General features: G+C 72.3%; 100 protein-coding genes (2 of these 100 cut by a window edge). 29 read left to right on the forward strand and 71 right to left on the reverse strand.

What is annotated here, in order from left to right; genetic code table 11:
- Both K318_RS24905 and K318_RS0100380 read left to right on the forward strand, forming a co-directional pair.
- A protein-coding gene (locus K318_RS24905; RefSeq protein WP_281170668.1) for a pilus assembly protein TadG-related protein crosses the window boundary here: on the forward strand, positions 1 to 235 show its 3' end. 275 nt of this gene lie to the left of the window's left edge; only the last 235 of its 510 coding nucleotides appear in the window; its start codon lies beyond the left edge, outside the window; it ends in the stop codon at positions 233 to 235.
- A 260-nt stretch (positions 236 to 495) separates the two neighbouring features.
- The gene (locus K318_RS0100380) at positions 496 to 4743 is read left to right on the forward strand and encodes an FtsK/SpoIIIE domain-containing protein (protein ID WP_156913725.1); all 4248 of its coding nucleotides are present in this window, start codon (positions 496 to 498) and stop codon (positions 4741 to 4743) included.
- Between the two features lie 25 nt (positions 4744 to 4768).
- Here the strand turns inward: K318_RS0100380 and K318_RS0100385 are convergent, their stop codons facing one another.
- On the reverse strand, positions 4769 to 5959 hold the full coding sequence (locus K318_RS0100385) for a GNAT family N-acetyltransferase (RefSeq protein ID WP_245579718.1): 1191 nt from the start codon (positions 5957 to 5959) through the stop codon (positions 4769 to 4771).
- Between the two features lie 20 nt (positions 5960 to 5979).
- Here K318_RS0100385 and K318_RS18285 point away from each other — a divergent pair, with 20 nt between their 5' ends.
- Both K318_RS18285 and K318_RS0100400 read left to right on the forward strand, forming a co-directional pair.
- Positions 5980 to 6870, forward strand: a complete 891-nt coding sequence (locus K318_RS18285; RefSeq protein WP_084499437.1) for a purine-nucleoside phosphorylase — start codon at positions 5980 to 5982, stop codon at positions 6868 to 6870.
- 1 nt (position 6871) lies between these two features.
- On the forward strand, positions 6872 to 9010 hold the full coding sequence (locus K318_RS0100400) for a phospho-sugar mutase (protein WP_084499438.1): 2139 nt from the start codon (positions 6872 to 6874) through the stop codon (positions 9008 to 9010).
- A 108-nt stretch (positions 9011 to 9118) separates the two neighbouring features.
- Here K318_RS0100400 and K318_RS0100405 read toward each other — a convergent pair whose 3' ends face one another.
- Complete coding sequence (locus K318_RS0100405) at positions 9119 to 9577, reverse strand: hypothetical protein (protein ID WP_029088002.1); 459 nt, start codon at positions 9575 to 9577, stop codon at positions 9119 to 9121.
- Positions 9564 to 9758, reverse strand: a complete 195-nt coding sequence (locus tag K318_RS0100410; RefSeq protein ID WP_029088003.1) for a helix-turn-helix transcriptional regulator — start codon at positions 9756 to 9758, stop codon at positions 9564 to 9566. The genes K318_RS0100405 and K318_RS0100410 overlap by 14 nt, the downstream gene beginning before the upstream one ends.
- Before the next feature lie 84 nt (positions 9759 to 9842).
- Here K318_RS0100410 and K318_RS0100415 point away from each other — a divergent pair, with 84 nt between their 5' ends.
- Positions 9843 to 10469: a hypothetical protein gene (locus K318_RS0100415; RefSeq protein WP_029088004.1), complete on the forward strand. Its 627-nt coding sequence runs from the start codon at positions 9843 to 9845 to the stop codon at positions 10467 to 10469.
- A gap of 69 nt (positions 10470 to 10538) precedes the next feature.
- On the opposite strand, the gene deoC is transcribed toward K318_RS0100415, so the two are convergent.
- From deoC to K318_RS0100450, 7 genes are all read right to left on the reverse strand, one after another.
- Entirely contained in the window at positions 10539 to 11258 is a 720-nt protein-coding gene (gene deoC, locus K318_RS0100420) for a 2-deoxyribose-5-phosphate aldolase (protein ID WP_029088005.1), read from the reverse strand.
- A 37-nt stretch (positions 11259 to 11295) separates the two neighbouring features.
- Entirely contained in the window at positions 11296 to 12582 is a 1287-nt protein-coding gene (locus K318_RS0100425) for a thymidine phosphorylase (RefSeq protein WP_029088006.1), read from the reverse strand.
- Between the two features lie 165 nt (positions 12583 to 12747).
- Positions 12748 to 13170: a cytidine deaminase gene (locus K318_RS0100430; RefSeq protein WP_051297283.1), complete on the reverse strand. Its 423-nt coding sequence runs from the start codon at positions 13168 to 13170 to the stop codon at positions 12748 to 12750.
- The gene (locus K318_RS0100435) at positions 13157 to 14440 is read right to left on the reverse strand and encodes an ABC transporter permease (protein ID WP_029088008.1); all 1284 of its coding nucleotides are present in this window, start codon (positions 14438 to 14440) and stop codon (positions 13157 to 13159) included. The genes K318_RS0100430 and K318_RS0100435 overlap by 14 nt, the downstream gene beginning before the upstream one ends.
- Entirely contained in the window at positions 14437 to 15717 is a 1281-nt protein-coding gene (locus K318_RS0100440) for an ABC transporter permease (RefSeq protein ID WP_029088009.1), read from the reverse strand. The genes K318_RS0100435 and K318_RS0100440 overlap by 4 nt, the downstream gene beginning before the upstream one ends.
- Positions 15718 to 15719: 2 nt before the next feature.
- The gene (locus K318_RS0100445; protein WP_029088010.1) at positions 15720 to 17285 is read right to left on the reverse strand and encodes an ABC transporter ATP-binding protein; all 1566 of its coding nucleotides are present in this window, start codon (positions 17283 to 17285) and stop codon (positions 15720 to 15722) included.
- Between the two features lie 131 nt (positions 17286 to 17416).
- On the reverse strand, positions 17417 to 18511 hold the full coding sequence (locus K318_RS0100450) for a BMP family lipoprotein (RefSeq protein WP_029088011.1): 1095 nt from the start codon (positions 18509 to 18511) through the stop codon (positions 17417 to 17419).
- A 290-nt stretch (positions 18512 to 18801) separates the two neighbouring features.
- Here K318_RS0100450 and K318_RS0100455 point away from each other — a divergent pair, with 290 nt between their 5' ends.
- The 3 genes from K318_RS0100455 (at position 18802) to K318_RS0100465 (ending at position 21176) form a co-directional block, all read left to right on the forward strand.
- The gene (locus K318_RS0100455) at positions 18802 to 19410 is read left to right on the forward strand and encodes a MarR family winged helix-turn-helix transcriptional regulator (protein ID WP_084499440.1); all 609 of its coding nucleotides are present in this window, start codon (positions 18802 to 18804) and stop codon (positions 19408 to 19410) included.
- Between the two features lie 210 nt (positions 19411 to 19620).
- Positions 19621 to 20682, forward strand: coding sequence for an MsnO8 family LLM class oxidoreductase (locus K318_RS18290; RefSeq protein ID WP_035280127.1), 1062 nt, complete (start codon positions 19621 to 19623; stop codon positions 20680 to 20682).
- 71 nt (positions 20683 to 20753) lie between these two features.
- Positions 20754 to 21176, forward strand: a complete 423-nt coding sequence (locus K318_RS0100465) for an MmcQ/YjbR family DNA-binding protein (RefSeq protein ID WP_029088013.1) — start codon at positions 20754 to 20756, stop codon at positions 21174 to 21176.
- Positions 21177 to 21206: 30 nt separating this feature from the next.
- On the opposite strand, the gene K318_RS0100470 is transcribed toward K318_RS0100465, so the two are convergent.
- Positions 21207 to 23063 (reverse strand): ABC-F family ATP-binding cassette domain-containing protein, encoded by a 1857-nt coding sequence (locus K318_RS0100470; RefSeq protein WP_029088014.1) that lies wholly within the window; start codon positions 23061 to 23063, stop codon positions 21207 to 21209.
- A 175-nt stretch (positions 23064 to 23238) separates the two neighbouring features.
- Here K318_RS0100470 and K318_RS18295 point away from each other — a divergent pair, with 175 nt between their 5' ends.
- Genes K318_RS18295 through K318_RS0100485 form a run of 3 tightly spaced genes read left to right on the forward strand, consistent with a single transcriptional unit; the run spans position 23239 to position 24597 of the window.
- Positions 23239 to 23523, forward strand: coding sequence for a type II toxin-antitoxin system Phd/YefM family antitoxin (locus tag K318_RS18295; RefSeq protein ID WP_035280128.1), 285 nt, complete (start codon positions 23239 to 23241; stop codon positions 23521 to 23523).
- Positions 23516 to 23935, forward strand: coding sequence for a type II toxin-antitoxin system VapC family toxin (locus tag K318_RS0100480; protein WP_029088015.1), 420 nt, complete (start codon positions 23516 to 23518; stop codon positions 23933 to 23935). Before K318_RS18295 ends, K318_RS0100480 begins: the two co-directional genes overlap by 8 nt.
- Before the next feature lie 26 nt (positions 23936 to 23961).
- Positions 23962 to 24597 carry a histidine phosphatase family protein gene (locus K318_RS0100485; RefSeq protein WP_029088016.1) on the forward strand — a complete coding sequence of 212 codons (636 nt, stop codon included), beginning with the start codon at positions 23962 to 23964 and terminating at the stop codon, positions 24595 to 24597.
- A 68-nt stretch (positions 24598 to 24665) separates the two neighbouring features.
- On the opposite strand, the gene K318_RS0100490 is transcribed toward K318_RS0100485, so the two are convergent.
- Positions 24666 to 25703, reverse strand: coding sequence for a 4-(cytidine 5'-diphospho)-2-C-methyl-D-erythritol kinase (locus K318_RS0100490; protein WP_245579719.1), 1038 nt, complete (start codon positions 25701 to 25703; stop codon positions 24666 to 24668).
- Entirely contained in the window at positions 25700 to 26677 is a 978-nt protein-coding gene (rsmA, locus tag K318_RS18300) for a 16S rRNA (adenine(1518)-N(6)/adenine(1519)-N(6))-dimethyltransferase RsmA (RefSeq protein ID WP_051297284.1), read from the reverse strand. Before rsmA ends, K318_RS0100490 begins: the two co-directional genes overlap by 4 nt.
- A 66-nt stretch (positions 26678 to 26743) precedes the next feature.
- Here rsmA and K318_RS0100500 point away from each other — a divergent pair, with 66 nt between their 5' ends.
- The gene (locus K318_RS0100500; RefSeq protein WP_035280129.1) at positions 26744 to 27955 is read left to right on the forward strand and encodes a THUMP-like domain-containing protein; all 1212 of its coding nucleotides are present in this window, start codon (positions 26744 to 26746) and stop codon (positions 27953 to 27955) included.
- Between the two features lie 141 nt (positions 27956 to 28096).
- Positions 28097 to 29131: a sulfurtransferase gene (locus K318_RS18305; RefSeq protein ID WP_084499441.1), complete on the forward strand. Its 1035-nt coding sequence runs from the start codon at positions 28097 to 28099 to the stop codon at positions 29129 to 29131.
- Positions 29132 to 29222: 91 nt separating this feature from the next.
- On the opposite strand, the gene K318_RS0100510 is transcribed toward K318_RS18305, so the two are convergent.
- The 3 genes from K318_RS0100510 to K318_RS18310 all read right to left on the reverse strand — a co-directional run bounded on the left by K318_RS0100510 (position 29223) and on the right by K318_RS18310 (position 33852).
- A complete protein-coding gene (locus K318_RS0100510; RefSeq protein WP_084499442.1) occupies positions 29223 to 30569 on the reverse strand; it encodes an MFS transporter in 1347 nt (448 codons plus the stop codon).
- A 270-nt stretch (positions 30570 to 30839) separates the two neighbouring features.
- Positions 30840 to 32471, reverse strand: a complete 1632-nt coding sequence (locus tag K318_RS0100515; RefSeq protein WP_029088020.1) for a glycoside hydrolase family 3 N-terminal domain-containing protein — start codon at positions 32469 to 32471, stop codon at positions 30840 to 30842.
- 151 nt (positions 32472 to 32622) lie between these two features.
- Positions 32623 to 33852: an MFS transporter gene (locus tag K318_RS18310; protein ID WP_051297285.1), complete on the reverse strand. Its 1230-nt coding sequence runs from the start codon at positions 33850 to 33852 to the stop codon at positions 32623 to 32625.
- Between the two features lie 254 nt (positions 33853 to 34106).
- On the opposite strand from K318_RS18310, the gene K318_RS0100525 reads away from it, so the two are divergent.
- From K318_RS0100525 to K318_RS0100535, 3 genes are all read left to right on the forward strand, one after another.
- Positions 34107 to 35309 (forward strand): peroxidase-related enzyme, encoded by a 1203-nt coding sequence (locus tag K318_RS0100525; RefSeq protein ID WP_156913726.1) that lies wholly within the window; start codon positions 34107 to 34109, stop codon positions 35307 to 35309.
- Complete coding sequence (locus K318_RS18315; RefSeq protein WP_084499443.1) at positions 35306 to 37606, forward strand: FAD/NAD(P)-binding protein; 2301 nt, start codon at positions 35306 to 35308, stop codon at positions 37604 to 37606. The genes K318_RS0100525 and K318_RS18315 overlap by 4 nt, the downstream gene beginning before the upstream one ends.
- A 67-nt stretch (positions 37607 to 37673) precedes the next feature.
- Positions 37674 to 38795 (forward strand): glutamate--cysteine ligase, encoded by a 1122-nt coding sequence (locus K318_RS0100535; protein ID WP_029088022.1) that lies wholly within the window; start codon positions 37674 to 37676, stop codon positions 38793 to 38795.
- A 242-nt stretch (positions 38796 to 39037) separates the two neighbouring features.
- Here the strand turns inward: K318_RS0100535 and K318_RS18320 are convergent, their stop codons facing one another.
- Genes K318_RS18320 through K318_RS18330 form a run of 6 tightly spaced genes read right to left on the reverse strand, consistent with a single transcriptional unit; the run spans position 39038 to position 45254 of the window.
- Positions 39038 to 39514, reverse strand: a complete 477-nt coding sequence (locus K318_RS18320; protein ID WP_051297286.1) for a Rid family hydrolase — start codon at positions 39512 to 39514, stop codon at positions 39038 to 39040.
- Entirely contained in the window at positions 39511 to 39936 is a 426-nt protein-coding gene (locus K318_RS0100545) for a RidA family protein (protein WP_084499444.1), read from the reverse strand. Before K318_RS0100545 ends, K318_RS18320 begins: the two co-directional genes overlap by 4 nt.
- Before the next feature lie 19 nt (positions 39937 to 39955).
- Complete coding sequence (locus K318_RS0100550; RefSeq protein ID WP_051297288.1) at positions 39956 to 41572, reverse strand: dipeptide ABC transporter ATP-binding protein; 1617 nt, start codon at positions 41570 to 41572, stop codon at positions 39956 to 39958.
- 31 nt (positions 41573 to 41603) lie between these two features.
- Positions 41604 to 42584 carry an ABC transporter permease gene (locus tag K318_RS18325; RefSeq protein ID WP_084499446.1) on the reverse strand — a complete coding sequence of 327 codons (981 nt, stop codon included), beginning with the start codon at positions 42582 to 42584 and terminating at the stop codon, positions 41604 to 41606.
- A gap of 14 nt (positions 42585 to 42598) precedes the next feature.
- Positions 42599 to 43567, reverse strand: coding sequence for an ABC transporter permease (locus K318_RS0100560; protein ID WP_029088025.1), 969 nt, complete (start codon positions 43565 to 43567; stop codon positions 42599 to 42601).
- A 7-nt stretch (positions 43568 to 43574) separates the two neighbouring features.
- The gene (locus tag K318_RS18330; RefSeq protein WP_084499447.1) at positions 43575 to 45254 is read right to left on the reverse strand and encodes an ABC transporter substrate-binding protein; all 1680 of its coding nucleotides are present in this window, start codon (positions 45252 to 45254) and stop codon (positions 43575 to 43577) included.
- Positions 45255 to 45541: 287 nt separating this feature from the next.
- Between K318_RS18330 and K318_RS18335 the strand changes: the two genes are divergently transcribed.
- Complete coding sequence (locus K318_RS18335) at positions 45542 to 45904, forward strand: helix-turn-helix domain-containing protein (protein ID WP_245579720.1); 363 nt, start codon at positions 45542 to 45544, stop codon at positions 45902 to 45904.
- Between the two features lie 34 nt (positions 45905 to 45938).
- Here K318_RS18335 and K318_RS25680 read toward each other — a convergent pair whose 3' ends face one another.
- Positions 45939 to 46073, reverse strand: coding sequence for a hypothetical protein (locus K318_RS25680; protein ID WP_281170669.1), 135 nt, complete (start codon positions 46071 to 46073; stop codon positions 45939 to 45941).
- A gap of 86 nt (positions 46074 to 46159) precedes the next feature.
- Here K318_RS25680 and K318_RS0100580 point away from each other — a divergent pair, with 86 nt between their 5' ends.
- Positions 46160 to 47146 carry a DNA topoisomerase IB gene (locus K318_RS0100580; RefSeq protein ID WP_029088026.1) on the forward strand — a complete coding sequence of 329 codons (987 nt, stop codon included), beginning with the start codon at positions 46160 to 46162 and terminating at the stop codon, positions 47144 to 47146.
- A gap of 127 nt (positions 47147 to 47273) precedes the next feature.
- Here K318_RS0100580 and K318_RS0100585 read toward each other — a convergent pair whose 3' ends face one another.
- From K318_RS0100585 to K318_RS0100645, 13 genes are all read right to left on the reverse strand, one after another.
- Positions 47274 to 48014, reverse strand: a complete 741-nt coding sequence (locus tag K318_RS0100585; protein ID WP_029088027.1) for a PIG-L deacetylase family protein — start codon at positions 48012 to 48014, stop codon at positions 47274 to 47276.
- Positions 48015 to 48108: 94 nt separating this feature from the next.
- Entirely contained in the window at positions 48109 to 48693 is a 585-nt protein-coding gene (locus K318_RS0100590) for an NUDIX domain-containing protein (protein WP_084499449.1), read from the reverse strand.
- Positions 48680 to 49798: a tRNA (adenosine(37)-N6)-threonylcarbamoyltransferase complex transferase subunit TsaD gene (gene tsaD / locus K318_RS0100595; protein ID WP_029088029.1), complete on the reverse strand. Its 1119-nt coding sequence runs from the start codon at positions 49796 to 49798 to the stop codon at positions 48680 to 48682. The genes K318_RS0100590 and tsaD overlap by 14 nt, the downstream gene beginning before the upstream one ends.
- Positions 49795 to 50457 (reverse strand): hypothetical protein, encoded by a 663-nt coding sequence (locus tag K318_RS0100600; RefSeq protein ID WP_029088030.1) that lies wholly within the window; start codon positions 50455 to 50457, stop codon positions 49795 to 49797. The genes tsaD and K318_RS0100600 overlap by 4 nt, the downstream gene beginning before the upstream one ends.
- A gap of 112 nt (positions 50458 to 50569) precedes the next feature.
- Complete coding sequence (locus K318_RS0100605; protein ID WP_035280130.1) at positions 50570 to 51844, reverse strand: NAD(P)/FAD-dependent oxidoreductase; 1275 nt, start codon at positions 51842 to 51844, stop codon at positions 50570 to 50572.
- Positions 51844 to 52050 carry a helix-turn-helix domain-containing protein gene (locus tag K318_RS0100610; RefSeq protein ID WP_029088032.1) on the reverse strand — a complete coding sequence of 69 codons (207 nt, stop codon included), beginning with the start codon at positions 52048 to 52050 and terminating at the stop codon, positions 51844 to 51846. The genes K318_RS0100605 and K318_RS0100610 overlap by 1 nt, the downstream gene beginning before the upstream one ends.
- Positions 52050 to 52529, reverse strand: a complete 480-nt coding sequence (locus K318_RS0100615; protein WP_029088033.1) for a DUF2975 domain-containing protein — start codon at positions 52527 to 52529, stop codon at positions 52050 to 52052. Before K318_RS0100615 ends, K318_RS0100610 begins: the two co-directional genes overlap by 1 nt.
- Positions 52530 to 52740: 211 nt before the next feature.
- Positions 52741 to 53343, reverse strand: coding sequence for a GNAT family N-acetyltransferase (locus K318_RS0100620; protein ID WP_084499450.1), 603 nt, complete (start codon positions 53341 to 53343; stop codon positions 52741 to 52743).
- Positions 53340 to 54041, reverse strand: coding sequence for a tRNA (adenosine(37)-N6)-threonylcarbamoyltransferase complex dimerization subunit type 1 TsaB (gene tsaB, locus K318_RS0100625; RefSeq protein ID WP_029088035.1), 702 nt, complete (start codon positions 54039 to 54041; stop codon positions 53340 to 53342). Before tsaB ends, K318_RS0100620 begins: the two co-directional genes overlap by 4 nt.
- Positions 54038 to 54850, reverse strand: a complete 813-nt coding sequence (tsaE, locus tag K318_RS25850; RefSeq protein ID WP_084499451.1) for a tRNA (adenosine(37)-N6)-threonylcarbamoyltransferase complex ATPase subunit type 1 TsaE — start codon at positions 54848 to 54850, stop codon at positions 54038 to 54040. Before tsaE ends, tsaB begins: the two co-directional genes overlap by 4 nt.
- Entirely contained in the window at positions 54840 to 56189 is a 1350-nt protein-coding gene (alr, locus tag K318_RS0100635; protein ID WP_035280131.1) for an alanine racemase, read from the reverse strand. The genes tsaE and alr overlap by 11 nt, the downstream gene beginning before the upstream one ends.
- Before the next feature lie 228 nt (positions 56190 to 56417).
- On the reverse strand, positions 56418 to 58274 hold the full coding sequence (locus K318_RS18345) for a bifunctional ADP-dependent NAD(P)H-hydrate dehydratase/NAD(P)H-hydrate epimerase (protein WP_051297290.1): 1857 nt from the start codon (positions 58272 to 58274) through the stop codon (positions 56418 to 56420).
- A gap of 127 nt (positions 58275 to 58401) precedes the next feature.
- Positions 58402 to 59727 carry a M20 metallopeptidase family protein gene (locus K318_RS0100645; RefSeq protein WP_084499452.1) on the reverse strand — a complete coding sequence of 442 codons (1326 nt, stop codon included), beginning with the start codon at positions 59725 to 59727 and terminating at the stop codon, positions 58402 to 58404.
- Positions 59728 to 59840: 113 nt separating this feature from the next.
- Here K318_RS0100645 and K318_RS0100650 point away from each other — a divergent pair, with 113 nt between their 5' ends.
- Positions 59841 to 60332 (forward strand): MarR family winged helix-turn-helix transcriptional regulator, encoded by a 492-nt coding sequence (locus K318_RS0100650; protein WP_169721425.1) that lies wholly within the window; start codon positions 59841 to 59843, stop codon positions 60330 to 60332.
- A 151-nt stretch (positions 60333 to 60483) separates the two neighbouring features.
- Positions 60484 to 61800 carry an MFS transporter gene (locus K318_RS18350; protein WP_084499454.1) on the forward strand — a complete coding sequence of 439 codons (1317 nt, stop codon included), beginning with the start codon at positions 60484 to 60486 and terminating at the stop codon, positions 61798 to 61800.
- On the opposite strand, the gene K318_RS23255 is transcribed toward K318_RS18350, so the two are convergent.
- The gene (locus tag K318_RS23255; RefSeq protein ID WP_051297291.1) at positions 61778 to 62815 is read right to left on the reverse strand and encodes a LysR family transcriptional regulator; all 1038 of its coding nucleotides are present in this window, start codon (positions 62813 to 62815) and stop codon (positions 61778 to 61780) included. The genes K318_RS18350 and K318_RS23255 overlap by 23 nt on opposite strands.
- A 258-nt stretch (positions 62816 to 63073) precedes the next feature.
- Between K318_RS23255 and K318_RS0100665 the strand changes: the two genes are divergently transcribed.
- The gene (locus tag K318_RS0100665) at positions 63074 to 64600 is read left to right on the forward strand and encodes an AbgT family transporter (protein ID WP_084499456.1); all 1527 of its coding nucleotides are present in this window, start codon (positions 63074 to 63076) and stop codon (positions 64598 to 64600) included.
- A 108-nt stretch (positions 64601 to 64708) separates the two neighbouring features.
- Positions 64709 to 66196, forward strand: coding sequence for a M20 family metallopeptidase (locus K318_RS18360; RefSeq protein ID WP_084499457.1), 1488 nt, complete (start codon positions 64709 to 64711; stop codon positions 66194 to 66196).
- A gap of 273 nt (positions 66197 to 66469) precedes the next feature.
- On the opposite strand, the gene K318_RS0100675 is transcribed toward K318_RS18360, so the two are convergent.
- From K318_RS0100675 to K318_RS18380, 6 genes are all read right to left on the reverse strand, one after another.
- Complete coding sequence (locus tag K318_RS0100675; protein ID WP_084499458.1) at positions 66470 to 68539, reverse strand: TRAP transporter permease; 2070 nt, start codon at positions 68537 to 68539, stop codon at positions 66470 to 66472.
- The gene (locus K318_RS18365) at positions 68536 to 69087 is read right to left on the reverse strand and encodes a DUF1850 domain-containing protein (protein ID WP_035280132.1); all 552 of its coding nucleotides are present in this window, start codon (positions 69085 to 69087) and stop codon (positions 68536 to 68538) included. Before K318_RS18365 ends, K318_RS0100675 begins: the two co-directional genes overlap by 4 nt.
- Complete coding sequence (locus tag K318_RS18370; protein WP_084499460.1) at positions 69047 to 70114, reverse strand: TAXI family TRAP transporter solute-binding subunit; 1068 nt, start codon at positions 70112 to 70114, stop codon at positions 69047 to 69049. Before K318_RS18370 ends, K318_RS18365 begins: the two co-directional genes overlap by 41 nt.
- A gap of 89 nt (positions 70115 to 70203) precedes the next feature.
- Complete coding sequence (locus K318_RS23260) at positions 70204 to 70731, reverse strand: aconitase X swivel domain-containing protein (RefSeq protein WP_169721426.1); 528 nt, start codon at positions 70729 to 70731, stop codon at positions 70204 to 70206.
- A gap of 116 nt (positions 70732 to 70847) precedes the next feature.
- The gene (locus K318_RS0100695; RefSeq protein ID WP_035280133.1) at positions 70848 to 72209 is read right to left on the reverse strand and encodes an aconitase X catalytic domain-containing protein; all 1362 of its coding nucleotides are present in this window, start codon (positions 72207 to 72209) and stop codon (positions 70848 to 70850) included.
- An 11-nt stretch (positions 72210 to 72220) separates the two neighbouring features.
- Positions 72221 to 72919, reverse strand: coding sequence for a GntR family transcriptional regulator (locus tag K318_RS18380; protein WP_084499615.1), 699 nt, complete (start codon positions 72917 to 72919; stop codon positions 72221 to 72223).
- Positions 72920 to 73200: 281 nt separating this feature from the next.
- Between K318_RS18380 and K318_RS0100705 the strand changes: the two genes are divergently transcribed.
- Positions 73201 to 75303: an oxidoreductase gene (locus K318_RS0100705; protein ID WP_029088042.1), complete on the forward strand. Its 2103-nt coding sequence runs from the start codon at positions 73201 to 73203 to the stop codon at positions 75301 to 75303.
- Positions 75304 to 75310: 7 nt separating this feature from the next.
- On the opposite strand, the gene K318_RS25685 is transcribed toward K318_RS0100705, so the two are convergent.
- The 5 genes from K318_RS25685 to glmS all read right to left on the reverse strand — a co-directional run bounded on the left by K318_RS25685 (position 75311) and on the right by glmS (position 80373).
- A complete protein-coding gene (locus tag K318_RS25685; protein WP_084499461.1) occupies positions 75311 to 75691 on the reverse strand; it encodes an ATP-binding cassette domain-containing protein in 381 nt (126 codons plus the stop codon).
- A gap of 9 nt (positions 75692 to 75700) precedes the next feature.
- Positions 75701 to 76687: a nucleoside hydrolase gene (locus tag K318_RS0100710; protein ID WP_029088043.1), complete on the reverse strand. Its 987-nt coding sequence runs from the start codon at positions 76685 to 76687 to the stop codon at positions 75701 to 75703.
- A 33-nt stretch (positions 76688 to 76720) separates the two neighbouring features.
- A complete protein-coding gene (locus K318_RS0100715; protein WP_029088044.1) occupies positions 76721 to 77623 on the reverse strand; it encodes an NADP-dependent oxidoreductase in 903 nt (300 codons plus the stop codon).
- A 204-nt stretch (positions 77624 to 77827) separates the two neighbouring features.
- Entirely contained in the window at positions 77828 to 78361 is a 534-nt protein-coding gene (locus K318_RS0100720) for a holo-ACP synthase (RefSeq protein WP_029088045.1), read from the reverse strand.
- 137 nt (positions 78362 to 78498) lie between these two features.
- A complete protein-coding gene (glmS, locus tag K318_RS0100725) occupies positions 78499 to 80373 on the reverse strand; it encodes a glutamine--fructose-6-phosphate transaminase (isomerizing) (RefSeq protein WP_029088046.1) in 1875 nt (624 codons plus the stop codon).
- A 148-nt stretch (positions 80374 to 80521) separates the two neighbouring features.
- Between glmS and K318_RS18385 the strand changes: the two genes are divergently transcribed.
- Entirely contained in the window at positions 80522 to 80803 is a 282-nt protein-coding gene (locus tag K318_RS18385; protein ID WP_035280135.1) for an acylphosphatase, read from the forward strand.
- Positions 80804 to 80895: 92 nt separating this feature from the next.
- On the opposite strand, the gene K318_RS0100735 is transcribed toward K318_RS18385, so the two are convergent.
- The 12 genes from K318_RS0100735 to K318_RS23270 all read right to left on the reverse strand — a co-directional run bounded on the left by K318_RS0100735 (position 80896) and on the right by K318_RS23270 (position 94702).
- A complete protein-coding gene (locus K318_RS0100735) occupies positions 80896 to 82299 on the reverse strand; it encodes an MFS transporter (protein WP_029088047.1) in 1404 nt (467 codons plus the stop codon).
- Positions 82300 to 82548: 249 nt separating this feature from the next.
- On the reverse strand, positions 82549 to 83406 hold the full coding sequence (locus tag K318_RS0100740; RefSeq protein WP_029088048.1) for an inositol monophosphatase family protein: 858 nt from the start codon (positions 83404 to 83406) through the stop codon (positions 82549 to 82551).
- Positions 83403 to 84806, reverse strand: a complete 1404-nt coding sequence (locus K318_RS18390) for an alpha-D-ribose 1-methylphosphonate 5-triphosphate diphosphatase (RefSeq protein ID WP_084499462.1) — start codon at positions 84804 to 84806, stop codon at positions 83403 to 83405. The genes K318_RS0100740 and K318_RS18390 overlap by 4 nt, the downstream gene beginning before the upstream one ends.
- On the reverse strand, positions 84803 to 85585 hold the full coding sequence (locus K318_RS0100750; protein ID WP_029088049.1) for an ATP-binding cassette domain-containing protein: 783 nt from the start codon (positions 85583 to 85585) through the stop codon (positions 84803 to 84805). Before K318_RS0100750 ends, K318_RS18390 begins: the two co-directional genes overlap by 4 nt.
- Positions 85586 to 85587: 2 nt before the next feature.
- A complete protein-coding gene (locus tag K318_RS23265) occupies positions 85588 to 87390 on the reverse strand; it encodes an alpha-D-ribose 1-methylphosphonate 5-phosphate C-P-lyase PhnJ (protein WP_029088050.1) in 1803 nt (600 codons plus the stop codon).
- The gene (locus tag K318_RS18400) at positions 87387 to 88586 is read right to left on the reverse strand and encodes a carbon-phosphorus lyase complex subunit PhnI (RefSeq protein ID WP_084499464.1); all 1200 of its coding nucleotides are present in this window, start codon (positions 88584 to 88586) and stop codon (positions 87387 to 87389) included. The genes K318_RS23265 and K318_RS18400 overlap by 4 nt, the downstream gene beginning before the upstream one ends.
- Positions 88568 to 89437: a phosphonate C-P lyase system protein PhnH gene (locus tag K318_RS0100765; RefSeq protein WP_029088051.1), complete on the reverse strand. Its 870-nt coding sequence runs from the start codon at positions 89435 to 89437 to the stop codon at positions 88568 to 88570. Before K318_RS0100765 ends, K318_RS18400 begins: the two co-directional genes overlap by 19 nt.
- Positions 89434 to 89871 carry a phosphonate C-P lyase system protein PhnG gene (locus K318_RS0100770; protein WP_029088052.1) on the reverse strand — a complete coding sequence of 146 codons (438 nt, stop codon included), beginning with the start codon at positions 89869 to 89871 and terminating at the stop codon, positions 89434 to 89436. The genes K318_RS0100765 and K318_RS0100770 overlap by 4 nt, the downstream gene beginning before the upstream one ends.
- A 202-nt stretch (positions 89872 to 90073) precedes the next feature.
- Positions 90074 to 91834: a phosphonate ABC transporter, permease protein PhnE gene (phnE, locus tag K318_RS0100775; RefSeq protein WP_084499465.1), complete on the reverse strand. Its 1761-nt coding sequence runs from the start codon at positions 91832 to 91834 to the stop codon at positions 90074 to 90076.
- A 1-nt stretch (position 91835) separates the two neighbouring features.
- Positions 91836 to 92708 carry a phosphonate ABC transporter ATP-binding protein gene (gene phnC, locus K318_RS18405; protein ID WP_084499466.1) on the reverse strand — a complete coding sequence of 291 codons (873 nt, stop codon included), beginning with the start codon at positions 92706 to 92708 and terminating at the stop codon, positions 91836 to 91838.
- 78 nt (positions 92709 to 92786) lie between these two features.
- Entirely contained in the window at positions 92787 to 93737 is a 951-nt protein-coding gene (locus K318_RS0100785; RefSeq protein WP_029088054.1) for a phosphate/phosphite/phosphonate ABC transporter substrate-binding protein, read from the reverse strand.
- A gap of 248 nt (positions 93738 to 93985) precedes the next feature.
- Positions 93986 to 94702 carry a GntR family transcriptional regulator gene (locus tag K318_RS23270; RefSeq protein ID WP_029088055.1) on the reverse strand — a complete coding sequence of 239 codons (717 nt, stop codon included), beginning with the start codon at positions 94700 to 94702 and terminating at the stop codon, positions 93986 to 93988.
- 273 nt (positions 94703 to 94975) lie between these two features.
- On the opposite strand from K318_RS23270, the gene coaA reads away from it, so the two are divergent.
- On the forward strand, positions 94976 to 96022 hold the full coding sequence (coaA, locus tag K318_RS0100795) for a type I pantothenate kinase (protein WP_029088056.1): 1047 nt from the start codon (positions 94976 to 94978) through the stop codon (positions 96020 to 96022).
- 176 nt (positions 96023 to 96198) lie between these two features.
- Complete coding sequence (locus tag K318_RS0100800; RefSeq protein ID WP_029088057.1) at positions 96199 to 98124, forward strand: ABC transporter ATP-binding protein; 1926 nt, start codon at positions 96199 to 96201, stop codon at positions 98122 to 98124.
- 9 nt (positions 98125 to 98133) lie between these two features.
- Here the strand turns inward: K318_RS0100800 and K318_RS24100 are convergent, their stop codons facing one another.
- From K318_RS24100 to rplM, 5 genes are all read right to left on the reverse strand, one after another.
- Positions 98134 to 98799, reverse strand: coding sequence for an RES family NAD+ phosphorylase (locus K318_RS24100; RefSeq protein ID WP_245579750.1), 666 nt, complete (start codon positions 98797 to 98799; stop codon positions 98134 to 98136).
- Positions 98800 to 98801: 2 nt separating this feature from the next.
- Positions 98802 to 99320, reverse strand: a complete 519-nt coding sequence (locus K318_RS24910) for a hypothetical protein (protein WP_051297294.1) — start codon at positions 99318 to 99320, stop codon at positions 98802 to 98804.
- Positions 99321 to 99407: 87 nt separating this feature from the next.
- Entirely contained in the window at positions 99408 to 100772 is a 1365-nt protein-coding gene (glmM, locus tag K318_RS0100815; protein ID WP_029088059.1) for a phosphoglucosamine mutase, read from the reverse strand.
- Positions 100773 to 100977: 205 nt separating this feature from the next.
- Positions 100978 to 101484, reverse strand: a complete 507-nt coding sequence (gene rpsI / locus K318_RS0100820) for a 30S ribosomal protein S9 (protein ID WP_029088060.1) — start codon at positions 101482 to 101484, stop codon at positions 100978 to 100980.
- 39 nt (positions 101485 to 101523) lie between these two features.
- Positions 101524 to 101967 (reverse strand): 50S ribosomal protein L13, encoded by a 444-nt coding sequence (gene rplM / locus K318_RS0100825; RefSeq protein WP_029088061.1) that lies wholly within the window; start codon positions 101965 to 101967, stop codon positions 101524 to 101526.
- A gap of 262 nt (positions 101968 to 102229) precedes the next feature.
- Between rplM and K318_RS0100830 the strand changes: the two genes are divergently transcribed.
- Positions 102230 to 105154, forward strand: a complete 2925-nt coding sequence (locus K318_RS0100830) for a hypothetical protein (protein ID WP_029088062.1) — start codon at positions 102230 to 102232, stop codon at positions 105152 to 105154.
- Positions 105151 to 107433, forward strand: coding sequence for a hypothetical protein (locus tag K318_RS18420; protein WP_035280136.1), 2283 nt, complete (start codon positions 105151 to 105153; stop codon positions 107431 to 107433). Before K318_RS0100830 ends, K318_RS18420 begins: the two co-directional genes overlap by 4 nt.
- 191 nt (positions 107434 to 107624) lie before the next feature.
- On the opposite strand, the gene K318_RS0100840 is transcribed toward K318_RS18420, so the two are convergent.
- From K318_RS0100840 to K318_RS0100855, 4 genes are all read right to left on the reverse strand, one after another.
- Complete coding sequence (locus K318_RS0100840; RefSeq protein ID WP_029088063.1) at positions 107625 to 107810, reverse strand: hypothetical protein; 186 nt, start codon at positions 107808 to 107810, stop codon at positions 107625 to 107627.
- Positions 107811 to 108010: 200 nt separating this feature from the next.
- On the reverse strand, positions 108011 to 110125 hold the full coding sequence (locus K318_RS0100845; protein ID WP_029088064.1) for a bifunctional metallophosphatase/5'-nucleotidase: 2115 nt from the start codon (positions 110123 to 110125) through the stop codon (positions 108011 to 108013).
- Positions 110126 to 110257: 132 nt separating this feature from the next.
- Complete coding sequence (locus K318_RS0100850; protein WP_084499468.1) at positions 110258 to 111382, reverse strand: tRNA pseudouridine synthase A; 1125 nt, start codon at positions 111380 to 111382, stop codon at positions 110258 to 110260.
- A gap of 47 nt (positions 111383 to 111429) precedes the next feature.
- Entirely contained in the window at positions 111430 to 112059 is a 630-nt protein-coding gene (locus K318_RS0100855; protein ID WP_029088066.1) for a hypothetical protein, read from the reverse strand.
- A gap of 192 nt (positions 112060 to 112251) precedes the next feature.
- On the opposite strand from K318_RS0100855, the gene K318_RS0100860 reads away from it, so the two are divergent.
- Positions 112252 to 113430, forward strand: coding sequence for a glycosyltransferase family 4 protein (locus K318_RS0100860; protein ID WP_029088067.1), 1179 nt, complete (start codon positions 112252 to 112254; stop codon positions 113428 to 113430).
- Between the two features lie 153 nt (positions 113431 to 113583).
- On the opposite strand, the gene K318_RS0100865 is transcribed toward K318_RS0100860, so the two are convergent.
- Together K318_RS0100865 and K318_RS0100870 are read right to left on the reverse strand one after the other, a co-directional pair.
- Positions 113584 to 114195, reverse strand: coding sequence for an energy-coupling factor transporter transmembrane component T family protein (locus K318_RS0100865; protein ID WP_029088068.1), 612 nt, complete (start codon positions 114193 to 114195; stop codon positions 113584 to 113586).
- Positions 114192 to 114310: the final stretch of an energy-coupling factor ABC transporter ATP-binding protein gene (locus tag K318_RS0100870; RefSeq protein WP_029088069.1), read on the reverse strand. Its footprint extends 691 nt past the window's final position; 119 of the gene's 810 nt are visible here — the last part of the coding sequence; its start codon lies beyond the right edge, outside the window; its stop codon occupies positions 114192 to 114194. Before K318_RS0100870 ends, K318_RS0100865 begins: the two co-directional genes overlap by 4 nt.

Raw genomic sequence — 114310 nt, forward strand, 5'->3', positions numbered from 1 at the left:
GCCCGGAATCGTGCTCACCGACGAGGGCGTCACAGCCGCCGCCCGTGCGTACATCGAGGCTGTGGAGGGATCTTCACGGCTCCGGCCCATCCGCGTCACCGGCGCGAGCCCGGACGGGCTCAGCGCCGAGGTGACCCTCACCGCCGACTACTCCCCCGCCCTGCTCTCCCCGTTCGCGGAGTCCGTGACCACCCTCGAGGCGAGCGCTCTGGTCCGCGGAGCGCTGCGTCTCTGAGTCACACGGACCCGCAGGCCAGTGACGGTGATGTCACTCGAGCGGGTGGGATCGCAGCTCGGGCGGGCTGCGGTGGCGACTGTGCGTCACACACACCGCTGACGAGCGCCCGTCCGTGCGCACACTGCGCTGTGGACGGGCGCGGCTCCGTCCACAGTCCCACGCTCCCTCTTGCTTCGATGCTCTGCCGTGCACACGGTGGGGGCGTGTTCACCTCGCATCTGCACGTGGCTCAGGGCCAGCACGCACACAGTCTGGAAGTGTCCGCTCCCGGCTGGCTTCCCACCGGGTACGTGCTCGCGACCGCGCTCGCCCGGACGCAGGACGGGACGACGCACTCGGACGGGGCGGCATCGGCGGAGGCGAGGGCGCATCCGAATGCCACGGCACCACCGGGTGCGGCGGCACCGCAGGACGAGCTCTGGGCACATCACTGCACGCACCGTCCCGTACACGCCGTCGCGACGGGCCTGCGCCTCCTCCCCCGCTCGGGTGCGCCTGCGGCGGGGAGGGCCGCGCTGGAGGCGGCCTCGGGCCCGGAGTCCGGGTTCTGCATCGAGGTGCCGCCGGGTGAGTGGACCGTGGGCAGGGGCGAGGGGCACGATGTCTGCCTCGCCGATCCCTACCTGTCCCGCGCCGGAGTCCCCCTGGTCAACAGTCCGCGCGGCATCGAGATCGGACCCGGTTCCGGAGACCGCCCGCAGACGGGGAGCGCGCTCCTCGGCGCGACCCTGCTGTGCAGCCGCGGCACGTCTGCGGCGGTGCCTGACGGTGCGGAGCAGGGCACTGAGGAGAGGGCCGACCCGAAGGCCCATCCGGCGGTGTCCCCGCATGCCGAGGATCATGTCTTCGACTGGCCGCTCCCGGCTGCGGTGACGCCCGCCCGGCCTCCTTCGTGGGTGCTGTTCGCGGTGCCCCTCCTCATCGGCCTCGTGCTCGTGCTGGTCACCCGCATGTGGTGGTTCCTGCTCTTCAGCCTCGCGGGTCCGCTCACCGCACTCATCAGCGCCCGTCTCGAACGCAGACGGGTGGCCGCCGAGACCGCCGCAGAGGACGCACGAGTGCAGGCGGAGGCCGTGCGCACGGCAGAGGCGCTCGCGGCGGCCCTGCTCGCCTTCCGCCGCCGGTTGCTCGGGGATGCGCCGCCGCCGGGGACGATCGTCCTGGGCTACGGCCGCTGTGTGGCCCCGGTCGGAGTGCGGCTGCCCCCGGATTCTGCGGACGCCTCCGCGGTGCGGACGCAGCTCCCTCCTCATGTGCGCATGGGCGCTGTCGCCCATCTTCTCTGCGAGGACGTCCCCCTCCTCGTGCCGGTGCGCACCCGTGTGGAGGTCGGCGGTGAGACGCGCTCGGTGGAGGCGGTGGTCCGCGCACTGCTCGGCGGGCTCGCCGATGCGGGAATCGGCTGCCCGCCCCTCCCCGGCATGCCGGAGGTCGCCTGGACGTGCGGGGCCGCTGGCCTGGACGACGACAGCAGTGCGGCGCGAGGGGAAGCACAGCCGCTGAGAGCCGTCGTGGAGCTCGCACCCGATGCGGCCGAGGGATCGCTCCGGGCACGGGTGGGGGTCGTGGACGGTGCCCGGAGCACTGCGGAGACCGGGTTCGCTCCCTCACCCGAGGACGCACGCGGGGAGCTCCGCGTCATCCTCCGTCTCCGCGGGGGCGCGGGCCTCGCCGAGGCGCGCTTCCCCGCACCGGGTCTCCTCCGCAGAACACTGGAATCCTCCCGGAATGCGGGGACCCGCGAACTGTGGACCACGTGCGGTCTGCCGCTGAGCGGGACCCTCGCGGTGCACTCGCACACCGCCGCCTCGCACGTGCGCCTCCTGCGCACTCGTCTTCTGAGCGCGGGGGAACGGCCGCGGCCGGAGATCGCCCGCCTCCCGCCGGAGAGCAGCACCACGACCGAACTGCTGGCCCTCGAGGAGGCGCGTGCCCGGCAGACGGGAGGGACACCTCAGGCCGCCTCGCGCCTGTCCGCCGTGCCCCTGGGCACCGCCTGTCCACGGCCTCTCCCTCCCCGCAGGGCCGGCGGCACACCCGGGAGACCCGCGCGTCCCGATTCCGAGACGGAAGAGGCGCCCGGCGGCGAGGGAGCGGGTCTGGGCCTCGTCCGCGCGGACCTCCTCCGGCACGGACCCCACGCACTCGTCGCCGGCACCACGGGAAGCGGGAAGTCCGTCCTGCTGGAGGCCTGGCTCGAGCTCCTCTGCCGGATGCACACACCGCAGGAGCTCAGCCTCGTGCTGCTGGACTTCAAGGGAGGGGCCGGGCTCGGCCGCTTCGCCTCCGCCCCGCACACCGATGCGCTCGTGACGGATCTCGACGAGGCCGCAGCCCTCCGGGCCGTCCGCAGCATCGGCGCAGAGGTGAAGCGGAGGGAGGAGCTGCTGGCCTCGGCAGGGGCCCAGGACATCGAGGAGTACGCCTCGTGCCGCGGCGCGGTCCCGGAGGCGACCCGTCCGCGCCCCGCCCCCTCCGCTGGCCGCCCGAGTTCGGGTGCGGGTGCCGAGGCGAACATCGCGCTGCCGCCGATGCCGCGTCTCCTCGTGGTCATCGACGAGTTCCACGTGCTCGCAGGTCTGAGCGCGAAGGCCCTCGCCCAGGTGGAGCGCCTCACTGCGCTCGGCCGCTCGCTCGGGATCCATCTGGTGCTCGCGACGCAGCGGCCGGCCGGTGTCGTGACGGCACAGATGCGGGCGAACATCGCACTGCGCATCTGCCTGCGGGTCAGGGACGAGGGGGACTCGCAGGAGGTGCTTGGGGTGCCCGACGCGGCCTGGCTCAGTCCGGCTCTGCCGGGCACCGCTCTGCTCTCCGACGGACTCGGACTGCGGGCGCTCCGCAGCGGTCTGCCCGAGCGCACAGCGGGAGCCTCTCCCCACATCCGCATCCGGGATCTCATGAGCGGCGAGACCGCCGAGGTGCCGGTCGCTTCCGAGACTGTCACGGCATCCGGGACTGTCACGGCCTCCGGGACTGCCACGGCCTCCGGGACTGTCACGGCATCCGCACCACCGGGGCCGTGCCACAGGATCATCGCACCGCCGCTGCCTGTGGTCTTCCGACCGGAAGCGGCGCGGACGACATCTGCCTCCGCCGCCCTGCCGACGGCCCCCGCTGCGGCGCCGGTCGCCCTGCTCGATCTGCCCGATTCCAACCGGCAGGAGGTCTGGAGCGTCAGCGGAAGTTCGGGGACGATCCTCATCTCCGGTGCGCGAGGTCAGGGGTGGAGCACTGCTGCGGAAACACTCGCACTGGCGTTCCGCAGCATCGGAGAGTGCGTGGTGCACATCGCCGCAGCGCGGAACCGACAGCCGCCTCCTGCCGCTCCGGACACCGCAGGCATACCCGCCTCCGGCCCGTGCGTGGACCCGGCGGGCATTCTCCGGCTGACGACAGATGCGGCCTGGGCCCTCGATTTCCTCCTGCGAGAGCTGGAGCGCACACCGCGGCCCTGCCGCATCGTCGTCGACGACTGGGACGAACTGCAGCGCGCCCACGAGGGCACGGGCAGGGCGGAGCGGTTCGAACGCCTCCTGTCCGGAGGGTTCGGCGTGCGCGCCGTGGTGACCGGCACGCGACGGCTCCTCACGCACAGAATCGGGCAGGACGCCGCAACCCGGATCATATTCCCGCCGCACGGCGATCAGGACGCCGTCTACTACGGCCTCGGCGTCGACAGGTTCGCCGGCACCTGGCCGCCCGGCCGCGCCGTCGTCTTGGGAGAGGCCGCCGCGGAGGCCGCGCGTCAGGGAGCGGACGCCCAGCTCGCCCTGTGCGCTCCGTCCTCGCCCGGGAGCACTGCCTGCAGTTCGCGCGGGGCCGCGAGCCACCCTGCTGGGCACCACCCGCTGTGGTCCGCCTTCGCCCCATCCACCGCGCCCTCCACGGCGGAGCCCGCACGAGACCTGGCAGCGCCGGCACAGTCCGCAGCTGAGCCCGCACAGGCATCCGTCCCGGTTCCGGCGCACCCTCCATCCCACGCGCCCGTCCCGATGCCGCGCCCGGTTCCGGCGCGCTCCGCGGTTCCCCACTCCTCAGAGGGCGAGGAGAACCGGCCCGGAGCGAACCAGCCCGGCGAGGTGCGCCTCGGACTCGATCCCTGCGGCCGTCCCGTGCTCTGGCGCCCGCACACGCAGGGGCGGATCCTCGCGGTGCGACTCGCACCGGGCGAGGGCAGGAGCTCCTCTCAGCTCCGCACGCTCATGGAACCGCAAGGGGTCTCCGTGCTCACGGATCTGGACGATCCGGGTCAGCGCAGGCGAATCGATGCCGCTGCCGCAGGAGGAGACTCGGTCTGCCTGGTCCTGGGTCCGACCCGCGGCGCCCGCCCCACACCGTTCGACCGCGGCAACGACCACGGACCCAGCCTGCTGCTCGGCACATGGCGCGAGTCAGGACTGCGCGCGCTGGGGCTGCGCGACCTTCCGCCCATCCCCGCGGAGGCGCATGCGCACTGGTGGCTCACAGATGACGGAGCCCTCCCTGTGAGGCTCGGCCCATGAAGCCGTTGAGACCCGGCCGCGCCGCTCAAGCGTCCTGCGAATCGCGCACCAGGGTCGTGTACTCGGCGAGGACCGCGGCGGATCCGGCATCCAGCAGTGAGTCCACCACCGCGCTCTCGGTCTCCATCTGGCTCGTCACCTCGAGCACCACGGACGTCTCGACCGAGAGCCTGGCCAGCAGTGCGCGCAGATCCTGCGGATCCCCGTTGACGCTGCCGGCGGTGAGCTCCGTCGCGCCCTCTCCCCCCGCCGCGCTCAGCGCGGGCGTGGTCCAGTCCTCCGCGCTGAGGTCCGCGAAGGTCCCAGCGACACCGGCCGCCGCGTGCGCGCCCCCGCGGGCGCTCCCGCCGACCGACTCAGGGTCCCCGCCCTCGCCCGCGGAGTCCCCCTCCTGCGCGAAGGACACGGCGAAGGCGGTGACGGGGCGCCGGTTGATGTCCGTGTCCCGCATCGGGTCATCGGCCTCGGCGGGACGCCACAGGGCGGCACCGCGAGCACCGGCGGCCTCGGACAGGAAGCGCATGTTCACCTGGCCGAGCGTCATCTCTGCGGCAGGATCGGCCGCATTGACCCGCTCGTACCATTCGGCGAAGGCCCGCGTGAGCGCGACGGAGCCGGTGTCGATCACCTGCAGGTCTTCGAGCGCATCGGCACCCGCCTGGCCCAGTGCGCCGGCATCGATCCGCACGATCCGCGTGCCGTACAGCTCCGCGAACCCCAGCGCGCGTGCGAACGACTCGCCCACACCCTCACCGGCAGGCACCCGGGCACGGAGGCCGAGTTCGCTCAGCTCCGTGTCCTGCGCCTGTGCGAGCACCGCATGCAGGAGCGCCCGGCCGAGCCCGCGCCCGCGCTCCTCCGGTGCCACCTCGACATGGACCCAGGCGCGCTGCGGATGCGCCGGCGACTCCGCGATCGCGGCAGCACCGACCACCACGGCCGGGCCGGCTCCGGCGGGGCTCTCGCCCTCGGAGCCCGGACCGGATGCGCTGCCGGGACGCACCTCGGCGACGACGGTCCGGACCAGCGGGGAGTCGCCGGGTTCGCGCAGCAGCGCACGGGCGGCCAGCTGCGCCGGTGAGGCGGCATCGGGGAGGATCTCGGCCAGAGCGCGATCGTCACCGGAGCGCCATTCGCGGAGGACCACGCCGGCGGGCAGAGCCGGTTCTCCGGGGACGGGCGGCGTGGGAGGAGTCGTGGAGGTCATGGGCGTCATCTCCGGTACTGTCTGGGACTATGAGCGCAAGCGAACTCGTCGATCCTATCGCCGCGGCCGCCGAGGCCGCAGACATCATCAATTCCCGCGCGGGCATCGCCCGGCACGACATCGCCCTCGTCCTCGGCTCCGGCTGGGGAGGAGCGGCCGATCTCCTGGGCGAGACCGTCTCGGAGATCCCCGCCGAGGAGGTCCCCGACTTCCATGCGCCCTCCGTCCCCGGCCACGGCGGCACGCTGCGCACCATCCGCCTGGAGAACGGCGCCCATGTGCTCGTCCTCGGCGCCCGCCGTCACTTCTACGAGGGCAGGGATGCAGTCGCGACCGCCCACGGCGTCCGGACCGCCGCCGCGGCGGGCTGCTCCACGCTCGTGCTCACCAACGGGTGCGGCGGCCTGCGCACCGAGCACGGCCCCGGCTCCGTGGTGCTCCTGAGCGATCACATCAATCTCACGGGAGCCACGCCCCTGCAGGGCGCCACCTTCGTGGACCTCACCGACCTCTACTCGTCCCGTCTGCGCGCGCTCGCCCGCGAGATCGACCCCGAGCTGCCCGAGGGCGTGTACGCCCAGTTCACGGGCCCGCAGTACGAGACTCCGGCCGAGGTGCGCATGGCCAAGGTCCTCGGGGCCGACCTCGTGGGCATGTCCACCGCGCTCGAGGCGATCGCGGCTCGCCATGCGGGCATGGAGATCATGGGCATGTCGCTCGTGACCAACCTCGCCGCGGGCATCCAGGAGACGCCGCTGAGCCATGCCGAGGTCATCGAGGCCGGGCAGGCCGCGGCGCCCCGCATCGCGAAGCTGCTGGCCGATGTCACCCGGAGGATCGCCCGGGAGCTCGAGCCCGCGGCCGGGAACGCTCCGGTGGAACAGTCCTCCGCCACAGCGGCGAGCACGACGGAGGCCTGAGATGGCGGCGGAGTCCGGACGGAGCGCGGAGCAGGCGGGCACAGGCGGGGGCGCCCGCCCGGACGGTGAGCGCGCGGAGGTGGAGCACCCGGACGAGAGCACCGACCCGGAGGCAGCGCATCCGACCAGCGAGTTCCCGAACACAGCGCAGCCGAACAGCGCGCACCCCGGAGCACATTCGGGCGGCACCGCGGTCGGGAGCCCGGGCACCGCGCCTCGCGTGCACGCGGGCTTCACCTCCGGGTTCGACCCCGAGGTGGTCCGCGCCTGGATCGCCGACGATCCGGACCCCGCCGCCCGCACCGAACTCGGCGATCTGCTCCGGACGGCGCTCGAGGAGCCCGGCGAGGCCTCCGCCGCCGCGCTCTCCGAGCTGAGCGACCGGTTCTCCGGTCCCCTCGAGTTCGGCACCGCCGGACTGCGCGGAGAGGTCGCGGCCGGCCCGCACCGGATGAATCGGGCCGTGGTCATCCGCGCCGCCGCCGGGCTCTCCGCCTTCCTGCAGGAGCACACGCAGGACGGCTCCGCTGCTCCGTTCTCCGTCGTGATCGGCTGCGATGCGCGCCGCGGCTCCGCGGACTTCGCCCATGACACCGCCGCCGTCGTCACCGCCGCCGGCGGGCGCGCACTCCTGCTGCCCCCGCAGCTGCCCACTCCGCTCACCGCCTTCGCCGTCCAGCACCTCTCCGCGGACGCCGGCGTCATGGTGACCGCGAGCCACAATCCTCCGCGGGACAACGGCTACAAGGTCTACCTGGGCGCACGCCCGCTCCGGGCCCTGGGCGGGGACGCCGAGGCCGCCGCGGGAGCCGGCGCGCAGATCGTCCCGCCCGCCGATGCCCTCATCGCGGCACGGATCGCCGCCGTGCCCTCGGTGGGGCAGACTCCGCGGACGGACCCTGCATCGGCCGATCCCGCGGTCCTGGAGCGCTGGGTCCAGCTGGACGAGACGATCGTCGAGTCGTACCTCGAATCGGTGGCCGGCCTCGGCGTCCGGGCGCATCCCTCCGGTCCGCTGCGCATCGTCACGACCGCCCTGCACGGCGTGGGGGCCTCGACCCTCGCCCGCGCGCTCGACCGTGCAGGCTTCTCCGATGTCCATCCCACGCTCTCGCAGGCCGAGCCTGACCCCGACTTCCCCACGGTCGCCTTCCCCAACCCGGAGGAGGACGGGGCGCTGGATGAGGTCGTCGCCGTGGCGGAGAGGGTCGGGGCCGATCTCATCATCGCCAACGACCCGGATGCCGACCGGTTCTCCGCCGCGATCCCCTCTCCCGACGGCTCCGGCTGGTACCAGCTCTCCGGCGACGAGGTCGGCCTCCTCCTCGGGGAGGCGGCGGCCCTCCGTCTCAGCCGCGGCCCGGACCCGAGCCGGGAACCCGGCACAGGTGCGAGCGCGAGCACGGGGTCCGAGGCGGGAGTGCGCGCGCGTCAGACCGCGAACGCGGAGCAGACCGCAGGCACTGGACAGAACACCGGGCAGGAGACGGCAGCCGGCCCTGTCATCGCGAACTCGATCGTGTCCTCGCGCGGGCTGGCCGCGGTCGCGGCCCATCACGGGCTGACTCACCGGAACTCGCTCACGGGCTTCAAGTGGATCTCACGGGTGCCGGGTCTGGCCTACGGCTACGAGGAAGCCCTCGGCTACTGCGTGGACCCGGCCCATGTCCGCGACAAGGACGGCATCAGCGCGGCCCTGCTCTTCGCCGCCCGCGCCTCCCAGCTGCGGGCCGGGGGATCCTCGATCGCCGCCGAGCTGCGCCGCATCCGCGCCCGCGACGGCGTCTTCCGCACCCGCCCCCTCACCTTCCGGCTCGAGGACACCTCCCTCATCGCAGCCGGCATGACCGCCCTGCGCGCCGCGCCGCCCGCCGAGCTGGGCGGCTCCCCCGTCGTCACGGTCGCCGACCTCGTCCACGGCTGGGAGGACCTCGCCCCCACCGACGGCATGCTGCTCCTCTCCGCCGCCGGCGACCGGGTGATCGTGCGCCCCTCGGGCACCGAGCCCAAGCTCAAGTGCTACCTCGAGGCCGTCGAGCCGGTGACCGGAGGCACCTCGGGAGTGGACGCCGCGTGGGAGTCCGCAGGGCACCGGCTCACCGGCATCACCGGGGAGCTGCGGGCCTTCTTCCGGCTGTGAGCGGTGCCTGCTCCCGCCGACGGCAGGAGAGCGCGGGGACGACGGGAAGGCAGCGCCGAGAGCAGCACGCCCCCGATCACGAGGGCGCCGCCCCCGGCCGCCCCACTCTCAGTGCCGGCGGGCGATGATCCAGGTGAGCACGATCCAGGTGACGGACAGGGCGAAGGTCTGCCAGGCCAGGTAGATGCTCAGCGCCGACTGCTGCTCGCTCACGATCAGGACGACGAGAAGCGCGATGAGGCTGCCGATGACCGCGATGTCTCCCACCAGCGCGGTGGCACGCCTGCGGATGTCCCGGTCCCGCTCGTCCGTGGGTTCGAAGAACGCGATGCGCAGGACGTCGCCGCTGCCGCTCGCCCGGATGACGACCGCCGCCGCGTACTGCAGCGCGCCGATCACGATGAGCAGGATGCTCAGATGCCAGCCGGTGGTCACCTGGAGGACGATTCCCGCCCCGATGAAGAGCGCAGCCGTGAAGGCGTTGTAGCCGGAGACCCGGAGCGCACTGAGCACCCGCCGGCCTCGGCCCGTGCCGCTCTCGTTCGCCCGGCCCTCATCCATCGACATCGAAGACCTCCTCCACTGTGCTTCCGAAGAAGCGGGCGAGATGCACAGCCAGCTTCAGGGAGGGATCATACCGGCCCTTCTCCAGGGAGTTGATCGTCTGCCGCGACACTCCCACGCTCTCGGCGAGGCCCTGCTGGGACAGACCCATCTCCGTCCTCAGCTCGCGAATTCTGCTGTCCACATGGAAAGTGTATTTGACAAGCACCGGCACAGTAAAGCACGCTTGACATGTCAAACACGCTTTCCACCCTCACAGGAGGCAGCCATGGAGAATCTCCTCGGCTTCGCAGAGTCCTTCCCGCCGGCGCTCCAGTGGCTGGCCGTCATGCTCGTGAGCGCGATCCCGTTCGTCGAGTCCTATTTCGGGACGTTCCTCGGCATCCTCACCGGCGTGCCGGTGCCCGTGGCGATGCTCGCGGCGATCATCGGCAACGGCGCCTGCATGCTCGTCCTGGTGCTCCTCGCCGATGCGGGCCGGAAGAAGGCGGTGAGCGCCTACCGCGCCCGGAAGCAGGCGGGTGCGCAGATGCAGGCGGGCGCCGAGCAGCCCGGCACGCCGTATGCGGGCGCTGACATGCAGGCCCCCGGTGCGTCCGGCGTCGCGTCCGCTCCCGGAGCTGCCGCAACGGGCGTCGCAACGGTGCCGGGGAGCGAGGAGCCGGAGCTCTCCCCGCGTCGCCAGAAGCTCAAGCGGGCGTTCGACCGCTACGGCGTCGCGGGTGTGAGCATCTTCGGCCAGGCGATCCTGCCCAGCCAGATCACCTCGGCGATGATGGTGGGCTTCGGCGCCAGCCGCAACGCCGTCATCGTCTGGCAGATCGTGGGCATCACCCTATGGTCGGGGCTGTTCGCGCTGCTTGCCCTCGGCGGAGTGAACATGCTGGCCCGCTGAAGCCCGTCCTCCATCCCGCCGAGTGAGCGGTTGCTGTCGGTTTCAGCGTCGCAGACCGACAGCAACCGCTCACTCGGCGATTTCGGCGAGGATCGCGGCAGTGCCGGAGAGGCCCAGCCGGGAGGCGCCGGCATCCAGCATCTCCTGTGCCGCGGCGAGCGTGCGGATGCCCCCGGAGGCCTTCACCCCCAGGCGGTCGCCCACCGTCTCCCGCATGAGCCGCACCGCGTGGGCACTCGCCCCACCCGAGGGATGGAACCCCGTGGAGGTCTTCACGTAGTGGGCGCCCGCGGCCTCAGCCCGGCGGCAGGCCTCGACGATCTCCTCGTCCGTGAGCGCGGCCGACTCGATGATGACCTTGACGACAGCCGCACCCCTGGCAGCGGCCTCGGGGTCGCCCGCAGCCGCCGGCAGGCCCGCATCCTCAGCCGCGGCGGCGACGGCATCGACGACGCCCCGGACATCGGCCTCCACCGCGTCCCAGTCCCCGTCCTTGACGAGGCCCACATTCACGACCATGTCGACTTCGCGTGCGCCGTCGCCGACGGCGCGCGCCGCCTCGGCGGCCTTGACCTCCCCCTTCACCGCCCCGGAGGGGAACCCGCACACCGTCGCCACGATGAGCTCACCGGCGTCCGCAACGGGCAGCGCCGAGGGCGAGACGCAGATCGCGAGCACCCCCAGCTCTCGGGCCGAGGCGATGTGCGCGGCGAAGTCCCGTGAGGACGACTCCGGCTTGAGCAGCGTGTGGTCGACGCGGGCGGCCAGCTGTGCGGCGGTCAGGGTCATGGGGTCTCCTGTCATGAGAGGTGGGAGGGGAAGGCGCTCAGCCCACGCGGCCGAGGAGAACGGAGCCGCGGCCCGGCGAGCCCCAGCCGTCATAGGTGACAGCGCCGCGAAGCACCTCCAGCGCGCGGTCGAAGCGCTCGGGCTCGTCGGTGTAGAGGGAGAGCAGCGGCTCGCCGGCCTCGACGGCCTCGCCCACAGTCTTGTGGATGACGATGCCTGCGCCCGCCTGCACCGGATCCTCCTTCCGGGAGCGGCCCGCGCCCAGCCGCCACGAGGCGATCCCGAGGCACAGCGCGTCCATCTCGCGGACCACGCCCGAGCGCTCGGCCCGGACCACGTGCCGTTCCCGCGCGACGGGCAGTTTGGCGTCCGGGTCCCCTCCCTGGGCGGTGATCATCCGCCGCCAGGCGTCCATCGCGCGCCCGTCCTTGAGCGCGGCGGCGACGTCGTGACCGCCCTGGCCTGCGGCCTCCAGCATCTCCTGGGCCAGGGCCACCGTCAGCTCGACGACATCCGCCGGGCCGCCGCCCTCCAGGACCTCGACGGCCTCCGCCACCTCGAGTGCATTGCCCACGGTCCGGCCCAGCGGCGCGGACATGTCGGTCAGCAGCGCGCTGGTGCGCACACCGGCGGAGGTGCCGAGATCGACCATGATCTCCGCGAGCTTCCGGGCGTCCTCGCTGCGCTTCATGAACGCCCCGGCGCCCACCTTGACGTCGAGCACGAGCGCCGAGGTGCCCTCCGCGATCTTCTTCGACATGATCGAGGAGGCGATGAGCGGGATGCAGTCGACGGTGCCGGTGATGTCGCGCAGGGCGTAGAGCTTCTTGTCCGCAGGCGCCAGGCCGGGCCCGGCCGCGCAGATCACGGCGCCGGGATCCTCGAGCCGTGCCATGAGCTCCTCCCGGCTGAGCTTCGCGCTCCAGCCCGGGATGGTCTCGAGCTTGTCCAGCGTGCCGCCCGTGTGGCCGAGGCCCCTGCCGGACAGCTGCGGCACGGCCGCGCCGAACACGGAGACGAGCGGCGCCAGCGGCAGCGTGATCTTGTCCCCCACACCGCCCGTGGAGTGCTTGTCCACCGTGGGCCGGCTCAGCCCGGAGAAGTCGAGGCGGTCACCGGAGGCCACCATCGCCCGCGTCCAGTGCCGGATCTCGTCCATGCCCATGCCGCGCAGGTACACGGCCATCGCGAGCGCCGACATCTGCTCATCGGCGACCTCCCCGCGCGTGTAGGCGTCGATCACCCAGCTGATCTGCTGACGGCTCAGCTCACCGCCGTCGCGCTTGGTCCTGATCACGTCCACTGCGTCGAATCGTTCCACCATCGTGACCTCCTCGGGTCGGTCGTGCCGCGATGGGTCCGATCGTACTGCCCACAGGGCCGTCCCACACCCTTCGGCCGCACACGGATGCATTCCTGTGACCCCACGGCGGTTCGCAGGTACCCGCAGGTCAGCCGCCCTGAGGGGCCAAACGGGCAGTCCGGGGCCTCAGCTCAGGTGAGCCGGCCCGAACGCCTCCGGCAGCACCTCGGACAGCGGCCGGATGCCCGAGGGCATGTCCAGCAGCAGCTCCGGTCCGCCGAACTCGAAGAGCAGCTGACGGCACCGCCCGCACGGCACGAGCGCGGCACCGGCCCCGTCCACGCAGGCGAAGCCCACGAGCCTGCCCCCGCCGGTGCGAGCGAGCTCGGAGACCAGCCCGCACTCGGCGCACAGCCCCAGGCCGTACGAGGCGTTCTCCACATTGCAGCCGGTGACGATCCGCCCGTCGTCCACGACGGCCGCCGCGCCCACCGGATACTCCGAATAGGGGACGTAGGCCTGTGCCATCGCCTCCCGGGCGCGCACGCGCAGCTCCTCCCACGTCACCGCGGTGCCGGGCACGGCAGCGGTCGCGTCACTGCGCGCCATAGGGCTTCCCCGCAGCTGCCGGAGGCCGGACCCGGCCGACGAAGCCGGCGACGGCGAAGATCGTGACGATGTAGGGGAGCATGAGCAGCAGATCGCTGGGGACCGGCGTCCCCATGGTGGAGAGGGTGTTGCCGAGGTTCCGCGCGAAGCCGAACAGCAGGGCCGCGGCGACCGCGCCCATGGGGCTCCACTTGCCGAGGATCATGGCGGCCAGGGCGATGTAGCCCTGTCCCGCGGACATCTCCTTGCCGAAGGCCAGGCCGGAGCCGATCGTGAAGAACGCCCCGCCGAGCCCCGCGATGCCGCCGGCGATGAGCGTGTTGACCACGCGCGAGCGGTTGACCCGGATGCCCACGGTGTCCGCAGCCTTGGGATGCTCGCCGATGGCGCGCGTGCGCAGGCCCCAGCGCGAGTGGAAGAGCAGCACGTGGATGACCGCGACGGCGGCGTACATGAGGTAGACGAGGATCGTCTGGTTGAAGAACACCGGACCGATCACGGGGATGTCCGCGAGCAGCGGGATCGGCACCGTCGGCAGGGACTGGCGCGCGTTCCAGGTCTCCGGGTTGGCGGTGAGGACCGTCGAGAACAGGAAGTTCGTGAGCCCCACGACGAGGACGTTGAGGACCACGCCGATGATGATCTGGTCCACCCAGTAGCGGATGGCGAAGAAGGTCAGCAGCACCGCGACGAGCGCGCCGGCGATGGGCGCAGCCACGAGGCCCGCATAGGGATTGCGCAGCGCCGAGGCCACGACCGCGGCGAGGAAGGCGCCGGCGAGCAGCTGGCCCTCGATCGCGATGTTGATGATGCCCGAACGCTCTCCCACCAGGCCGCACATCGCGCCGAAGATCAGCGGTACGGACAGCGCCAGAGCACCCGCGAGCAGGGGCGTGACGGGGATCCTGCCGGTGTCCGCACCTGCCCAGGTGAGGAAGGCGAAGAGGAACAGCAGGCCGTAGACGACAGGGAACCAGACGCCGGGCTTCTCCCGCCGGGTCGCGAGCCACGCCGCCGCGGCGGCCATCATGACGAGGACGATGCCCGCACCCACGGCGGTGGGCCAGGAGGAGACCGTGAGGTCCGGGACGGAGAAGAAGTCCCGGCCGGTGGAGAACGAGAAGACCGTGTGCCTGCCCGCGGCTCCCCCGAACAGCCCGAAGCCGAACAGGGTGAGCACGCCGAGCACGGCGTACACGACGGGGAGCTTCCAGTCGATGGGGGCGCGGAGGTCGGCGGTGAGCTGAGGAGTGGCGGCTGCGGTGGTCATCGCGCCTCCTTTCCGGCCGGGGCGGGAAGTCTGAACAGGCCGCGGACGAGCGGCGGCGCGGCGATGAGCAGGACGATGACGGACTGCACGACCAGGATGATGTCGATGGGCGTGCCCGTCTGGGCCTGCATGGTGTACCCGCCGGCCTTGAACGCACCGAACAGGAGGCCTGCGAGGAACGTGCCGAGCGGCCGCGAGCGCCCCAGCAGGGCGACGGTGATCGCGTCGAAGCCCAGGGAGCCTGCGATGCCGATGGTGAGCTTGTCCTCCGTGCCCAGCACCTGCGAGGCGCCTGCGAGGCCGGCCAGTGCGCCGGCCAGCGCCATGACGAGGAAGGTCACCCGTCCCACGGAGATGCCCGCGGTGCGCGCGGCGTGCGGGTTCTCCCCCACGGCGCGGAACTCGAAGCCCAGGGTGGAGCGCTCGAGCAGCCACCACACGAGCACCGTCGCCGCCACCGCGATGAGGAAGCCCGCGTTGAGGCGGAAGGGATCCGGCAGCAGCGGGAACAGCGAGGCGGTCGCGTCCACATCGCGCGACTGCGGATTGGCGCTGCCGGACTGCGTGAACCACTGCTGTTTGAGCAGATAGGCGATGAGATAGCCCGCGATGGAGTTGAGCATGATCGTCACGATCACCTCATTGGCACCGGTCCGGGCCTTGAGGGCACCGGCGATCCCACCCCAGAGCGCGCCGCCGGCGATCCCGCCGAGCACTGCGACGACGAGGTGGAGGCCCGCGGGCAGGGTGAGCCAGTAGCCGAGGAAGCCCGCGAGGATCGCGCCGAGGATGACCTGGCCCTGCCCGCCGATGTTGAACAGGCCGGAGCGGAAACCGAGTGCGATGCCGAGGCCGGCGAGGATGAGGGGCGTGGCCGCCACGAGCGATTCGGTGAACGGCCGGACCGCACGGACGAAGGAGGTCGCCTGCCAGTCGAAGATCGCACCGCGGAACAGCGCGATATAGGCCTCCGTGACGACGTGCCAGGCGGTGACGAAGAAATCGGCGGGGCGGGCGAAGAAGTAGCCCAGGGTCTCCTGCACGCTCTCGTTCGAGGCGGCGATGAGGACCGCCCCGGCGAGCAGACCCACCGCGATGGACAGGAGGGAGACGAGCCAGGAGCCGGAGAGGATGTCCCGGAGGACGCCCGGTCGGGCCTCGTGCCGGCGCGCCGGCTGCCGTCCCCCCGTGCTCGGGTCTCCTGTGCCGGAGGTCTCCCCCGCGCCGATGACCTCGGCGGAGGCACCGGAGCCCGGTGCCGCGCTGCTCTCACTCATGCTCAGGCCTCCTCAGCCGCGGAGATCTCGGTCGCGTCCTCGCCGCTCTCCACGCGGGCGAGCGCTTCGTCCTCGGGCACCCCGGCCATCATGAGGCCGAGCACGTCCCGGGGAGTGTCCGGCGGGACGATGCCCACCAGCCGGCCCTTGTACATGACTGCGATGCGGTCGGCCAGGTTGTAGACCTCGTCGAGCTCCGTCGAGACGATGACGCAGGGGGTGCCTGCATCGCGTTCGGCGATGATCCGCCGGTGGACGAACTCGATGGAGCCCACGTCCACGCCGCGGGTGGGCTGGCTCGCGACCAGCAGGCGCAGCGGGCGGCCCAGCTCGCGGGCGAGCACCACCTTCTGCTGATTGCCGCCGGAGAGCGTGGAGATGGGATGGTCGATGGAGCTGAGGCGGATGTCGAACTCCTCGACCTTCTTCTCGCCCTCCGTGCGGACCACGGCCGGCCGCATCGAGAGCCCCTTGGCGTACGGCTCGGCGTCGTAGAGGTCGAGGATCATGTTCTCGCGGATCGCGAACCCGGCGATGACGCCGTCGGTGGAACGGTCCTCGGGGACGAAGCCGATGCCCGCGCGCAGGCGCTCCTTGACGCTGCGCTCGCCCAGGTCCCGGCCGTCGAGGACGATGCGCCCCGTGCGGGGGGCGACCAGGCCGAGGATCGCCTCGGCGAGCTCGGACTGGCCGTTGCCGTCGACGCCGGCGATCGCGAGGACCTCTCCGCGCCTGACGGAGAAGCTCACATCGTCGAGCAGCACGGACTCCCCGCCGCCCACGACCGTGAGGTTCTCCACCGAGAAGGTGGCATCCCCCGGCTCAGGGGCCTCCTTGTCCGTCGTGAGGTGGACCTCCCGGCCCACCATGAGGCCGGCGAGCTCGGACTCGGTGGACTCCGGCGCGGCCTGGCCCACGACCCTGCCCCGGCGGATGACGGTGATCTCGTCCGCGATCGCCTTGACCTCGCGCAGCTTGTGGGTGATGAAGACGATCGAGGTGCCGCGCTCCTTGAGCTGGCGCATGATCCCGATGAGCTCGTCCGTCTCCTGCGGCGTGAGCACTGCGGTGGGCTCGTCGAGGATGAGGACCTCGGCATCGCGGGAGAGCGCCTTGATGATCTCGACCCGCTGCTGTGCGCCGACGGGCAGGTCCTCGATGACCGCATCGGGGTCGATGCTGAAGCCGAAGCGGGCCGAGATCTCCTCCACCTTCCTGCGGGCCTCGGCCAGATCCATCATGCCTGCACCGCGGGTGGGCTCGTAGCCCAGCGCCACCGATTCCGCGACGGTGAAGACCGGCACGAGCATGAAGTGCTGGTGGACCATGCCGATCCCGGCGGCGACCGCATCGCCGGGACCCGAGAAGCGCACGGCCCTGCCGTCGATGAGGATCTCCCCCTCCTCCGGCGCGTAGAGGCCGTAGAGGACGTTCATGAGGGTGGACTTGCCCGCGCCGTTCTCACCCAGGAGCGCATGGATCTCCCCGGGCGTGACGACGAGGTCGATCGAGTCGTTGGCGGTGAACGAACCGAAGCGCTTGGTGATGCCGCTGAGTTCGAGTTTCACAGGCGGGTGCTCCTGTACGGGTGAGGGCGGGGGGGGGGGGGATGCGCGCAGGTCCCGGCGACCGGCGACTTCCGGGCGAAAGCCTAACGGAAGGGGCGGCCGCGGCGGGACCTGCGGCGGTGGGGGGGCGATCAGGGGGTCGAGGGGCTCTCCACGACGATGTCGCCTGAGATGATCTGCTCCTTGAGCTCCTGGACCTTCGCGTCGAGCTCCTCGGGCACCTCGTCCTCGAAGTCGTGGTAGGGGGCGAGGTCCACGCCGCCGTTCTCGAGCGTGCCCACATAGGGCTCGCTGGAGAAGTTCCCCTCCACGTCCTGGGCGATGGTGTCCTTGACCGCGGTCGCGATCTCCTTCTGCACCGTGGTGAGGATGATGTCGCCGTACTCGGTGGACTCGTAGCCGTCCTGGTCGACCCAGACGATGGAGGTGTCGCCGTCCGCGCTGGCAGCCGAGGCCGCGCCCAGGCCCACCGGACCGGCGACGGGCATGATGATGTCCGCGTCCTGGGAGATGAACTGCTCGGTGAGCGCCTGGCCCTGGCTCTGGTTCTCGAAGTCGCCGGAGAAGGAGCCGGACTGCGCCTCCTTGTCCCAGCCGAGCACCTTGACCTCTTCGTCCCCGTTGTCCTCGTTGTACTTGGCCACGCCGTCGACGAAACCGTCCATGAAGATCGTGACCGAGGGGATCTGGATGCCGCCGAAGGTGGCGACGGTGCCGGACTCGCTCATGCCTGCGGCGAGGTAGCCGGCGAGGTAGGCGGCCTCGGCGGTGTTGAAGATGATCGGCTTGCCGTTGTCCAGCTCCACGGTGTTGGAGTCGTCGTCCGTGAACGTCGCGTCGACGAGTCCGAAGTGGAGGTCCGTGTTCGCCTCGGCCGCATCGTGGATCGCGCCCTCGAGGAGGAAGCCCACGCCGAGCGTGATGTTGCACCCCTGGGACACCATGTTGTCCACATTGGGTCCGAAGTCCGCGTCCGCGCTCGACTCCGCGGTGGCGTGGTCGATGCCGAGCTCCTCCACCGCCATGTCGAGGCCCGCCTTGGCGGATTCGTTGAAGGACTTGTCGTCCCATCCGCCCTGGTCGGAGACGATGCAGGCCTTGTAGTCCGAGTTGTCGCCGCCGCCGTCGCCGGCTGCGCTGTCCTCCGGCGCCTCGCCGCAGGCGCTGAGCACGAGGGCGCCCGTCGCCAGGATCGCTGCCGCCGGTGCAAGATGCTTACGCTTCACTGCCTCACTCTTTCTCTCCACGTTCACGAATGCCTGCTCCGGACCGTGCGGGCCCGCACCCGCCGTGCGGACCACGGGGGGAGGGTCGGGACGATGCCGGGAACGGAGGGGCCGCTGATGCCGGTCCGCAGGGGAATGGGCCGACGCTCGCACGCATCCAGACTGGGAGCGTCCTGTGAATTCCCCTTCGAGCCGATGCACCATTTTCCACCTGCACTGGTCGAACCCTCAGCCAACTGCCACTTTTTCAACCAATCGAAACCCAATCGTTGTGAACTACACTGGCTCCCATGCTTCCTGAACCATTGAAGGACCTGCTCCCGCAGGCGTCCACCGATTCCAGCCAGCCCGACAGCCACAGGGCGCAGGTGTACGACCTCCTCCACTCGAACCTCACCCAGGCCATGGGCGCGCGCACCTTCACCGCGCAGTTCGCCCACACCCACGGGCTCAACCTCATCGACTTCCACGTCCTCCAGGTCGTGGTCTTCGTCGATGAGGAGGAGGGCACCGCGACTCCCGGCTACATCGCCCGTCAGCTGTCGCTGTCCGCCTCGACGCTGACCTCCATCCTGGAGCGCCTGGTGCGCAGCGACTACCTGCTCCGCGAGCGGGACTCGGCCGACCGGCGCCGCATCTCGATCTACGCGACCGACAAGACGATGGAGCTCATCGCCTCGTTCTACGCGAACATCGCCGATGAGTACGAGGCCATGTTCCCCGCACAGGACGAGGAGCAGCTGGGCCGGTACACGGAGCTCCTGGGCGATCTCGCACAGGCGAACGAGGGCGTGACCCGGGCGTTCGAGCGCAGCGGTGAGAACCTGCGCAGCGCCACGCAGGGCCGGGCTCTGCACGCGAACGAGACCGCAGGGGACGCTGCCGACGTCGCCAGCTGATCTCCGGCAGCGGCCACCGGGCATGAGGCACGGGCTGCATCCCGGACCAGCGGACCATGCAGACGGAGGGCCGGCGCACTCGCAGGAGTGCGCCGGCCCTCCGTCTGCGCTCGCGGTATCAGCGCCCCCGGATGGCACGGGCACGGCGCTGAACTCGGCAGTGTCACGCGCCCGCGGAATAGCCGCGGCCCCGCACCGCGTTGAGGCGGTATGCGCTTCTCCCTGCTCGACCGCTCGCGCACCCGCACCGGAGAGCCCGAGGCCGAGGCGCTCCACGACACCCTCGACCGGGCGCAGCGGGCCGAGGCGCTGGGCTTCCACCGGTTCTGGACGGCGGAGCACCATGCGGTTCCGGGGATCGCCTCGGGCGCGCCCGCGCTCCTCCTGGCCGCGGCGGGGCAGAGGACCGAGCGGATCCGGCTGGGCTCCGGGGGCGTGATGCTGCCGCAGCACACGCCACTGCTCGTGGCCGAGCAGTTCCGGATGCTCGAGGCACTGCACCCCGGTCGCATCGACCTGGGAGCGGGCCGCTCGCTCGGGTTCACGGCGCCGGTCCGCAGAGCGCTGCGGCGGGAGGCGGCCTCACCCGAGGAGTTCGCGGCGGACCTCGGCGAACTGCTCTCCTATCTCGACGGTTCCGCTCCGGTCACGGCGCGGCCGGTGACGGGACCGGTGCCCGTGCATGTGCTCGCGACCCGATCGGGGCTGGAGATCGCCGCACGGCTGGGACTGCCCGTGGTGGTGGGCGGGCCGCTGGTGCTCAGCCCCGAGCTGCCCGAGGCGCTGGCGGAGTACCGGCGCGCGTTCCGTGCCGAAGGCGCCGGTGTCAGCGGGAGCGAGCACTGCGGAGGCCGGCAACGCGGAGCCTGGCAAGGGCGAGGCGAACGCGACGTAGGCGGCCAGGACGGGGACAGGCCTCATGTGATCCTCTCGCTGGACGTCTTCGCCGCGGACACCGTCGAACGCGCCGAGGAGCTCGCCCTGCCGGAAGCCTGGGCGATGGCGCAGTCGCGGGAGATCGGCGCGTTCCCGCCCCTGGAATCGCCCGCGGCGATCCGCGAGCAGGCATGGCCCGCCCGTGTGCGCCGCCGGATGGAGGAGCACAGGGCGCAGACCGTGATCGGGACGCACGCTCAGGCGGCTCGGCGACTGGAACGGCTCGTGAGTGCCGCGGGCGCCGATGAGCTCATGACGACGGCGTCCACCTTTGACACCGCTGCGCAGGCGGAGCTGGACGCGACGTTCGCGGAGCTCGCGGCAGGCCTGGGCTGAGCTGAGTGCGCGGTCGGCTGATGCCGCAGCCGAGCCTGTCGACGCGCGGGCCCGGCCGGTAGGGTGCCCGTATGGCGACGCTCAACGATGTGCGCATGATCGCAGAGGAGCTGCCGGGGGCCTTCGAGAAGATCGAGGGGCACGGCGGCGGTGCCAGCTGGCGGACGAGGCGCGGCATGTTCGCCTGGGAGCGCGGCCCGAGCGGGCGGGACCTCGAACAGCTCGCCGAACTCGGCCGCGCATGGCCGGAGGGTGTGGTGCTCGGCGTGCGCACCGCGGGACTCGAGGCCAGGGACGAGCTGCTCGCGGCGTTCCCGGATCTGTTCTTCACGATCCCCCATTTCGACGGCTACCCCGCCGTCCTCCTCCGCCTCGACGTCATCGAGCCGGAGCAGCTGCGCGAGGTCCTCATCGAGGCGTGGCTGGAGCGCGTCAGCCGCACCACCGCCGCGGAATGGCTGCGCGAGCACGGGCTGAGGGCGCGGGGAGAGTGAGACCGGTGGGGGCTGCCGTCGGCATCGGGCTCACTCCACCGCTTCGGACAGCTCCAGCCAGCGCTCCTCCAGCTCCGCGAGCTCGTCCCGGTAGCCGTTCTGCTCCCGCGTGAGAGCGGCCAGACCCTCGAAGTCCGACTGATCGTGCTCGGCCATCCTCGCCTGCACCTTCGCCACGCTGTCCTCGAGCTTGGACATCTTCCGTTCGACGGCGCTGAGCTCCTTCTGCGCCGCGCGCAGCTCGGCACCGGCGAGCGGAACGCCCGCACCACCGGAATCTTGCCCTGCCCCGGAAGCGCCACTCTTCCCGGCAGCACCCGAACCACCCGCGGCCGCCGCACCCGCAGCAGGGCCCGAGGCCGCCTCGGCGTCCGCGGCACTCAGCCGCAGGTACTCGTCGATGCCGCCGGGCAGGTGACGCATCGAACGCGCCCGGACCGCGTACTGGTCGTCCGTGACCCGCTCCATGAAATAGCGGTCGTGGGAGATGACCAGGAGCGTGCCCGGCCACGTGTCGAGCAGGTCCTCCATCGCCGCGAGCATGTCCGTGTCCATGTCGTTGGTCGGCTCGTCGAGGACGAGGACGTTCGGCTCGTCCAGGAGCGTGAGCAGGAACTGCAGCCGCCTGCGCTGGCCTCCGGAGAGGTCCATGACCCTGTTCGCGAGCACATCGCCGAGGCCCAGCTTCTCCGCGAGCTGCCCGGGTGTGAGCTCGCCCGCCGCCGTCTGGTAGGCGGCCTTCTTCTGTCCCAGCAGCGTACGCACGAACTCGTCCATGACCGGCTCCAGATCGCGCAGCTGCTGGTCCAGCACCGCGATCTTCACCGTCTTGCCGCGCTTGACCCGCCCGGCCGTGGCCTCCACCGTGCCCGTGAGCAGACCCGCCAGCGTGGACTTGCCCGCGCCGTTGCGGCCCAGAATGCCCACCCGGTCGCCGGGCCCCAGGATCCAGGTGAGGTCCTCGAGCACCGGGGTTCCGGCCTCGGCGTCCCCGCGCGCGGGATAGGTGACGCCGACGCCCTCGAGCTCGAACACGTCCTTGCCCAGGCGCGCCGTCGCCATGCCCACGAGCTCGGTCGTGTTGCGCACCGGAGGCACGTCCGCGATGAGCGCATTGGCCGCCTCGATGCGGAACTTGGGCTTCGAGGTCCGCGCCGGAGCGCCCCGGCGCAGCCAGGCGAGCTCCTTGCGCATGAGATTCTGGCGCTTGGCCTCGGCCTGATCGGCCTGCCTGCGGCGCTCGACCCGCTGCAGCACATACGCCGCATACCCGCCCTCGTACTGCTCCACCGTGCCGTCGTGGACCTCCCAGGTCTGCGTGGTGACCTCGTCCAGGAACCAGCGGTCGTGGGTGACGACGAGCAGGGCGCCCTGACCCGCCGGCCAGCGCCGCTGGAGATGACGGGCCAGCCAGGCGATGCCCTCGACGTCGAGGTGGTTGGTGGGCTCGTCGAGGAAGAGGACATCGTGCTCGCCGGCCAGCAGCGCGGCCAGCGCGACCCGGCGCCGCTGCCCGCCCGAGAGCGAGGCGACCGGGGTCTCCAGGGCCAGATCGCCCAGCAGCCCGGACATGACATCGCGGATCGTGGGGTCGGCGGCCCACTCGTAGTCGGCGGCATCGCCCACGACGGCCTCGCGGATCGTGGCACCTGGCGCGAAGTCGTCCACCTGCTCCAGATAGCCCGTCCGCACGTCCCCGCGCCGCGTCACCCTGCCCGAATCCGGCTGCAGGAGGCCCGCGAGGATCTTCACGAGGGTGGACTTGCCGTCGCCGTTGCGGCCCACGATGCCGATCCGGTCACCGGCCTCCACACCCAGCGTGACGCTCTCGAGCAGGGGGCGGTTGGGATAGGCGAGGCTGATCTCCTGGGCGCCGAGCAGGTGCACATGACTCCTTGGGGGTTCCGGTGTGGGGTGTTCCGGTGTGGCCGCAGGCGCGGCTCCGCGCTCCGCTGCCGCGGTTGCTTGCCGCGGCCTGGAATGCTGCGGGGACAAGCCTAGCGTTCCGGGACCGCGGGGGCGCGCACTGTCAGAACTAGCACCTAGGCACTAGAATTGGATCATGAAGACCATCACCATGACCGAGTTCAACCAGCGGGTCTCCGCGGTGGTCAGCGAGGCCATCGCCCGCGGTGAGACCGTGCAGGTCACGAAACACGGGCGCGCCGTGCTCCGCCTCGTGCCGGAGACGCCTGCCGGCGAGGATCCCGTCCAGTCCCTCATCGACTCCGGCCTCGCCTCCGCCCCGCGCAGAGCGCACTCCCCGATCGGAGCGCGTCCACCCGTGCCGCTGACGCACGACCTCGATGACCTGATCGCAGCCGTCAACGCGGATGCCGATGTCTGAGCGCGGGCCGCGAGCGGCCTGGTACATCGATTCCTCGATCGCGCTGCGCATCCTGCTGGGACACAGCCGAACCGCAGTCGAATGGTTCGATGCGCAGGCGGAGGCAGGCAGCGCTCTGATCTCCTCCCGCCTGCTGGAGCTCGAGATGACGCGCGTGCTCCGCCGCGAAGGGCTCGGTGTCACCGCGGCAGAGGCATTCACCGCAGAGCTCACCCTCCTCCGCGTGGACGACGCGCTCCTGAGGGAGGCCGCGGCGATCCGGCCCCATGTGAAGTCCCTCGACGCCCTCCACCTCGCTTCCGCTCAGCGCATCGGCCCCGGACACGTCACGGTGGTGACGCACGATGCCGCCATGGCCCGCGTCGCAGACACACTGGGCTTCGACGTGTTCGACCCCGCCGCCGAGCACTGATCCCGCCGATGGGATTTCATGTGTCCATGCGCACCCTGTACATCGTGACCCATCCGGAGGCCTCGCACCACGTCGAGGGCCTCGTGGGCGGCTGGTACGACTCGCCCCTCACCGACCGCGGCCTCGCCCACGCACGGGCCGTCGCCAGCGCACTCCGCGCGCGGATTCCGGACGACGCCGAGGCCGAACTCCTCTCCTCCGACCTCCTCCGCACACGGCAGACTGCCGAGGCGATCGCAGACCTGCTCGCCGTCCCCGTCCGCTGCGATCCGCGTCTGCGCGAGAAGTCGTACGGCGAGGCCGAGGGCAGGCCGCAGTCCTGGCTCGACGCCCGCTTCCTTCCGCCCCCGACCTGTGGCGGGCGCCTCCACCACGACGAGGGGATCAGCGGTGCCGAGACCCTGGCGGAGCTGGGCACCCGTGTGGGCGCGGCGGTAGACGACCTCGTCGCCCGGGAGGCCGAGCACCAGATCGTCGTCACCCACGGAGGCGCGCTCACCTTCGCAGCCGCCGCGTTCCTCCGCCTGCCGCTGGACTCCCTCGAACACATGCGGCTGCACGGGACACCGGGAGGGATCACGGTCCTGACCGAGGACGACTTCTTCCGCAACCGCTCACTCATCGAGCTGAACGCGACGGAGCATCTGCACACCGGCGGTTGACGGAGGCCTCCGCCGTTCGCCGCTCCGGAGGACGTGACAGACGGGAACACCCGAAGCCCTTCCCTCCCTCACTCCACGAGGTGCGCTCCGCGCGCGGGGCCGGTGGTGCGGACCACCTCGCGCACGCCGCGGGAGGCCTCCAGCAGCACCGCGAGTTCGAGTGCATGCGTGGCGTTCTGGGCGAGGAACCCCACCGTGGGGCCGGAGCCGGAGAGCAGCACCGCGAGCGCACCGGCCCGCTCGCCCTGCTCCATCACATGCGCCACGTCCGGAAGCAGGGTCACCGCGGCCTGGGTCATGTCGTTGTGCACCGCGGCGGCGAGGTCCTCGACGCTGCCCGAGGCGAGCGCGGCGAGCACGGCGGTGGGCTCGGCCAGGCGCAGCTGCCGGAAGCCATCCGTGCCCGAGGCGCCCGCACCGGCAGCCGCACCACCCTCGCCGGCGGCCCTGCCGCCCGCAGCCGTCCCCCGCTCCGCCCGCAGCTCATCGAGCCTGCGGTAGACGAGGGGCGTGGAAAGCGCGCCGGTCGAGGTCGCGAGCACCCAGTGCTGCGTGCCCTGCGCGAGCACCGGCGTGAGCTGGTCGCCCCGCCCCCGCCCCAGGGCCACTCCCCCGCGCAGGGCGAAGGGCACGTCCGCGCCCAGCGTCGCGGCGATCTCGTGCAGCGCGCCCCTGTCATCGAAGCCGGCCAGCGCGGCCGCCGCACGCAGCGCCGCCGCCGCATCCGCCGAGCCCCCGCCCATCCCTCCGGCCACGGGCACCTGCTTGTCGATCGTGAGGGCCACCCGCGCATCCCAACCGGTCCGCTCCCGGAACGCCTGCACCGCGGCGAGCGCGAGGTTGCTGCCGTCGAGGGGAACCTCGGCGTGCGCGTACCGGCCGGTGAGGGCGACGCTGTCCTCGGCGGCCTCCGTGAGCGTGACGGTCTCCGCGCAGCCCAGCGCGGCGAAGACGGTCACGAGCTGGTGGTAGCCGTCCGCGCCCGCGTCCCCCACCCCCAGGTGGAGGTTGATCTTGCCGTGAGCGCGTGCGGTCGCCGACCGCGCTCCCCCGTGTGCCGTGCGCCCGGTGCGGTCAGCGCCCGGCCTGATCGCGGAGACCGTCACTGCGAATCGGCCTCCGTCGTGTTCGCGACCGCACCCGGGGAGTTCTCACCGGAACGGCGCCTGCCGGCAGCGCCGCCTTCAGCCTCACCCTCCGCATCAAGCTCCGCACGTGCCTCGGCGATGCGCGCGAACTCCTCCACGCCCAGCACCTCGCCGCGCGCCCGCGGGTCGATGCCCGCACGGCTGAGCACCGCCTCGGCGGCCGCCCCGGAGCCGGCCCAGCCGGTCAGCGCCGCGCGCAGGGTCTTGCGGCGCTGGGCGAAGGCCGCGTCGACCACCGCGAACACGGCCGCGCGGTCGCCCTCCCGCGGAGTCTCCCGCCGGGTGATCCGCACGAGGCCGGAATCGATGTTGGGCGCCGGCCAGAACACGTTCTTCCCGATGTCCCCGGCCCTCTCCACCGTCCCATACCACTGCGCCTTCACACTGGGCACTCCGTAGGTGCGGGAGCCGGGGCCGGCAGCCAGTCTGTCCGCGACCTCGGCCTGGACCATCACCAGCACCTGCGTGATCTGCGGGAACGTCGCGAGGAAGTGGAGGAGGACAGGAACGGCAACGTTGTACGGGAGGTTCGCCACGAGAGCGGTGGGCACGCCGAGCTCCTGCGGCAGCTCTCCGACCCTGAGCGCGTCCTCGTGGACGAGGGCGAAGGGCACGGGCGCGCCTGCCTCCGCTGCGGCGGCGAACCTGTCGGCTGCGAACTGCTCCACCGTCGCCGGGAGGCGAGAGGCCAGCAGGCCGTCGATCTCGACCGCCACGACCCGGTGCCCGGCATCGAGGAGCCCGAGCGTGAGCGAGCCCAGCCCCGGGCCGATCTCCACGACGGTGCTCGCCGGCGGCAGGTGCGCCGCATCCACGATCATGCGGACGGTGTTGGGGTCGATGACGAAGTTCTGTCCGCGCTGCTTGGTGGGACGGAGGTCCAGGGCATCGGCGAGGACGCGGACGTCGCGCGCGGTGAGCAGAGTCGTCATGGCACTCACACTAGTGGACGGGCGGACGTGCCCGAGGAGACCCGACGCGCCGCTAGGCTGGCCCGCATGGATGAGGCCACACTCGCGCAGCTGCTCGACCCGGACGCCCTGACGCTGCTCGACGGCATCGAGTACAGCCCGGCTGCGGAGCTCGCACTGGCCGGACGCCTGCGCCGGGACGGGGTGAGCCCCGAGCTCGCGCGCGAACTCCTCGCGCAGGCGCAGCTGAGGCAGGAGGCCGAGGCGAAGTTCGGCCCTTTCGCAGACCGGATGCTCTTCACCCGCGACGGGCTGGCGCAGGCCACGCGGCTCTCCGTCGCCGCGCACCATGCCCGCAGGCTGCTGGCCGCCGAGCCCGCACTCATCGGCGATCTGGGCTGCGGCCTCGGCGGGGACACGATGGCTCTCGGCGGCCTGGGCGGCACGGTCCTCGCCGTCGACGCGGACCCCGTCACGGCGGCACTGGCCGCCTACAACCTCCGTTCCCTCGACACTGTGACGGTCGAACAGGGCACCGCCGAGGCCCAGGACCTCTCCCGCTTCGACGTGCTCTGGCTCGATCCCGCCCGCCGGACCGGTGACGGGCGTACGAGCGCTGCCCGCCGCCTCACGGACCCCGAGTCCTTCTCTCCCTCGCTCACCTGGGCCTTCTCCACGGCCGAGGCGGTCGACGGGGTGGGGGTGAAGCTCGGACCCGCGCTCGACCACGAGCTCGTCCCGGCCGGCTGGGAGGCGCAGTGGGTGTCCGAGTCCGGAGACGTCGTCGAGGTCGCGCTGTTCCACGGCAGCGTGCGCCGGCGGCCCGGCCGGAACGCCCTCGTGCTGGGCCGGGGCTCCGCACTCGAGGTCCACGAATCGCAGGTGCCCGCGGACGACGAGGACGGCATCGGCGAACTGGGCGACTACCTCTTCGAGCCCGACGGCGCGATCGTGCGCGCGGGGCTCGTGACCGCGCTCTGCGAACCCCTCGGCATGCGCCGCGTGAGCGAGCGGATCGCCTACCTCACCGGCGATGCGCTGCCGACGGGCACCGCGGCGAACGCCGTGCGCGCCTACGAGATCGTCGACGTCCTGCCGGCCGGGATCAAGCAGCTGCGCCGGGCGCTCGTGCAGCGCGGGATCGGGAAGGTCGTCATCAAGAAGCGCGGAGCGGACATCGTGCCCGATCAGGTCCGGCGCCAGCTCAAGCTCCCCGGCGGCGAGAGCGCCACCCTCGTCTTCACCCGGCTGGGCGAGGACCACGTGGTGCTCCTGACCCAGCCCGTGTCGCTGGAGTGAGCGCTGTTGAGTGCCACCCCTCGTGCCGCTGGACGCCCAGGTATGACTGGGCGTCCAGCGGCACAAGGGGTGGGTGAGTGCACGCGCGGCCGAGGGAGATCCGCGATACTCATCAGGCAGCCGCATCGTAAGGAGACACCCATGACACAGGCGTCCTCGTCCCAGTCCCCCAACACCGACCCTGCGCACGGCACCGGCCCTGCGCACGGCACCTCACCGCCGGCCGGCCGGGAGCCCGCCCGCGAGGACTCCGCGCGCGAGGCGGTGCTCATCACCGTCGAGGAGCTCACCCGCCTGCTCGCCGCCGCAGAGGCCGGCACACAGGAGCCCCCGGTGCTCCTCGACGTCCGCTGGACGCTCATGCACCCGGACGGACGGGAGGACTTCGCGGCCGGCCATCTCCCCGGCGCCCGCTATGTGCCGCTCGACGAGGAGCTGTCCGACCATTCCTCCTCCGATCCCGCGCGCGGCAGGCACCCGCTGCCTTCCGCCGAGGCGTTCGAGGCGACGGCGAACAGGTGGGGTGTGCGCTCGGGCAGTGCCGCCGATCCCGGCACACCCGTCATCGTGTACGACGACGCCTCCGGTCAGGCCGCCGCGCGCGCCTGGTGGCTGCTGCGCTGGGCGGGCCATGAGAACGTCCGGGTGCTCGACGGCGGCTGGCCCGCCTGGCGGGACGCCGGCCTGCCGATGGAGACAGGAGCAGGCGCGGACGGTCCAGACACTCTCGCGAACGCCGATGCGGCCGCCGCACACGCCGGCTTCACCATCCGGCCGGGCTCCATGCCGGTCCTCTCCGCGGACGAGGCCGCCGCCCTCGCACAGGCGCCCTCCGGACTGCTGCTCGACGCCCGCGCGCCCGAGCGCTATCAGGGCCTCACCGAGCCCCTCGACCCCGTCGCCGGTCACATCCCGGGGGCGCACAATGCGCCCGCAGGACAGAACTCCGCGGACGGACGGCTGCGCAGCACCGGCGACCTCCGCGCGCACTACCGCGCACTCGGCGCCCTGGACGACGGCACCTCGGTGGGCGCGTACTGCGGCTCCGGCGTCTCCGCCTCCCACACCGTCCTCGCACTCGCGAGCCTGGGCGTGGAGGCCGCGCTCTTCCCCGGCAGCTGGTCCGCGTGGTCGAACGATCCCGCCCGTCCCGTCGCCACGGGTGAGGAAGGCTGAGACGACCTCCAGCTCCATCCACCGGGTGAGCGGTCGCTGTCGGTTCGAGCGCCGTAAACCGACAGGAACCGCCCACCCGGAAGGGTGGGGCTCAGCTGTGCTCCCCGGCGGTGCGCGACCTCCTCAGCTCGATCCGCGGTGCCTCGATCCCCGGAGCGCGGAGGAGGAAGGTCAGGAACAGACCCACGAGATAGATCGCGGCCAGCACCCACACGACCGGGGCCACACCCAGCAGGGGCACGAGGGCCGCGATCGCCGGTCCGATGAAATTCGACAGACCCGCGCCCAGGTTCAGCACCGCCACCGCTGCCGCCTTGTTGTGCGGCGCCAGCAGGGGCACCACTGCCGAGAGCGGCACGTACATGCCGAGGGCGAGCCCGTACACGATGCCCAGGACGAGCACGACGGGATAGTTCGCGCCGAGCCCCTGGGGCACGTAGTAGAAGCCGAGGACGGTGAGCGCGGTCGCGAGGCCGCCGCCCCAGGCGATGACATTGAGCCGACCGAAGCGATCGGAAGCGTACCCGGAGACGAGATTGGCCAGCACGTTCGCGAACAGCATGGTGCCCCAGATGGAGGACCACTGCGCCTGGGAGAAGCCGATGGTGCCGACCATGTAGACGTTGAGGAACACCGCGAAGGAGTAGTACGACATCGTGTTGATCATGCGCAGAGCTCCGCCGAGGGCGACCTTGGGCTTCTGCACCATGATCGTCACGCTCGTGACCAGCCCCCGCACGGTCTGCTCGCGGGTCATCCGGTATGCGCCCGGACGTGCGCGGATCAGCACCGCGACCATGAGCGTGGCGAGGACCACGAACACCAGCGAGGACCACAGGGTGCCGAGCGCACCCCACGGCTCGACCACGAGCGCCACGAAGTATCCGCTGATGACCCCGAGTCCCATGGCGTTGAAGAACCAGTACCAGCCCACCGCCTTGCCCATCACCCGGGCAGGTGTCTCCATCGTCACCCAGACGAGGAAGCCGTAGGCGAAGAACGGATAGCCGATGGCCCTGACGGAGTAGGCCGTGAGCATGACGGCATAGTCCTCCCGCATGACGCCCCACAGCAGGAAGACCACCTGGAAGACGACCCAGATGATCCCGCCCGTGAGCATGACGCGCCGCGGACCCCAGGACTCCGCGAGCGCACCGGCCAGCCACGCCGACACCGCGACCACGATGCCGTAGGCGGTGAAGATCAGAGCCACCCGGCCCCCGCCGAATCCCATGTCGGTGAGGTGATTCGACAGGAAGCTCAGCTCGATGCCGTCGCCCACCATGAACAGCATGAGCGCGAGGAACCCCCAGGCCAGGGTACGGGAGATGCCTTGGCTGTCCAGGATGCGGCCGAGTGTGCGGCCTCGCGGACGGGCGGGCGGTGCGGGGACGACAGGGTCTGTCGGCGTCGCGCACGCAGCAGGGTCTGCGGACATGGGCTCCTCCTCGGGCTGCGCGGGCATCGGGGCCGCACAGCGGAATGCGGGAATGTGCGCGTCCCCGGAAGGGCGCCCGCCCATCGTGCGCGGAGGATGCCCTGCGCTCCCGGCCCGTCGTCACACGGCGCTGTCCACCGTCACACGGCGCCGCCCAGTGTCACACAGCGCCGCTTGCCGCCATCCGCCATCCACCGGGTGAGCGGTTCCTGTCGGTCTGCGGCGCTCGAACCGACAGGAACCGCTCACTCGGCGGAACGGGAGGAAACCTCAGCCGCAGGAGGGCGCGTCCTCGAACCCTCCGACGGGCACCGTGCCCCGCGCCGTGAGCTCGCCCGCGAGGTACTTCGCGGCGGCCGCGAGGGCGTGCGGATTGTCGTCGTAGACAGCGAGCACGGTCTCGGCGTCCGCCCCGCTCAGCTGCCACGGGCCTCCCGTGCCGATCACCGCATCGGCGGGGGTGCCGGCATCGAGGCTCACCGTCGTCCCGCCCGTTGACTCCCCCGAGGCGACCTCGAGCTCCGCCTTCTCCGCGGCCTCGGCGAATGCCTCCCGCTGCGCCTCCTCGCCGCCCACCAGGCGGATCGACCCGACCGGCTCCGGGATCTCGCACTCACCGGCCAGCACCGTGAGCGAGGCGTCCGCGAGCGCCGTGAACGCCTCGTCCGCGGCGGCCTCGTCCGGCGCCGAGACCTGTGCCGCCTCCGCCGCCCGGTGCTGCCACAGCTGCATCGCGACGACGCGCTCGGAGGCCTCGGTCAGGCGCTCACGCTCGAGCTCCCCGGACTCCAGTGCGGCCGAGAGCGCGGCCACGGCCTCGCCGGAGTCCTCCGGCATGAGCGCGAGATCGGCTCCGGCCCGGATCGCCTTGACCGTCTCCTGTCCCGGCGCCTCGCTGACCGCTCCCATGTTGAGCGCGTCCGTGACGGCCACACCGTCATATCCCACGTCCTCGCGCAGGGACTCGTAGACGTCCGGGTTGAGCGTCGCGGGCAGCTCCTCGGCACCGGGCAGGCCGATGTGGCCGACGAGCATCATGGGCACATTCGCCTCGGCGGCGGCGCGGAAGGGCGCGTAGCTGCTCTCCGCGAGCTCCTCGAGGCTCTCCTCCGAGACCGGCAGCGATTCGTGGGAGTCCACCGTGAGCGCCCCGTGCCCGGGGAAGTGCTTCGCCGAGGAGGCCACGCCCGCCGCGGTGTAGCCCTCGATCGCCGCCGTCGCGACGGAGGACACGAGCTCCTGCTCGGAGCCCGGCGAGCGGACGTTGATGGTGGGGTCCGCGCTGCCCACCGTGACATCGGCGACAGGGGCGAAGTCGATGGTGAAGCCCAGATTCCGCACATCCGTGCCCTGCGCGGTGACGGCGTCTGCGGTGATCCGCTCGTCGTCCGCGGCGCCCGCGGCCATGAGCGGCGGGAACTCGACGGCGGCGTCGTTGAGCCGGGCGACGGGACCGCCCTCCTGATCCACGCCGATCGCCACGGGCCAGCCGCGCTCGCCGATCGCCCCGGCCAGGGTGTCCGTGATGCCGGAGACCTCCTCCGGTCCCGCGCCCTCGGGCAGGTTGTAGCCCATGACGATGGCGCCGGCGAGGTGCCTCTCGCGGATCGCGTCCGCCGCGGCCTGAACGTCCGTACCGCGGTAGGTCATCATGACGACGCTGCCCACGAGCTCCTCGTCGCTCATGCCCGCGACGATCTCCGCGGCCGCCTCCCTGTCCTCCTCGGACACCCCCTCGGCGGGGTCCGGCGCGCCCTCGACGGAGGCCGGGGGCGAGGCCGGTGCCACAGACTCGGAAGCGACCTCGGTGCCTGCTCCCCCGACCTCCTCGTCCGCGGAGCCGGAGCACCCTGCGAGCACGAGACCGGCGGACAGGACGAGGGCACTCAGGCGTCTGCGCATGCCGTCCATGCTAACTGCGCAGACGCCGCCCCAGACCACGATGCGCCGCAACGAGGCCGCAGCACCACGCGCTGCAGTGTCCCCGCACGGGCGATGCGCGCCCCGGGTGGCGGACGACGACACGAGACGGTGCCATGACCCGTCCCCCGCATCACATTCTGGCCCGCACCAGGAGCCTGGGGGCGAGCGCGAGCGCCACGACGAGGCACACGACGGCGGTGATCCCGAGCCCCACCGTGAAGCTCGTGCCCGCAGCGATGAAGCCCACGAGGAGCGCGCCGAGGCCGGTGCCGCAGTCGAAGCCGATGTTCCACACCATGCTCGCAGCATCCCGGTGACGGGGTCCTGCCACCGCGAATGCCTCGACGAGCGTGACGTTCTGCAGGCTGCCGTAGGCGACTCCGGTGAGCGCCATGCCGCCGATGAGCCCCGCCCCGCTCTCCGCGGACACCGCCCAGGCGCACAGCGCCAGCCCCAGCGCGCCGATGAGCGACAGCGGCGCGGGGAACACCCGGTGGCCGAACCGGTCCGCGAGGCCGCCCACGAGCCAGCGGGTCGCCGCCGCCGTGAGCGTGAAGAGGAACAGGCCCGCCACGGAGGCCTGGGCCAGGCCGGGGAACTGCGGGGCGAATGTGAGCAGGGCGCCGCCCGGCGTCGTGATCGAGAGCAGCACGAGCGAGGGAACCACGAGGCCGGCCCAGGGGCGCGCCGAGGCGAGAGCGGCCTCGGTGCCCGTCTGCGCCTCGGGAGCCTCCCCGGCCTCGACCCGATCGATGCGCGTCCCCAGCAGCAGCCCGGGCACCGCGGCGGCGATCGGGGCCGCGCCCAGGACGAACACGGTGAGGAAGCCGAGGTGTTCGGCGATCCACACCGAACTGGGAACCAGGATGAGCTGCGGCAGCGCGATGGAGAGCCCGTACAGGCCGATGGCCTTGCCGCGGCGGGCCGGTTCCACGAGGAAGGCCGTGGCCGAGGAGCCGCACACCGTGAGCACCGCGAAGCCGGCACCGCGGACGGCGGAGAGGACGAGGATCCACAGCAGGTCGTCGGTGAGGAGGAGGAAGAGGGAGGGCGCGCCCAGGAGCACCGTGCCGATCACGAGGGTGGTGCGCCAGCCCAGGCGGGCGAGCGCCCAGGGCACGGCGGTCTGGAACGCCACGGTCGCGGCCATCATGACGGCGTTGACCATGCCGGCGCCCGCCTCGTCGGCACCGCCGCGCACCGCCCACAGCGGTGCGGTCGAGAGCATCGCGCTGTAGCCTGCGAAGCCCAGCATGGACAGGGCCATGAGCGCGCGGATGCCGGGAATGCGGATGACCCGCCGCTCGGGCTCGTCGTGCCGGCGCCCATGCTCCTCGTGCGGCCGCTCCTCGTGCGTCATGTGCGGTGTGCCTCCCGGATCGTGCGCTGTCCTGCGTCGCTGCATCGCTGCATTCCTGCGTCGCTGCAACGCTGCCCACAGCGAACCTTCGCACATCCGGCGGCCGCATGCCCGGCAGGGTCCGTCCCCGCGCCGCCCTCCTCGCGCCACAGCCTCCGCACCGCCCTCCTCACACCGCGCCACCGTGACGCCCTCCCATGACGGCGGACACACCGCGTGGACGGGCGGGGAGACCCCGTGCCAGAGTTCTGTCCATGAGCGATCCCATCGGCGCCCTGCTGGGCGACTCCCCTCTCCTGCCCGTCCTCACCGAGGCCAAGCCCGAGGTCCTCGACCAGACCAGGCTCGCCTATGCGGCTCTGTACGCCGAGGCTCATCCGCTTCCCGCCTCGGCCCTCCACGCGCTCGCGGCGGTCGTGGCCGCACAGCAGGGCTCCGCGGCCCTGTACACGCACCATCTGGACGCGGGTGCCGATGCGGAGCTCGTCCGCTCCGCACTCGCCGGTGAGGCGCCGGCCGATCCCCTCCTCGCCGCCGTCCTCCGGCACGCGGACATCGTCTCCGTCTCCCCTGCCCTCGCCGAGCCCGAGGACCAGGACGCCCTCGCCGCGGCCGGCGTCGACGAGGACCTCGCCGTCCTCGTGAGCCAGCTCGTGGCCTTCGAGTCCTATCTCATCCGCATCGTCGCCGGCGCGCAGGCCCTCACGGCCGCAGGGGCCGGGCCCGAGGCCGCCGAGGCGCCCGCAGCCGGCGCCTCGGCGGGAGAGCTCCCCGCCCCCGCGCGCATCCCGGCCAGCCGCGGGCGGGACGGGCAGCGCAGCGACCGCACGCGCACCGGCCGCCTGCGGCCCACCGCCTTCACACAGCGGATGCTCGACTGGGAGCCGTGGATCGCGACTCCCTCCGCCGACGAGCTCACGCCCGAGCAGATCGAGTCCTTCGCCGCGAAGTCCGGCACGGGCAACGTCTACTTCCGCCTCATCAGCCGCACGCCCGGTGTGACGAAGGCGCGTTCGGCGCTGGACAACGAGGTGTTCCTCTCCAGGGCCGGCCTGCCCAAGGGCGAGCGCGAGCTCGCCGCCGCCGTCTCCAGCAAGGTCAACGACTGCGTCTACTGCGCCTCCGTCCACGCCCGCAAGGCGACGCAGCGCACCAAGCGGGAGGCCGATGTCGACCGCGTGCTCGCGGTCACGCTGCCCCGCGACCACGACTGGATCCCCACCGAGGTCACCCCGCTGGCCGAGGGCCAGGACGAGCGGTGGACGGTGCTCGTGGAGACCTCCGCACGCCTGGCTGCCCTCGTGCCGGAGTTCTCCGCCGAGGACGTGGCCCGTCTGCGCGCGTTGGGCCTGAGCGATCTCGAGATCGCCGACCTCATCGCCTCGACCGCCTTCTTCGGCTGGGCCAACCGTCTCATGCTCACCCTGGGCGAGCCCTACTGGCCGGAGGGCGAGTGAGCGGGAGGGCACAGACGGCTCCCCCGGCTGGAACAGCGGCTCCCGAGGCCGATGCCTGCCCGGCTGCGGCCTCCGCGCACGAAGCCGCCGGAGCCGGGGAGCCGCAGCGCTTCGATGCGGTGATCGTCGGCGGCGGCCCGCGCGGCGTCGCGACCGTCATCCGCACGGTCGCACGCCTGGAGGCCGAGAGCGGAGAGGGAACCGCCGGGAGCACCACGCCAGGTGCCGCCGGGAGAGTCGCAGCGGGAACCGGACCGCTGCGCATCGCGATGGTCGATGCATGCGAGGTGGGGCCGGGCGCCACCTGGCTCACGACCCAGCCGGCGCAGTACCTCAACAACACGACCGCCTCGGCGACGACGATCCACCCGGACGAGTCCACGCACATGAGCGGCCCGCCCTCCCCCGGTCCCACCCTCGTGGACTGGATGGAGCAGGTGTTCCGCGCCGGCCACCACTCGGCCGGTGCGTGGGTGCCCGCCGAGGCCGGGTCCCTCCGTGCGCTCGACTTCACCTCCCGCAGGCTCCAGGGCGTGTACTACCGCGACCAGCTCGACGCCGCGGCCGCGCACCCGCGGATCGCGCTGACGGAGTTCAGGGCACTCGCGGTGGATCTCGAGACGCGGGACTCGGGGACGGCGGTGGTGCTCGCCGACGGCCGCCGGCTCGCGGCTCCCACCGTCGTCCTCGCGCAGGGGATGGTGCAGGCGGTCCCGGACTCGGAGACGCAGCGGCTCACCGCGTTCGCCTCCGAGCACGGTCTCCGCTACGTGCCGCCCGGCATGCCCGCGGAGCGCGATTTCTCGCGTCTGCCCGCGGGCGAGACCGTGCTGGTGCGCGGACTGGGCGCGAACTTCTTCGACGTCATCGGCGCGCTCGCCGCGGAATGGGGCGGGCGCTTCGAGGAGGTCGAGGGCGATCCCCACGGCCGGCTGCGATACGTGCCCACGGGCCGGGAGCCCAGGCTCGTGGTCGGTTCGCGCCGCGGGATGCCCTACCGGAGCAAGCCCGTCCCCTATTCGCCGGAGCGGCCGTTCGCGGCCCGCTGGGCGAGGCCGGAGTGGTTCGCGCAGATGCGGGAGCGGCGCGGACTCGACTTCGCCGCCGAGGTGTGGCCGGTCATCGCCCGCGAGATCGCCGACCAGTACCTCGCCGCCCTCGCGGACTGGGCGCCGGAGGCCCTGCGCGAGGACCTGCGGCCGGCACCGAAGCCCGCGCCACGGGCAGGGACTGCGGACGGTGCGGGAGCGGGCACGGACGGCGGGGCCTCCTCGGCGGAGGCCCCCGCCTGGGTCCGGGAGCTGGAGGCCTGCGAGACGGGTGAGGAGGTCGAGGCCGTCCTGCGCGAGGCGGTCGTGGACCCGCGCTGGAACTGGGTCTTCGCCGACCTCCGCCGGCCCACGCGCGGGAATCCCGTGGCACCCGAGGAATGGGCGGACTTCGTCGACCGGCTGGTCGCGGATGAGCTCGCCTCCATGAGCGAGGCCGCGGTGCACCCGCGCGCCGCGGTCAACCGGGTCATGAGCGTGCTCCGGGGACCGGCCCAGCAGCTGGGCGCGGTGGGCGCAGTGGCGGGCGACTCCCTCGTCCGCGATCTGCACGGGTGGTTCGACGCGGACGGGCTGTTCCTCGCCTCGGGCCCGCCCGCGGGACGCGTCCGCCAGGTGCTCGCGCTCATCGAGGCCGGGATCGTCGATCTGCTGGGGCCGGAGACGGCCATCGACACGGTCGTGGAGGACGAGGCAGCCACGGCCGGCACCGGCGGAGGACCGACGACGGACAGAACAGCCGTGAGCGAGGCGGCGGCCGGCGAGGCGGCCTCGGACGCGTGCGAGTCCCCGGCGCCGCGGGGCCTCTTCCGCGCCGCCTCCGGCATCACCGGTCGGACGGCAGAGGCGCGGGTGCTCCTGGAGACGCGCATGTCGAAGGGCAAGGTCACGCACACCGACGATCCGCTCCTGCAGGCGCTGCTGAGCTCGGGGCGCGCGCGGATCCACACGGTGGACGGCGTGCGGACGGACTACATCGAGGCCTCCGGCGCCGAGGTGAGCGAGGCCGCGGAGGCCGGCCACAATCTCGTGGACGCCTCGGGCGCGGTCGATCGCTCCGTCGTGGTGCTCGGCATCCCCGCCTCCACGACGCAGCCGGGCAGTGCGATCGGGGCGACTCCGCACAAATCCTCGCCGCTGCTGGCGGGTGCCGACATCGCGGCGAAGCAGATCGTGCGGCGGGCCCGCGGACCGGTGCCGGCACCGGTCCCGGAGCACCCGCAGGGAGCGGCCGGGAGCGCTGTGTGACATTCCGTGACGGACCCGTGCTGAACCTCGGTCAGCACGGGTCCGGCGGTGCAATACGATGACGCGCATGGTGGATTTCGCGAAGTCGGCACGGTCGACGCTGGGCGCCGAATGGGAGCTCGCCCTCGTCGACCGGGAGACCCTCGATCTGGTGCCGCGTGCGGGCGAGGTGCTCGACGCGATCGCGGGCACGCCCATCGCGGGGCATGTGGTGGGCGAGATGCTCACGAACACCGTCGAGGTGGTCTCCGGGGTGCACACCCGCGTGCGCGATGCCGTGGCCGACCTCGACGGCCTCATCCGCGAGCTGAGGCCATTCACCGACGATCTTGGCCTCGAGCTCCTGAGCGCGGGCACGCACCCCTTCGCCCTGTGGCACGACCAGGAGGTCACGGACAAGGAGCGCTACGCGGAGCTCATCAACCGCACGCAGTGGTGGGGCCGGCACATGCTCATCTACGGCGTGCACACGCATGTGGGCATCGACTCGCGCGAGAAGGTGCTGCCGATCCTGCGCGCCCTCCTGGGCTATGTGCCCCACCTCCAGGCGGTGAGCGCCTCCTCCCCGTTCTGGGAGGCGACGGACACGCACTACGCCTCCAACCGGGCCATGATGTTCCAGCAGCTGCCCACCGCCGGCCTGCCGTTCCAGTTCGAGGACTGGGGCGGGTACGAGGCCTATGTGGCGGACATGATGAGGACAGGCGTCATCGACCAGATCAATGAGATCCGCTGGGACATCCGGCCTGCGCCCGGCTGGGGCACCATCGAGGTGCGGGTGTGCGACGGGCTCGCCACGAGCGCCGAGGTCGCCGCCGTCACCGCCTTCGTCCAGTGCCTCGTGGACGATTTCTCCGAACGCCTGGATCGCGGGGAGGCCCTGCCGACCATGCCCGACTGGTTCCATGTGGAGAACAAGTGGCGCGCAGCCCGCTACGGCATGGAGGCGATCATCATCGAGAACGCGGCGGCGGACGAGCGCCTCGTCACCGAGGTGATCGCGGACGAAGTGGAGCGTCTGGCGCCCGTCGCGGACCGGCTGGACTGCGAGGAGGAGCTCGAGCTCATGAACGCCTTCGCCTCCTGGGGCGCCGGCTACCAGCGGCAGCGCGCACGCCTGGAGCGCACGGGCGATCTCAGGGACGTCGCCGCACTGCTCGTGGAGGAGTTCCGCGCCGGGAGGCCGTGAGGGGCGCAACTCGCTCTCACGCGAGGACGCCGGAGCCCCAGGCCGAGTGGACGCCCAGTTCCTCCCACAGACGCCCAGTTCCGCGTTCGCGCACCCAGTTCTCGCGTGGAGACGCCCACTTTTCCCACAGACGCCCAGATATCCGGCGGGATACCTGGGCGTCTGCGAGAGAAGTGGGCGTCCTGGATATGAGCGCTCACGCCGGGAGGTCCCGGGTCAGTGCCCCTCAGCGGTGTCCTGGGTCAGCGCCTCTCAGCCCGCACCGCGTAGGCGCGGATCTCCACGAGGCTGTCGTACCCGGCGGCGGGGGCCTGCACCAAGGAGAGCGCGGGAGCAGGGCGCTCGCCCAGCCAGGCGTTCCATGCCGCGGCGAACTCCTCCGCGTCCTCGATCCGCTGCAGCCACACCTGGGCCATGACGATCCCCGCCGGGTCCGCGCCGGTCTCGGCCAGCAGCTCCTCGATCCGGTCGAGCACCTGACAGGTCTGGCCCTCGACCCCCTCGGACTTGTCCGGCGCGGTCAGGCACGCCGAGGCCAGCCCCCGGAACGCCGAGGCGAGGAAGATCCCCGGCCGCCCCGAGCCTCCGACTCTCCCCACCTTGGTGATGGCCTCCTCCGCGGCGCCGCTCACCGCGGCAGCGCCGCCCGTCCCGGAGGCGCCCACCCCGGCAGAATCGCCCGCCCCCGCGGCGCCCATCGCTTCCCGGCTCGTGCTCACGACTCCCCCTCCCCCGCACGCCGGGCGGCGATGGCGACGACCTCCACGAGGACGTCCGGCCTGTGCAGCGCGCCGGAGACGCAGGTGCGGGCAGGCGGGTTCGCCGTGTCGATCCAGTGGTTCCACGCCTTGTTCATGGCCCCGAAATACCGCATGTCTGCAAGCCACACATGGATCATGAGCACCGAGCCCTGATCCTCGCCGAACCGCTCCAGCAGACCATCGAGCTTCCGCAGGCACCAGCTGGTCTGCTCGGCGGCGCTCAGCGAAGTGTCCTGCGCCGTGATGCCGGAGAAGAAGATGAGATCATCGGTGGCGACCGCCTCGGCCATCCGCGCCCCGGCGACCTCTCCGCTCCCGGCCCTCTCCAGGCCTGCGACTTTCGGGCCCGCTCCTCGTGCTGTGCTCTCGTCCCGTCCCATGCCTCTGCCTTCCCTTCTCTCAGACCCCGCGCCCCGGAACCGCGTCCAGAAGGGCCTTCGTGTACTCGCTCTGCGGACTGTCGATCACTCGCGCCACCGGGCCCGACTCCATGACCCGCCCCGTGCGGAGCACCACCACCTCGGTCGCGATCTCCGCTGTCACCGCGAGGTCATGGGTGATGAAGAGGCAGCTGACACCGGTCTCTTCCTGCAGCCGGCGGAGAAGATCGAGGATCTGCTTCTGCACCAGCACGTCGAGGGCCGAGACCGCCTCATCGCATACCAGCAGCTCCGGCTCCGCGACCAGCGCCCGTGCGATCGCGACGCGCTGACGCTGTCCCCCTGACAGTTCCCCAGGGTACTTCTCCAGTGCCGAGGCCGGCAGCGCCACCTGCTCCGCACAGTCCCGGACCCGTCGGCGCTTCTCACGGGAGGGGACGTCCCGCACGGGCACGAGCGATTCCGCGATGAGGCTCTCGACGCTCCAGAACGGATTCAGCGAGGAGAACGGGTCCTGGAACACCGGCTGCGTCAGGCTCCTGAGGTAGCGGACATCGGCTCTCGACCCGGGCCTGATCACCCGCGTGCCCACCCGCGTCTCACCGCTCGTGGCCTGCTCCAGGCCGAGGGCGATGCGTGCGACGGTGGACTTCCCCGAGCCGGACTCACCGATCACGGCCGTCGTGGTGCCGCGTGCGATGCGCAGGCTGACATCGTCCACGGCGCGCAGGGGTTCGCGCGAGCCCCTGATCCTGAAGTCCTTGACCAGGCCGGAGATATCCAGCGCCGCATCTGACTGCGTCGCGGGTGCGCGCCGCCGGTGCGCGTCCAGCCGGGGTGCGGCGGCGACGAGCTCCCGCGCATAGACGTGGGACGGGGCACGGAGGATCTCACGCGGATGCCCGCGCTCCACTATCTCACCCTCGCTCATCACCACGACCTCCTCGGCGCGGTCGGCGGCCACGCCCAGATCGTGGGTGACGAGGATCCGGGTGAGGCCTCTCTCCTCCGCGAGCACGTCCAGATGGTCGAGTATCCGCCTCTGCACCGTGACGTCGAGCGCCGAGGTGGGCTCATCGGCGAGGATCAGCTCGGGCTCGCCGGAGAGCGCGATCGCGATGAGGATGCGCTGCCGCATGCCGCCGGAGAACTCGTGGGGGTACTGGCGGATCCGCCGCTCCGGCTCGGGGATGCCGGCGTCCGCCATGAGCTCGACGGCCCGCGCGCGGCGGGCCTCCCGCGAGCGCATGCCGTGCTGCCTGAGCGAATCGCAGATCTGGTCGCCCACCCGCATCGCGGGATTGAGACTCGCCATCGGGTCCTGCGGCACGAGGCCGATGCGCGATCCCCGAAGGGCGCGCACGCTCGCGGCGTCCAGGGCCGGCAGCGTCACGCCGTCGTAGACCACCTGCCCGGCGGTCACCTTCGCGTTGGACGGCAGCAGGCCGAGCAGCGCCTTCACGGTCGTGGACTTCCCCGAGCCCGATCCGCCGACGATCGCGAGCGATCCGCCCCTGGCCACCGTGAAGGAGACGTCTCTGACCGCAGCGTGACCGCCGTACTCGACGTGCAGGCCTCTCACCTCGATCAGCGCCTCGGGACGGCCTCCTGTCGCCGTGGAATCGCGTTCCTCCATCGTCAGACTCCTCGCTGTGCCTCGCACTGCACTACTTCGCATTGGGATCGAGCGCATCGCGCATCGCATCGCCGAACATGTTGAATCCCAGGCACATGACGATGATCGCCAGTCCCGGCCAGACCGCGGCCGAGGGCGCACGGTAGATGTACTCCTGCGCATCGGCGAGCATGATCCCCAGGGAGGGGGCGGGCGGCTGGATGCCGAGCCCCAGGAAGGAGAGCATGGCCTCGCCGATGATCGCCACCGGGATGATGACCGTCGCCTGCACGATGATCACCGAGGAGGCGTTGGGCAGCAGGTGCTGGAAGAGGATCCGCACCTGTGAGATGTTCATCGCCCGCGCCGCCTGCACGAACTCCAGCCCGGAGATGCGCAGCGCCTCCCCGCGGACCACCCGGACGATGATGGGGATGTTCGCGATGCCGAGGGCGATGGCCGCATTCTCCAGGCTCGGGCCGCGGATGGCCGCCAGGCCGACCGCGATGATGAGGAAGGGGAACGCGAGGGCCACGTCCGTGAGCCGCGAGACCACGGCATCCGCGGCCCGCGAGTATCCCGCCAGCAGGCCGAGGGGCGTGCCGACGCCCACCGCGACGCCGACTGCCAGCAGTCCGATCCACAGCGAGGTCCGCACGCCGAACAGCAGCCTCGTGAGCACATCGCGCCCGAGGTCGTCCGTGCCGAGCGGGTGCCCTGCCGTGCCCGGCGGCAGGAACGGCGAGCCGAAGTCCACCTCGCTGAAGTGGTAGGGGGTGAGCAGGGGTGCGGCGAGTGCGGCCGTGAGCGCCAGGAGCAGCAGCCCCCCGCCCACGAGGCCCATGCGGTTGCGCACGAGGCGCCCGAGGCCGCGGAGGCAGGGGTTGCGGCTGCGGTCCCCGGCAACGCCTGGGCCCGCAGTGCCGGGACCGCCGGTTCCGGGGTCGTCGGTCCCCGGACCGCTGGTGCCGCGGGCCTCAGGGGACGCGGCCGGGCCCCCGGTGCCGCGGAGGGATGTGCTCGCTTCATTCATGTGTGCGCGCCTCCTCATGCGCTGATCCGAACGCGGGGGTTGATCACTGTGTAGAGGATGTCTACGGCCAGGTTGATCACGACGTACAGCACCGTGACGACGAGGACGACCGCCTGGATGACCGGGAAGTCCCGGGCGAGGATCGCGTCGAGGGTGAGGCTGCCGACGCCGGGGAGCACGAAGATCTGCTCCGTCACCACCGCGCCTGAGAGCAGTGCGCCCAGCTGCAGCCCGGTGATCGTCACCAGGGCGATGAGGGAGTTCCGCAGACCGTAGCGGAACAGCACCCGCGGTGCAGAGAGCCCCTTCGCCTCGGCGAACCGCACATAGTCGGTGCTCATCGTCTCCAGCATCGACGCCCTGGTCTGCCGTGTGATGACCGCGGCGAGCGCGGTCGCCAGCACGACGGCGGGCATCGTGAGGTGATGGAGCGACCGGAGCGGATCCGCGGTCATGGCCACGTACCCGGAAGCCGGGAACCAGCCGAGGCCGACGGCGAAGAGGAGGATCCCGAGCATGCCCAGCCAGAAGCTCGGCAGGGACAGCCCGAGCAGCGCGATGAGGTTCGCGAGGAACTCCGGCATGCGGCCCCGCCGCCGCTCCGCGATCATGCCGAGGGCGATGCCCGCGACGGTCGCGATGACGACGGCGTACAGGGCGAGCCACAGCGTCACCGGCAGGGTCTGCGCGATCATGGCCGTCACCTCCTGCCCCGTGCGGGTCGACTCGCCGAGGTCGAGGGTGACCACGCTCCTGAGGAAGAGGAGGAACTGCTCCGGCAGGGGCCGGTCGAGGCCGAGGTCCGTCCGGATCGCAGCCACCTCCTCCGGCCCGGCCTCGTCGCCGGCCATCGCCCGGGCGGGATCGCCGGGCAGCGCTCGCATGCCCAGGAAGATGACGGCCGCGGAGAGGAGCAGCGTGATGAGCGCCTGGCCGGAGCGGATGAGGAGGAAGCGCAGGGTGTTCAGATGCCGCCCGTCCATCCGTGCCTCAGTCCTCGGAGAGATCGTCGACGTCGATCTCGTCCGCCTGGGCGTCCGGGTCGACGAAGGCCGCCCGCGAGAGCCGCAGGATGCCGTCGGGAGAGAACCAGACGCCCGCGACCGATTCGTGGACCGCGCCGAGGTTCGCCAGCCGGTAGGTGAAGATCATGGGATTGAGCTCTGCCGTGCGCTCCACCGCGCTCGCGTACAGGGCCACGCGCTCATCGTGGTCGACCGTGCGCGTCGCCGCGTTCAGGTCACCGTCCAGCGCCTCGTCGGAGACCCCCGAGTAGTTGTTGCCGCTGCCCGAGGCGAGGTAGTTGTGCATGTTGCTGTGCGGATCCACCATGCCGCCCCAGCCCACCAGCACGGCCTCGTAGTCGCCGCGTGCCTGGGCGTCGAGGAGGGCCGTCCACTCCGTCGGCTGGACGTCGATCTCGAATCCGGCCTCCTGCACCGAGGCCTGCAGCGCCTGGGCGTAGCGCAGCGAGTCCTGGTTGTTCTGCACCGTGAGCTCGATCGTCACCGGCATCTCCACGCCCAGGCCCTCCAGGATCTCGCGGGCGCCCTCCGGGTCATAGGGCGGGCAGTCGGTCGCCGTCTCGTCCGCGAAGACGCTGATGGGCGACATCGGCGTGCACGCCGACTGGTACCAGCCGTTGAAGACCACGTCCACGAGGTTCTCGCGGTCGATCGCCAGCGACAGGGCGCGCCGGACCTCCGGCTCCTGTGCCAGCAGCGTGTCCACCTCGCCGGCCGGCTGGCCGACGCCGTCGGTGTTGCCCACGTTCACGGTGATCCCCTGGAAGCCGAGGGAGTCGAGGACGAGCGGGGAGACCTCGGTGCCCTCGCCCTGTGTGAGCGCGTCGAAGTCCTGGGGCGAGACCGTGTCGGTCACATGGACATCGCGGGAGCGCAGGTTCGCCGACCGGATGTTGTTGTCCGGCATGATGACGTACGCGATCGAGTCGAGGCGGACCTGGTCCGCGTCGTAGTAGTTCGGATCCGCCACGACGCTGATCCGGGTCTGCGGAACGCGCTCGTCGAACTTGAAGGGCCCCACGCAGCTGGGGTTCTGTGCGAAGTCGTCGCCCAGCTCCTCCAGTGCGGTGGGGGACATGATCATCCCGGCCCGGTCGGAGAGGCTCGCGAGGAGCGGGGAGAACGGCTCATCCAGTTCGATCTCCACCGCGTGGTCGCCGACGACCCGCACATCTGCGACCGGACCCATGTCCGAGCTGCGGGCGGACGTGTCGTGCTCGAGGTGGCGCGCGAGGCTCACCTCCACCGCCTCGGCGTCGAGCGGGGTGCCGTCGGAGAAGACGGCATCCTCGCGCACGGGGATCGTCAGCACGGTATCCCCGTCGGAGAACTCGGGCAGCGCGCTCGCGAGCATCGGCACGATCTCGCCCTCGGCATCGATGTCGTAGAGCTTCTCGCACATCGATTCGAAGACCATGCGGCCGGCGCGGGTCCGCGCCGTCGTCGGATCCAGCGCATCGGGCTCCTGCGAGAGCGCCATCACCAGATCACCGCCGTCCAGCGCCTGCTCCGGTTCGAGGGGGACGGAAGGCTCCCCTTCCCGTGAGGGCGGCTCCGTCTCCTCTCCCGCCGGGCCCTGGCCGCAGCCCACGAGGGCTGTCACCGCGGCGATTGCGATTGCTGTGCGCGCAGTCTGTCTCTTCACGTCTGATGCACCGTCGATTCCTGTGGTCGATGGAGGGTTCCGCTCCGGAGCCGCACCGCTGCGGCTCGGGAAAGGGCATGTGGGGCCCGGTCGCACGACGCCTCTCGCTTCACGGCTCCTTCCCTCAGCGCTGAGGGAAGACACCGCGGCTCCCGATGAGGCGGATCCGGTCCGCCTCGCGGCGGAGTGTTCGTCCGACGACCAGGATGCTACTTATAAGTGTGCAGATTATCAATCTATATGCAGTTGACGCACAAGGTACATACATGCATGGGCAAATGCTACTCATGAGTCTGTGGACCGCCGCTGAACGGGCGCAGATGCTGATAGGCGTGGCACTCGGCGATCTGCAGCGACAAGTCGGCGCGAACATCCGCAGGCACCGCAAGCACGAGGGCCTGACCCAGGAGGAGTTCGCCCGGCGGGTGGGCGTCCACCGCACCTACCTCGGCGGTCTCGAACGCGGGGAGCGCAACCTCACCCTGAAGGCCGTCGAATCCATCGCCCAGCAGCTGGGCCTCGAACCGCTCGTCCTGCTCGCGAGCGAGGAGGACCGCGCACGCATGGCAGATCTCGCCGCACCTCCCGCGCTGCAGCTCGGCATCAGGACATCCTCCTCTGAGAGCGCGGGCTCGGCTCCGTCCCGGTGACCCCGCCTCGCTCGGAGCGCGAGGATGGGACCGTTCACACCACCAGCACGACGGCCGCCGCCACCGTCACGAGCGCGGCGGCCGAGGACAGGAAGACGACCGCCGCGCTCGCGGCTCCCGCATCGTCGTGTTCGGAGGCCGGCAGATACGCGGTCGCGGAGCCGAGCACACAGTGGCCCCAGCCCCCGCTCCCTGTGGGCAGTGCCTGCCGGAGAGCCTCCGCATGGAACAGGTCTCCTTGGCTATCATCGGCGTATGGCATCGGCATCCGGGGCACGGGGGCGCCTTCGCCGCAGCGATCCGGCCTCCCAGGGGATCACGCGCAGACGCCGCGGCACGGGCTGGTCCTTCCGCACGCCCGACGGCGAGACCGTGCGTGATGCCGCCGAGCGCCAGCGCCTGCTCGACCTGGCAGTCCCGCCGGCATGGCGGCGCGTGTGGATCTCTCCCGATCCGCGGGGGCACATCCAGGCCGTGGGGATCGACGAAGCGGGCCGGCGCCAGTACATCTACCATCCCGCCTGGCACCAGCGGCAGGCGAAGAAGAAGTTCGACAGGGTGCTCGCAGTGGGCCCTGCGCTGCCCGCCGCCAGAAGGAAGGTCACGGTGCTGCTGCGCTCCGGGGGCACCGGACTCGCCTGCGCTCAGGCGGCGGCCTTTCGCCTGCTGGACCGGTTCGGCATCCGCGTGGGCGGCGAGGAGTACGCGGAGGCGCACGGCACATACGGGCTCACGACGATGCTCGGGGAGCACGTGCAGGTTTCCGGCGAGCACGTGCGCCTGAGCTTCCTCGGGAAGTCCCACCAGCCCGTCGAGCTGGAGACCCGGGACCGCGATCTCGCCGAGGCCCTCTCGGACCTGCGGGGACGGCGGGACGAGCCGGCCCTGCGCTGGCACGGCGAGGACGGCTGGACCGGCCTCAGCGGGCCTCAGGTGAACGAATTCCTCCAGGAGGTGACGGGCATCGAGATGACGGCCAAGGACTTCCGCACCTGGCACGCAACGGTCCATGCGGCCCGGGCCCTGGCCCGGCTGCACGATCCCGCGGCCTCGCCCACACGGCGGCGCCGGGCCGTGAACACCGCCCTCGACGAGGTCGCCGGGTTCCTCTGCAACACCCGCGCGATCGCGCGCAGCTCCTATGTGGATCCCCGGGTGATCGACCGCTTCATGGACGGGGAGACGCTGGAGGCGAAGACGTATCACAGCGCCGAGCGCCGGCTGCCGGACTTCCTCGGTTAGAGACTGCCTCGGGTGAGCCTGTCCCGGCTGAGACCGCCTCGGCAGGGCACACGCCCCTGCGAGCATGAGGTGCGCACGCAGCCGAGAACCTCCTCGACCCCGTGCGACGAGCCGGACTTCTCCGCCCTCACTCCTTCAGTCTGTGGGCGTCGAAGCCCACGGCATAGGGCACTCCTGCGGCCTTCCCCATCTCCGTGAGGATGTCGGGGATGAAATCAGCCGGGGCCGGGTGCCAGGGCAGGTCCGCGAGATAGGCTTCGTGCGCCTCGAGCGAGGCGACCGCCCGTCCCACCGCATCCTCGCCCACCTCCACGACGCTGTTGGACTCGCGGCCGGTGAGCAGCAGCCAGGCGGCACCCCACGGCTCCAGGCCCTCCTCCGCGAGCAGCTCGGGGAAGACCCAGCGGTTGTCGGCATCGCGCACCGCGTCGATCGCCGCGAGGCCCACGGCTCGGTGGTCTGCGTGATCGAGCCCCCAGCCCACGAACAGATCGCCCGAGCCCGTCACCACCGCATCCGGCCGGAACCGCCGGATCTCGCGGGCGATCGCGCGACGCAGCGGCAGGCCGTACTCCACCATGCCGTCGGGGAAGCCGAGGATCGCGAGGCTCTCGATCCCCACGGCCTCACCCGCGCGGCGCTGCTCCTCCGCACGCAGCGGCCCCGCCTCCTCGGGCGGGCGCTGCATCCCGGCCTCACCGGCGGTGAGGAGCAGATAGCCCACGTCGATCCCGCGGGACGTCCACTGCGCCACCGCGGCCGAGGTGCCGTACTCCGCATCATCAGGATGTGCGACCACCACGAGGATGCGCTCGATGCCGGTCTCGTCCCAGGGTTCGAGGCGCGCAGCGCCGGTGCTCTCGCTCATGGCCCGAGACTACTTGCCGAGAGGCCACGCCACCAGGGTCCCGCGGCCCTCGTTCCCTCATCGTCCACCCTGCCCCGAGGAGGCGAGTCAGCGCTCACGCCGCTTCGAGCACCTCGCGCAGCTGTGGCCAGGCGGCGGCGAAACCCGGGTGGAGGGGATAGCCGGCGACCTCGTCGAGGGGCACCCAGCGCAGCTCGACGGATTCGCGGTCGTTGACCTGCTCCCGCAGCGGTTCGAGGGCGCGTGCGACCACGGTCGTATAGGTCCACCCCTCCATGTCCACCACATGCGAGTCGAGCAGGCGGATGTCGGCGCCGTCCAGGCGCGGCACCGCTGCCTCCTCGTGGCACTCCCGGATCGCCCCGGTGAGCGCGGTCTCGCCCGCGTCGATCGCACCGCCCGGGATGCCCCAGGTGCCGCCGTGCGCAGACCAGTGCACCCGATGCTGGAGCAGGACGCCGCGCTCCGGGTCGTGGATGAGCAGCCCCGCGGCCCCGAACAGCCCCCAGAACTTCCCCCGGGGCGTCTCCACCCAGCCGTCGCCGGCCCGTCTGCGGGCGCGCAGGTGCGCGCGCAGCTCCGGGTCCATCCGGCCGCTCGCGCCCACCTCGCGGGCGAGCGCCTGCCGCCGTTCCTCAGCAGAACGCCCCTCCTCGGGCACCCGGTCAGACGAGGACATCGTCCACCTCCAGCGAGGACAGCACGCCGAACCCCATGTCCGAGGCCGGCAGCCCCCGGGCGACGATCTCCGCCCCGAGCGCGGCGACCATCGCACCGTTGTCCGTGCACAGACTCAGCGGCGGCACCCGGAGGGTCACCCCGCGCTTCGCGCATTCCGCCGCCAGCGTCGCACGGAGCCGGGCGTTCGCGGCCACTCCCCCGCCCAGCAGCACATGCCGGATGCCGGTGTCCTCGCAGGCCAGCAGCGTCTTCTTCACGAGCACGTCCACCACCGCCTGTTCGAAGGAGGCAGCGACGTCCGCCAGCCGCAGGGCGGGAGCCGGAGCACCGTTCGAGGCCTGCGCGGAGGTGCGGGCCAGTTCGGCCTCAGCGGCCGTGACGGTGCGCAGCGCCGCGGTCTTGAGCCCGGAGAACGAGAAGGAATAGCGCCGCTCCGGGTCCCGGAGGTCCTTCTTCGTGGACAGTCCGCGGGGAAAGCGCACGGCCGCGGGATCGCCGGGGACGCCGCTGCCGTCGAGCTCGCCCGCAGCGGCCCTCGAGATGTTCGGCCCCCCGGGGTAGTCGAGACCCAGGAGGCGGGCGGTCTTGTCGAAGGCCTCGCCCGCGGCGTCGTCGATGGTCGCGCCCAGGAGCTCGACATCGTCCACGATGTCCCCGATCCGCAGGATCTCCGTGTGCCCGCCGGACACCAGGAGCGCGATGGTGGGGGTGACGAGGCCCGGAGAGTCCGGGGCGACGAGGTCCACGGCCACATGCGCGGCGAGGTGGTTGATGCCGTACAGCGGCAGGCCGGTCGCCGCAGCGAGGCCCTTGGCCGCGGCCGCCCCGACCATGAGCGCGCCGGAGAGTCCGGGGCCGGCGGTGACGGCGATGGCGTCGAGCTCGCCGAGGGTGACGCCGGCATCCGCGAGCGCCTTCTCGATCATGGGGCCGATGGCCTGCACGTGCGCCCGCGATGCCACCTCCGGCACGACCCCGCCGAAGCGCACGTGCTCGTCCATCGAGGAGGCGACGGTGTTGGTCAGCAGCGTGCGCCCGCGCGCGATCCCCACACCGGTCTCGTCACACGAGGTCTCGATGCCGAGGACGAGGGGACCGCTCATGCCAGTTCCTCGGCGAGGCGCTGGTAGCGGGCGGTCAGCTCGGCCTCGGGCACGTCGAAGGAGGTCTCGGTGTCGCCTGCCTCGCGCGCCAGCTCCTCCGCCAGCAGCCGCAGGTGCGTCTCCCACACCGGGCCCACCTGCTCCACGACCGAGGCGATGAGCTCCGGGTCCGTGTCCGGATCCGCCACCGTGTGCGCGAGTGAGATGCGGGTCGCCGAGGCGGCGGCATCCGCAGCGGGCGCGTTCGCCGAGGCGACGCCCTCCCCAGGATCCTCGCGCTCCGCGCGCAGGGTGAGGCCCAGCCGGCCGATCCCCTCGATCTCCACGAGGAGGTGCGCCTCGTCCGGGTCCTCGGACGGCGGCTGCGAGGACAGGACCTCACCGGGCACCGGCTCGTCGTCGAAGGTGAAGAGCAGGCGCGAACCGGCGGGGGCCCCGACGGCATCCTGCTCACCGGCGTCGCTGGCGGCAGACGCCCCCTGATCGCCGGAGCCTGCCTCGGGAGCGGTCTGGTATCCCACGAACCAGACGTCCACCAGCCGCGGGTCCGTGAGGTGCGGCCAGATCTGAGCGGGTGTGCGGTCGACGTCGATGCCGAGCACCAGATCGACACCGTCCTCCCATTCGATGAGCGATGCGTCCACGGTGTCCTCAGCCATGCGCCCAGTCTAATCCGGTGGTCGAGGACGGGAGCGGCCGCGCATCTCACTCGCGTCCTGAATTCTGCCGCCCCCACGGCCTGCAGGGCGGCGGAATCCAGGACGCGGACGATCACCCTCGGCGTTCGCGTCCTCCGCTCAGCTCGGAGACCGCCGGCACGTCCGGGAACGAACGGTCGGCGAACAGGATCCGCCGGGCGAGCGCCTCACCCGGCGGAGTGCGCAGCGCGGCGAACCCGGCAGACATGAGGCCGCGATGCCGCACGAGGGCCAGCGCCCGGCGCATCGCGACCCGACCGGCGAACTTCCGCCGCAGGAACGCCCCGTCGTAGTGCGCGAGCACCCCGGGGTCGCTCGTCCGCAGGGCGTCGTCGAGGCAGTCGGCGGCATAGTCGGACAGCCGCAGGCACGGGTCGAGCCCTCCCGCCGTGAGCGGCGACACCGCCCCTGCCGCGTCTCCCACGAGCAGTCCCGCAGGGGAGCTGATCCTCCTGAGCAGCCCGCCCACGGGGATGGGGCCGCCGCGGCGCTCGACCTCACCCGCGGTGCCGTCCGCCCGCGTCCCCTCGGCTCCAAGCCGCTCCCTGTCGGCCTCACTCAGACCCGGCGCGCACCCCCGGAACCGCCGCAGCGTCTGCCGCGCGCCTCCGCGGAAGCGCCCGGAGTAGCCCGCCGTGCCCACGTGCAGGTGCTCGCCGTCGTTGACGACCCATGCGAGGTAGCCGGGGGCGAGTTCGGGGTCGAGGACGCAGTGGAAGACCGGCTCCTCCGGCGGCTCGAGGACGGGGCTGACGTCTTCCGCTCCCACGAGCAGCTGCGCGTTCCGGTCGAGGCCCAGATCGCGCGCCACCCGGGAGCGCGCACCGTCCGCACCCACGAGGAAGCGCGCCCGCACCCGCAGCCGCCGCGTGCCGCTCACCAGCAGGTATCCGCCGTCCGTCCGTCCGGCGCAGCGCGTCCGCAGCCGCACCTCGACCCCCGCCGCCCGGGCGCGGGCGAGCTCGTCGAGGTAGAGCCCGGACATATCGCCCACGCGGTACTCGTCGCGCTCGCTCACCAGTTCCAGCGGAGTTCCGGGCGCAGGACCGAGGCTGCCGAGGCGCAGGCCGAGAGCCGCCCCCGCGCCTCGGCCCGCTCTCCCGGCCGCGACCGGCGGGTACAGGTGGACCCGGCGGATGGGCGGCCCCAGCCGCTCCTCCGGGAGCTCGAAGTCGTCGAGCGTGCGCCGGACGAAGATGCCGGTCGTGCGGATCGAGGAGGCGAGGTCCGCCCTGCGATCGCACAGGAGCACCGCGTGGCCCCGTTCGCTCAGCTGCCGCGCCAGGTGCAGGCCGGCCAGGCCCGCGCCGACCACGAGCACATCGGTGCTGACGGTGTCAGGCCGCATCAGTCCTCCACCCACTCGAGGATGTCCCCGGGCTGGCATTCGAGGACGCGGCAGATCGCGTCCAGCGTGGTGAAGCGGATCGCCTTGGCCCGGCCGTTCTTCAGCACGGCGACGTTCGCCGGCGTGATCCCCACCCGCTCCGCGAACTCGCCCACGCTCATCTTCCGCCTGGCCAGCTCCACGTCGAGGCGCACGATGACGGCCATCAGATCACCGCCTCCATGTCCGTGCGCAGGTCGATGGCCCGCCGGAGCAGCGTGCGCATCACCAGCATGAGGAGGGAGCAGACCGCCACGAAGGTCGCCGCGAGGCCGAGCGCGAACTGCCAGACGGGGTCGCTGCCGCCTGCCAGCGCCAGCATCAGGACCACGAGGAGGAACAGGAACGCCCCGCCGATGAGTGCGACGACGGCGTTGACCCACCCCATCGCCCGCAGGCTGAAGATCTCGCCGCCGGCCACGAAGCCCAGCAGCCGCCAGATGCACACGATCACCGCCTGCACGCATGCGCTCACCACCACCGTGACGGTGAGCGCGGTCCCCTCGATGCCCTCGACCGCGCGCGTGACGTCCACCCGCTCCACGAGGTCGCCGGAGAGCGCGCTCACCTCGATGACGACGAAGATCGCGAACAGGACGAGGAGCAGTGCGCGCAGCGACCACACCGCTGCAGTGGAATCTCTCATGCATCGATCATGGGCTGAAATCTATCGAATAACAATCGGTATGCGTTGATCTGCGAGAGATCGCAGGGGAATGTCAGTGTGGGTTCAGGAGGGCTCGGGCAAGGAGGCACGGCGAGCGGGTGCGCAGGCCCGGCTGAGGGGTGCGGCTGCCAGGGATGCGAGTGGGTGCGGGTGGGCGCGCCCGAGTGGGGCGGCTGCTCAGCGGGAGCACTCAGAGGAAGGCGCGCATGAGGATCGCGTCCGCCTCGGCGTAGTAGCCGGCGCGCCGTCCGATCTCCTCGAACCCCGCCGAACGGTACAGGCCCAGCGCCGCGGCATTGCCCTCGGCCACGTCCAGGTACAGCGCCTCCGCACCGCGCTCCCGGGCATGCGCCGAGGCGTGCTCCAGCAGGCGCCGACCGATGCCCCTCCCCTGCGCCCAGGGTGCCGTGCCGATCGTCATGATGTCTGCCTGCGGGCCCGAGACGCTCACGCCGACGAACCCGAGCAGGGCCTCCGCGGGCATGTGAAGGCCTGCAGGCGTGACGGGATCTGGTGAGGTGACGAGCTGGCAGTCCCGTGCCGCAGGGGACTCCCCGCCCACTGCCAGCATCAGGCTCGCCCCCGGAGCCGCAAGCTGCGACCAGAAGAATCCCGGCGACCAGGCGTCGCGGCCGAACAGTGCGGCGTCGAGCTCCGCGACCGCCTCCACGTCCCACCACCGCATGCGGCGCAGGAGCACCGGGGCGACCGCAGATGCATCAGCCGCACCGGGCTCAGCCTGCCCGGCTCCCCCACCCGCGCCGGCCGGCGCGTTCTGCCCCGGGACGCTCATGCCAGCAGGGTCGTGCGACGCTCGGCTGGCTTGGCGTCGGGATCGCGAAGGTAGAGCGGCTCGGCACCCGGCAGCGCGCGCCCGGCGCCCAGCGCCCGGTGCGCGTATCGGCCCAGCCACTCCGCGGTGGGCTCGAGCGCGGCGAGCTCGTCCGCATCGGGCGCCCCGAGCGCATCGGGCCAGAGCGCGAAGCCGCGGCCCAGCCGCCGCACCTCGGACGAGGCCCCTCTCTCCCGCAGCTCCTCGGCGAGCGCCGCGGGTGCGAGCACTCCCGGACCGGCGGTGCGCACCGGCAGGCCGGCCTCGTCGAGGCCCGAATAGGCACTCGCGTACACCTCCCTGCGCCGCGCATCCGTCGCGACCACCGTGAGCGGCCGCACCGAGCTCCCGGCTGCCGTGGACAGGCCGCGCAGCGCAAGCGCATCATGGCTGACCACGCCGTGCAGCGGCACACCCAGACCGATGGCCGCACCCGTCCCCGCAGCTATCCCCGCCCGCAGGCCCGTGAAGGGGCCCGGACCGATGCCCACGACCACCGCCTCCGGCCGCGGTCCGGCCTCCAGCAGCTCGCGGATCACCGGGCCGATGAACTCGACGTGCCTGCGCGCGGAGAACTCCGTCCGCTCGGCCACCAGCCTCTCGCCGCTCACGAGGGCCGCGGTCGCCGCCGCCGAGGTGTCGATCGCCAGCACGATCATCGCCGCTCTCCTTCCGCTCGGGCCTCCGGCTGTGCAGAGCCCCGGTGTGTGGGTGCCTCCTGTTCGGGATCCTCTCGCCTCGGGCCGTCCCGCACGGCTCCCTCCTGTGCAGGCGCCCCTTGGGCGGAGGTTGCGTGCGCCGGACTCGGCTCCCGGGCATCGCCTGCAGCGCCGTGGGGGTCTGACGTCCCGTTCGCCCCGCCGAGAGCGCGCAGCTGGGGCAGCCGGTCCTCCCAGGTGGGACCGAATGCACGGATGATGACGGTCCGGCTTTCGTCCTCAGGGGTCTCGTCTTCCAGCGCCTCGTCCTCCGGGGCGTCGCCCGCCTCGTCGTGCTCTCCCGCCTCCGCGAGGTGTGCGGCCCCTGCCTCAGCGGCCTCCCCCGCCACCCGGGCGTCGGCCTCGCCGAGGGCACCCGTGCGCAGGATCTCGATGTCGAGATGGTCGCCCAGCGCCTCGGCCATGCCGCGGCCCCATTCGACCACCGTCACCGAGTCCTCGAGCGAGGACTCCAGCCCCAGGTCCTCGAACTCGTCCGCACCGGAGAGACGGTAGGCGTCGACGTGCACGAGGCCGGGACCGGCACTTCGAGCAGGGTGCTCGCGGGCGATCGTGAAGGTGGGCGAGGAGACCCGGCCGCGCACGTCCAGCGCTCTGCCGAGGAACTGGGTGAACGTCGTCTTGCCCGCCCCGAGGTTCCCCGTGAGCAGGAGGACGTCACCGGCCCGCAGCACACCGGCCAGCCGCGCGGCGAACTCCGCCATGGCCTCGCGGTCGGTCGGCGAGAGCCTGATGCCCTCAGCGGTCATCGCCGTCTCCCTTCGTCCCGGCGCGCATCTCGCCCTCAGCCGCGCAGTCTTCGCCGCCCACCGGCACCCGGTCCACGCGCGGCCCGATCCGGGCGACGATCTCGTAGTTGATGCTGCCCGACCACTCACCCCACTCCTCGGCGCTGGGGCCCGTGCTCCCATCGCCCATGACGATCACCTCATCGCCCGTCTCCACCGGCGCGGAGCCCGCGTCCACGACCATCTGGTCCATCGCGATCCGCCCCACGACGGGCAGCCGCCGGCCGCGGATCGTCACCTGGGCCCGGCCCGAGGCGCCCCGCGGGATGCCGTCCGCGTACCCGCCCGCCACGAGCGCGAAGCGCGTCGCCTCCCGCGCCCTGTACGTGAGCCCGTAGGAGGCGCCGTGGCCGGCGGGCACGTCCTTGACCGTGAGCACGCGGGAGGTGAGCGACATGGCCGGGCGCAGGCCCAGCTCCGTGCCGGTCCGACCCTCGAAGGGGCTCAGCCCGTACGTGGACAGCCCCACGCGCACCATCGTGCCGCCGATGTCCTCCCCGCCGAGCGCCCCCGGCGAGTTCGCCAGATGGGTCTCCAGCTCGTCCGCCTCCCCCAGCGCGCCCCCCACGGAGTCGAGAAAGGCCTTCACCTGCGCCTCCGCCTCGCGGAAGGACGTCACCTGGGCGACGGTCTCGGCGTCGCCGGGCACATCCGCATTGGCGAGGTGGGTCATGAGGCCGGCGATCCTCAGCAGCGAGGCCTCCGTGCTGGTGAGCGCACCCAGTTCGGTGAGCAGCGCATCGAGCTGGGTGCGGGTGAGGCCTCCGCGGCCGAGGCCCGTGTCGACCTTGAGGTGGATGCGCGCGGTGAGGCCCGTGCGAGCGGCGGCGGCGAGGGCGCGGTGGACGGCCTCGGCGGTGGAGCAGCCCACCTCGAGACGGGCGCGGAGAGCCGGGGCGAGGTCCGTCTGCGCGTCGTGGAGCCAGAACAGGACGCGGACGTCCTCGGCGGCGGCGCTCGCTGCAGAACTCGCGACCGTGACGGCAGGTGCAGGCGAGACGGCGGGCGCAGCGGGTTCGGCCGGGAGGGCAGGCCCGACCGGGTCGCTGTCTGCGGCGGGGAGGGAGTCGAGCAGCTCGCGCAGCGCAAGCGCCTCGGCCAGAGTGGCGACGCCGAGGTCGCGCACCCCGCCGCGCAGCAGCGCCGGGACGGTGTGCGCGATCCCGTGACCGTAGGCGTCGGCCTTGACCACGCACATGAGCGTGCGGTCGCCGACCCGCGCGCGCAGCGCCCGCACGTTCTCCGTCAGCGCGTCCGCGTCGATGAGCGCGCGGAGGACGGAGGGGGCGTGTGCGCTCATGCGTCGGGCTCCTTGAGGGTGGGATGCTGCTTGACGGGGCGGGTCGGAGGTGCCGGCCGGCTGGCATGGCACCGGCGCAATCATCGGGAACCGCTGCCGGACGCGCCCGCTGGGATTCTACGCGCACGGCCGCTGGAGCTGAGCGTGCTCACCGCCGCGTATGTGCATTCTGCGCTCCGCCGTCGATGACAGCGCAGTTCCCACATACGCGGGCGGGCAGCAGACACATCAGCGCGCGGCTGTCCCGTGCGCCAGGCGCACGACCTCGTCCTCCACCGCCCTCACCTGGCCCGAGGCATGTGTGGCCGCACGCCCCGCCCGGTTGTGCAGGAGGACGGCGAGGGCGGCGAGGTGGGCGGCACGCGCATGGGGGTCGGCGGCCTCGGCGGGACGGCCCGCTGTGAGCGCCGCACCTATGAGGCCGGCGAGGACGTCTCCGCTGCCCGCCGTCGCCAGCAGTGCGGGTCCCGGCGCGGGAGCTCGGAGTGCGCCGTCCGGAGTCGCGATGAGCGTGCGGGGGCCCTTGAGCAGGACGACGGCACCGGTGCGGCGAGCGGCTTCGCGGACCCAGCGGGCAGGATCGGACTCGATGTCGGCGCGGCTGGGGGCGGCCACCTGCTCCGCCTGCTCGGAGCCGGCGTCTCCGCGCGCTCCGAGGTCTCCCTCCGGCAGCGCCCTCAGCAGCTCCGCGAGCTCACCGGCGTGCGGCGTGAGGACGGACCCGCCCGGCAGCGGACTCGCACCGTGCGCAGCCCGGACGAGAGCGGGCACGACTGCGAGCGCGCCCGCGTCGAGGACGAGCGGGGTGCCCGCGCCCACCGCCTCCATGAGGAACTCCATCATGTCCTGCGGCTCCGGCGCCCCCGGACCCATGACCCAGGCCTGCACGCGTCCGGGAGCGGTGACCGCCTCGGGCGCCGCGGCAACCACGGCCTCCTGCACCGCCTTCGCGCCCTGCACCCGCAGCATCCCCACGCCCGCCGCCACGGCTGCCGTCGCGGTGAGCACACCCGCGCCCGGATACCGTGCGGACCCCGCGATCACCCCCAGCACACCGCGGGTGTACTTGTGGTCGCGCCGACCGGGCAGAGGCCAGCCGCCGAGGCCGGTGCAGCCGTCCGCGTCACCGGAGCCCGTGCCGCCGAGGCCGGTGCACCCGACGTCTGCGCCGGCGAGGTCCGCATTCGAGTACGCCCAGAGCAGCGGCTCGGAAGCCTCCAGGTCCAGCCCGATGTCCACGAGGATCACCGCCCCGCAGGCCTCCGCGCCGCCGGGAAGGAACTGCCCCGCCTTGCAGCCGCCGAAGGTCACCGTCACATCCGCGCGCACATGGACCTCGCCGTGTGCGCCGGTGGTCGCATCGACTCCGGTGGGCATGTCGACGGCGACGACGGTCTGCGAGCGCACCCACGCGCTCTCCCGTGCCCTGCGCTGCGTTTGCCAGTCCCGGATGAGCTCCGACAGCGGCTCACGCAGGGGCAGCCGGGCACCGGTGCCGAAGAGGCCGTCGATGACGAGATCGGCCTCGGCGAGGATCCGCGAGGGCCCGTGGTGATCCGGGCCCATGCTCGCAGCGGGGTCGCCCACCGGGTCAGCACCGGCCTCGGCGAAGACCGCACCGGCGCTGCGGGCGGCGCGGACCGCCTCGGGATGCAGGCGGCCCAGGGGCGCGAGGATCGTCACGTGCGCACCGCGGGAGGCGAGGTTCGCCGCGGCGTAGAGCGCATCGCCGCCGTTGTTGCCGGGACCGGCGAGCACCGCCACCCTCGCACCCGTCACAGCACCGCGCGCTGTCCCCGCCACAGCACCGCGCGGCGCCTCTGCAACGGCACCACGCGAGGCCCCCGCTACAGCACCGCCCGCCGCTTCGGCCGCGGTCTCACATCCCGTCCCACCCTCGGGCGCCACATGACGCCGAACCGGATGCGACCCGCCCACCTCGGCACGTCCGTGCACGAGCACGCGCCGGCACACGGCCGCGAGTCCCGCCGCAGCCGTGCGCATGAGACGCTCTCCGCGCCCGGCGTCCAGCAGCGGGCGCTCGGCGGCCCGGATCGCCTCGGCCGTGTATGCCGGCACTGTCATCTCAGACGCTCCTCTCCGACTCTCTCACCGCGAACGGGAGGCGCCCCGTTCGCGGGGCTCACCTCGCCCATGGGACCTCCGCGAGCGTGCGCACGGCCCCCGGCCACCCCCGGACGCGCGCACACCCTCAGCCGAGCTCCGCCTGCGCCGCCGCGCGCTCCAGCCGGCGTGCGGCGAGGTGCGCGAGGAACAGCGCGTTCGCACCCAGCCCCTCGTCCGAGTGCCGGGCGCGCGGCGAGTGGTTGACCTCCTGGGCGGCCGGGTCCGTACCCGGCAGGGCCGCGCCGAGGTGCCCGTACGCACCCTGCACCCGCGCCAGCACCCGGGAGAAGTCCTCGGAGCCGGCACGCGGATGCGGGACGGCGTGCGCCCGGTCCTCGCCGAACAGCTCGCCGAAGGTCTCGAGGAAGAACCGCGCCTCGGCGTGGTCGTTGACGGTGGCCGGCAGCCGGGTCTCGAAGGCGATGTCCGCGCCCAGGCCGTGCGCGCCCAGGAACCGCTCGGCGAACCGGGGCAGCTCCTCGGCACACCGCGCCGTGACCTCAGGGGAGAAGGTGCGCACGCTGATCGACAGCTGCGCGGCGTCGGGGATGACGTTCGTGGCGGTGCCGCCGTGGAAGCTGCCCACCGTGAGCACCACGGGGTCGAAGGCGTTGAAGGCGCGCGAGAGGTACTCCTGCAGCTGCCCGATGAGCGCCGCCCCCGCCTCGATGGGGTCGAGCGCGTCCTCCGGGCGCGAGGCGTGCCCGCCGCGGCCGCGCACCGTCACATCCATCGCGGAGAAGGCGGCCATATAGGAGCCCTCGCGGGTGTAGGCGTGCCCGAGGGGCTGATCGGCGGAGACGTGCACGCCGTAGGCGCCCACGACCGGCACGCCCGCCGCATCGAGCACGCCCTCGTCAAGCATCTTCCCCGCGCCGTCATAGCCCTCCTCGCCCGGCTGGAACATGAAGACGACGTCCCCGGCCAGGTGCGCGCGCACGCCGTGGAGCAGGTGCGCGGCACCGACGAGCCCGGCGACGTGGAGGTCGTGGCCGCACGCGTGCATGGTGCCGAGCGGCGAGGCGAAGTCGAAGCCGGTGGCCTCCGCGACGGGCAGGGCGTCCATATCGGCGCGCAGCAGCACCGCCTGGTGCGATTCTGTCCGGCGTCCGCCGCGCAGCACCGCCACGACGCTGCCGAGCCGCTCGCCCGTCGCGATCTCCAGTTCGAGACCGGTGAGCGCGTCGAGGACCTTGCGCTGCGTCGCCGGGAGCTCGAGGCCCACCTCGGCCTCGCGGTGGATGGCGCGGCGCAGCTCCTGCAGGCGCGGCACCAGGGCATCGGCATCCGCGTGGGCGGGAAGGCGGGGACCGCCCTCCTCCTTCGCGCCGTCCGCTTCCGTGCCTGCGGGGAACGCGCTGAGGGTCGTGGGATGGACGGTCGTCACGCCGCCGGTCTGCTCGCTCGTCATGGACCCAAGGCTAGATGAGTGAGCCCGGTGGTGGAGGCCGGCGTGCAAGGACGCGAATGGCTGCCACCTCCCCGATTTGCATAGGTACCCTATGCAGGTCTACCGTGCTGTCCGTGCGAGACGGAGCGGATGCAGCAGACCCCGGCGGGGAGGACGAGACGGGCGCCTCGGCGGACACACCCGCGCAGCGGCTGGCAGCGCGTCTGATCGTGGACGGCAGCGGCTTCGCCCGGTCCGCCTCGCGCGGAGTGACGCGCGGCTATTCGCTCGTCGCGATGCGCACCCTGTCCAGCCTCGAGCGGGACGGCGGACTGCGCGTGGGCGAACTCGCCCGGCGGGAGGGCATCGCCCAGCCGTCCATGACCGGGGTCGTCAACGGCCTGGAGCGGGCGGGACTGGTCACCAGAACCGCAGACCCTCGCGATGCGCGCGCCGCGATCGTCACCGTCACCGAGGCCGGCCTGGCTGAGCTGTGGGCCTTCCGGCACCGCACGGCGGCCAATGTGACTCCGCTCATCGAGGCGCTTCCGAGCGCCGACCGTGCCGCCCTCACCCGCGCCGCCGAGCTGCTCGAACAGCTCTCGGCGCAGCTGCGCGACACCTGAGGGCGCGCCGCGGGCGGAAGCGCACCGCCCGCACACCGAGGCGTCACGGGCGCCCCGCGCGAACGACACCGCCGCAGGGGCCGGGCGCAGAGACGACCACGCAGAGACACCTCTGCACAGACACCACGACACGAGGAGCTCCGACCCGCGGATGACAGCACCGACGAACACCGAGACAGACGGCACAGGCAGCAGGACGGACACCGGGCAGCCCGGCAGCGGGACGGGAGGCAGCGCCCTCCTCCGCCAGCCGGCAGCGGTGTGGGCCATCGCCTTCGCCTGTGCGGTCTCGTTCATGGGAATCGGACTGGTCGATCCGATCCTCCCCGCGATCAGCCACGACCTCGACGCGAGCCCGAGCCAGACCATGCTGCTGTTCACCAGCTACCTGCTCATCACCTCGCTCGCGATGTTCTTCACCGGCTTCATCGCGTCCCGGCTGGGCGTGCGGACCACACTCGTCATCGGCCTCGTGCTCGTCGTGGCCTTCGCGGCGCTGGCGGGCACCTCCGGCACGGTCGATCAGATCATCGGGTTCCGCGCCGGCTGGGGACTGGGCAACGCGCTCTTCATCTCCACGGCGCTCGCGGCGATCGTGGGAGCGGCGAGCGGCGGCAGCGCCTCTGCGATCATCCTCTACGAGGCGGCGATCGGCGTGGGCATGGCGGTGGGCCCCCTGCTGGGCGGGGCCCTGGGCAGCGTGTCCTGGCGAGCACCGTTCTTCGGCACCGCAGCGCTCATGGCCGTGGGGCTCATCGCGATCCTCGCGATGCTCCGCCCCGGCATGGACCGCCCCGCGCCCGTCGGCCTCACCGCCGGCCTGCGCGCCCTGGGCAATCCGGCGCTGCTGACGTTCGGCATCGCGGCACTCGCGTACAACTACGGCTTCTTCACCCTGCTGGCCTACTCCCCCTATCCGCTCGAGGCGGCAGCCGCGGCACAGGGCGGGGCTTTCGGAGCGCATGAGCTCGGCCTGGTGTTCTTCGGCTGGGGCGTGATGCTCGCGATCTCCTCGGTCTTCGTCGCCCCGCTGCTCACCCGGAGGCTGGGACTGCTGCCCACGCTGTTCACGATGCTCGGCCTGCTGGCGGCCTGCCTCCTGGCCCTGGGCGTCTTCGCCCACTCCGTCGCCGGCCTGACCTCGACGATCATCGTGGCGGGCTTCTTCCTGGGAGTGCTCAACACCGCCCTCACCGAGGCCGTCATGGAGGCCACCGACCTCCCCCGCCAGGTCGCCTCCTCCACCTACTCCGCGGTGCGCTTCCTGGGAGGGGCCGTGGCGCCAGCGGTCTCCGGCGGAATCGCGGCATGGCTGGGCACCGCCGGACCGTACTGGTTCGGGGCGGGAGCCGTGCTGATCGCGATCCTCGTACTGGTGATCGGCAGGGGAACCCTCGGTCGCCTCGCGCGCCCGCACATGGGTGCCGAGGCCGAGGCACAGGCCATCACCGCCGGCGACGAGGCCTGAGAGCGGCTCCAGCAGGGGCGCCCCGCGGAGTACGCGCCACCTCGGGGCCGCCGTGCAGCTGGTCCACCATGAGGCTGAGGAGCTCCGACTGCAGCGCATCGGGCTGGCTGCCCGTCGGCGTCTGGATCTGAGCGGTCCGCAGTCCCAGCTCCGCGTCTGCGATGCGGAGGAGGCGCAGCTCCGGGTCACGCCGCAGGCCCGCACCCAGCGGGGAGAGGAACACGAGTCCGCCGCCGGCCCGCGCGAAATCGAGCAGCGCGGCACTGCTCTCGCACTCGAACACCGGATCCAGCTCGACCCCCCGCTCCCGTGCTGCGCGGGCCAGCAGCTCCCGCTGCGAGCTCTGCCCCAGCAGGAGGGCATAGGGCCGGGCGAGCGCCTCGTCCAGCGTGAGCGCGTCCCCGGCCGGCTCGCCTGCGCTCTCGTCCGAATCGCCCGTGCTCTCGGCCCGCCCGCCCTCGGCCCGCGCACCCCCGGCACCCGCGGCCACCACGGCGTACATCGGAACCCGGCGCACGTGTTCGACCCTCACACCCGGAGCGAGCCCGGTGACGAAGCAGGCGCCCACATCTGCGCGCTCCTCGCGCACGGCCCGGGTCACCTCCTCACTGGAGGCGACCGTGACGTCGATGCGCACACCGGGGTGCCGCGCGCTCAGCTCCGCCGCTGCCGGCGCGACCACCGGCCCCGCGAAGCCGTCCGAACACGCCACCGCGAGCCTGCGCACCACATCCGTCTCCCGCGACAGGTCCGCGAACAGCTCCCGCGCCTCGACGCCCGCCCGGCGCACGTGCGTGAGCAGCCGGTAGCCGTGCGTGGTGAGGTGCACTCCCCTGCTCCGCCGGACGAACAGCTGCACGCCCAGGCTGCGCTCGAGCTTGGCGATCTGCCGGCTGACCGCCGAGGCATTCACGTGCAGCCTGCGCGCCGCCTCGCTCACGGAGTCCGCGGCAGCCACCTCCCGGAAGTAGAGAAGCTCCGACGGCAGCAGGGCGTCATCCCGGCTTCCGCTCATCTCACCCTCCGACACGCAGTTCTGCGTTGACTCTACAGCAACGCAGGATTGCGCAGACGGCCGTGCCCGCAGCCCCCGCCGAGGCCTCGCCCTCAGTAGATTGGTCCCCACCGCACCGCTGCGAGACGTCGAACCCGTCCTGCGGCACAGACGGGACGGCCCCGCAGCAGCGGGTTCTCCGCCCCTTCCCTCCCCGGGCTCCACAAGGGCACGCGGAGCGGAGCGCGACCTCGGCATTCCCCTCTCCCGGAGACTCCCATGAGCAGACCTGTGACCCCAGCACAACGACGAGCCGGGGGCCGGTTCCTCAATTCGGTGGAATGGCTCGGCAACCGACTGCCCGAGCCCATGATCATCTTCCTGTGGCTCATCGTCATCATCGCGGCCGTCTCCGCCGCCCTCGCAGCCGCAGACGTCTCCGTCGTCCACCCGGACAGCGGCGAGGAGGTCTTCGTCCAGAGCCTGCTCAGCGGCGACGGCCTGGTCTTCGTCCTGGAGAACACGGTGTCGAACTTCGTGGGCTTCGCCCCGGTCGGCACGGTGCTCACGATCATGCTGGGGATCGGGCTGGCGGACCGGACCGGGCTCCTGCAGGCGCTCATCCGCGCCGTCATGCTGGGCATCCCCGCCTGGCTGCTGCCCTATGCCGTGTTCTTCGTCGCCAACGCCGCCACCATCGCCGCCGATGCCGCCTTCCTCATCATGCCCCCGCTCGCGGCCATCATCTACCGCACCCTGGGCCGCAATCCGATGGTGGGCATCGTCTCCGCCTTCGCCGGCTCCTCCAGCGGCTACGGCTCCGGCTTCCTCATCACCTCGATGGAGCCGATGCTCGCAGGCATCACGAACGAGGCCGTCGCGATCCTGGGTGACGGGCCCGTCGTCACCGCGGTCGACAACTACTTCTTCATGGTCGTCGCGGCCCTCGGCTGCACCCTCGTGGGCGGCTCGATCACGCGCTGGATCGTCGAACCCCGGTTCGGCGAGTACACCGGCGAGCACACGGAGACCGCGGAACCGCTCACCTCCCCGGAACGGCGCGGCCTCCTCGCCGCAGGCCTCACCGCCGGCCTGTTCATCGCGGTCGTCGCCACCGCCGCGCTCGTCCCCGGCTCGCCGCTGCAGAACGAGGACGGCGGGCTCGTTCCCTCTCCCCTGCTGTCCGGCGTCGTGCCGATCCTGCTGCTGTTCTTCGCGCTCTCCGCCCTCGCGTACGGATTCGCCTCACGCACGATCACCTCCGGCAGGCAGGTGGCCGAGTACTTCGCCGAGGCGATCGGCGGTATGCGCTTCTTCCTCGTCGTGATCTTCTTCATCGCTCAGTTCAGCGCCTATTTCAACTGGTCCAACATCGGTCTCTGGGTCTCCGTCAACGGGGCCGAGCTGCTCGTCGACATCGGCGCGACCGGGGTGGGGGTGCTCGTGGGCGTCATCGTCATCTCCGCCGTCATCACCCTGCTGATCACGAGCGGCACAGGGCTGTGGGCGATCCTCGCACCCATCTTCGTGCCCATGTTCATGCAGCTGGGCTTCCATCCGGCGGCCGTGCAGATGGCCTACCGGATCGGGGACTCCTCCACCTCGATGGTCACTCCGCTCATGCCGTACATGATCGTCATCCTCGGCTTCATGCGGCAGTGGGATCCGAAGCAGGGGCTCGGCAATGTCATCTCCGCCACGCTGCCCTATGCGATCGGCGTGTTCACGGTGCAGACGGGCCTCTTCCTCGTGTTCTACTGGCTCGGACTGCCGATCGGCCCCGGTGTGGGCTTCCGCCTCGACTGAGTCCGGCGGCGTTCCGCTCCCGCACGGTGCGGGAGCGGAACGCCGCGGCGCATGCGTCCGCAGCGTCCTCCGCCCTGCTTCTGCCCCTCTCCCCGAAAGGCCTCGCATATGAGCACCGCGCATCCGGATCACCCGACCTCCGGCACCGAGCCCACCAGCGGAAACCCCGCGCCCGAGGCCACAGGTGCCGAGGAGACCGCCTCGCAGACGCCCAGCCGCGCCTCGGTCATCGCCGCCGCGCACGCGCGGGCGGACTGCGGCGAGCTGTTCGCCGAGCTCAGCCGTCGCATCTCCCACCGCACCGTGAGCACGGACCCCGAGGCGGCCTCGGCGACAGTGGACTACCTCGACGGCGAGCTGGGCCCGGCCCTCGCCCGGATGGGCTTCCGCTGGCAGCGGCACGAGAACCCCGAATCGCCGCGCCACCCCTTCCTCATCGCGGAGCGGATCGAGGCGGAGGCCCCTTTCACCGTGCTCATGTACGGCCACGCCGATGTCCAGCCCCCGCAGTCCGGGAAATGGAGTCCGGGTCTGGACCCGTGGACGCTCACGGAGCGCGAGGACCGCTGGTACGGGCGCGGCTCCGCGGACAACAAGGGCCAGCACACCATCAACCTCGCCGCCCTCGAGGAAGTGCTCCGGGCCACCGGCGGGAGCCTCGGCTACAGCGTGAAGGTCCTCATCGAGTCCGGCGAGGAAGCTGGTTCCCCCGGCCTCGACGCCTTCTGCGCCGCCCACCGGGAGGAGCTGGCCGCGGACGTCTTCATCGCCTCGGACGGCCCCCGCATCTCCTCCTCGGCCCCCACCGTGTTCCTCGGCTCGCGCGGGACCACCCTCCTGCGCCTGCGCGTGGACGAACGCGAACGGTCCCACCACTCCGGCAACTGGGGCGGCGTGCTCTCGAACGCGGGCGCGATCCTCGCCTCCGCGCTCGCCTCCCTCGTGGACTCCCGCGGACGCATCCTCGTCGAGGCGCTCCGGCCCACCGGCATCGACGAGCCGGTGCGCCGGGCCTGCGCGAGGCTGGAGGTCGGCACCGATCCCGGAGATCCCGCGCTCACGGAGAGCTGGGGCGAGCCCGGCCTCTCTCCTGCCGAGCGCCTCTTCGCATGGAACACGCTGGAGATCCTCGACTTCCTCTGCGGCGATCCGCTCAGCCCGGTGGGCGCGATCCCCGGCGCCGCCCATGCGGACCTCCAGTTCCGCTATGTGGTGGGCTCAGCGGCGCCCGAGGCGATCGTCCCGGCCGTGCGCGCGCACCTCGCAGCCCACGGGCTGGGGCACGTGGCCGTCGAGGACCGGGGCGGGATGGCGGCGACGAGGCTCAGCCCCGACAGCCCCTGGGCCCGGCTCGCGGTGGACTCGATCCGGCGCACCACCGGTGCCGAGGCCTCACTCGTGCCCAATCTGGGCGGCACCATCCCGAACGCCGCATTCTCCGAGGTGCTTGGCCTGCCCACCGTGTGGATCCCGCATTCGCACCCCGGCTGCGCCCAGCACGCACCCGATGAGCACATGCTCGCGCCCCTGGCTCGCGAGGCGATGGGCATCATGGCCGGCCTCTACTGGGACCTGCGCTCGCACCGGCCGGAGTGAGGCGACAGGCGCAGGTGGCGCGGGCACCGCGGGTGAACAGGCGACACGGGTGAACGGGGCACCGCGGGTGAACAGGCGACACGGGTGAACGGGGCACCGCGGCTCCGCAAGCATGACACCCACTTCTCTCGCACACGCCCAGCTGTTCGTGCGAATAGCTGGGCGTGTGCGAGAGAAGTGGGTGTCCGCCTGGGATGGGAACTCCGCGCTGCGCGGGCGGGGCGGTGTGGGTGACGCACCGCCGACACCGCACCGCTCGCCGCACGGCATCCCTCAGATCGCGCGGAGGCTGAGGTTGCCCCTCCTCCTGGCCTTGAGCATCTGGACGGCGAGCACGGCGGCAACCAGTCCCGCCCCCATCAGGTCCTGCAGCATGTGCGGGGTGAGCAGGAGCAGCGCGCCCGCGGCGATGACGATCCGCAGGTACCAGGCCATGTCCTCCATGAAGTGCCCCTCGATCGCCGTCGAGAGCAGCAGGACCGCGACGAGCGCGGTCGCCACGACGACGATGCCCGTGAGCGCGTCCACGTCCCGCAGCAGCAGGTCCGGGCTGAACACGAAGATGTAGGGGATGACGAAGCCCGCCGAGGCGAGCTTGAGGGAGGCCATCCCCGTCGCCATCGGCCTGCCGCCGCTGATGCCTGCCGCTGCGAAGGAGGCCAGCGCCACGGGCGGAGTGATGTTGGCGAAGAGGCCGAAGTAGAAGACGAACAGATGCGCCACCAGCGGCTCGACGCCCAGGGTGGTGAGCGCCGGAGCCGCCATCGTCGCCGTGATGATGTAGGCCGGGATGGACGGCAGGCCCATGCCCAGCACCAGGCATGCGAGCATCGTGAACACGAGCGTCCAGAACAGCACGCCGCCGGACAGCGCCACGATCGCGCTCGCCAGTGTGACGCCGAACCCGGAGATCGTCACGACGCCCACGATCACGCCCACGGAGGCACAGGCGATGGACACGCTCAGCGCCGAGGTGGTGCCCTCCTTCAGCGCCTCGAGGATCTGGCGCAGGGACATACGGGTGGTCTTCCGCAGCATGGCGACGGCCACCGTGACGAGGATCGTGAGGAACGCGGAGAACAGGATCGTCCTGCCGGAGAAGAACAGCATGTAGAGCAGGAACGCGAGTGGGAGGAGCAGGTGACCGCGTTCCTTGAGGACGTCCCGCACGGCCGGCAGGCTGTCCCGGGAGATGCCCTTGAGCCCCATTCGCGTGGCCCGGAGGTGGATCTGCGCGATGAGGCTGATGTAGTACAGCAGCGCCGGGACGATCGCCGCGAGCGCCACCGTCGTGTAGGGCACGCCGATCGTCTCGGCCATGATGAAGGCCGCCGCACCCATGATGGGCGGCAGGATCTGGCCGCCCACGGAGGCCGTCGACTCCACGGCTCCGGCGAACGTCCGCGTGTAGCCGACCTTCTTCATGAGCGGGATCGTGAAGGCGCCGGTGGAGACCACATTGGCGATCGCAGAGCCGTTGATCGAGCCCATGAAGCCCGAGGCGAGCGTGGCGACCTTCGCGGGGCCTCCGCGGGACTGCCCGGCGATGGCGAGCGCCAGATCGTTGAACATCTGGCTCATCCCCGATTTCGCCAGGAATGCGCCGAACAGGATGAAGAGGAAGATGTAGGTCGAGGACACTCCCACGGCGGTGCCGAAGATGCCCTCCGTCGTCGCCATGAACTGGTACGCGAGGGTGTCCCAGTCGTACCCGCGGTGCCGCAGCAGGCCGGGCATGTCCCGCCCGAACAGACCGAAGGCGATGAAGAGCAGGGCGAGGATCGGCAGCGCCCAGCCCGTCACGCGGCGCGCGGCCTCGAGCACGAGCACCACCAGGAGCGTCGCCACGACGACATCCGCGGTGGTGAACCTCCCGGCCTGGAGGACCACCTGCTCGTAGTTCTGCCAGAGGTAGGCCGTCGGCACGAGCGACAGGACCGCGAGCACCCCGTCCGGGATCCGCCACCAGGCCGCCCTGGCCCGCCGCGCCGGCGGGTAGAGCATGAAGGTGAGGAACAGGATGAGGCTCACGTGGATCGAGCGGTGGATGAGGGTGGGAGGCGTCCCGAAGTACGCGGTGTAGAGATGGTAGAGCGCGGTGAAGATCGCGACACCGCTGATGAGGAGCGCCAGGGGCCGCCACTCGGTGGTGCGGGTGCGGGACTCGGAATCGTACTTGGCGGCGGCCTCGGCGGCCTCCCGCTCCTGTTCGCGGCGGGTCGCCTCGTCGGTGGGCTCCAGGGTGATGGGAGCGTCCGCGACCTCGGTTCCGGTGCCCCGAGCGGCCTCGCGCTCGGTGCCTTCGGCAGCCTGTGCCGCGGTCCTCTTCTTCTCATCGGTCATAACGGCCTCAGCTCCAGTGGTTCGCGGTCCGGCAGGGCGAGCGGATCGAGGAGGTCCTCGTCCCCGTCGATGCCGATCCGGTAGTCGACACGATGCGAGTGGATCCAGCGGACGGCCTCGAACTCGCGGTCGATGTCCTCGATTGAGACCCAGCCGTCCTCGAGGCGCACGGTCCCCTCATCCAGGGGCATGCCCGCGCCGTACTCCTTGAACTTCGTCGCGACCAGCCGCAGGGACTCCCCGTCGTACTCGAAGGTGTCCGTCCAGCGGGAGCGCTCGATCGAATGCACCCAGGAATGGGTGATCCGACTGCCGGCCTCCAGCGGGAGGCGCGCGTACTCCTCGCCCGTGCGCTGATGGCGGCAGACGAGCGCGGGACCGGAGGAGCAGCCGACCAGACCCGCCGCCGTCCCGGCGACCAGCGCACCGGCGGCCGCGGCTCCTCCGCGGAGCAGCAGCCGCCGGGAGACGGTCGCCGGACCGCGATGCGCGGCCCCGGGGCCGCTGTCACTGCCCGTCTGCGTCGCCTTCGTCCGCGCCGCCGGCACCCGCCTCGTCCGCGCCGGGCACACCCGAGAGGTCGATGCCCTGTTCCTGGAAGTACGCGGCCGCTCCCGGGTGCAGCGGCACCACGAGGCCGTCCGTGACGGTGTCGAGGGTGATGTTCTCCGCCTCCGAGTGCGAGGCGTGCACGCGATCCAGGTTGCCGAAGATCGCCGCCGTGATCTCCTGGACCGCCTCCTCGCTCAGCTCCGAGCTGGCGAGCAGGTGGTTGGTGACGCTCACGGTCTCCACGTCCTCTTCGTCCTGGTAGGTGCCGGCCGGGATGGTGGCCTCCTGGAAGAACTCGTACTCGCTCAGCAGATTGTCGCGCCCCTCGCCGTCGATCGGCACCGTGACGAAGTCCGTGCTGGTGGCGAGCTCCGTGAGCGAGGGGTTGGGCAGGCCGGAGGTGGCGAAGAGGGCCTCGATGTGCCCGTTCGCCATCTGGTCCGTGGCCTCCGCGTAGTCGAGGTAGTCGGCGCTGATGTCCTCGTAGTCCATGTCGTAGGCGCCCAGCACCATCTGCGCGTTGAGCTCGACGCCGGAGCCCACGTCCCCCACCGCCACGTTGCGGCCGGCGAGGTCCTCGACGGACTCGATGCCGGAGGCCTCGGTGGCGATGAGCTGCACGGTGTTGGGGTAGAGCGTGCCGATGGCCATGAGCCCCTCGCGCGGCTCGCCCTCGAAGGGGCCGGTCCCTTCGAGTGCCTGCACCGTCGCATCGCCCATGGTGAAGGCCAGCTCCGCATTGCCGTCCGTGATGAGATTGATGTTCTCCGCCGAGGCGCCCGTCGCCTGCACGGAGGTGTCGGAGCCCAGCTCGTCCGCGAGCAGATCCGAGAGCGTCGCCCCGATCTGGTAGTAGACCCCGGAGGAGCCGCCCGTCGCGACGGTGATGAACTCCGCGTCCTGGCCGCCCACCTCCCCAGCGTCTCCGCCGGCGGCGTCATCGCTCCCGCCGCACGCGCTGAGCACAAGAAGGGCTGCCGCAGTCATGGCGGTCCCGGCGGTCGTGAGGCTCCGTCGTCTCATGGTCACAGTCCTGCTCCCGTTGTCGGTGGGCACAGATCTTCGCTGACTGTTGTCTGCGAGATCACTTGGACATTACTGTAACCGATGCTTCACATCTCACGCACCACGGTGAGCGCAGGGGGTGCTGTGCTCACGCGGATGCGCCCCGCTCCTCCTAGCCGCTGCAAGTCCGGCAGGCTCACCTGAAGGAGCGGCGGCACCGCAGGTGAGGGTGCCGTTCCGGCCTCGGATCCTGCCGGGGAGCCGCCTTCCATCGGCTCCGCGGCACCTCTCCGCCCTGCGCCTTCCACCGGCTCCGCGCCGGCGAGCAGCTCCGCCGCGGCGAGGCAGCCGGCGGCGATGATCGCATCCGGCTCGGCCACGATGATCGCCGCGGGGGCGCGTCCGGTCATGATGAGCTCGGCCAGGACGCTCGACCCCGAGGACGAGCCCTTCGAACTCTCGAGGACCAGGATCCTGTCCGCAGTGGACGCACCGTGCTGCGGATGGTGGACATCGGCGATGCGGCCGTCGGCATCCACGCCGCCCCAGAAGGACACCGGCGCGATCCGCAGCGGCGCGCCCTCGACGGGCCCGTGGAGCACTCCGGGGACGAGCACCCGCGCAGGCACTCTCACCGGCTGCAGCTCCGTCTCCGCAGTGCCCTCGGCACCGAGCCGCCCAGCCCCGCACTCCACCACCGCGCGCACGTCCGGACCCCCGACCCGGTGCACCTCACACTCGTCGGCGCCGCTCACGGCACGCGCCCAACCGCCGCTGCCCGCACGCATTCGGCCAGCGAGCCGAAGGCCACCCGGACCCCGATGTTCCCCGGCGCATAGTGCGCCCACTTCACCGAGTTCGTCATCACGGCGCGCACGTGCGGATCCATGAGCGGATGGAGGTAGTTGCACGTGTCGGTCACGATCCGCACGCCCGCAGCCTCCAGGACCGCGTGCGCGGCCGGATGTTCGCCCCTCAGGCGGGCGAGCGAGTCTCTGCCCGTGTTGATCCAGATCGGCACCTGCAGGCGCAGCGTCCTCGGCGCAGTTGCGGTTCCGGGCTCGGCCTCGGGCTCCGCCGCCCGGTCGCCTCCGCCCTCCGCCTGAGCCCGGCTTCCCCGGACACGGTCTCCGCGGGCCGCCGCCTCAGGCTGGCCGCTCCCGTCCTCGGACAGGAGCCGGGCGAGCGCGCGCAGCTCCGCCACCGAAGCGTGCGGAGTGCCGAGGCTGACGGCGTCGATGCGGCTGCCGCCCGGCAGCCCGCTGAGCTCCCCGCGGGTGCGGGCGAGATCGGCATCGCGGACGACGATGGTGGGGACCCGGGCCTCGGCGGCACCGCGGGCGGCGATCTCGGCCTCGGGTGTGGCCCCTTCGACGTGGAACAGCGCGACCCCTCCCGCCGAGGCCGCGGCCGCGCCCAGCGCCTTGAGCCCCTCCTCCTCAGGAGAGTCCGCGAGCCCGCTGATGAGCGGCACCCCCGTCCCCGCATGCGTGCCCGCGAGGTGACCCAGCAGCGGGAGCACATGGGCGCCGCTCTCCGTGAGCCGGGAGCAGTCGAGGCGCAGGGTCGGCACCCGGTTCTCGTCCAGGTGCAGGCCCGCGTACGGGGCCAGCCCCGTCACCGCCGCGCAGATGTCGAGGAAGTCGCCGTACCTGTCCGTGCGCGCACCGAGCACGGAGTTGGCGAACACGATCGCATTGGACTCCGCCCACGCGATGTGCTCCCCGAACCCCGGTCGTCCGGGCAGATGGTAGGGGGCGCAGGTCCAGGTCCGCCGGACGTCCAGCTGTGCGTACACCTCCATGAGGCGTGCGCCCCCGGCGGCGACGGTCTCGCTGCGTGGGCGGAACTCGCGGTGCAGGAGGTCGACCGCGCCGACGTTCGTGGTGGTCGGCACGACGCAGGCGGCCCCGAGGTCCCTGAGCCGCTGCGCATAGGCGATGCCGGATTCCCCGTGGTAGAGGCACGAGTCGATGTGCGCGTGGGTGATCTCGACGAGCCGCCGCGCCCCTTTGACCTCGGCCAGGCCCACGACCATGCGCATCGCCATGGCGGTGCCCGGCCCGTGGGCTCCCTCCAGCATCCGCTGCTGTCCGGCGGTGAGTGTGAGCACGGGCAGCCCGCCTATCCGTGGGCCCCGGCTGCGGAAGCTGCGGGCTCGGCGGCCCCCGGAGCCTCGGCCGCGGCCTCCGGTTCGCGCTTGCGGAAGTAGTAGAGGTTGTCCCCGACGAGCGCCTCGGCGGCCGCGGCCTCGCCGTCGCGGATGAGCGCGACGAGGGACGTGAGCTGAGCGGCGCTCTCGGCGTCCACGAGCGCGGACTTCTCCCCCACCGCCGTGAGCCTGCTCTGATCGCGCAGGCGCAGGCTGATGCTCGCCGCCCGCTGCCCCAGGCCGAGGGCGAGGAGTCGCTCGTGGAAGCGCCGGTCGGCCTCGAAGAAGCCCGCCTTGTCCGCGGCTGCCGCGGCCTCCTCGGCTCGGACGGCGAGCGCGGCGAGCTCCTCCAGATCCGCGGCCGAGGCCGAGGCGCACAGCACCCGCACGGCCTCGGCGGAGAGCAGGAGCCGGATGCGGATGATCTCCTCGAGATCGTCCGCCGTGATGGGGGTGAGACGGAACCCGCGGTTGGGGACTGCGGTGACGGTGCCCTCCGCGACGAGGAACATCATCGCCTCGCGCACGGGGCTCAGCGACATGCCGAGCTGCTTGGCGAGCGCGGCCGCGGAGTAGATGCGGTCCTCGGTGAGGTCGCCCACGACGATCGCCCGCCGGATCTCCGCGAGCGCGCGCGTGCGCAGATCAGGGTCGCGCACCGCACCCGGCATCGCATCCACCGCCTTCCTCCGGTCCCCGCACAGCTTCGCACGAGACTGTTGACGAACCCGTGATGCGCTTCACTATACTCATGCCCATCGAGGTAATCGATTACCGACTACCCGGATAAGCAGATACAGTCCCGCTCGCCCCGGCGGATGCTCCTCACGGGCACTGCGGAGCACCGGCGGCAGAGGATGTGCCGCGGTGGCCGCACCACCGGCTCGGCAGCCGGCCACGCGGTCACCCGCCACCGCCTCGGCGAGCGCAGTCCGGAAGGGCAGACCGCGCGATGAAGCACGATCCGATACTCCAGCCCACCACGTTCGCCGGCATCCCGCTGCGCAACCGGCTCATCTCCACCTCGCACGAGCCCTCCTACGCCGAGGACGGCATGCCGGGCGACCGCTACCGCGCCTACCACGTCGAGAAGGCGCGCGGGGGGCTCGGCATGACGATGATCGGCGGCTCCGCTGTGGTCTCCGCCGACTCCCCCGGCTCCTTCGGCAACATCGACCTGAGCACGGACGCCGTCGTGCCGTGGCTGGCGAAACTCGCCGACGAGTGCCGCGCCGAGGGCGTGCCGGTCATGATCCAGGTGACCCATCTGGGCGCGCGCACCACGAACTTCACCGATGACGGCCTCCCCCTCATCGCGCCCAGCCGCTATCGCGAGCCCGCGCACCGCTCGTTCGCCAAGGAGGCCGAGGGCTTCGACCTGGACCGGATCGCGGCCGACTACGCGGCCGCGGCCCGGCGCGTGCGGGACGCCGGCCTCGCAGGACTGGAGCTCCAGCACTGGGGCCACCTGCTCGACTCCTTCGTCTCCCCCTGGATCAACCACCGCGAGGACGAGTACGGGGGCTCGCTCGAGAACCGGCTCCGCTTCCCGCTCAGGGTCATCGACGCGGTGCGCGAGGCCGTGGGGCCGGACTTCGTCATCGGCATCCGGATGAGCATGGACGAGCAGCGTCCCGACGGCATCGACGAGGCCGCGGCCATCGAGATCGCGCAGGTCTACGCCTCGCACGGGATCCGGTTCCTCTCGCTCACGGCGGGCACGATCGGCACGGACGCCGCGCTCGCGCACTCGATCCCGGGCATGGGCACGCCCTCGGCGCCGTTCCTCGACCTGTGCGGACGGGTGCGGGCGGCGACGGGCCTGCCGCTCATGCACGCGGGGAGGATCACGGACGCCGCGACCGCACGCCACGCGCTCGAGCACGGCCTCGTCGACCTCGTGGGCATGACCCGCCCGCAGCTGGCCGACCCCCACCTGGCGAACAAGCTCGCTGAGGACCGGGAGGACGACATCCGCCCGTGCGTGGGCGCCAACGCCTGCCTCGACGCGATCTACGTCTCCGGAGCCGCGCAGTGCGTGCACAATGCCGCGACGGGCCGCGAACTCACGCTGCCGCACGAGGTTCCCGCGGCTCCCAGGGAGCTCCGGCGGCGGGTCGTCGTGGTGGGCGCGGGGGCCGCCGGCCTGGAGGCCGCACGTGCGTGTGCGGCGCGCGGCCATGAGGTGACGGTGCTCGAGGCGAACTCCGCACCCGGCGGCCAGGTCGCCATCGCCGCGCGCTCCGAGCGCCGGCGGGACCTCATCGGCATCGTCGACTGGCGCATGCAGCAGGCCCTCAAGCATGGGGCCGAGTTCCGCTTCGACACCTACGCCGAGGCCGAGGACGTCCTGGCGCTGGAACCCGATGCCGTCATCGTCGCCACCGGCGGGCTCCCGGACACCGCGGTGTGCACAGGCTCCGAGCGCGCACTCGACGTGTGGGACGTCATGACGGAGACCCCGCCGACCGGCCGGGTGCTCGTGTACGACGACCACGGATCGTATCCCGCCCTCGACGCGGTGGAGCGCATGGTGCGGGCGGGTGCGCAGGTCACCTACTGCTCCCCCGAGCGCACCGTGGGCATCGACGTGGGAGGGATGAACTCACCGGCGTACCTCACGCTCTTCGGCGAGCACGGTGTGCGGGTGCGGCTGATGGAGCGGCTCGTGGGCCTCGAGGAGGGCGGTGCGGCCCTCACCGCCGTCCTGCGCCACGAGTACGCGGGCACGGAGGAGCGGCTGGACTTCGACGCCGTCGTCATCGACCACGGGACGGTGCCCGAGGACGAGCTCTACCGCGAGCTGCTGGCCGGCTCCCGCAACCACGGCGAGATGCCGCAGGCCGCGCTGCTGGATCCGCTGTCCCACCGGCGGGAGCAGGAGGGCTCGATGCTGGGAGCGGGTGCCTCCTCGGACGCAGCGAGCTCGGCCTCGGGTGCAGCGAGCTCGGCCGAAGACGGCGGATACGAGCTCTACCGGGTGGGCGACGCCGTCACGAGCCGCAACATCCATGCGGCCGTCCTCGACGCGCTGAGGATCAGCATGCTGGTGTGAGCGGTCCTCACTCACGCGACTTCTGGGAGGTTTTGACGGTGCGGGCACCCTGCAGGGTAGCCGGAGCGTCAAAACCTCCCAGGGGACGGGGTGAGCGCTCAGTCCCTCGGCCGCGACAGGACGACGGCGAGGTCCGCGAGCTGTCGCTGGCCGGAGGAGAGCTCATGTGACGCTCGTCCGGGGTGCGCCCGGCCACGGACACCCTGCCCGAGGTGGGCTTCAGCTCCCCCGTCAGGCACCGCAGCAGAGTGGTCTTGCCCGCGCCGTTCGGTCCGCGCAGGGCGACCACCTCACCACGGTGCACTGCCAGAGAGATGGGCGCGAGCAGGGTGGTGCCGTCGCTGACCACAGTGAGATCTGATGCTTCTGCGATCGGCTCTGCGCTCATCCGGCCAGTCTAGGGATCCCTCCTGAGGCCCCGGCGCAGCACCTCCAGCAGATGCGCGACGAAGCCGTCCGCGTCGACCTCGCGCATCACCTCGACGTTCGGCTCCCTGTTCCAGCGTCCCAGCCAGTCGCCCACGGTCTCACCCCGTGTGAGGGCGCCGGTCAGCTCCACGTCGACGGCGAGAGGCACCGCCGAGGCGAGCCGCGGTTCGAAGGCCTGCGCGACGACCAGCGGGTCGTGTACGTGCGCCATCCACCCGAAGCCGTCCGCCTCGTGGAACTCGAAGTACCAGCGCAGTGCATCGGTCAGCACCGGAACGATGGGATGGGCGGAGATCGCCTGCAGTGCCTCGAGCGTCCCCTGGGTGAAGCGCACCGCCTCGGTCGCCTCGAGCGCACCGAGCACGGGCCTGATCGGTGCCTGTGCGAACGCGGCCAGGACCCGGTGGGCGGCCTCAGGGTCCACCGCGATGTTCCACTCCGTGGTGGGAGCGGTATTGCCGCGGTGGTTGATCGCACCGCCCATGATGTGCAGCCGCTTGAGCAGCCGCGGCAGCCGAGGCTCGATCTCGAGGGCGAGCGCGAGATTGGTGTGCGGGCCGATGACGAAGCCCACGAGCCGGCCGGGATGCGCCCGCGCAGCGTCGACCCAGAGCTGGGCCCCGGAGCGCACGTCCGCGGCCCGTGCGGGCTCCGGCAGGATCGCGTGGCCCATCCCCGTGGGGCCGTGGGTGTCAGCGGCCGTCATCAGCTCTCCGCCCAGCGGCGCCTCGCTGCCGCGCGCCACGGGAGTCCCAGGGCCCAGCAGTCCGGCGAGCAGCTCCGTGAGCCCGAGGTTGTTGGCGGTGACATGAGCGACTTCCGCATTCCCCGCGGTCGAGACGATGCCGGCGAGCTCGACGTCATCGCGGCAGGCCAGATAGGTCAGGGCGAGCGCATCGTCGATGCCGGTGTCGCAGTCGAGCAGCACGGGAATGCGGAGGGCCTCATCCGGCATCGCGTTCACCCTGCGCCGGCCCCGCGCCGATCCTCACGAGGCGACCTGCACGATGTACTTTCCCCGCACGTGTCCGCGTTCGCTGGCGGCATGGGCCTCAGCGACCTCGTCCATCGAGAAGATCCGCGCCACGGGCATGGTGAACCTGCCCTGCTCGAAGAGCGCGGCAGCCTCGGCCCGAGCCTCCGGCGCGTGCCCCTCCTTGCCGGAGGTCATCCGGACGCCGTACTGGTCCGCTGCCGGATCGGCGATGGTGATCACCCTGTCCGTCCGCCCGGTCAGCTCGATGAGCTGGGGCAGCGCCCCGGAGCCGGCGATATCGACGGCTCCGTCGACGCCGTCCGGCGCAGCGCTGCGCACCCGCTCGACGAGACCGTCGCCGTAGACCACCGGGATGACGCCCAGCCCGCGCAGGAACTCGTGGTTGGCCTCGCTCGCCGTGCCGATGACGGTCAGTCCGTCTGCCAGCGCGAACTGCACGGCCGCCAGGCCCACCCCGCCCGAGGCGCCGTTGACCACCAGCGTCTCCCCGGCACGAGCGGGCAGCAGATTCAGCGCACGGCGCGCCGTCTCGCTGGTCATGACGAAGCCCGCGGCCTCCTCGAAGGAGAGGGATTCCGGCTTGCGCGCCCACTCCCTGAGCACTGCATACTCGGCGATGGCACCCGGCGCGCTCGAACCGAAGACCGCCTCGCCCACCGCGATGTCGTCCACGCCCTCGCCCACCTGGTCGACGATCCCGGCGGCGTCCATCCCGGTGCCTGCCGGCAGCCGCCCAGAACCGAACGCGCCGCTGCGCATCTTCCAGTCGACCGGGTTCACTGCCGCTGCGCGGACGGCGATCCGCACCTCGCCGGCCCGCGGTCGCGGCGCGTCCACCTCCATGACCCGCAGCACCTCGGGCCCGCCGAACTCCTCGTACCGGACTGCCTTCACCGTGATCACTCCCTCTCGCATTGCGCTTCCAGGGGAAACGGGTGCCGGGAGGCGGAAATTCCGATCGCGCACGGCGTGCGGGAGGTTTTGACGGTGTGGGCACCGCGCAGGGTGCCCACACCGTAGAAGCCTCCCAGAGGACGAGACAGGTGCTCGAATCCGCTGGGCGCTCGGCTCAGGTGCGTGTTCAGTCGAGGCGGGTGCTCAGTCCTCGCGCCGGGCGGCCTCGCGTTCGGCTCGGCGCGCCTCCCGGGAGGCGCGCGCCCGCTCGCGGAAGGCCGCCAGCTCGGCCAGCGCCTCGGGCGAGCCCGGCAGCAGCGGTGCGGGCTGGTCCACCGGCGGGATGAGCGCGGCGGCGGCCTCGACGCTGCCCTCCACGACCACGAAGGTGACGGTGCGACCGCCGTCGTGCGTGATGGACAGGTGCACGCGCTCGCCGCCCTTCTTCCGGAAGTGCTCGAGCACCCAGCCGGTGAGCCGGAAGCTGGGGGCCCCGGAGAACGCGGAGACCACCTCGGCCTCGTGCCAGGGGATGATCTGCGGCAGCTGCAGGGCCTTGACCAGCGCCTCTTTCGCGGAGAAGCGCGCGGCCAGCGATTCCGCGGAGCGCCGCCTGCCGTTCTTCCGCAGCTGTTCGGCCGGCGTCAGCAGCCGGTCCAGCAGCTCCGGGACGCGCTCGATGTGCTCGGCGAAGCGCGGCACGTCCGCGATGTCGACACCCACGCCGATGATGGCCACCGTGTCTCCTCCGTTTCTGCCCCGGATGCCGGTTCAGGGGCCGTTCCCTCGCCGCGCGAGCGCTCGCGCGGCGAGGAGAGGACCCCTCCGGCTGCGGCGGGCCGGCCCCCGGATGCACCCGAGGACCGGCCCGAATGTCACTCCACGGTGACGGACTTGGCCAGGTTGCGCGGCTGGTCCACGTCCAGCCCCTTCGCGGTGGCGAGCTCCATCGCGAAGATCTGCAGCGGCACGGTGGTGAGCAGCGGCGCCAGCAGCGTCGAGGTCTGCGGCACGGCGAACACCTCCGAGGCGTAGTCCTCGACGTCCGCATCGCCCTCCTCGGCGATGACGACCGTGTTGGCGCCGCGGGCCCGGACCTCCTGGATGTTGGAGATGACCTTGGCGTGCAGGGAGTCGCGGCCGTGCTTGGACGGCACGATGATGAACACCATCTGGCCGGAGTCGATGAGCGCGATGGGCCCGTGCTTGAGCTCGCCGGCCGCGAAGCCCTCCGCGTGGATGTAGGCGAGCTCCTTGAGCTTGAGCGCACCCTCCATCGCCACGGGGTAGCCCACGTGGCGGCCGAGGAACAGCACCGACTGCTCGTCCTGGTGCTCGCGTGCGAACTCGCCCACGCGCGGTTTGATCTCGGTGAGGATCCGCTCGATCTTGCCCGGGATCGTCTGCAGCTCGCTGAGGATCACCTGGATCTCGTCGCGGTACTTGTTCCCGCGCAGCTGTGCGAGGTAGAGCCCCAGCAGGTAGCAGGCCACGACCTGGGACAGGAAGGCCTTGGTCGAGGCGACGGCGATCTCCGGCCCGGCGTGCGTGTAGAGGACGCCGTCGGACTCGCGCGGGATCGTCGAGCCGTAGGTGTTGCAGATCGCGATGACCTTGGCACCCTGTTCGCGTGCGTGGCGCACCGCCATGAGGGTGTCCATCGTCTCGCCGGACTGCGAGATCGCGACGATGAGCGTCTTCTCGTCGACCACGGGATCCCGGTAGCGGAACTCGTGCGCGAGCTCGACCTCGGTGGGGATGCGGCACCAGTGCTCGATCGCGTACCGGGCGACCTGGCCGGCATAGGCGGCGGTGCCGCAGGCGATGACCACGATCTTGTCGACGGACTTCAGCAGCGACTCGTCGATGTTCATCTCGTTCAGCTGCAGGTTGCCGTCCAGGTCGAACCGGCCCAGGAGAGTGTCCGCCACGGCCTGCGGCTGATCGTGGATCTCCTTGTCCATGAAGGAGGCGAAGCCGCCCTTCTCCGCGGTCGCCGGGTCCCAGTCGACCTCGAAGGGCTCACCGGCGACGGGCGCGCCCGCGGCGTCGACGATCGTCACGCTGTCAGGGGTGATCGTGACGATCTGGTTCTGCCCGATCTCCACGGCCCTGCGCGTGTGGTCGATGAACGCCGCGACATCCGAGCCGAGGAAGTTCTCGCCCTCGCCCAGTCCGATGACGAGCGGCGAGTTCAGCCGGGAGGCGACGACGGTGCCCGGATCGTCCGCGTGCACCGCCAGGAGGGTGAAGGCGCCCTCGAGCTGGCCCACCGTCACGCGCATCGCCTCGGTCATGTCGCCGGTGGCGCGGTAGTTCTTTGCGAGCTGGTGCGCGGCGACCTCGGTGTCCGTCTCCGAGGCGAACTCGACCCCGTCGGCGACGAGCTCAGCCTTGAGCTGCGCGAAGTTCTCGATGATGCCGTTGTGGATGAGGGCGAGGCGGCCGTCGTCGGCCAGATGCGGGTGGGCGTTGCCGTCCGTGGGACCGCCGTGCGTGGCCCACCGCGTGTGGCCGATGCCCGTCTGCGCGACCGGCAGCGGGTTCGCGGCGAGCGAGTCCGCGAGATTGGCGAGCTTCCCGGCGCGCTTGTCCGAGGCGAGCTCGCCCTCGGCCGTCACGACGGCGATGCCGGCGGAGTCGTATCCGCGGTACTCGAGCCTGCCGAGGCCCTGCATCAGGACGTCAGTGGCGAGGTGATCGGCCTGAGCAGGGTCGACCGAGGAGACATATCCGACGATTCCACACATGCGGCCCATGCTAACCGCTGGGTCCGCCCCGCCGCTTGCGAACGTGTGCGGAGTCTCACCGCCGTGTCACAGAGCACTGTTCCGCGTGAGAGCATGGAACCACGGAGGCACAGCTCCGTACCTCGCCCGTCCTGTGAGGAGGCGTCCCATGTTCGAGAAGAAGCGCATACGCATCCACGGCATCGTGCAGGGAGTGGGCTTCCGCGCCGCCGCCGTCCGTCAGGCTCGCGAACTGGGGGTGACCGGCTGGATCGCCAATGCGCCGGACGGGAGCGTCGAGGCGGAGATCGCCGGCGCGCCCGAGGCCCTCGAGGCGATGCTCGGCCGGCTGCGGCACGGCCCGGAGGGCGCGCGGGTCGACAGCCTCCGGATCGTCGACGACGCCACCCTGGCGACGCCGCCGGAGGACGCGGACTTCCGGATCGTGTGACCGACGGGCTCGCCCCCGCGACATGCGCGCCAGGCTCTGCCTTCCTGCCGGCTGGCCGTTCCGGCCGCCTCGGCCCGCGCGCTCTCCGCCCCTCAGCGCTCCACGCGGTAGCGGTGGAAGGCCGGGACGAGGGCGCAGGCGATGACCACTCCCACGATGACGAGCAGGCCTCCGCCGGAGGTCGCCCACGCGGTCCCCACTCCCTCGGCCGCCCAGCCGTGCACGATGTCCGCGAGCCGGGGCCCTCCGGCCACCACGACGATGAACACGCCCTGGAGCCTGCCGCGCACCTCATCGCTCGCGGCCTCCTGGAGCATGGTGGTGCGGAACGCCGCCGAGGCCATGTCGGCGGCCCCGCCCACCACCAGCATGAGCAGCGCGAGGACGAGGAAGACGAGCACCCAGCCCGTGAGCAGCTCTCCCCCGTCCGGACCCAGTGCCTGACCGGCCGGACCCAGTGCCGCCGCAGCACCGCCGGGGGCAGCGGCGCCCGAGGCGGCCTCGGCGGCGGCTGCCTGCCCCGCACCCGGCACACCGGCGCCTTCCCGGGCACGCTGGGCGAGGCCCACCGCGAGGCCGAAGAAGACGACGGCCGCTCCCCACACGATGATCGCGTTGACGACCGCGAGCCCCTGCCTGCGCACCCGCGAGACCCAGCCGGAGAACACGCCGCCGAGCACCGTGCCCGCGGGGATCGCGGCAAAGAGGAGGGCGTAGACGATGCCGCCCTCGACGGGCCCGCCGAAGCCCTCGTGCGCGATCTGCGGGAACAGGATGCGCGGCATCCCGAAGACCATCGCGATGAGGTCCACGACGAAGCTCATGAGCAGGACGTGGTGCGCGCCCAGGTAGCGGAAGCCGTCGATGACGCTGCGCAGGCCCGGGCTGCCGATCGCGTTGTCCGGCACGAGCGAGGGCAGGCGCACCACGGCATAGAGCGTCGCGAAGAGGAACAGGGTGTCCGCGAGGTAGAGCCAGGCGAAGCCCATCACGGGGATGAGCGCACCGCCCACCAGCGGGCCGACGATCGCCCCGGCCATCACCACGGTCATGGTGAGCGAGGTGGCCGCCGGCAGCAGGCGCATGGGCACGATCTTGGGCAGAATCGCGGTGCGCACGGGCTGGTTGAGCCCGAAGAACGCCTGCTGCAGGGCGAAGATCGCCAGAAGCAGCCACACGTTCCGCAGATCGAGCGCGGCCTGCAGCCAGAACAGTGCGGCGGTGGTGATGAGGCCGCCGGTCGTGAGCATGAGCAGCTTCCGGCGGTCCATCGCATCGGCCATCGCACCGCCCCACAGGCCGAAGATCACCAGCGGCACCAGGCCGAACACGCCGGTCAGCCCCACCATCGCCGAGGACTCCGTGATCGAGTAGATCTGCGCGGGGACCGCGACGACGGTCAGCTGCGCGCCGATCGCGGTGATGATGTTCGCGATCCACAGCCTGCGGAAGTGCCCGTACTGCAGCGGCCGGGTGTCCGCGAACAGCGAGCGCAGGGAGAAGCGGCGGAGGCCGCGTACCCGCTTCTCGCGGGGAGGGTCGTCGGAGGGGGCGTCATCGGGGCGCTCGTCATCGAGCGGGTCCGGCTCGTCCGGCGGGAGGGCGGTCACAGTGCGATCACACCGTGATTGTGCCAGAGTCCCTCGCAACATCACGGACTTCGAGCACACCGGGGCCCGTCTGCTCGCCCCCTGGACCGCGCACTGAGCTGATCCCACCCGGAGCATCCCCCAGGCGCCCGGCGCTCACCCGCGGATGACGACGGCGAGCTCCTCGGCCAGCTCCTCCGTGGCCGCGATGACCCCGGACCAGCGGCGGGTGAGATCGGTGTCGAACTCGAGGGGCGCTCCGAAGGCGTCGATGACGGCCCCGCCGGCCGCCGGGACGATGAGCGAGGCCGCCGCGAGGTCTACGAGCCGGTGGGTCTGCGAGCCGGGATCGGCGAAGGCGTCGATGGCGCCCGAGGCCACGAGCATCGATTCGAGGCATGTCGTCGAGAGCACCCGCACCCGGGCGCACGCCTCGCTCACGCGGATCCAAGCCGCCGTCGAGTCCCCGTCGGCGTGCCGTTTGGGCCGCAGCAGGTCCACCGCCGCAGTGCGCAGCGACCGCGCGCCCGAGGCGAGCACGGGTGCTGCTCCCCCTGCGGTCCGCAGGCCCTCTCCGTCCCGCCGCGCCCACTGCGTCCAGCCGTTCTCCAGCCACAGATTCAGCGCCTCGACCGCCCGGCCGTCCACGTACAGCGCCGCGGAGAAGCACGACAGCGGCACGCCGGCGACCGCGTTCGCGGAGCCGTCGAGCGGGTCGATGACGAGGGTCGCGGCGTGCCCGCCGTCGATGAAGCCGTGCTCCTCGCTCAGCACGTTCACGCCGTGCGCACCCGCCGTCTCGATGATCGCGGCCTCGACCGCATCGTCGAGCCGGAAGGTGTCCGTGCCGTCCGCGCCGACCCGCACGATCTCGGCGAGCTCGCTGCGCTCGAACTGCGCCCAGCTCTGCGCCAGGGCGTCCGAGGCCGCCCGCGCCGTCTCCGTCAGCACCCGTGAGACCCCCTGCGGCAGCCGGGGCGGCGGCACCGGCAGCGGGACGAGCCCGCCGCTCATGCCCCGGCCTCGGCGGTCTCGGCAGCGTCCGTCCCGGTGCCGGCCGACAGCAGCGTGCCCGCGACCCGCGGCCATGCGCCGAGGCGGTCGTCGACGAGCGCGAAGTCCGCCCGCAGCCCCTCCTCCAGCCGCCCGCGGTCATGCAGTCCGGCCACCCGTGCAGGCCCCTCCGTGATGAGCCGGAGGGCTTGCGGCAGATCCAGCACACCTCCCCTCACGAGCACGTGCACGCCCGCGAGCAGGGTGGTGGGCATGTAGTCGGAGGCCAGCGCATCGACCAGGCCGGCGGCCACGAGCTCGCGGACGGAGACGTTGCCGGAGTGCGACTGCCCGCGCACGGCATTGGGCCCGCCGGCCACGATCGGCATCCCCAGCTCCCGCGCCCGCACCGCGGCCTCGAGTGTCGTGGGGAACTCGGCGACGGCCCCGCCGCGCGCGTGCAGGGCCTCGACGGCCGCGGCGGAGTCCGGGTCGTGGCCGAGCAGGCGGATGCGGCCGGCGGCGGCCAGCTCCCCGAGCCAGGCGAAGTTCGCCTCGCGCACCGCCGCCTTCTCCCGGCCCTCGCGTTCGAGCCGCACCAGGCGCTCATCGGCCTCGGCCTCGGTCATGCCGTCGGCGGAGATGAGGTAGTCCCGCATGTAGGCGGGGTCCGCGTACTGGCCCTGGCCGGGCGTGTGGTCCTCGTGCGAGACGAGCAGCACGGCGCCCGCGGGCCGGCTTCCGAGCCGCTCGCGCAGCGCCGCCGCGCCCTCCTCGGAGAGGATGTCGAGGCGGTGCAGGACGCGGTGGTCCATCCGGTCCGAGGCGATCCCGTCCACCACCGCGCAGGTCCTCAGCGCAGACCGCACGGAGCGGGCGTTGCCGCGGGCGACCTGGTGCTGGAAGCCCGCACCGTGGAACATCGTCGTGATGCCGGCGCCGGCGGCCCGCCCCTCGAACGAGGCGAGTGCGAACTCCGCGGGCATCTCCGCATTGGGGCGCGGGCGCTGCTCCTTCTCCAGCGCGTCCGAGTGCACGTCGATGAAGCCCGGGGCGAGCAGCAGCCCGCGGCCGTCCACGACGATCCGCTCGCCGCCGGAGGAGGCCCCGCCGGTCGCGATGCTCCGGGAGCCGCGGGCGCGGACCGCGGCGATGCGGCCGTCGCGGACCACCGCCTCGGCATCGTCGAGGATGCGGTCGGCGAGCACGGCGCGCACATGGCGGATCGTGTAGTCGGCCGGGGGCCTGCCGAGGGTCCAGGCCGCCGGGGAGGCTCCCGCCGAGGCCCGGGCCGGAGCGGCCTGCGGGCCGGCCGCGGACGGGGCTTCCCGCCCCGCTCCCTCGTGGCAGTCCCCCACCCTCAGGTCCTCGTGCAGGTCAGCGGCGCGCTGCCGGCCGAGCTCGGTCTGCGAAACGGTCATGCGTAGGCCTCCTTGAGTGCGCTGTGGTCTGCTGAGAGCACGGATTCGGCGCTCGCATCGTCGACGACCCGGCCGTGCTCCATGACGACGACCCGGTCGGCGAGGCGCCGGATGATGGACATCGAGTGGTAGACGGCGAGCACGGCGACGTCGCGCGCCGTGAGCTCCTCGATGAGGGCGAGCGCCCGCTCCCGGTTGGCCGGGTCGAGTGCGGACACGGGCTCGTCGAGGAGCAGCAGGCGCGGGGGCGACACGATCCCGGCCGCGAGGTTGATGCGCTGGCGCTCGCCGCCGGAGAGGACCGCGCAGTCGATGTCGAACAGCTCCTCGGCGATGCCGAGACCGCGCAGGGCCGCGACCGCGCGCTCGTCCGCCTCCACGGCCGGCATCCCGCGCCGCAGCGCGGCCTCCCGCACATGGGCGCGCGGGCCGGTGCGGGGCCGGGCCTGCAGGAACTGGGAGACGTAGCCGATCTCCCGGCCGCGCAGGCGGGCCATCGCCCTGTCGCCCAGCGCGGTGAGCTCGACGGGGGCCGGGGGCAGGCCGGTGCCGGCCGCCGTGTCGAGCACGACGGTCCCGGAATCGGGCAGGTAGGTGCGGCAGATGCACCGCAGCAGGCTCGATTTGCCCGCGCCCGAGGAGCCGGCGAGGGCGACGTGCTCGCCGGGGGCGACATCGAGGCCCACCCGTTCGAGCGAAACGACGCGGCGCCCGCCCACGGAGTGCATCGTGAAGGTCTTGGACAGCTCGCGCACGGCGAGGATCGGTCCGGTGGTCATCCTCATCCCCTCGCTGCGGCGACGAGCCGCTGGGTGTAGGGCCGGTGCGGGTCGGCGAACAGCTGGTCGGTCAGGCCGGCCTCGATGACCTCGCCGCGGTGCATGACGACGGCGCGGTCGGTGAGCGCATCGATGACGGAGAAGTCGTGGGAGACGACGACCACGGCGATGCTGCGCTCGGCGATGAGCTCGCGCAGCAGATCGAGCACTCCGGCCGCCACCGAGGCGTCGAGCCCCGTGGTCGGCTCGTCGAGCAGGAGCACCTGGGGATCGGTCGCGAGCGCCTTCGCGATCTGGACGCGCTGGCGCATGCCGCCGGAGAACTGCCCCACGACATCATCGATGCGGGCCAGCGGCACCTCGACGCGGTCGAGCAGGCGGGCTGCGGTGCGGCGGATCTCCCGGTAGGAGCGCACGCCCGCCGCCGTGAGCCGGTCGGCGATGTTGCCGCCCGCGGAGATGCCGAGGTCGAGCCCCGCGCTCGGGTCCTGGTAGACGACGGAGAGGGTGGAGATGCGCAGCCTCCTGCGCTCGGAGGGGCTGAGGCCGAGGATGTTCCTCGTGCCGGACTCGACCCCGCCGATCAGCACCTCGCCCTCGGCCCCGGCCTCGTCGCCGATGATGCACTTCATCACCGTCGACTTCCCGGAGCCGGACTCCCCGATCACGCCGAGCGCCTCGCCGGGGGCCACGTCGAAGGTCACGTCCCTGGCCGCGGTGACGGCGCTCGACCCCCTGCGGGCGGGATAGACCTTGGTCAGTCCGCTCACGGCCAGCGCCCATTCCTCCCCCGGGGCCGCGAGCGCGCCCGGGGTCTGCGCCCGGTCCTCCGCGTGCAGGGAGGCGGGATCGGAGAGGAACGACTCGTCGAGGGCGCGCACGCGCCGGGCGGGATCCGGCAGGAGGTGCAGCGGGGCGATCCGACGGTGCTCGGCCGCGTCGACGTCACCGGCCCTGACCCGGGCGCACCACTCGACATCGGAGCAGAGGAAGCCGCCCGCAGAGGTCTGGACGAGGAAGGTGTCGGCGGAGCCGCACAGGCCGCAGAAGCTGCCGGCGGTGTGCTCGACCTCGTACGGCACATCGTCGAAGGTCACCGGTTCCACCGGCGTGTGCGGCGGGACGGCGTAGATCTTCTTGTCCCGGCCGTGGGAGAGGATCGTGAGGTGCTCGGCACCGTCCAGCCGGGGGATGTCCCAGCGCGGGATGGGGCTGGGCGCCATGAGGTAGCGCCCGTTCACCATGACGGGGTAGCCCGCGCCCTGGTTGACGACCCCGCCGGTGACGAGGTCCTCGTACATGCTCACCCAGATGCGCGAGTAGTCGGCCTCGGCGTGCATCCGGTTGCATTCGAGGACGGACTTCTCCACCCCGCGCAGCGGCTCCGACTGCGGCACCTGGAGCACGAGCACCTGGTCACGACGCAGCCGGTCCTCGGGGATCCGGTGGCGGGACTGGACGATCGTGGCCTCGCGGGTGTCGGCGCTCGTCGCGCAGCCGGTGCTCCCCTGGATGAGACGGCGGAGGTTGACGGCGTTGACGCCCTCCTCGTCGCCCTGGTCGATCACCTTGACGGTGTCGGCCTCGGCGGCGAGCGAGAGCGTGGCCTGCAGCCCGCCGGAGCCCCAGCCGCGCGCGACGGGCACCTCGCGGGAGCCGAAGGGCACCTGGAATCCCGGCACGCACACGCCGGAGAGGACGGCCCGGCGGATCTCGCGGATCGCCTGCTCGTCGAGGACGGTGGGGCGGCTCGCCTCCAGCGCGGAGACCTCCGCATGGGCGAGCGCGGTGGCGGTCGTGGTCATCGGTCTGCTCCTTCCGGAACGGGTGCGGGGGCGGATTCCGGCGCCGAGGCGGGGGCGGGCGCCGCAGACCGGGGCGCCTCGGCGGCCTCGTCCCCGGGGACCGGCGCTCCGGCCGCCTCGTCACGGGCGGCCTCGGCGCGCTCCACCTGGGAGCGGAAGGTCACGTAGTGCGGCAGCTTGAGGTGCTCGAGGAAGCCGTTGGCCGCCAGCCCGTCGAGCGTGTGCATGACGGTCTGCTCGAGCTCCCGGCCCAGCGCGGTGCCGCGCGCCCGGTGGACGGCGGAGTCCATGCTGGCCATCGCGATCGCCTTGCGCTCGTTGTGTCCCAGCGCGAAGCCGTAGCCGGCCTCGAACTTCGAGGAGTCCTGGCCGCGCTGGTCGAGGTGGTCGATCGCCTCGCACTCGCTGGCCCGGATCGCGCCGACGACCACGGGGCGGCCCGTGAGCGGATGGACCACCCGCACGTCGTACTCGCCGTGGCGCACCTCGCCCAGGGTCACGGACTCGTCCGTGTGGCCGTCGGGCCCGCACACGCCGCGGTACCACTGGTTGACGAGCGCGCCGGTCTCCGCGATCGCCATCGCGCTCAGCAGGGCCGAGCGCTCGGCGGGGAGGCTGACGGGGGTGAGCGCGAGGTCGACGGGCTCGGGATCGCCGGGGTCCTCGCGCGCGGCGAGCAGGTCCCGCTCCGCGAGATACGAGGTGTAGCGCTGCGGGGCACGGTCCTCGTGGACCCGCGTGCTGGCGCCGGCCGTGTCACCGGCCAGCTGCTCCACCGCCGCGCCGAGCGGGTCGCCGGGGCCCGGGCCGCTCATGATCCGCGGGGAGTAGTCCACCGTCTCACCCAGCAGCTGGGGGCCGTCGGGGCTGCGGTGGGCGGAGACGACGCGGCGCAGCAGCCGCACCGAGTCCGGGTCGATCGGCACGGAGAAGGCCAGCCGCGGAAGCGTGGAGCGGTGCGCGCGCAGCAGGTGGACGGCCTCGGCGGTGTCCCCGCCGGCCTGGACGAAGGCGCGTGCGGCCAGCTCCGGGTCCCACAGCGCCCCCTCGCCCATGATCTGGTCGAGGATCTCGCCGAAGGCCGCGGCCACCGTCTCCGGATCGAGGGGCGGAACGGAGGCCCGGCGCTGCCGCAGCAGCTCCTCCGCGGCCAGGATCGCGGAGGTGCCTCCCTTGTTCACTCCTGCGTAGCCCATGCGGACTCCTCTCCTGTGGTGGGGGCCGGCTCGGGCGCGTCCGCGGCGGCGGATGGTGCCGGAGCGGCAGGGGCTCCTGCGCGCACCGGTGCGAGTGCGGTGGTGCGCGGCAGGCCGAGGAGGGTGCCGCCGGGCGCCACGCAGAGCACATCGACCCCGGTCGGGAAGCCTGCCGTGACGGCTGCCCTGGCGGCGCGGAACCCCTCGCCCGGGCCCATGACCGCGACCCGGGCCGCACCGTCCACACCGGGGCCGGTCAGCTCCCAGACCTCCTCGGCGGCGGTGCCCGGAGCTTGGGCCTCAGCTGGCGCTTGGACAGCGACCTGCGCCGGCGCCTCGTCCGGCCCGCATGCACGCAGGCCGGCGACGGCCAGGACGATGAGCGCTCCGTGATGGGGCGCCTCGGGCGTGCCGGGGTGCACGCGGCCGAGCAGCGCGGCCGCGACACCGTCGTCCGGCGCCCCCTCGCCGCCCGCGAGCACGATGCGCGCCGCGGCCGGCTCCGCGGGGCGGGCGCCGGTGACGCGCGCGAGCTCCGCGGTCGCCTCCGCATCGTCCCGCCCGGCGGAGTCCACCGCGGCCACGCTCACCATGAGATCGGCGAGCGCGAGGACCGGCAGGAGCACCGGGTGCCGAGCTGTCTGCGGCGGGCCGGTCTGCGGCAGGGCCGCGAGGCGGCCGGGATGGGCGAGCGCGGTGAGGCAGGCGCGGAAGACGGCGGTCGCCTCGGCGGTGCCGAGCTCGGCAGCACCGGGAGTGCCGGGCTCCGCGGCACCGTGAGCTGCGCGGGGAGCGGCGGCGAGCCGGCCGGTGACCGGGCCGGCTCCGGCCGGAGCGGGGTGCGGCATCATGCGACCTCCTCGAACTCGACGATGGTGGGGGCGAGCTTCGCCCAGGTCCGAGCGCGCTCGCGCCGCTGCCGCTCGTCCACCTCGGTCAGCAGGGAGCCGATCGCCTCGCTGAGCACACCCTCGGCGGCGAGCTCCGCATCGAGCACGGCCTGCGCGAGGACGGCCTCCGTCTCCCGGCCCAGGCGCATGGCCCAGCCCGAGGTGCCGTCGAGCCGCACCTCGGCGACGGCGGCGACCACATCGCCGAGGATGAAGCGGCGGCGCTCGAGCGGCTCGCGCACCTGGGCGACGATGGTGCCGACGCGCGGGGCGCGAACGACGGAGAACTCCGCGGCCGCGGCGATGGCCCTGTCCGCGAGAGGGGTGAGGAGCTCAGGAGGCACGGCGGCGAGGAGCCGACCCCATTCCTCACGGGTGCGTGCGGGTGCTGTCATGACGGCCTTTCTGCGTGTCTGCCTGCGGTCTCGGCGGTGCCTGCGGTCTCAGCGGCAGGTGCAGGGCCCATACCACCAGCCGCCTCCCATCCCGCCGCCAACGGAGGCGGGGCACCGGCTGAACCTCCGGGGAACGAGGCAGAACCGGGCGACCCGGATGAACCGCGGGTGAACGACCCGGAGCTCCGCCGCCCGCCGCCCCTCACCGCAGGACGGAGCGCACCCATACGGACAGCCCCTCGACGAGCAGCACGAGGGCGAGGACCATGAGGATGAGGTACGTGACGACGTCGAACTGGAGGACGCGCGCGGCGTTCATGAGGGAGAAGCCGATCCCGCCCGCGCCCACGATGCCCAGCAGCGTCGCCGCCCGGATGTTCGTGTCGAACTGGTAGAGGACGTGGGCGAGGAACGCCGGCGTCGCCTGCCGCACGGTCGCGGAGCAGAACACCTGCAGGCGGCTGGCGCCGCTCGCACGCAGCGCCTCCTGCGGTCCCGGGTCCGTCTCCTCCAGCGAATCGGCGATGAGCTTGGACAGCAGGCCGATCGAGCCGACCGCCAGGGCGAACGTGCCCGCCACCGGCCCCAGGCCCGTGATGACGATGAACACGATGGCGAGGATGAGGTCCGGGATCGCGCGGATCGCCACGATCACGGTGCGGAAGAAGCCGGAGACCGCGGCATTGGGCACCACATTGGACGCCGCGAGCACACCGATCGGGATCGCGAGGACGCAGCCCAGCAGGGTCGCCGCGAGCCCGATCTGCACCGTGACGAGGAGGCCTTCGAGGAGGGTCCCGAGCATGCCGCCGTCGCTGGGCGGGAAGAACAGGGCCAGGGTCGCGGGCAGCTCCCGCAGGCCGGCGAGGAACGAGGTCGCGCTCAGCTCCGTCGCGACCGCCGAGGCCGCGGTGAGCGCCAGCAGGATCACGAGCATGAGGACCCGGCTGATGCGCTCGGCCGACCACGCCGGAGCCACCCGGATCGCACCGCCGGCGGTGCGCTGCGGGGCATGCGTGATGCGGGGATCGCCCGGGGCGCCGCCTCGGGCGCGGCTCTCCCCTGCCGTCCGCGCGGCGCGGAGACGGCGGGCGAGCATCCCGTACAGGCCGGGGTTCCGGGCTCCGCTGGGGGCCAGCAGCCGTGCCCGCAGGCCGCCGGAGACCAGCTCGACCACGATGCAGAGGACGAGGACGACGACGGCCCAGGCCATCCCCCTGTCGTAGTTCATGGTCCGCATCGAATCGGAGATCTCCTGGCCGACCCCCGCGACCCCCACGTATCCGAGGATCACCGAGGTGCGCAGGTTGATGTCGAACCTGTGCAGCGCCGTCGCGATGATCTGCGGGAGGACCTGCGGGAGCACCGCGGTCACGACGGCCTGGCCGCGGCTGCCGCCGGAGGCCCGGATCGCCTCGGCAGGGCCGCGGTCGATCGATTCGATCGCGTCCGCGTACAGCTTCGCCACCATGCCGATGGAGTGCAGGCCCATCGCGAGGATGCCCGGCAGCGCGCCGAGGCCGAAGACGCGGAAGAAGACGATGGCCAGCACGAGGTCAGGGATCGCGCGCATCGCGACGATGACGCCGCGGGAGAGAGTGCGCGCACCGGGACCGCTCGTCGTGTTGCCCGCGGCGAGGACCGCCAGCGGGAGGCCCGCGAGCACCGAGAGCAGGGTCGCGAGGAAGACGATCGCCAGGGTGATGAGCGTCATCCGCACGATATCGCCCGGGGAGGGCCAGTCCAGCGGGAAGACCCGTTCGACGAACGCGACGGCGTTGTGCACCGAGTCGATGAGCGTGGCGATGTTGATCCGCAGGTCGAGGACGGACCACACCGCCGCCGCGAGCAGTGCGAGGAGCAGCGCGGTCGCGAGCACGCGGCGCGGCTGCGGGGCCGGGCGCCGGGGCACCGCGAAGGTGCTGTGCCCCTCGCGGTGGGGCAGGGTGAGCGTGCCGGCCACCTCAGGCCTCCCTCGCGAGCGCCGCGTCCGCGGCCCGGACGCCGGCACCCTCGCCCGCGTCACCCGCGGCCGCGACGGTGTCGTAGATCGAGTACGCCTCGGCGCGGCTGAGCCCCGCCGTCTCCGTGTCCAGCACCACCCGGCCCGCGCGCAGGCCCACGATCCGGTCCGCGAAGCCCAGGGCGATCTCCACCTGGTGCAGGCTGCACACCACCGTGAGGTCCTCCTCGCGGGCGATGCGGCCCAGGAGGTCGATGACGGAGGCCGAGGAGACGGGGTCGAGGGATGCCACGGGCTCATCGGCCAGCAGCACGGCGGGGTGCTGGATGAGGGCGCGCGCGATCGCCACGCGCTGCTTCTGGCCGCCGGAGAGCGCATCGGCGCGGACGAAGGCCTTGTCGGCCAGGCCCACGCGGGCCAGCTGCTCCATCGCCTCCTGGCGGACGGTGCGCGGGTACATGAACAGCCCCATCCGCGGACCGGTGAGCGAGCCCAGCCGGCCGCTGCACACGTTCTCCAGCACGGACATGGGGCCGACGAGGTTGAAGTGCTGGAACACCATCGAGACGGACCTGCGCAGGCCCTTGAGGGAGTGGTCGCGCGCGCCGTCCACGCGCGTGCCCAGGGTGGTCACCGCGCCCGAGGTGGGCTGCTGGAGGCCGTTGATGTGCCGCAGCAGGGTGGACTTGCCGGAGCCGGAGAGCCCGAGCAGGACCGTGATCCTGCCGGCGGCGAACTCCGCGCTCACATCGTCGAGGGCGAGGGTGTCGCGGCCGAAGCGCTTCGTCACGCCCTCGAAGCGGATGGCGGGCGGCTCGGCGACGAGGTGGGGTGCGGTGCGGCCGGCGGGGACCGTCTCGTGTGCGCTGGTCATGGGATGCTCCAAACGGGTCTGCGGCGGAAGGGGGGCGGGGCACGGCGCTCCGGGCCCCGCTCTCGGCGTGCTGGTTGCTCAGCTCACGCAGGACTCGGACTCGGTGACCTCGCACACGCTGCGGACACCGTCGTAGTAGTCGTCCTCGGCCGGTGCGTAGCCCCAGGACTCCTCGGGGAGCACGCAGCTCTCCTCGTCGTCGCAGATGCCGGCCTCCACGAGCGCCGGGACGTTGATCCGCGTCTCGAAGAGCTCCGCGAGCTGCGTCCGCAGCTCCTCGTCGAGGGTGTCGCTCGCGACCACGGGCGAGCCGGCGATGACCTCGGACTCCCAGACCTTCACGAGGTCTCCCCCGGCGAGCTGGCCCGAATCCGGCAGGGTGGTGTCGACCATCGACTCCATCGCGAAGCCCGCATCGCAGGTGCCGTCGGCCACCGCGAGCGCCGAGGCGTCGTGGCCGCCCGCGAAGGTGGCCTCGATGTCGGCCTCGGGGTCGATGCCGGCCTCGATGAGGCCCGCGCTCGGGTAGAGGTAGCCGGAGGTGGAGGTGGGATCGACGAAGCAGACGTTCTTGCCCGCGTAGTCCTCGAGCGAGGTGATGTCCGAGCCCTCGGGGACGATGCCGTAGGACTTGTAGCCCGGCTCCGCGCCCTCCTCCTCGATCGCGACGCCGAGGATGTCCGAGCCCACCCCGGAGTCAACGGCGCTCGTGTAGGAGAAGGGGCCGTAGGCGGCGAGCTGGACCTGGCCGGCGCGCTGGGCCTCGATGACGGCGGCGTAGTCGGTGGCGTTCTGCATCTCCACCTCCTTGCCCGTCTCGGCCTCGATCGCGGCGATGACGTGCTCGTACTGCTGCTCGATGCTGGTCGACTCCTCGGAGGGGACGGCGGCGAGGACGAGGGTGTCGGGATTCCCGCCCTCCGAACCGCCGGCGCCCGCTCCGGCGGCCGACTCGCCGCAGGCGGAGAGGGCGAGCACGGCGGCGGTGGAGAGGGCGGTGAGCGCGGCGGAGCGGCTGCGAATGCGCATGGGAGGAGGGTCCTTTCACAGGAGCGGGTGCAGTGTGGGGCGGAGGGCGGCCCGGCAGCGGGACGGGTCCCGGCGGACGCGCTCCCTCCTGGGAGTGTGGCCGCGCTCCCGGGCCCGGCGGAGACGCCGCGGTGAACCGCCGAAGGACGTCTGTGAACATCTTGCGCGAGTCCGCGCACAGGTGGCCGCGCGCGGTCCCGGCCCGGCCGAGGGCGTCGGGCCGCAGGCGCGCCGGGCGTCCGGCCGCCTCACGCCTCCGCGCCGGTGCGGACGACGAGGCGCACGGAGTCGATCCGCAGCCACGTGCGCGAGGCCATGAGCATCCGCCCCGAGGCCGCATCGCGGGTGAGGGTCTCGACCAGCCACGCGGTGCGCACCGCGTCATGGGCGAGCATTCGGGAGACCTCGGCGGGCGGGTCGTCGACCGTGACGGTGGTGAGCGCCCGCACGGGTGCGAACCCGAAGGCTCGCATGATCTCGTAGACGGACTCGATGACGCCGAGGCCGGCGTCCACGTTCTCCACCGCGCCGGGGGCGAACCACTCCTCCGAATAGGAGGCGACGAAGCCGTCGATCGTGCCGCGGCGGTGGACGCGCATGGCCTCCGCGCCCGGTGCCGCGCCCAGCAGGGAGTCGAAGGGGGCCGTGAGCGGATGCCACCCGGCGGAGACCACCGTCGTCCGCAGCTCCGCCCCGCATTCGGAGGCGACCGCGTGGAAGCTCGGCACCTCGTCGCCGGTGAGGGCGAACTCGGCGCGGCGGGCGGTGTAGGTCCCGGAGCCCTGCACCCTGCGGATGAGGTAGCGCCCCTCCAGCCTGGCGAGCGCGCCGCGGACCACGCTGCGGCCCACCGCGAACCGATCCATCAGCTCCGATTCGCTCGCGAGCCTGTGCCCCGGCGGGAGCGCCGCGATCTCGTCTGCGAGGACATCGGCGAGCTCGGCCGAGGCAGCCGTCCCGCTCATGCGCCCCTCACCTGCGCACCTTCGCCATCGGTGTCCCTTCCGCGCGCCTGCCTCATGCCGGACGACACTAGGCCGCAGGCAGGACCGTCCGGTGGCCCGCAGGTGACGTGCGGATGACGCCGGGGGTGCGCGGACGTGAAGAGCATTCCGAACCCGGTGAATGTCTCCCCGCTGCGCGACCGCCGGCGCAGGAGGTCCGGCCACGGGCGCGCGCGCATCTCACGGACGGAGCTGCGGCGGAGGTGTGAGCGGGCTCATGAGAGAATCATCGGCATGGCTTCGACTGAGCATGCCTCGTACGTCCCCGATTCCGCCAGGCGTCTGGCCGGGCTGCGGCCGTACCGCAGGGGGGACGCGGACACCGCGACCTCACCGTACTGGCACTTCAGCCGCGAGCAGTGGGCCCGGCTCTCCGACACCACCGAGCTGCCGCTCACCTACGACGACATCCAGCGCCTCCGCGGCCTCGGCGAGCGCATCGACGTCACCGAGGTCGAGACGGTGTACCTGCCGCTGTCACGGCTGCTCAACCTCTACTCGGCCGCCCGGGGCGAGAAGCACGCCGTCACCCGCGAGTTCCTCTCTCCCCTGCGCGACGAGGGCTTCGAGCCCGCGCCGGTCCGCACGCCGTTCGTCATCGGGGTGGCCGGCTCCGTGGCCGTGGGCAAGTCCACCACCGCGCGCCTCCTGCGCGAGATGCTGGCGCGCTGGTCGGACACCCCCCGCGTGGAGCTCATCACCACCGACGGCTTCCTCTTCCCCAATGCGGAGCTGGCCCGGCGCGGCCTGTCAGGGCGCAAGGGCTTCCCGGAGTCCTACGACCGCCGCGGCCTCCTCCGCTTCATGGCGCAGGTGAAGTCCGGTGCGCCCGAGGTGCGCGCCCCCGTCTACTCCCACCACACCTATGACATCGTGCCGGGGGCGAGCGTGACGGTCCGGCGTCCGGACATCCTCATCGTCGAGGGCCTCAACGTGCTCCAGCCGCCCCGGCCCCGGGCCGACGGCAGGGTGGGCGTGTCCGTGAGCGACTACTTCGACTTCTCGATCTACGTCGACGCCGCCGCCGCCGACATCCGCGACTGGTACGTCAACCGCTTCCTGCGGCTCAAGCACGGCGCCTTCACGGACCCCGACTCCTTCTTCCACCGCTACTCGCAGCTCTCCGATGACGAGGCCCGCTCCCTGGCCGTCGAGATCTGGGACTCGATCAACTCCCCCAACCTCCGCGAGAACGTGCAGCCCTCGCGCGGCCGGGCGGATCTGCTGCTGCGGAAGTCCTCCGACCACACCATCTCCCGCATCCAGCTCCGCAAGCTCTGACGAGGACGCGCCCGCGGGGCGCCGACGTCCTCGACCGCATTACGCCCTGAGCGATATGCGCCCGCTCCCAGGATGGATCCGGTCCGGCACGGCGTTCCCTGCGGATGATCGGCCGGTTCCCGGCCTGCCGACCCGCCGCCTGCGCGCGCGACCCGCACACCGACGAGGAGACCCGTATGAGCATGCCCAGCCCCCAGTCCCTCATGCACCTGCAGACGGCGGCGGCACGGCGTGCGGGTCAGGGCTCGAGCACGCGCCTGGACCGGGCCACCATGATGCGCATGCTCTCCTTCGCCACGCGGCAGAAGTGGAAGCTCGCAGTGTTCCTCGTGCTCTCCGTGCTGGTCTCGGTGGCGGGCGTGATCACGCCCGTGCTCTCCGGCAGGATCGTCAACACCATCACGGCCGGCGGCCCGGTCTCCGTCATCGTGTGGCTCGCGCTCGCGATCGCAGGACTGGCGCTCGCCGAGGCTGCCCTCACCCTCATCAACCGCTGGCTGTCCGCGCGCGTGGGCGAGGGGCTCATCTTCGATCTGCGCACCGCGGTGTTCGACCACGTGCAGACGCTGCCCGTGGCGTTCTTCAACCGCACGCGCACGGGCGCCCTCGTCTCTCGGCTGAACACGGACGTCATCGGGGCGCAGCGCGCATTCTCCAACACGCTCTCCGGCGTCGTCGCGAACTTCGTCTCCCTGCTCATCACGGTGGGCGTCATGGTGACGATCTCCTGGCAGGTCACCGTCCTCTCGATCCTCCTGCTGCCCATCTTCCTCGTGCCCGCCCGGGTGCTGGGCGGGAAGCTCGCGCGGCTGCAGCACGAGGCGGCGGACCACAACGCCGCGATGTCCAACCGGATGACGGAGCGGTTCGGCGCAGGCGGGGCGACGCTCGTGAAGCTGTTCGGCTCCCCCGCGCGGGAGTCCGCGGAGTTCGCCGCCCGCGCCGGGCGCGTGCGGGACATCGGGGTCCGCGTGGGCATGCTGCAGACCACGTTCGTCACCGCGCTGACGCTCGTGAGCGCACTCGCGCTGGCCCTCGTCTACGGCCTCGGCGGCTGGCAGGCGGTGGCCGGCGGGATGGACGCCGGCAGCGTCGTCTCTCTGGCGATGCTGCTGACCCGTCTCTACGGACCGCTCACGATGCTCGCGAATGCGCGCATGGACATCATGAGCGCCGTGGTGAGCTTCCAGCGCGTGTTCGAGGTGCTCGACCTCAAGCCGCTCATCACGGAACCGGCCGAGCCCCGGCGGCTGCCGGGGGCGGCCTCGGGCACAGCCGGTGCCGCGGGGACCGCTGCGGGAGAGACCGCGCCCGAGGTGTCCCTCGCCTTCCGCGACGTCTCCTTCGCCTATCCCTCCGCCGCCGAGGTGTCGCTGGCCACGCTGGAGGAGGTGTCGGTCCTCGACGAGCGGGGCGGGCAGGAGGTGCTCCACGGCATCGACTTCGAGGTCCCGGCCGGGCACACGGTGGCGCTCGTGGGCTCCTCCGGTGCGGGCAAGTCCACCATCGCCTCGCTGGTGCCCCGGCTCTACGACGTGACGGGCGGGGCAGTGGAGCTCGCCGGGGTGGACGTGCGCGAGCTCAGCTTCGACTCGCTCAAGGCGACGGTGGGGATGGTGACCCAGGACGGGCACCTGCTCCACGAGACGATCGGGGAGAATCTGCGGATCGCGAGGCCGGAGGCGAGCGATGCGGAGCTGGAGTCGGCCATCCGCCGGGCGCGGCTGACGGAGGTCATCGGCCGCCTGCCCGACGGGCTCGACACCGTGATCGGGGAGCGCGGCTACCGGCTCTCCGGCGGCGAGCGGCAGCGGCTCACCATCGCCCGGCTGCTGCTGGCCGCTCCGCCCGTGGTGATCCTCGACGAGGCGACCAGTGCGCTCGATTCGACCAACGAGGCGGCGATCCAGCACGCCCTGGACGAGGCGATGCACGGCCGGACCGTCCTCGTGATCGCGCACCGCCTGTCCACGGTCCAGAACGCGGATGAGATCCTCGTGGTCGAGGACGGCCGCATCGCCGAGCGCGGGACGCACGCGCAGCTGCTGGCCGCCGGCGGCAAGTACGCGGAGCTCCACCGAACCCAGTTCAGCCAGGGGTGAGGCTGCGTCTCAGGGCCCGGCAGAGTCCCCGTCGAGCGGAACGATGCGAAGCTCCGTGTCACGGGGGATCTCGACCATCGTCAGCTCCGTCATCTCACGGACCGCGGCACGCGCGGAGATGGTCTCCTGCACATGGACTTCCCCCGCTCCGGCACAGCCGAATGCTGCCAGGCACCACTCACCCCCGGTTCCCGCTGTGAACCGCGACTGGTACCGGATGCCGCCGAAGCCCGCATCGTCCATCGCAGCAGCCCACGCCCGCGGAATCTCGTAATTCGGGAACGGTCCTGAAATCTCGCCGGGAATCACGCCGTGCGACAGGGCTGCAGGGGAACAGAAATCTGCCGCACGCTCCACCGGCAGATCGATCTTCGAAACGCTGCGACCTTCAACCTGGGAACGCACAACCACGCCCCCACCTGCGAGTCGGGGACCCAGCAGCTCTCGCACACATGTCTGCACGCTGTTGGCGGCGTACAGGGTCCCCCGGGGAATATCCAGGTTGAACCGCCCGCCCTCCCCGGAGGAATACCACCCGGGATTGTGGTGGGACCGATGAACACGGTGGAGCGAAACCGTCCCGCCCCCTCCCGTCACTGCGAACGAAGGGAATCGCAGGAAGTCACGATCGAGGCCCGGAGCCTTCTGCAGAGGCGCAGATCTGGGACTCTCCACCGTCAGGCCGCCCAACGGGCTGCGTCGTCTTCCGCTTCTGCCAGGATGTCGCGGACCATCTCCCGACTGCCTGATTTCAGGGCCGCCAGCGCTGTGACACCACCGTGATCGGCAGTCAGCCACAGCGCGATCGTCCATCCATCAACGGCAGCGTGAGAGAGGGCCTCAATCGCGTTCGCCACCTCCGGATGGACACGGCCGCCCTCGAACTGGAACGTGGGGAAGAGCCTGGTGCCGTCAGCGGTGTCCACTGCGAGCATCCGCCCACGCTTCACCCGCTCATGCACCGCCTGCCGAGAGACACCCAGCAGCGCAGACACGTCCGCACGCCGGTAGAAGGGGCCTGCTCTGAGATCCAGAACAGATCTGCGCGGGATCGCATCGAGCATCCGCTGGGCGAGCTCTTCGACGGTGAGCGACTCCCCTTCGGCCTCGGCCAGGTACGCGGCGAGCTGGGGACGAACCCGATCCAGCACCTCGCCCGCGCTCTGGTCCGCACGGTTCTCCAACGCCGATGTCATGACTGCCCCTTTCGACCACGAGCATCTCATGAGGCGTCAAGAGGCGTCAAGGTCCCGCCCGCTCCCCTCCTCCGGTCGAACCCGGGCTCACAGCGCCAGGCGGGCGCTCACCACCGCGGCGAGGCGCTCGGCCTGGGACTGCGCCACGTCCTCGGCGGCGGCCTCGACCATGACCCGAATGAGCTGCTCTGTGCCCGAGGCCCGCAGCAGGACCCTGCCGGACTCCCCCAGCTCCGCCTCGACCGCGGCGATCTCCGCCTGCACACCGGCGTCCTCGCCCACACGGGCCTTGTCCACGCCCTTGACGTTGAGGAGCACCTGCGGGAGCTTGGGCACCTCGGCGGCGAGATCGGCGAGCGTGCGCTTGGCCGTCGCCATCCGGTGCATGAGGTGGAGGGAGGTGAGCACGCCGTCGCCCGTCGTGCCGTGGTCGAGCATGAGCACGTGCCCCGACTGCTCGCCGCCCAGGGCATAGCCGCCCGTGAGCATCCGCTCGAGCACGTAGCGGTCTCCCACGGCGGTCTCCTCGACGCGGATGTCCCGCTTGGCCATCGCGAGCCGGAGCCCCAGGTTGGACATGACCGTGACGACGAGCGTGTCGTCCCTGAGCCGGCCGTCCTCCTTCATCCCCACCGCCAGGATGCCCATGATCTGGTCGCCGTCCACCTCGCGGCCCAGTGCGTCCACTGCCAGGCAGCGGTCGGCATCTCCGTCGAACGCCACACCCAGGTCCGCCTGGTGGTCCACGACCGCGCCGCGCAGGTTCTCGATGTGCGTGGAGCCCACGCCGTCGTTGATGTTGTAGCCGTTGGGTTCGGCGGCGGTGACGATGACCTCCGCACCCGCCTGCCGCAGCGCCGACGGGCCCACCACGGAGGCTGCGCCGTGCGCGCAGTCGACCACGACGGTGAGCCCCGCCAGCGGAGTCTCGCCCTCGGCCGCGCCGAGGCTGCGCACCAGGTGCTCGGCGAACTCGTCCGAGGCCGCCGGGTACCGGGTGATGCGTCCCACCTCACGCCCCGTGGGCCGGTCCCAGTCCTCGTCGAGCAGAGCGAGGATCTCGTCCTCCTGCGCGTCCGTGAGCTTGGTGCCGCCGGGGCCGAAGAACTTGATGCCGTTGTCCGGCATGGGGTTGTGGGAGGCGGAGAGCACGACCCCGAAGGCCGCTCCCGTCGCCTTGACCGCGTGCGCGATGCCCGGTGTGGGGAGCACCCCCACATCACGGACGTCCACGCCGGTCGAGGCGATGCCGGCGGCCGTCGAGGCAGCGAGGAAGTCACCGCTCACCCGCGTGTCCCTGCCCACGATCGCGACGGGACGCCTGCCGAACGGCGCCGCCTCCGGGCGTGCCAGCACGCGGGAGCCCGCGACTGCGAGCTGCAGCGCCAGGCGTGCGGTGATGTCCTTGTTCGCCAGTCCTCGCACACCATCGGTGCCGAACAGTCGAGCCATTGCGGAAGTTCCTTCCTTCGGGTTCTGCGCCAGTGTACGTGCGCGATCGGCGAGCGCCGCTGAGCCACACTGGCGCATGTGTGTGACGCTCGCGCAGGTGTACGACGCCGGGAGGCTCCGCACCACGCGAGAAGCCCCCGCCCGGTGGGAACCACCTGACGAGGGCTTCTGCGCTGCGCCGGTGCGCAGCGACGAGCGCGGAAGATCAGCGCTTCGAGAACTGCGGCGCCTTGCGGGCCTTCTTGAGACCGGCCTTCTTGCGCTCGGGGACGCGAGCATCGCGGGTGAGGAAGCCGGCCTTCTTGAGCTCGGCGCGGTTGGCCTCACGGTCGACCTGGTTGAGCGAGCGTGCGACGCCGAGACGGACGGCACCGGCCTGGCCGGACGGTCCGCCGCCTGCGATGCGGACGATCACATCGAAGCGACCCTCCAGATCGAGGAGCGCGAAGGGCTCGTTCACGAGCTGCTGGTGCAGCTTGTTGGGGAAGTAGGTCTCCAGGTCGCGACCGTTGATGGTCCACTGGCCGGAGCCCGGGACCAGGCGCACGCGGGCGATGGCCTGCTTGCGGCGGCCCACGCCCGAACCCGGAGCGGTGAGCGACTCGCCGCGGCCGCCGGCCACGTTCTCGCCCAGACCGGCCGAAGCGGGGGTCTCGGTGCTGTATTCGGTGAGCTCGACGTCGGCGACGTCAGCGGTGGTGTTGTCTGCCACGATTCTCCTCGGTGAAAGTTCTCAGAGCTGCCGGCGCGCTTACTGCGCGACCTGGTTCAGCTCGAAGGGCTGGGGGTTCTGAGCGCTGTGCGGGTGCTCGGGGCCTGCGTAGACCTTGAGCTTGTGCATCTGCGCCCGACCGAGGCGATTCTTGGGGATCATGCCGGCGATTGCCTTCTCCACGGCGCGCTCGGGGCGCGTCGCGAGGAGCTCGGCATAGTTGACGCTCTTGAGGCCGCCGGGGTAGTTCGAGTGGCGGTAGGCCCGCTTCTGCTCGAGCTTGGCGCCGGTCAGCGCGACCTTGTCCGCGTTCACGATGATCACGAAGTCACCCGTGTCGATGTGAGGCGCGAAGGTCACCTTGTGCTTGCCGCGGAGCAGGCGAGCCGCCTGCGAGGCAAGACGACCGAGGACCACATCAGTGGCGTCGATGACATGCCACTGGCGCTGGACATCGCCGGGCTTCGGAGTGTACGTACGCAAAGTTGCCTTCTTACATTCGTCTGTTGTTGACCTGCACACACTCGCACCCTCCGGTCGTGAGTCGAAGGGGAACGAACAGGCCGTACCTTAAGTAGCTGCGCTCTCAGACACGGAAGACCCGCTTGCAAGCCTGCAACGCGACTAGAGGCCCAGCGGTAAGAACGTGTTGACGCGGCAACGACGCTCAAATCTACCGCATGCCGCGCATCCGGGGCAAACCGCGGTCCAGGCTCCGCCAAGGACGCGCCGGTAGGCTTGTACGGTGTTCGCCCGTCTGCTCGCCGCGCTCGCGGCCCTCGCCTGCGTCCTCGGCCTCGCCCTGCCCGCACACGCCTGGGCGGCCTCCCCGCAGGATCCCGCGACCGGCGCTGCACAGGCTGCCGACCCGGAAGCCGCCCCGGCAGCCGACGGCACCGCCGAGTCGGCGGGCGCGGTGGTCGTGGGCGCCTCCGGGCTCGCCCTCGAGGACCTCTCCCCCGAGCGGACACCGCACCTCTGGAGCATGGTCGCAGGCGGCGCCGTGGGCAACCTCAGCGTGCGCACTCTCACACCGGCCACGTGCGCGGCGTCCGGCTGGCTGAGCATGGGCGCGGGCGCCCGCATGTACGGGGTGGACCTCACTCCGGCATGGCAGCACCCGCTGTTCCTCGACCGCGCCTGCCCGCGGATGCTCGAGCCGTCGCCGGAGCTCGCCGAGGCGAGCGCGGAGGACGCCGAGGCGGCCTCGGGCGACGAGGCGGCCTCGGCCGGTGCCGGCTCCTCCCCCGAGACCGGGCGCGCGGCGGGACCGATGCCGGCGGGGTTCGCCCCGGCGCAGTTCTCCGAGTACCACCGCGTGCAGGACGCGAACGACGGGGCGGGCTACTCCGCCGCTCCCGGAGCGTTCGCACGCGCGGCCGCACCCGATGCCTCCCCCGACGGCGACGCCGATCCCGATGACTCCGCCTCCGCCGACGGCACGGACCCGGAGAGCCCTGCCCCGGGCGAGGGCGAGCCCGCGGCCGCCTGGTGCACCGCCGCCGTGGGCACGGGCGCGGCCCTCGCCGCCGCGGACCCGGACGGCAGCGTGGACCGCTGGATGCCCCTGCACACCTTCCTCGGCATCGGGGACGGCCCCGAGTCGTCCGCCGGCGACCGGGCCGACGCCTCGGGCCCCGAGAACCCGGCGCTCGGCACACGGGAGGCGAGGACCGCTCAGCTCACCGCGTGCCCGCTGACCCTCGTGGACGCGGGCACGGCCGCCGACCCGCTGTGGGACCCCGCGGCCTCCGCCATCTGGTCGGAGAGCACGCTCGGCTCGCTGCGGTCGGCCCAGATCCAGGAGCTCGACGCCCGTGTGGGACTCGTCCTCGAGGCCGTGCCCGAGGACCGCGACGTCATCGTGGCCGGCGTGGGAGACGCCGCCTATCCCTCGCGCCTGCGCGCCCTGCTCGCGCAGGGCCCCTCCTATCCCCCGGGCACGCTCGCCTCCAGCTCCACCCGGCAGCCGGGACTCACACAGCTCACCGATGTGCTCCCGGGTGCGCTGCGCGCCGCCGGGCTCGAGGCCGAGGGCACCTCGCCCGCAGCGCTCTCCGTCGACACCTCGACCGCGGAGGACGGCCTCCTGGCCGCACCGGAGGGCGCCTCGGCGGAGCAGGAGGCTGCGCAGGCCGGTGCCGTCGCTGTGCAGACGGGCACCGTCGCTCAGCAGTCCGGCGCCGCCACGGCGCAGAGCCGCATCGACACGCTCGTCGCCGATGCGCGCAAGGCCGCGACCGTCCACACGCACGCGCAGACCTTCGGCATCGTCCTCGACGTCCTGTTCTACGCGCTCTTCCTCTTCGCGGCCGTCGTGTTCGCACGCCCCGTCGCGGCCGCCCTGCGCCGGCGCAGCGCCCGCGCGCAGGCCCGAGCCGCATCCCTGAGGCCCGCTGCCGCCGTCGCCGCCTCACCGCCGGCGATCCCGCTGACCGGCTGGCGCACCGCGACCGCCTGGGCGTGCTTCGCGCTCGCGCTCCTGCCCGTTGCGAGCTTCCTCGCAGGCCTGCTCCCCTGGGGCCGTGCTCCCGATCCCGCGATGGCGCTCGCCGGCTCCATCGCGGCCGCCGTCCTCGTGCTCCTCGCTGCGGCCGTCGCCGGTCCCTGGCGGCGCACCTGGGCGGGCCGGATCGCTGCGGTGTGCGCGCTCAGCGCGGTCGTGCTCGTCGCGGACGTGGCGCTGGGCTCGCGCCTGCAGTTCAACTCGCTCATGGGCTACAACCCCATCGTCGCCGGCCGCTTCTACGGGCTCGGCAACCAGGGTGCCGCCCTGTTCCTCGTCGCCTCTCTGCTGGGCCTCGGCCTCACGGCCGCCCGGCTCTTCTCCGCGGGCCGGGCCGGCTGGGCACGCGCGCTCACCGCGCTCTGGGCCGCCGCGAGCGTCATCGTGCTCGGCAATCCGGCGTGGGGGGCGAAGTTCGGCGGCACCGTCGCCGCACTCGTGGGCTTCACCGTGCTCCTCCTCGCGCTCTTCCGCATCCGGGTGAGCATCCTCAGGCTCGCCGTCGTCGGGGTGGGCGCCCTCGCCGTCATCGTGGGCGTGGCCGGGCTCGACTACCTCCGCCCGCCGCAGGAGCGCTCGCACTTCGGCAACTTCTTCGCCCAGGCGCTCGACGGCCAGCTGTTCGACGTCATCGGCCGCAAGCTCGAGGCCAACCTCCGGATCGCGGTGATCAACCCCGGCCTCGCGCTCGTCGTCCCCCTGGGCGTCCTCATCGTCCTCTTCGCCCTCGCCTACCTCCGCAGGCACCCGCGCACGGCGCCCCTCGCGCGCCCCTGGACCGGACGTCTGCCCGAGGCGCTCGAGAACCCGCAGGTCCACGCCGGCTTCCTCTCCGCCGTCCTCGCGCTCGCGGTGGGCCTCGTCATCACCGATTCCGGCATCGCGGTCCCGGCCACGGGCGCGATGATGCTCGTGCCGCTCCTCGTCGTCATGAGCCTCGACGCCGCCCAGCGCGAGGAGGAGGACGCGCTCCGCCGTCCCGAGGCCGGCACCGGATCGCCTCCGGAGGGCAGCGCCGCGGCCGGCCTCGCGGACGCGGAGGCGCGCTCCGGCCACGGAGGCGAGCGTTCGACGCGCGGTCACGCACAGTCCGTCCGCGAGGCCGAGCCCTCCCCCGGCCGGGAGTCACGCTCCGCGACCACGCACCCGGGGGCCGGGGAATGAGGCGGGCCTGGCACCTCGCCGTCACGGCCGTGCTCATCGCGCTCCTCGCGCTCACGGCGACGGGCGGGCCGGCCTCGGCGCTGGTCCCGGCCTCGGCCGCATCCGTCGGCGGTGCACAGACGAGCTCGGACACCGCGTCACACGCACAGGCCGCACCCGCGGAGCAGGCCTCCCCTGCGGAACCGGGCGCAGCTGCCGCACCGTCGGAGCCCTCCGCGAACGGCGGGGCCGCGGAGGATCCCGAGCGCCGTCCCGTGGTCCTGCTGGGCTTCGCCGGGCTCACCTTCGAGGACGTCGACCCCGATCGCACCCCCCACCTCTGGCGGATGGTCGCAGGCGGCTCCGTGGGCACCATGACGCCGCGCTCCGTCCGCGACACGAGCTGCGCGGCCGACGGCTGGCTGGGGGTCGCCTCCGGTCGCCGCGCCGCCGATGAGCCCCGGCCCACCTGCCGGGTGCTCGCGGACCCGATCGGCGGCTGGGTGCCGGACTGGGACATCTACCTCGCCCAGGCCGCCGCCGACAACTACACCCCCGCCGTGGGGGCGCTCACGGAGGCCGCCGAGGCCGCGGACGTCAAGGTGCGCGGCATCGGCCCCGGTGCGGCGATCGGCACCGCCTCGCCGGCGGGACGGACCGGCTCATGGGAGCCCCTGGCACAGTCGGGCGAGCGCGGGACGCAGGTGGTCGCCGCGGCGGACGCGGCAGAGATCGTGCTCGTGGACCTCGGCAGCGTCTACGCCCCGGGGCACTCGGTCACGGACCTCGACGCCGCCGTGGGCGAGGTCCTCGACGCCGCCGACGCCGTCGAGGGACAGGCTCCGACCGTGATCGCGGCCTCGCTCGCGGACGGGCGCACGGACGAGTCGCGGATGCAGTTCACCGCCGTCCTCTCGGGCACGGACGCCACCGGTGCCGCGTCGGGTGCAGACGGCGCCGAGCTCCTCACCTCGGCCTCCACCCGCCAGCCCGGCCTCGTCCAGGTCTCCGATCTCGCCCCCACCCTGCTGACGATGGCCGGCGCCGAGAGCGGCGCGAACTTCGCCGGCGCGCCCATGCACTTCGAGGACGGGCCGGCCGGGGCTCAGCCCAAGCACCAGCTCATGCTCGACAGGCAGACGGCCGTGCTCACGCAGCAGAGCATCTCCGCCTGGATGTACGCCGTCTGGGGTGTGCTCCTGCTCGCCTCGCTCCTCGTCGGCGTCGTGGCCGCGAGACGCACGGGGACAGCGGGCGTCTCGACGCCGCTCACGGTGGGCGGCCTGTTCTTCGCCGCGCTTCCCGTGTCCACCTATCTCGTGAATGTCCTGCCCTGGGAGCGCTCGACCTCCCCGGACGTCGCGATGCTGGGCGGGGTGATCGGCTGGGCCACGGTGCTCACCGCCCTCGCGCTCCTCGGTCCGTGGACGCGGCTGCGCGGAGGCAGGATCGCATTCGTCTCCGCGGTGACGCTCGGCGTGCTCGTCTTCGACGTCGCGACCGGCTCACGGCTGCAGATGTCGACCATGCTGGGCGAGCCGCTGCTCATCGCCTCCCGCTTCTACGGGATCGGCAACTCCGCCCTCGCCCTCTACTGCACCGCGCTCCTCGTGCTCCTGGGCGTCGCATGCTCGTGGCTGACCGGGACGGCGGAGCGGCGCCGGCGCTGGCTCACGACCGCCGTCGTGGTCACCGCCGTCCTGGCCTCGTGCGCGCTGCTGGCCGCTCCCGGCCTGGGGACCAAGTTCGGCTCAGTGCCGACGCTCGTCCTCGGCACCGCGGTCTTCGCCCTCACGGCGGCGGGGATCAGGCTGTCCTGGAAGCGGCTGCTGGTGTTCGGCGGCGGGGCGGGCGCGCTCATGCTCGCGGTCCTCTTCCTCGACTGGCTGCGGCCCGCGGCCGACCGCACCCACTTCGGCCGCTTCTTCGACTCGCTGCTCTCCGGCGAGGCCGGCGCCGTGCTCCTGCGGAAGATCGGCATGAACGTGGACATCCTCACGCAGAGCTGGATGACCGTCCTGCTGCCGCTCGCCGTGGCCGCAGTGCTGTGGGCGGCGATCTCGCCCGCCCGCTTCCGCATCCCCGGCCTCGCCGAGCAGTACCGTGCGCTCCCGCTCCTGCGGCCGGCGCTCATCTCGCTGGCGGTGCTGCTCGCGGTCGGCACCTTCATCAACGACTCCGGCATCGTCGTCCCGGCCGTGGGCATGCTCTTCCTCGTGCCCGTGCTGGCAGCGAGCGCCGCGGAGGGCGTGCGCGAGCCGGACGTGCGCGAGCCCGGCGTGCAGGAGCCTCTGCGCTGAGCGCGCGTCAGCGCTGAGCGTGAACCTGCGCTGAGCGCGCGCCTGCGCCGGGCGGCCGGGCACGCAGGTGCCGCTGCGCTTCACACCTCAGCTGTGGTCTGCTGTGCGAACGCGAATCCGCCCGAAAGGCGTTCGCACAGCAGACGAAAACGGGGATGACCGACGATACGGGCCGGCGTTCCGGAGCCAGCTCAGCCGGGCTCCTGCGAGGCCAGCAGCACGAACCATCCGATGATGCACACCGGCAGGGCGAGCAGGGCCATCGTGCCCAGCCTCGTGACCCGCCGGTTCGCACGCGCCCTGCCGATCCGGCGCAGCACGCCGCCGACCACCAGCAGCAGGACGGCCAGCAGCACGAGCACCTTCTGAAGACCCATGTGCAGGAGGCTACCGGACACGGCGGCGCTGGCCGGACACGGCGGGGCTCCCGACCTCGGCGGAAGCCGCCGAACGCGGCAGACGCGGCGGAGGCCTCTGTACGTGCGATGCGCCGGCATCGGCGGAGGGGCCGGAGGCGCGAAGGGGCCGGGAGGACGCGCTCCTCCCGGCCCCGCCGCGCACTCAGCTCCACAGTGCCTCAGACGGTCGTCCTGCGACGCCTCGACGCTGCGAGTGCGGTGCCGCCCGCGATGACGAGCACCGAGGCCAGCCCCAGCGCGCCCGCGAGCTCGACACCCGTGCGGGGCAGGCCATCGCCGCCGGCACTGTCATCGCGGCCGTCGCCGCTCCCGCCGTCGCCACGGCCATCATCGCCGCCGCGGCCGTCGCCATCACCCCGGCCGTCGTCATCGCCGCGACCGTCATCACCGTTCCCGCCGTCGTCAGGGCCGTCGTCGCCTCCATCGTCGTCGCGGCCGTCATCGTCGCCGTCGTCCTCCGAGGCCAACGTCTGGCGCTTCTCGTGATCCGGTGCGACCTCATCGCGCTGCTCGAAGTACCGCTCCCAGACCTCGAAGTCCGTGAGGCCGGACTGCGCCCATTCGCCGTTCGCGAAGGAGGAGAAGTTGTCCCCGCCCGAGGCGAGGAAGCTCAACGTCGCCACCCGGTACTCCGCGGCCGGATCGATCTCCTCGCCGTCGATCCGGACGGAGACGACGCGCTCGCCGCGGTCGGCCTCGGGATCGAGCACGACCGCGACCTCCTCCGAGACCCCCAGGTGGAGGAACGGGCGTGAGGCACCCTCCGGCTGCCACTGCTCCTCGAACAGCCGCACCACGTCCGCACCGGTGAGCGTGACGACGCCGTGATCGTTGGCGAAGGGCAGCACGGCGTTGAGCTCGGCGACCGTGACCTCGCCCGGCTCCTCCGCGTTGTAGATCGCGTCGTACAGGAGGTCCGTCCGCACGCCGCCGGGATTCGTGATGCCGAAGTCCGCCTCCTCCAGCTGCGAGCCCTCGACACCCTCCTTGAGGGCATCGGCGACGAGGTTCCCCAGAGCCGACTCGGCACCGCGGTCCTCATTGCCCTGCTCGTCGAAGGCGCGGGTGATGTCCTCGGTGATCCGGCCACTGACCTCGGAGCCCAGCTCGCGGGCGGTCTCCTCCGCCTCGGTGACGATCCGGGCGACCTCGTCCACCGCGGGCGAGTCGAAGGAGGCGTCCTCCGTGTCGAGCAGTGCCGCCTCGTCGACGGTCCAGTCCCCGTCGCCCTCGCTCTCGAGGATCAGCTGGCCCACGACCTCGCCGTAGCTGCCCGCCTGAACGACGGGACGCTCGCGCCCGGCCTCACCGGGGACGGGAGCCATGAAGTTCGCGGGGAGGTGGGTGTGGCCGAAGAACAGCGCATCGACAGAGGCATCGGACTCGGTGACGATGGAGGCGAACTCCTCACCCGAGGCCAGCGCCGCGTCGAGGCTGGAGACGTCCGCGGGACCGGCGTGCGCCGAGACGACCGTGAGATCCGGCTGCTCGTCCTCGGGCAGCTGTGCGAGCTCTGCCACCGCGCGGTTGATCGCCGGCGTCGGCTCGCCGAACTCGATCTCGGCGATCCCGGAGGGGCTCACCAGTGAAGCCGTCTCACGCGTGACGACGCCGATGACGGCCACCTTCGCCTCGCCGGCCTCGATGACGTCGTAGGCCTGCATGCCGCGTGCGAGGCTCTCCGTGCCCTTCGCGTACACATTGGCACCCAGGTGCGAGAAGTCGGAGGCGGGGATCACCCGGTCGACGAGATCGTCGAAGCCGCGGTCGAACTCGTGGTTGCCCACGGCCGCGGCGTCCAGCCCCAGAGCGTTCAGGACGTCGAGGGTCGGCCCGTCCTGCTGCGAGGAGGAGACATAGGGCGAGGCGCCGATGTCGTCGCCCGTGGAGAGGAAGACCGTCTCGCCGTCGAATGCGGCGCGCTCGCGCTCGACCACGCTCGCCGTCGCGACACCGGCCTCGGCGATGCGGCCGTGGAAGTCGGTGATGCCTAGCAGCTGGACCCGCGTGCCGGGCTCCGCCGAGGCCGCCTCGGGCGCGCCGGGCTCCGCCTGCTCGGCGGGAGCAGAGGAGGGCTGGGCCCCGTCCGAGCCGCCGAGGCCGGAAGCACCGCCGTCGGAGCCCTCGGCCCCGTCTCCCTGAGCCGGGGCCGTGTGCACGGCCTCGCCGGTGCCGAGCTGGGGAGTCGCAAGAGCGGGCAGCGCGCCGAGCGGCAGCAGCAGGCCCGCTGCCGCGACGCCGGCGACGGCGCCGCGCAGGGAAAGGGTCGTCATGGTCCATCCTCGAATCAGGCATGAGTGCGTCTCAGCTGTCATTGTCCTGAGCGGAAGCTTCAGGAATGCTGTACGCACCTGAACATACCGTGAATATCCGCTCGGCACAGCCCCGTGCGGAGAGAAGTCCGCTCAGCCGGCAAGCTCCTCGGCGCTCCTGCGCTTGCGGGCGGACTCGGCCTGGCGCGCCCAGCCGGCCGCGTCCTCGGGATAGCCGACCTCCTCGAGCACCAGTCCGTGCGCGGGCATGAGGTGCATGGGCGCGAGCGCGTCCCGGTCCGCCCCGCCCTCCGCCCGGGCCAGCTGCACCGCAGGTTCGGTGACGGCCCAGGCGCCCTGGCCCACCTTCACCAGCGCCCCGACGAGCGCGCGGACCATGTGGTGGCAGAAGGCATCGGCCCGCAGACCGACCGTGAGCACCCCGTCGGCATCCCGCTCCACCTCGCACGACTGCAGGGTGCGGATGGTCGTGGACCCCGGGCGCGGCTTGCAGAACGGCAGGAAGTCGTGGAGCCCGAGGACCTGCCGAGCGGCCTGCGCCATGGCGTCGGCATCCAGCTCCGTCCGCAGGCGCACGGTGTGGCCTGCCGACAGCGGATCCCGGAACGCCGAGGCATCGGCGATCCGGTAGGAGTAGCGCCGCCAGATCGCGGAGAAGCGCGCATCGAACTCGGCCGGCACCTCCTGCGCGCCGTGCACCTCCACATCCGGTGCGTCGAGGTGCGCGAGCACACCGCGCAGCCGGCTCACCAGCGCCTCGGCGGGAGTGCGGGGACCCCGACGGCGGCCGCGCGCAGGGGTGTCCGAGGCGCGGTCGCACGAGGAGGTGCGCCCCCGCGGATCGGCCGCGTCGCCTTCCGGCGCGGCCGGTGCGCCCGACTGCACGGTCGTCTGCCGCGTCCCCGTCGCCTGCGGGGCTGCCGCAGGCGCCCGTCCCCCGGCGAGCCTGAGCAGTGCCGACTCCGGCAGATCGAGGTGCACCACCTGGCGCCGCGCGTGCACACCCGCATCCGTGCGGCCGGCGACGACGGTGCGCACGCGCATTCCGCAGATCCGCTCGAGTGCGTCCTCGAACACGCCCTGGACGGTGCGCAGGCCCGGCTGCGCCGCCCAGCCGTGGAAGCCGCCTCCGGCATAGCCGAGGTCGAGGCGGAAGCGATGCACGGCCTCGGCGGGCTCAGAGCCGTCCCCGGGCACGGCGGTCTCGGCCTGCGCCGCCCGCGCCCGTTCGCGCTCCCCGGTCCTCTGCTCCCCCATCGCCGCCTCTCCCTGTGTGTGCTCCCCCGACGAGTGCTGCGTCCGGCTCACAGGTCCTCGCTCACACGGCCGGGACGGTAGTTCTCGCTGCCGGGGAAGGCGGCCTCGGGGTCCGAGACGGACGGCTCCGGATCGCGCTCGTCCTCGGCAGGGGCGTAGTCGATCCCCGGGACGGGCCGGAAGATCCACCGCCACGGGAGCGATCCCGCCAGGATGCGCCTGTCCTCATAGGCCTGCACGCTGCTGTTGTGGTGGCGAACAGCCGCACCGATGTGCGTCTCCTGTATCCGCAGCTGACGCACGAGGTCATAGGCGAGCGCGCGCGAGGCGGTGGCGCTGCGCTGCGGATCCGAGGCCTCCGCGCGGATCCGGGCCGCCACCTCGGCGATGCAGAGGGTGAGGCGGTACTCGGCCGGGCCCCTGTGCACCGCGGGCTGCTGCGCGGCGCGCGCCGCGCCCTCGAGCCGGTGCGTCTCGACGACATCGCCGAGCACCTCGCGGGCGGCGACGGCATAGGTGGGCACGAGGCCGTGGCGGGACCGGCAGGCGTAGACGTACTGGCGCCGGGCCTCGTCCGTGAGACTCCGATTCATGGACAGCTGGTTGAACCGGACGGTGAGCGCCCAGCCCAGCGCCCCCAGCCCGGCGAGCAGCACAGCACCCAGCACCCAGCCCATTGACGTGTCCCCTTCCGCGCCTGCGCCGATGCCCCGCAGTCTCGATAGCCCGTGCGCGGACGCGGTCCGCCGCGGTGCCCGTCCGCACGGGCACTGGCAGGATACACAGTCACCGGCCGGTCAGGCGGAATTGCCCTGCTCGTCACCTGTGTGCGCGTACGGACTTCACCTCGGCGCGGTCCACTGGAGGCTGTGAGAATCGCAGTCGTCGCAGAGTCGTTCCTGCCCCAGATGAATGGTGTCACCCACAGCCTGCTCCGCGTGCTCGACCATGCGGCCGAGCACGGGGACGAGGCCGTCGTCATCGCCCCCGGCACCCGCCGCAGCGGACCGCACGAGGTCTCGGGCTTCCCCGTGATCCGGGTCCCGGGGTTCGCTGTTCCCTCCTACCGCTCCGTGCGCGTCTCCCCCGGCGGGGTGCCGCGGGTCCGGAGGCTGCTCGCGGGCTTCGCCCCGGACGTCGTCCACCTCGCCTCGCCGTTCGTGCTGGGCTGGCGCGGGGTCCTCGCCGCGCAGGAGCTGGGCCTGCCCACCGTCGCCGTGTACCAGACCGAGGTGCCCGCCTACGCCGCCCGCTACGGAATGCTCGGCCTCGAGTCGGCGCTGTGGGGGCATGTGCGAGCGCTCCACCGCCGCGCCTCGCTCACGCTGGCCCCCTCCTCCTACGCGATGGACCAGCTCACCTCGCTGGGGGTCGAGGACGTGCGGCTGTGGGCTCGGGGCGTCGACGCCTCGCGCTTCGATCCGCGCCGTCGCTCGCTGCGCCTCCGCGCACGCCTGGGGGTGTCGGAGCAGGGCGCGGGGCCCGAGGTGGTGGTCGGCTATGTGGGCCGCCTCGCCGCGGAGAAGCAGGTCGAGGACCTGCGCGTGCTCGCGGACCTGCCGCACGTCCGCCTCGTGATCGTGGGCGAGGGACCGCGCCGCGCGAGGCTGGAGCGGCTGCTGCCGCAGGCGCACTTCACGGGGTTCCTGGGCGGGGAGGCGCTCGCGCAGGCCGTCGCGAGCTTCGACATCATGGTCGCGCCGGGCGAGTTCGAGACGTTCTGCCAGACGATCCAGGAGTCGATGGCCTCCGGCGTGCCCGTCGTCGCCCCGGCCCGCGGCGGGCCGCTCGACCTCGTCGACTCCTCCCGCACCGGCTGGCTGTACCGCCCCGGTGATCTGGCCGGCCTGCGCGCCCACGTGCAGGATCTCGCAGGCGATGCCGCCAAGCGCAGGGCCTTCGGCGCCGCGGCGCGCGCAGCCGTGCTGGGCCGCTCATGGCGGAGCGTGTGCTCGCAGCTGCGCGGCCACTACGCCGCGGCCATCGAATCGCCTGCCGCACCCGTCACGGGCCGCTGGTCGCTCGCGGAGGCCGCCGGCCAGCGCTGAGCCTGCCCAGAACGCCGAGTGAGCACTTCCTGTCGGTTTCAGCCTCCCGATCCGACAGTTAGCGCTCAACCAGTGGGAGCGTGGTGAGGGAGAGCGGGCAGGACGAGGCTCCCGTGGCCGGCTGGGAGAACGGGCAGCAGGGTCGACGCAGCCTCACTCCAGGCCGCGGGCCTCCAGTGCGCGACCGGTGTCCTGCGCGTGCTTCACCGCCCCCAGCACGAGCGGGACGGTGCGGGCGCGCAGGTTCCGTTCGAGGCCTCGGGCGCGGGCGGAGTCCCCCGAGACGCGCGCCAGATCCGCGACCACCGGCAGGCTGCGGACCATGAGCGCTGCCGCGAGGCCGACCCTCTCCGGGTCCGCGCCCACCCACCGCAGGGGCGCCGCGAGCGTCCGGAACACCGTCAGGAGCTGCGCGACGGAGGTCGTGAGCATGAGCAGGGAGGCCGCGAGCAGGCAGACCGCGATCGTCGAAGCCACTCGCAGGCCGGTCTCCCAGTCTGTGAGCACCAGGTGGATGAGCGCCACCGCCGCGAAGACGAACCAGATGCGCAGCAGCGGTGCGAGCGCATTCCGAAGCGGCACCCGCGCCGTGACCGCGGCCAGCAGGACGACTGCGAGGAGGACCGCGTTCACCCCTGCGGCCCGGAACAGCAGGACGACGACGCTCAGCGCCGCGACACCGCCCAGCTTCCATCCCGGACGCAGGCGGTGCATCCAGCCGTCGCCGGGGACCATGCGGCCGAGGAACTGCTGGCGCTGCCTCACGGCCGGTCTCCCGCCGCGCCGGGGGCTGTTCGGCTGGGCGCGCCCGCACTCGCGCCCAGCACGATCTCGCGATAGGCGGCGATGACCTCGGCCGGAGCACCGTCCGCGGCGATCC

This window comes from Brevibacterium album DSM 18261 (assembly GCF_000426445.1).
Classification (GTDB): domain Bacteria; phylum Actinomycetota; class Actinomycetes; order Actinomycetales; family Brevibacteriaceae; genus Brevibacterium; species Brevibacterium album.

Bases quoted from the DNA above. Each gene is read 5' to 3' on its own strand.
- K318_RS0100585 (WP_029088027.1), bottom strand. From the start codon at position 48,014: ATGAGCGAGAGCACCGGCGCTGCGCGCCTCGAACCCTGGGACGAGACC.
- deoC (WP_029088005.1), bottom strand. From the start codon at position 11,258: ATGACCCTGACCGCCGCACAGCTGGCCGCCCGCGTCGACCACACGCTG.
- K318_RS0100615 (WP_029088033.1), bottom strand. From the start codon at position 52,529: ATGAGAGATTCCACTGCAGCGGTGTGGTCGCTGCGCGCACTGCTCCTC.
- K318_RS0100590 (WP_084499449.1), bottom strand. From the start codon at position 48,693: ATGTCCTCGTCTGACCGGGTGCCCGAGGAGGGGCGTTCTGCTGAGGAA.
- K318_RS0100435 (WP_029088008.1), bottom strand. From the start codon at position 14,440: ATGACCACCGCAGCCGCCACTCCTCAGCTCACCGCCGACCTCCGCGCC.
- K318_RS0100800 (WP_029088057.1), top strand. From the start codon at position 96,199: ATGAGCATGCCCAGCCCCCAGTCCCTCATGCACCTGCAGACGGCGGCG.
- K318_RS18390 (WP_084499462.1), bottom strand. From the start codon at position 84,806: ATGACCGTTTCGCAGACCGAGCTCGGCCGGCAGCGCGCCGCTGACCTG.
- K318_RS0100600 (WP_029088030.1), bottom strand. From the start codon at position 50,457: ATGGCTGAGGACACCGTGGACGCATCGCTCATCGAATGGGAGGACGGT.
- K318_RS18310 (WP_051297285.1), bottom strand. From the start codon at position 33,852: ATGACGCACGAGGAGCGGCCGCACGAGGAGCATGGGCGCCGGCACGAC.
- K318_RS23265 (WP_029088050.1), bottom strand. From the start codon at position 87,390: ATGACCACGACCGCCACCGCGCTCGCCCATGCGGAGGTCTCCGCGCTG.
- K318_RS18385 (WP_035280135.1), top strand. From the start codon at position 80,522: ATGTTCGAGAAGAAGCGCATACGCATCCACGGCATCGTGCAGGGAGTG.
- K318_RS0100425 (WP_029088006.1), bottom strand. From the start codon at position 12,582: ATGGTGGAACGATTCGACGCAGTGGACGTGATCAGGACCAAGCGCGAC.
- alr (WP_035280131.1), bottom strand. From the start codon at position 56,189: ATGAGCGCACACGCCCCCTCCGTCCTCCGCGCGCTCATCGACGCGGAC.
- K318_RS0100750 (WP_029088049.1), bottom strand. From the start codon at position 85,585: ATGACCACCGGACCGATCCTCGCCGTGCGCGAGCTGTCCAAGACCTTC.
- K318_RS0100430 (WP_051297283.1), bottom strand. From the start codon at position 13,170: ATGGCGCGCAGTGACGCGACCGCTGCCGTGCCCGGCACCGCGGTGACG.
- glmS (WP_029088046.1), bottom strand. From the start codon at position 80,373: ATGTGTGGAATCGTCGGATATGTCTCCTCGGTCGACCCTGCTCAGGCC.
- glmM (WP_029088059.1), bottom strand. From the start codon at position 100,772: ATGGCTCGACTGTTCGGCACCGATGGTGTGCGAGGACTGGCGAACAAG.
- K318_RS0100620 (WP_084499450.1), bottom strand. From the start codon at position 53,343: ATGAGCGTCCCGGGGCAGAACGCGCCGGCCGGCGCGGGTGGGGGAGCC.
- K318_RS18360 (WP_084499457.1), top strand. From the start codon at position 64,709: ATGAGCACCGCGCATCCGGATCACCCGACCTCCGGCACCGAGCCCACC.
- K318_RS0100665 (WP_084499456.1), top strand. From the start codon at position 63,074: ATGAGCAGACCTGTGACCCCAGCACAACGACGAGCCGGGGGCCGGTTC.
- K318_RS0100400 (WP_084499438.1), top strand. From the start codon at position 6,872: ATGGCGGCGGAGTCCGGACGGAGCGCGGAGCAGGCGGGCACAGGCGGG.
- K318_RS18305 (WP_084499441.1), top strand. From the start codon at position 28,097: ATGACACAGGCGTCCTCGTCCCAGTCCCCCAACACCGACCCTGCGCAC.
- K318_RS0100455 (WP_084499440.1), top strand. From the start codon at position 18,802: ATGCTTCCTGAACCATTGAAGGACCTGCTCCCGCAGGCGTCCACCGAT.
- tsaD (WP_029088029.1), bottom strand. From the start codon at position 49,798: ATGAGCGGTCCCCTCGTCCTCGGCATCGAGACCTCGTGTGACGAGACC.
- K318_RS23255 (WP_051297291.1), bottom strand. From the start codon at position 62,815: ATGAGCGGAAGCCGGGATGACGCCCTGCTGCCGTCGGAGCTTCTCTAC.
- K318_RS0100855 (WP_029088066.1), bottom strand. From the start codon at position 112,059: ATGGGCTGGGTGCTGGGTGCTGTGCTGCTCGCCGGGCTGGGGGCGCTG.
- K318_RS0100770 (WP_029088052.1), bottom strand. From the start codon at position 89,871: ATGACAGCACCCGCACGCACCCGTGAGGAATGGGGTCGGCTCCTCGCC.
- K318_RS18370 (WP_084499460.1), bottom strand. From the start codon at position 70,114: ATGAGACGACGGAGCCTCACGACCGCCGGGACCGCCATGACTGCGGCA.
- K318_RS0100710 (WP_029088043.1), bottom strand. From the start codon at position 76,687: ATGCCGGATGAGGCCCTCCGCATTCCCGTGCTGCTCGACTGCGACACC.
- K318_RS0100785 (WP_029088054.1), bottom strand. From the start codon at position 93,737: ATGCGCATTCGCAGCCGCTCCGCCGCGCTCACCGCCCTCTCCACCGCC.
- K318_RS0100605 (WP_035280130.1), bottom strand. From the start codon at position 51,844: ATGCGGCCTGACACCGTCAGCACCGATGTGCTCGTGGTCGGCGCGGGC.
- K318_RS0100765 (WP_029088051.1), bottom strand. From the start codon at position 89,437: ATGATGCCGCACCCCGCTCCGGCCGGAGCCGGCCCGGTCACCGGCCGG.
- K318_RS18325 (WP_084499446.1), bottom strand. From the start codon at position 42,584: ATGAATGAAGCGAGCACATCCCTCCGCGGCACCGGGGGCCCGGCCGCG.
- K318_RS0100705 (WP_029088042.1), top strand. From the start codon at position 73,201: ATGAAGCACGATCCGATACTCCAGCCCACCACGTTCGCCGGCATCCCG.
- K318_RS0100405 (WP_029088002.1), bottom strand. From the start codon at position 9,577: ATGTCGATGGATGAGGGCCGGGCGAACGAGAGCGGCACGGGCCGAGGC.
- K318_RS18380 (WP_084499615.1), bottom strand. From the start codon at position 72,919: ATGCCGGGTGCGGTGCGCGACCCTGATCTGCGCACGCGCGCGCTCGCG.
- K318_RS18295 (WP_035280128.1), top strand. From the start codon at position 23,239: ATGAAGACCATCACCATGACCGAGTTCAACCAGCGGGTCTCCGCGGTG.
- K318_RS0100610 (WP_029088032.1), bottom strand. From the start codon at position 52,050: ATGGCCGTCATCGTGCGCCTCGACGTGGAGCTGGCCAGGCGGAAGATG.
- K318_RS0100485 (WP_029088016.1), top strand. From the start codon at position 23,962: ATGCGCACCCTGTACATCGTGACCCATCCGGAGGCCTCGCACCACGTC.
- phnC (WP_084499466.1), bottom strand. From the start codon at position 92,708: ATGACCAGCGCACACGAGACGGTCCCCGCCGGCCGCACCGCACCCCAC.
- K318_RS0100525 (WP_156913726.1), top strand. From the start codon at position 34,107: ATGAGCGATCCCATCGGCGCCCTGCTGGGCGACTCCCCTCTCCTGCCC.
- K318_RS0100845 (WP_029088064.1), bottom strand. From the start codon at position 110,125: ATGACGACCCTTTCCCTGCGCGGCGCCGTCGCCGGCGTCGCGGCAGCG.
- coaA (WP_029088056.1), top strand. From the start codon at position 94,976: ATGGCTTCGACTGAGCATGCCTCGTACGTCCCCGATTCCGCCAGGCGT.
- K318_RS0100480 (WP_029088015.1), top strand. From the start codon at position 23,516: ATGTCTGAGCGCGGGCCGCGAGCGGCCTGGTACATCGATTCCTCGATC.
- K318_RS18335 (WP_245579720.1), top strand. From the start codon at position 45,542: ATGAGTCTGTGGACCGCCGCTGAACGGGCGCAGATGCTGATAGGCGTG.
- K318_RS18350 (WP_084499454.1), top strand. From the start codon at position 60,484: ATGACAGCACCGACGAACACCGAGACAGACGGCACAGGCAGCAGGACG.
- K318_RS0100510 (WP_084499442.1), bottom strand. From the start codon at position 30,569: ATGTCCGCAGACCCTGCTGCGTGCGCGACGCCGACAGACCCTGTCGTC.
- rsmA (WP_051297284.1), bottom strand. From the start codon at position 26,677: ATGACGACTCTGCTCACCGCGCGCGACGTCCGCGTCCTCGCCGATGCC.
- K318_RS0100645 (WP_084499452.1), bottom strand. From the start codon at position 59,727: ATGACGAGCGAGCAGACCGGCGGCGTGACGACCGTCCATCCCACGACC.
- K318_RS0100515 (WP_029088020.1), bottom strand. From the start codon at position 32,471: ATGCGCAGACGCCTGAGTGCCCTCGTCCTGTCCGCCGGTCTCGTGCTC.
- tsaB (WP_029088035.1), bottom strand. From the start codon at position 54,041: ATGATCGTGCTGGCGATCGACACCTCGGCGGCGGCGACCGCGGCCCTC.
- K318_RS18400 (WP_084499464.1), bottom strand. From the start codon at position 88,586: ATGGGCTACGCAGGAGTGAACAAGGGAGGCACCTCCGCGATCCTGGCC.
- K318_RS0100440 (WP_029088009.1), bottom strand. From the start codon at position 15,717: ATGAGTGAGAGCAGCGCGGCACCGGGCTCCGGTGCCTCCGCCGAGGTC.
- K318_RS18290 (WP_035280127.1), top strand. From the start codon at position 19,621: ATGCGCTTCTCCCTGCTCGACCGCTCGCGCACCCGCACCGGAGAGCCC.
- K318_RS0100740 (WP_029088048.1), bottom strand. From the start codon at position 83,406: ATGAGCGGCGGGCTCGTCCCGCTGCCGGTGCCGCCGCCCCGGCTGCCG.
- K318_RS0100580 (WP_029088026.1), top strand. From the start codon at position 46,160: ATGGCATCGGCATCCGGGGCACGGGGGCGCCTTCGCCGCAGCGATCCG.
- K318_RS0100675 (WP_084499458.1), bottom strand. From the start codon at position 68,539: ATGACCGATGAGAAGAAGAGGACCGCGGCACAGGCTGCCGAAGGCACC.
- K318_RS0100550 (WP_051297288.1), bottom strand. From the start codon at position 41,572: ATGGAGGAACGCGATTCCACGGCGACAGGAGGCCGTCCCGAGGCGCTG.
- K318_RS0100560 (WP_029088025.1), bottom strand. From the start codon at position 43,567: ATGGACGGGCGGCATCTGAACACCCTGCGCTTCCTCCTCATCCGCTCC.
- K318_RS0100415 (WP_029088004.1), top strand. From the start codon at position 9,843: ATGGAGAATCTCCTCGGCTTCGCAGAGTCCTTCCCGCCGGCGCTCCAG.
- K318_RS0100385 (WP_245579718.1), bottom strand. From the start codon at position 5,959: ATGACGCCCATGACCTCCACGACTCCTCCCACGCCGCCCGTCCCCGGA.
- K318_RS23270 (WP_029088055.1), bottom strand. From the start codon at position 94,702: ATGAGCGGGACGGCTGCCTCGGCCGAGCTCGCCGATGTCCTCGCAGAC.
- K318_RS0100500 (WP_035280129.1), top strand. From the start codon at position 26,744: ATGGATGAGGCCACACTCGCGCAGCTGCTCGACCCGGACGCCCTGACG.
- K318_RS24910 (WP_051297294.1), bottom strand. From the start codon at position 99,320: ATGACATCGGCGTTGGAGAACCGTGCGGACCAGAGCGCGGGCGAGGTG.
- K318_RS25685 (WP_084499461.1), bottom strand. From the start codon at position 75,691: ATGAGCGCAGAGCCGATCGCAGAAGCATCAGATCTCACTGTGGTCAGC.
- K318_RS0100535 (WP_029088022.1), top strand. From the start codon at position 37,674: ATGGTGGATTTCGCGAAGTCGGCACGGTCGACGCTGGGCGCCGAATGG.
- K318_RS0100840 (WP_029088063.1), bottom strand. From the start codon at position 107,810: ATGGGTCTTCAGAAGGTGCTCGTGCTGCTGGCCGTCCTGCTGCTGGTG.
- tsaE (WP_084499451.1), bottom strand. From the start codon at position 54,850: ATGACCGCTGAGGGCATCAGGCTCTCGCCGACCGACCGCGAGGCCATG.
- K318_RS18420 (WP_035280136.1), top strand. From the start codon at position 105,151: ATGAGGCGGGCCTGGCACCTCGCCGTCACGGCCGTGCTCATCGCGCTC.
- K318_RS18285 (WP_084499437.1), top strand. From the start codon at position 5,980: ATGAGCGCAAGCGAACTCGTCGATCCTATCGCCGCGGCCGCCGAGGCC.
- K318_RS0100545 (WP_084499444.1), bottom strand. From the start codon at position 39,936: ATGGGACGGGACGAGAGCACAGCACGAGGAGCGGGCCCGAAAGTCGCA.
- K318_RS18345 (WP_051297290.1), bottom strand. From the start codon at position 58,274: ATGACAGTGCCGGCATACACGGCCGAGGCGATCCGGGCCGCCGAGCGC.
- K318_RS0100465 (WP_029088013.1), top strand. From the start codon at position 20,754: ATGGCGACGCTCAACGATGTGCGCATGATCGCAGAGGAGCTGCCGGGG.
- K318_RS0100850 (WP_084499468.1), bottom strand. From the start codon at position 111,382: ATGGGGGAGCAGAGGACCGGGGAGCGCGAACGGGCGCGGGCGGCGCAG.